At 63.4% G+C, this 114,515-nt stretch carries 100 protein-coding genes and 1 tRNA gene (2 of these 101 only partly in view); 33 read left to right on the top strand and 68 right to left on the bottom strand.

Features of this window, described 5'->3' with window-relative positions; all coding sequences use genetic code 11:
- From lon to loiP, 5 genes are all read right to left on the bottom strand, one after another.
- On the bottom strand, positions 1–2,110 hold the 5' portion of the coding sequence (lon, locus tag AC1DSJ_RS01035) for an endopeptidase La (protein WP_054425133.1). Its footprint begins 341 nt before the window's first position; only the first 2,110 of its 2,451 coding nucleotides appear in the window; it begins with the start codon at positions 2,108–2,110; its stop codon lies off the left edge, out of view.
- A 206-nt stretch (positions 2,111–2,316) separates the two neighbouring features.
- Entirely contained in the window at positions 2,317–3,615 is a 1,299-nt protein-coding gene (gene clpX, locus AC1DSJ_RS01030; RefSeq protein ID WP_054425132.1) for an ATP-dependent Clp protease ATP-binding subunit ClpX, read from the bottom strand.
- A 101-nt stretch (positions 3,616–3,716) separates the two neighbouring features.
- Positions 3,717–4,370 carry an ATP-dependent Clp endopeptidase proteolytic subunit ClpP gene (clpP, locus tag AC1DSJ_RS01025; protein WP_054425130.1) on the bottom strand — a complete coding sequence of 218 codons (654 nt, stop codon included), beginning with the start codon at positions 4,368–4,370 and terminating at the stop codon, positions 3,717–3,719.
- 4 nt (positions 4,371–4,374) lie between these two features.
- Positions 4,375–5,685 (bottom strand): trigger factor, encoded by a 1,311-nt coding sequence (gene tig, locus AC1DSJ_RS01020; RefSeq protein WP_054425128.1) that lies wholly within the window; start codon positions 5,683–5,685, stop codon positions 4,375–4,377.
- Positions 5,686–5,849: 164 nt separating this feature from the next.
- Positions 5,850–6,605 carry a metalloprotease LoiP gene (gene loiP / locus AC1DSJ_RS01015; RefSeq protein WP_054425126.1) on the bottom strand — a complete coding sequence of 252 codons (756 nt, stop codon included), beginning with the start codon at positions 6,603–6,605 and terminating at the stop codon, positions 5,850–5,852.
- A gap of 264 nt (positions 6,606–6,869) precedes the next feature.
- On the opposite strand from loiP, the gene AC1DSJ_RS01010 reads away from it, so the two are divergent.
- Positions 6,870–7,415, top strand: coding sequence for a TIGR00645 family protein (locus tag AC1DSJ_RS01010; RefSeq protein ID WP_054425124.1), 546 nt, complete (start codon positions 6,870–6,872; stop codon positions 7,413–7,415).
- 145 nt (positions 7,416–7,560) lie between these two features.
- Here AC1DSJ_RS01010 and AC1DSJ_RS01005 read toward each other — a convergent pair whose 3' ends face one another.
- From AC1DSJ_RS01005 to AC1DSJ_RS00985, 5 genes are all read right to left on the bottom strand, one after another.
- Positions 7,561–7,767 (bottom strand): cold-shock protein, encoded by a 207-nt coding sequence (locus AC1DSJ_RS01005; protein ID WP_006225311.1) that lies wholly within the window; start codon positions 7,765–7,767, stop codon positions 7,561–7,563.
- 344 nt (positions 7,768–8,111) lie between these two features.
- Entirely contained in the window at positions 8,112–8,675 is a 564-nt protein-coding gene (locus AC1DSJ_RS01000; protein WP_441371068.1) for a DUF924 family protein, read from the bottom strand.
- 208 nt (positions 8,676–8,883) lie between these two features.
- On the bottom strand, positions 8,884–9,087 hold the full coding sequence (locus tag AC1DSJ_RS00995; RefSeq protein ID WP_006220190.1) for a cold-shock protein: 204 nt from the start codon (positions 9,085–9,087) through the stop codon (positions 8,884–8,886).
- 370 nt (positions 9,088–9,457) lie between these two features.
- Entirely contained in the window at positions 9,458–9,778 is a 321-nt protein-coding gene (locus tag AC1DSJ_RS00990) for a hypothetical protein (RefSeq protein ID WP_054425120.1), read from the bottom strand.
- A gap of 96 nt (positions 9,779–9,874) precedes the next feature.
- A complete protein-coding gene (locus AC1DSJ_RS00985) occupies positions 9,875–10,273 on the bottom strand; it encodes a hypothetical protein (RefSeq protein ID WP_054425118.1) in 399 nt (132 codons plus the stop codon).
- 120 nt (positions 10,274–10,393) lie between these two features.
- On the opposite strand from AC1DSJ_RS00985, the gene AC1DSJ_RS00980 reads away from it, so the two are divergent.
- Entirely contained in the window at positions 10,394–10,696 is a 303-nt protein-coding gene (locus tag AC1DSJ_RS00980; RefSeq protein WP_054425587.1) for a DUF2513 domain-containing protein, read from the top strand.
- Positions 10,697–10,711: 15 nt separating this feature from the next.
- Here AC1DSJ_RS00980 and AC1DSJ_RS00975 read toward each other — a convergent pair whose 3' ends face one another.
- From AC1DSJ_RS00975 to AC1DSJ_RS00965, 3 genes are all read right to left on the bottom strand, one after another.
- Positions 10,712–10,984 carry a hypothetical protein gene (locus tag AC1DSJ_RS00975; protein ID WP_054425115.1) on the bottom strand — a complete coding sequence of 91 codons (273 nt, stop codon included), beginning with the start codon at positions 10,982–10,984 and terminating at the stop codon, positions 10,712–10,714.
- A gap of 63 nt (positions 10,985–11,047) precedes the next feature.
- Positions 11,048–11,443: a RidA family protein gene (locus AC1DSJ_RS00970; protein WP_441370795.1), complete on the bottom strand. Its 396-nt coding sequence runs from the start codon at positions 11,441–11,443 to the stop codon at positions 11,048–11,050.
- A gap of 25 nt (positions 11,444–11,468) precedes the next feature.
- Positions 11,469–12,614: a DSD1 family PLP-dependent enzyme gene (locus tag AC1DSJ_RS00965; protein ID WP_175169282.1), complete on the bottom strand. Its 1,146-nt coding sequence runs from the start codon at positions 12,612–12,614 to the stop codon at positions 11,469–11,471.
- 125 nt (positions 12,615–12,739) lie between these two features.
- Between AC1DSJ_RS00965 and AC1DSJ_RS00960 the strand changes: the two genes are divergently transcribed.
- Entirely contained in the window at positions 12,740–13,660 is a 921-nt protein-coding gene (locus tag AC1DSJ_RS00960; RefSeq protein ID WP_054425110.1) for a LysR family transcriptional regulator, read from the top strand.
- Here the strand turns inward: AC1DSJ_RS00960 and AC1DSJ_RS00955 are convergent.
- Together AC1DSJ_RS00955 and AC1DSJ_RS00950 are read right to left on the bottom strand one after the other, a co-directional pair.
- Positions 13,657–14,055, bottom strand: a complete 399-nt coding sequence (locus AC1DSJ_RS00955) for a RidA family protein (protein WP_054425107.1) — start codon at positions 14,053–14,055, stop codon at positions 13,657–13,659. The genes AC1DSJ_RS00960 and AC1DSJ_RS00955 overlap by 4 nt on opposite strands.
- A gap of 66 nt (positions 14,056–14,121) precedes the next feature.
- Positions 14,122–15,312, bottom strand: a complete 1,191-nt coding sequence (locus AC1DSJ_RS00950) for an MFS transporter (RefSeq protein ID WP_054425105.1) — start codon at positions 15,310–15,312, stop codon at positions 14,122–14,124.
- A 95-nt stretch (positions 15,313–15,407) separates the two neighbouring features.
- Here AC1DSJ_RS00950 and AC1DSJ_RS00945 point away from each other — a divergent pair, with 95 nt between their 5' ends.
- The 3 genes from AC1DSJ_RS00945 to AC1DSJ_RS00935 all read left to right on the top strand — a co-directional run bounded on the left by AC1DSJ_RS00945 (position 15,408) and on the right by AC1DSJ_RS00935 (position 17,941).
- Complete coding sequence (locus AC1DSJ_RS00945) at positions 15,408–15,992, top strand: TetR/AcrR family transcriptional regulator (RefSeq protein ID WP_441370794.1); 585 nt, start codon at positions 15,408–15,410, stop codon at positions 15,990–15,992.
- Between the two features lie 93 nt (positions 15,993–16,085).
- The gene (locus AC1DSJ_RS00940; protein WP_441370793.1) at positions 16,086–17,519 is read left to right on the top strand and encodes an MFS transporter; all 1,434 of its coding nucleotides are present in this window, start codon (positions 16,086–16,088) and stop codon (positions 17,517–17,519) included.
- A 113-nt stretch (positions 17,520–17,632) separates the two neighbouring features.
- Positions 17,633–17,941 (top strand): hypothetical protein, encoded by a 309-nt coding sequence (locus AC1DSJ_RS00935; RefSeq protein WP_054425099.1) that lies wholly within the window; start codon positions 17,633–17,635, stop codon positions 17,939–17,941.
- A 52-nt stretch (positions 17,942–17,993) separates the two neighbouring features.
- On the opposite strand, the gene AC1DSJ_RS00930 is transcribed toward AC1DSJ_RS00935, so the two are convergent.
- Positions 17,994–18,251: a hypothetical protein gene (locus AC1DSJ_RS00930; protein ID WP_054425097.1), complete on the bottom strand. Its 258-nt coding sequence runs from the start codon at positions 18,249–18,251 to the stop codon at positions 17,994–17,996.
- Positions 18,252–18,394: 143 nt separating this feature from the next.
- Positions 18,395–20,035: a PqiB family protein gene (locus AC1DSJ_RS00925; protein ID WP_441370792.1), complete on the bottom strand. Its 1,641-nt coding sequence runs from the start codon at positions 20,033–20,035 to the stop codon at positions 18,395–18,397.
- 173 nt (positions 20,036–20,208) lie between these two features.
- Between AC1DSJ_RS00925 and AC1DSJ_RS00920 the strand changes: the two genes are divergently transcribed.
- On the top strand, positions 20,209–20,703 hold the full coding sequence (locus AC1DSJ_RS00920) for a GNAT family N-acetyltransferase (RefSeq protein WP_054425584.1): 495 nt from the start codon (positions 20,209–20,211) through the stop codon (positions 20,701–20,703).
- On the opposite strand, the gene AC1DSJ_RS00915 is transcribed toward AC1DSJ_RS00920, so the two are convergent.
- The 3 genes from AC1DSJ_RS00915 to AC1DSJ_RS00905 all read right to left on the bottom strand — a co-directional run bounded on the left by AC1DSJ_RS00915 (position 20,700) and on the right by AC1DSJ_RS00905 (position 22,799).
- Positions 20,700–21,008, bottom strand: coding sequence for a carbohydrate isomerase (locus AC1DSJ_RS00915; protein WP_054425093.1), 309 nt, complete (start codon positions 21,006–21,008; stop codon positions 20,700–20,702). The genes AC1DSJ_RS00920 and AC1DSJ_RS00915 overlap by 4 nt on opposite strands.
- Positions 21,009–21,074: 66 nt before the next feature.
- The gene (kdsA, locus tag AC1DSJ_RS00910) at positions 21,075–21,932 is read right to left on the bottom strand and encodes a 3-deoxy-8-phosphooctulonate synthase (protein WP_054425092.1); all 858 of its coding nucleotides are present in this window, start codon (positions 21,930–21,932) and stop codon (positions 21,075–21,077) included.
- A gap of 177 nt (positions 21,933–22,109) precedes the next feature.
- Positions 22,110–22,799 (bottom strand): MgtC/SapB family protein, encoded by a 690-nt coding sequence (locus tag AC1DSJ_RS00905; protein ID WP_054425090.1) that lies wholly within the window; start codon positions 22,797–22,799, stop codon positions 22,110–22,112.
- A 251-nt stretch (positions 22,800–23,050) separates the two neighbouring features.
- Here AC1DSJ_RS00905 and AC1DSJ_RS00900 point away from each other — a divergent pair, with 251 nt between their 5' ends.
- A complete protein-coding gene (locus AC1DSJ_RS00900) occupies positions 23,051–24,268 on the top strand; it encodes a DUF1444 domain-containing protein (protein ID WP_054425088.1) in 1,218 nt (405 codons plus the stop codon).
- Between the two features lie 73 nt (positions 24,269–24,341).
- On the opposite strand, the gene aqpZ is transcribed toward AC1DSJ_RS00900, so the two are convergent.
- The 7 genes from aqpZ to AC1DSJ_RS00865 form a co-directional block, all read right to left on the bottom strand.
- A complete protein-coding gene (gene aqpZ / locus AC1DSJ_RS00895) occupies positions 24,342–25,055 on the bottom strand; it encodes an aquaporin Z (protein ID WP_054425086.1) in 714 nt (237 codons plus the stop codon).
- A gap of 258 nt (positions 25,056–25,313) precedes the next feature.
- Positions 25,314–25,706, bottom strand: a complete 393-nt coding sequence (locus AC1DSJ_RS00890; RefSeq protein WP_441370791.1) for a VOC family protein — start codon at positions 25,704–25,706, stop codon at positions 25,314–25,316.
- Between the two features lie 130 nt (positions 25,707–25,836).
- Positions 25,837–26,421, bottom strand: a complete 585-nt coding sequence (locus AC1DSJ_RS00885) for a glycerol-3-phosphate responsive antiterminator (protein ID WP_175169288.1) — start codon at positions 26,419–26,421, stop codon at positions 25,837–25,839.
- Between the two features lie 2 nt (positions 26,422–26,423).
- Complete coding sequence (locus AC1DSJ_RS00880) at positions 26,424–27,980, bottom strand: FAD-binding oxidoreductase (RefSeq protein WP_054425081.1); 1,557 nt, start codon at positions 27,978–27,980, stop codon at positions 26,424–26,426.
- The gene (locus AC1DSJ_RS00875) at positions 27,977–29,656 is read right to left on the bottom strand and encodes a glycerol-3-phosphate dehydrogenase/oxidase (RefSeq protein ID WP_441370790.1); all 1,680 of its coding nucleotides are present in this window, start codon (positions 29,654–29,656) and stop codon (positions 27,977–27,979) included. The genes AC1DSJ_RS00880 and AC1DSJ_RS00875 overlap by 4 nt, the downstream gene beginning before the upstream one ends.
- Positions 29,653–31,194 (bottom strand): FGGY family carbohydrate kinase, encoded by a 1,542-nt coding sequence (locus AC1DSJ_RS00870; protein ID WP_441370789.1) that lies wholly within the window; start codon positions 31,192–31,194, stop codon positions 29,653–29,655. The genes AC1DSJ_RS00875 and AC1DSJ_RS00870 overlap by 4 nt, the downstream gene beginning before the upstream one ends.
- Entirely contained in the window at positions 31,191–32,648 is a 1,458-nt protein-coding gene (locus tag AC1DSJ_RS00865) for an MFS transporter (RefSeq protein WP_441370788.1), read from the bottom strand. Before AC1DSJ_RS00865 ends, AC1DSJ_RS00870 begins: the two co-directional genes overlap by 4 nt.
- Positions 32,649–33,104: 456 nt before the next feature.
- Here AC1DSJ_RS00865 and AC1DSJ_RS00860 point away from each other — a divergent pair, with 456 nt between their 5' ends.
- Complete coding sequence (locus tag AC1DSJ_RS00860; RefSeq protein WP_054425073.1) at positions 33,105–33,341, top strand: hypothetical protein; 237 nt, start codon at positions 33,105–33,107, stop codon at positions 33,339–33,341.
- Positions 33,342–33,454: 113 nt separating this feature from the next.
- On the opposite strand, the gene AC1DSJ_RS00855 is transcribed toward AC1DSJ_RS00860, so the two are convergent.
- From AC1DSJ_RS00855 to AC1DSJ_RS00845, 3 genes are all read right to left on the bottom strand, one after another.
- Positions 33,455–33,700, bottom strand: a complete 246-nt coding sequence (locus tag AC1DSJ_RS00855; protein WP_054425071.1) for a hypothetical protein — start codon at positions 33,698–33,700, stop codon at positions 33,455–33,457.
- A 165-nt stretch (positions 33,701–33,865) separates the two neighbouring features.
- On the bottom strand, positions 33,866–34,069 hold the full coding sequence (locus AC1DSJ_RS00850) for a cold-shock protein (RefSeq protein WP_175169550.1): 204 nt from the start codon (positions 34,067–34,069) through the stop codon (positions 33,866–33,868).
- A 415-nt stretch (positions 34,070–34,484) separates the two neighbouring features.
- A tRNA-Leu gene (locus AC1DSJ_RS00845) sits at positions 34,485–34,571 on the bottom strand.
- Between the two features lie 47 nt (positions 34,572–34,618).
- Here AC1DSJ_RS00845 and dapC point away from each other — a divergent pair.
- The 9 genes from dapC to AC1DSJ_RS00800 all read left to right on the top strand — a co-directional run bounded on the left by dapC (position 34,619) and on the right by AC1DSJ_RS00800 (position 46,307).
- Positions 34,619–35,815: a succinyldiaminopimelate transaminase gene (gene dapC, locus AC1DSJ_RS00840; protein WP_054425069.1), complete on the top strand. Its 1,197-nt coding sequence runs from the start codon at positions 34,619–34,621 to the stop codon at positions 35,813–35,815.
- 24 nt (positions 35,816–35,839) lie between these two features.
- On the top strand, positions 35,840–36,661 hold the full coding sequence (gene dapD / locus AC1DSJ_RS00835) for a 2,3,4,5-tetrahydropyridine-2,6-dicarboxylate N-succinyltransferase (protein WP_054425067.1): 822 nt from the start codon (positions 35,840–35,842) through the stop codon (positions 36,659–36,661).
- Positions 36,662–37,801 (top strand): succinyl-diaminopimelate desuccinylase, encoded by a 1,140-nt coding sequence (dapE, locus tag AC1DSJ_RS00830; RefSeq protein WP_441370787.1) that lies wholly within the window; start codon positions 36,662–36,664, stop codon positions 37,799–37,801. It begins immediately after the preceding gene.
- A gap of 89 nt (positions 37,802–37,890) precedes the next feature.
- Positions 37,891–38,787, top strand: coding sequence for a 50S ribosomal protein L3 N(5)-glutamine methyltransferase (gene prmB / locus AC1DSJ_RS00825; RefSeq protein WP_054425063.1), 897 nt, complete (start codon positions 37,891–37,893; stop codon positions 38,785–38,787).
- Complete coding sequence (locus tag AC1DSJ_RS00820; RefSeq protein WP_441370786.1) at positions 38,784–40,718, top strand: ABC-F family ATP-binding cassette domain-containing protein; 1,935 nt, start codon at positions 38,784–38,786, stop codon at positions 40,716–40,718. The genes prmB and AC1DSJ_RS00820 overlap by 4 nt, the downstream gene beginning before the upstream one ends.
- A gap of 126 nt (positions 40,719–40,844) precedes the next feature.
- Positions 40,845–41,333 (top strand): RNA polymerase sigma factor, encoded by a 489-nt coding sequence (locus AC1DSJ_RS00815; RefSeq protein ID WP_175169347.1) that lies wholly within the window; start codon positions 40,845–40,847, stop codon positions 41,331–41,333.
- Complete coding sequence (locus AC1DSJ_RS00810) at positions 41,333–42,259, top strand: FecR family protein (protein ID WP_441370785.1); 927 nt, start codon at positions 41,333–41,335, stop codon at positions 42,257–42,259. Before AC1DSJ_RS00815 ends, AC1DSJ_RS00810 begins: the two co-directional genes overlap by 1 nt.
- A 122-nt stretch (positions 42,260–42,381) precedes the next feature.
- Positions 42,382–45,015 carry a TonB-dependent receptor plug domain-containing protein gene (locus AC1DSJ_RS00805; protein ID WP_441370784.1) on the top strand — a complete coding sequence of 878 codons (2,634 nt, stop codon included), beginning with the start codon at positions 42,382–42,384 and terminating at the stop codon, positions 45,013–45,015.
- Positions 45,016–45,152: 137 nt separating this feature from the next.
- Positions 45,153–46,307 carry a cytochrome-c peroxidase gene (locus tag AC1DSJ_RS00800; protein ID WP_441370783.1) on the top strand — a complete coding sequence of 385 codons (1,155 nt, stop codon included), beginning with the start codon at positions 45,153–45,155 and terminating at the stop codon, positions 46,305–46,307.
- Positions 46,308–46,372: 65 nt separating this feature from the next.
- On the opposite strand, the gene AC1DSJ_RS00795 is transcribed toward AC1DSJ_RS00800, so the two are convergent.
- The 3 genes from AC1DSJ_RS00795 to AC1DSJ_RS00785 are packed head-to-tail and all read right to left on the bottom strand — an operon-like array spanning position 46,373 to position 50,180.
- Positions 46,373–46,678 (bottom strand): chorismate mutase, encoded by a 306-nt coding sequence (locus AC1DSJ_RS00795; RefSeq protein WP_054425052.1) that lies wholly within the window; start codon positions 46,676–46,678, stop codon positions 46,373–46,375.
- A gap of 2 nt (positions 46,679–46,680) precedes the next feature.
- On the bottom strand, positions 46,681–48,975 hold the full coding sequence (locus AC1DSJ_RS00790; RefSeq protein WP_054425050.1) for a UvrD-helicase domain-containing protein: 2,295 nt from the start codon (positions 48,973–48,975) through the stop codon (positions 46,681–46,683).
- Positions 48,972–50,180, bottom strand: coding sequence for a DesA family fatty acid desaturase (locus tag AC1DSJ_RS00785; RefSeq protein WP_054425049.1), 1,209 nt, complete (start codon positions 50,178–50,180; stop codon positions 48,972–48,974). The genes AC1DSJ_RS00790 and AC1DSJ_RS00785 overlap by 4 nt, the downstream gene beginning before the upstream one ends.
- Positions 50,181–50,627: 447 nt before the next feature.
- On the opposite strand from AC1DSJ_RS00785, the gene AC1DSJ_RS00780 reads away from it, so the two are divergent.
- Positions 50,628–50,936: a hypothetical protein gene (locus AC1DSJ_RS00780; protein ID WP_245636376.1), complete on the top strand. Its 309-nt coding sequence runs from the start codon at positions 50,628–50,630 to the stop codon at positions 50,934–50,936.
- A 24-nt stretch (positions 50,937–50,960) separates the two neighbouring features.
- Here the strand turns inward: AC1DSJ_RS00780 and AC1DSJ_RS00775 are convergent, their stop codons facing one another.
- Both AC1DSJ_RS00775 and purN read right to left on the bottom strand, forming a co-directional pair.
- On the bottom strand, positions 50,961–52,421 hold the full coding sequence (locus AC1DSJ_RS00775; RefSeq protein WP_441371067.1) for an RsmB/NOP family class I SAM-dependent RNA methyltransferase: 1,461 nt from the start codon (positions 52,419–52,421) through the stop codon (positions 50,961–50,963).
- A 1,315-nt stretch (positions 52,422–53,736) separates the two neighbouring features.
- Positions 53,737–54,402, bottom strand: a complete 666-nt coding sequence (gene purN, locus AC1DSJ_RS00770) for a phosphoribosylglycinamide formyltransferase (protein ID WP_054425047.1) — start codon at positions 54,400–54,402, stop codon at positions 53,737–53,739.
- 168 nt (positions 54,403–54,570) lie between these two features.
- On the opposite strand from purN, the gene AC1DSJ_RS00765 reads away from it, so the two are divergent.
- The 4 genes from AC1DSJ_RS00765 (at position 54,571) to coaBC (ending at position 60,332) form a co-directional block, all read left to right on the top strand.
- Complete coding sequence (locus tag AC1DSJ_RS00765; RefSeq protein ID WP_054425045.1) at positions 54,571–55,536, top strand: bifunctional riboflavin kinase/FAD synthetase; 966 nt, start codon at positions 54,571–54,573, stop codon at positions 55,534–55,536.
- Positions 55,526–58,387 (top strand): isoleucine--tRNA ligase, encoded by a 2,862-nt coding sequence (ileS, locus tag AC1DSJ_RS00760; protein ID WP_175169352.1) that lies wholly within the window; start codon positions 55,526–55,528, stop codon positions 58,385–58,387. The genes AC1DSJ_RS00765 and ileS overlap by 11 nt, the downstream gene beginning before the upstream one ends.
- A 2-nt stretch (positions 58,388–58,389) precedes the next feature.
- On the top strand, positions 58,390–58,923 hold the full coding sequence (lspA, locus tag AC1DSJ_RS00755) for a signal peptidase II (RefSeq protein WP_441370782.1): 534 nt from the start codon (positions 58,390–58,392) through the stop codon (positions 58,921–58,923).
- A gap of 212 nt (positions 58,924–59,135) precedes the next feature.
- The gene (gene coaBC / locus AC1DSJ_RS00750; protein ID WP_054425040.1) at positions 59,136–60,332 is read left to right on the top strand and encodes a bifunctional phosphopantothenoylcysteine decarboxylase/phosphopantothenate--cysteine ligase CoaBC; all 1,197 of its coding nucleotides are present in this window, start codon (positions 59,136–59,138) and stop codon (positions 60,330–60,332) included.
- A gap of 177 nt (positions 60,333–60,509) precedes the next feature.
- Here coaBC and AC1DSJ_RS00745 read toward each other — a convergent pair whose 3' ends face one another.
- From AC1DSJ_RS00745 to AC1DSJ_RS00725, 5 genes are all read right to left on the bottom strand, one after another.
- Positions 60,510–61,502, bottom strand: coding sequence for a Bug family tripartite tricarboxylate transporter substrate binding protein (locus tag AC1DSJ_RS00745; RefSeq protein ID WP_441370781.1), 993 nt, complete (start codon positions 61,500–61,502; stop codon positions 60,510–60,512).
- A gap of 115 nt (positions 61,503–61,617) precedes the next feature.
- Positions 61,618–62,307, bottom strand: coding sequence for an AroM family protein (locus tag AC1DSJ_RS00740; RefSeq protein WP_054425036.1), 690 nt, complete (start codon positions 62,305–62,307; stop codon positions 61,618–61,620).
- Positions 62,304–63,233 carry a DUF1177 domain-containing protein gene (locus tag AC1DSJ_RS00735; RefSeq protein WP_054425034.1) on the bottom strand — a complete coding sequence of 310 codons (930 nt, stop codon included), beginning with the start codon at positions 63,231–63,233 and terminating at the stop codon, positions 62,304–62,306. Before AC1DSJ_RS00735 ends, AC1DSJ_RS00740 begins: the two co-directional genes overlap by 4 nt.
- Complete coding sequence (pepE, locus tag AC1DSJ_RS00730) at positions 63,230–63,934, bottom strand: dipeptidase PepE (RefSeq protein ID WP_346550455.1); 705 nt, start codon at positions 63,932–63,934, stop codon at positions 63,230–63,232. The genes AC1DSJ_RS00735 and pepE overlap by 4 nt, the downstream gene beginning before the upstream one ends.
- A 112-nt stretch (positions 63,935–64,046) precedes the next feature.
- Entirely contained in the window at positions 64,047–64,814 is a 768-nt protein-coding gene (locus AC1DSJ_RS00725) for an IclR family transcriptional regulator (protein WP_054425030.1), read from the bottom strand.
- Between the two features lie 230 nt (positions 64,815–65,044).
- Here AC1DSJ_RS00725 and AC1DSJ_RS00720 point away from each other — a divergent pair, with 230 nt between their 5' ends.
- Both AC1DSJ_RS00720 and AC1DSJ_RS00715 read left to right on the top strand, forming a co-directional pair.
- Positions 65,045–66,295, top strand: coding sequence for a M24 family metallopeptidase (locus AC1DSJ_RS00720; protein ID WP_441370780.1), 1,251 nt, complete (start codon positions 65,045–65,047; stop codon positions 66,293–66,295).
- A gap of 31 nt (positions 66,296–66,326) precedes the next feature.
- Complete coding sequence (locus AC1DSJ_RS00715) at positions 66,327–66,962, top strand: CerR family C-terminal domain-containing protein (protein ID WP_441370779.1); 636 nt, start codon at positions 66,327–66,329, stop codon at positions 66,960–66,962.
- Positions 66,963–66,968: 6 nt separating this feature from the next.
- Here AC1DSJ_RS00715 and AC1DSJ_RS00710 read toward each other — a convergent pair whose 3' ends face one another.
- Positions 66,969–68,009, bottom strand: a complete 1,041-nt coding sequence (locus tag AC1DSJ_RS00710) for a metal-dependent hydrolase (protein WP_441370778.1) — start codon at positions 68,007–68,009, stop codon at positions 66,969–66,971.
- A 107-nt stretch (positions 68,010–68,116) separates the two neighbouring features.
- Here AC1DSJ_RS00710 and AC1DSJ_RS00705 point away from each other — a divergent pair, with 107 nt between their 5' ends.
- The 3 genes from AC1DSJ_RS00705 (at position 68,117) to AC1DSJ_RS00695 (ending at position 70,104) form a co-directional block, all read left to right on the top strand.
- Positions 68,117–68,755 carry a DedA family protein gene (locus tag AC1DSJ_RS00705; RefSeq protein WP_054425024.1) on the top strand — a complete coding sequence of 213 codons (639 nt, stop codon included), beginning with the start codon at positions 68,117–68,119 and terminating at the stop codon, positions 68,753–68,755.
- Between the two features lie 15 nt (positions 68,756–68,770).
- Positions 68,771–69,304 carry a hypothetical protein gene (locus AC1DSJ_RS00700; RefSeq protein WP_054425022.1) on the top strand — a complete coding sequence of 178 codons (534 nt, stop codon included), beginning with the start codon at positions 68,771–68,773 and terminating at the stop codon, positions 69,302–69,304.
- Between the two features lie 149 nt (positions 69,305–69,453).
- On the top strand, positions 69,454–70,104 hold the full coding sequence (locus AC1DSJ_RS00695; RefSeq protein WP_175169561.1) for a dUTPase: 651 nt from the start codon (positions 69,454–69,456) through the stop codon (positions 70,102–70,104).
- 72 nt (positions 70,105–70,176) lie between these two features.
- Here AC1DSJ_RS00695 and AC1DSJ_RS00690 read toward each other — a convergent pair whose 3' ends face one another.
- The 6 genes from AC1DSJ_RS00690 to AC1DSJ_RS00665 form a co-directional block, all read right to left on the bottom strand.
- Entirely contained in the window at positions 70,177–71,289 is a 1,113-nt protein-coding gene (locus AC1DSJ_RS00690; RefSeq protein WP_342065912.1) for an NADH:flavin oxidoreductase/NADH oxidase, read from the bottom strand.
- A 132-nt stretch (positions 71,290–71,421) separates the two neighbouring features.
- Positions 71,422–72,192, bottom strand: a complete 771-nt coding sequence (gene ehuA, locus AC1DSJ_RS00685; RefSeq protein WP_441370777.1) for an ectoine/hydroxyectoine ABC transporter ATP-binding protein EhuA — start codon at positions 72,190–72,192, stop codon at positions 71,422–71,424.
- Positions 72,189–72,860 (bottom strand): ectoine/hydroxyectoine ABC transporter permease subunit EhuD, encoded by a 672-nt coding sequence (gene ehuD, locus AC1DSJ_RS00680; RefSeq protein ID WP_342065913.1) that lies wholly within the window; start codon positions 72,858–72,860, stop codon positions 72,189–72,191. The genes ehuA and ehuD overlap by 4 nt, the downstream gene beginning before the upstream one ends.
- Complete coding sequence (ehuC, locus tag AC1DSJ_RS00675; protein WP_054425014.1) at positions 72,857–73,510, bottom strand: ectoine/hydroxyectoine ABC transporter permease subunit EhuC; 654 nt, start codon at positions 73,508–73,510, stop codon at positions 72,857–72,859. The genes ehuD and ehuC overlap by 4 nt, the downstream gene beginning before the upstream one ends.
- 12 nt (positions 73,511–73,522) lie before the next feature.
- A complete protein-coding gene (ehuB, locus tag AC1DSJ_RS00670) occupies positions 73,523–74,437 on the bottom strand; it encodes an ectoine/hydroxyectoine ABC transporter substrate-binding protein EhuB (protein ID WP_441370776.1) in 915 nt (304 codons plus the stop codon).
- A gap of 179 nt (positions 74,438–74,616) precedes the next feature.
- On the bottom strand, positions 74,617–75,771 hold the full coding sequence (locus AC1DSJ_RS00665; RefSeq protein WP_346550461.1) for an ABC transporter substrate-binding protein: 1,155 nt from the start codon (positions 75,769–75,771) through the stop codon (positions 74,617–74,619).
- A 292-nt stretch (positions 75,772–76,063) separates the two neighbouring features.
- Between AC1DSJ_RS00665 and AC1DSJ_RS00660 the strand changes: the two genes are divergently transcribed.
- Positions 76,064–76,489 (top strand): OsmC family protein, encoded by a 426-nt coding sequence (locus tag AC1DSJ_RS00660; RefSeq protein ID WP_054425007.1) that lies wholly within the window; start codon positions 76,064–76,066, stop codon positions 76,487–76,489.
- A gap of 152 nt (positions 76,490–76,641) precedes the next feature.
- Positions 76,642–77,931: an Nramp family divalent metal transporter gene (locus tag AC1DSJ_RS00655; RefSeq protein WP_342065915.1), complete on the top strand. Its 1,290-nt coding sequence runs from the start codon at positions 76,642–76,644 to the stop codon at positions 77,929–77,931.
- 77 nt (positions 77,932–78,008) lie between these two features.
- Here AC1DSJ_RS00655 and AC1DSJ_RS00650 read toward each other — a convergent pair whose 3' ends face one another.
- Positions 78,009–78,230, bottom strand: a complete 222-nt coding sequence (locus tag AC1DSJ_RS00650; protein ID WP_342065916.1) for an XRE family transcriptional regulator — start codon at positions 78,228–78,230, stop codon at positions 78,009–78,011.
- Between the two features lie 180 nt (positions 78,231–78,410).
- Positions 78,411–79,028 carry a TetR/AcrR family transcriptional regulator gene (locus AC1DSJ_RS00645; protein WP_054425001.1) on the bottom strand — a complete coding sequence of 206 codons (618 nt, stop codon included), beginning with the start codon at positions 79,026–79,028 and terminating at the stop codon, positions 78,411–78,413.
- A gap of 126 nt (positions 79,029–79,154) precedes the next feature.
- On the opposite strand from AC1DSJ_RS00645, the gene AC1DSJ_RS00640 reads away from it, so the two are divergent.
- A complete protein-coding gene (locus tag AC1DSJ_RS00640) occupies positions 79,155–80,438 on the top strand; it encodes an MFS transporter (RefSeq protein WP_175169368.1) in 1,284 nt (427 codons plus the stop codon).
- Positions 80,439–80,694: 256 nt separating this feature from the next.
- Here the strand turns inward: AC1DSJ_RS00640 and AC1DSJ_RS00635 are convergent, their stop codons facing one another.
- From AC1DSJ_RS00635 to clpS, 13 genes are all read right to left on the bottom strand, one after another.
- Complete coding sequence (locus AC1DSJ_RS00635; RefSeq protein WP_441370775.1) at positions 80,695–81,435, bottom strand: ABC transporter ATP-binding protein; 741 nt, start codon at positions 81,433–81,435, stop codon at positions 80,695–80,697.
- Positions 81,432–82,235 carry an ABC transporter ATP-binding protein gene (locus tag AC1DSJ_RS00630; RefSeq protein ID WP_054424995.1) on the bottom strand — a complete coding sequence of 268 codons (804 nt, stop codon included), beginning with the start codon at positions 82,233–82,235 and terminating at the stop codon, positions 81,432–81,434. Before AC1DSJ_RS00630 ends, AC1DSJ_RS00635 begins: the two co-directional genes overlap by 4 nt.
- Positions 82,232–83,320 (bottom strand): ABC transporter permease subunit, encoded by a 1,089-nt coding sequence (locus tag AC1DSJ_RS00625; protein WP_054424993.1) that lies wholly within the window; start codon positions 83,318–83,320, stop codon positions 82,232–82,234. The genes AC1DSJ_RS00630 and AC1DSJ_RS00625 overlap by 4 nt, the downstream gene beginning before the upstream one ends.
- Positions 83,317–84,168, bottom strand: coding sequence for a branched-chain amino acid ABC transporter permease (locus AC1DSJ_RS00620; protein WP_391567846.1), 852 nt, complete (start codon positions 84,166–84,168; stop codon positions 83,317–83,319). The genes AC1DSJ_RS00625 and AC1DSJ_RS00620 overlap by 4 nt, the downstream gene beginning before the upstream one ends.
- A gap of 234 nt (positions 84,169–84,402) precedes the next feature.
- Positions 84,403–85,548 carry a branched-chain amino acid ABC transporter substrate-binding protein gene (locus AC1DSJ_RS00615; protein WP_054424990.1) on the bottom strand — a complete coding sequence of 382 codons (1,146 nt, stop codon included), beginning with the start codon at positions 85,546–85,548 and terminating at the stop codon, positions 84,403–84,405.
- A 268-nt stretch (positions 85,549–85,816) separates the two neighbouring features.
- Complete coding sequence (gene putA, locus AC1DSJ_RS00610; RefSeq protein WP_054424988.1) at positions 85,817–89,638, bottom strand: trifunctional transcriptional regulator/proline dehydrogenase/L-glutamate gamma-semialdehyde dehydrogenase; 3,822 nt, start codon at positions 89,636–89,638, stop codon at positions 85,817–85,819.
- Positions 89,639–89,793: 155 nt separating this feature from the next.
- Entirely contained in the window at positions 89,794–90,444 is a 651-nt protein-coding gene (locus AC1DSJ_RS00605) for a PqiC family protein (protein WP_245636373.1), read from the bottom strand.
- 6 nt (positions 90,445–90,450) lie between these two features.
- Positions 90,451–92,115, bottom strand: coding sequence for a PqiB family protein (locus AC1DSJ_RS00600; RefSeq protein ID WP_054424983.1), 1,665 nt, complete (start codon positions 92,113–92,115; stop codon positions 90,451–90,453).
- A gap of 42 nt (positions 92,116–92,157) precedes the next feature.
- Entirely contained in the window at positions 92,158–93,492 is a 1,335-nt protein-coding gene (locus AC1DSJ_RS00595) for a paraquat-inducible protein A (RefSeq protein WP_175169371.1), read from the bottom strand.
- Positions 93,492–95,822 (bottom strand): ATP-dependent Clp protease ATP-binding subunit ClpA, encoded by a 2,331-nt coding sequence (gene clpA, locus AC1DSJ_RS00590; protein ID WP_245636393.1) that lies wholly within the window; start codon positions 95,820–95,822, stop codon positions 93,492–93,494. Before clpA ends, AC1DSJ_RS00595 begins: the two co-directional genes overlap by 1 nt.
- A 37-nt stretch (positions 95,823–95,859) precedes the next feature.
- Positions 95,860–98,079, bottom strand: coding sequence for a penicillin-binding protein 1C (gene pbpC / locus AC1DSJ_RS00585; protein ID WP_427950325.1), 2,220 nt, complete (start codon positions 98,077–98,079; stop codon positions 95,860–95,862).
- The gene (locus AC1DSJ_RS00580) at positions 98,076–103,301 is read right to left on the bottom strand and encodes an alpha-2-macroglobulin family protein (RefSeq protein WP_441370774.1); all 5,226 of its coding nucleotides are present in this window, start codon (positions 103,299–103,301) and stop codon (positions 98,076–98,078) included. Before AC1DSJ_RS00580 ends, pbpC begins: the two co-directional genes overlap by 4 nt.
- 151 nt (positions 103,302–103,452) lie before the next feature.
- Positions 103,453–103,767: an ATP-dependent Clp protease adapter ClpS gene (clpS, locus tag AC1DSJ_RS00575; RefSeq protein ID WP_006220276.1), complete on the bottom strand. Its 315-nt coding sequence runs from the start codon at positions 103,765–103,767 to the stop codon at positions 103,453–103,455.
- Between the two features lie 227 nt (positions 103,768–103,994).
- Between clpS and AC1DSJ_RS00570 the strand changes: the two genes are divergently transcribed.
- Complete coding sequence (locus tag AC1DSJ_RS00570; RefSeq protein ID WP_054424977.1) at positions 103,995–104,240, top strand: cold-shock protein; 246 nt, start codon at positions 103,995–103,997, stop codon at positions 104,238–104,240.
- Between the two features lie 91 nt (positions 104,241–104,331).
- Positions 104,332–104,850 (top strand): DUF192 domain-containing protein, encoded by a 519-nt coding sequence (locus AC1DSJ_RS00565; protein ID WP_156336713.1) that lies wholly within the window; start codon positions 104,332–104,334, stop codon positions 104,848–104,850.
- 113 nt (positions 104,851–104,963) lie between these two features.
- Here the strand turns inward: AC1DSJ_RS00565 and pcaF are convergent, their stop codons facing one another.
- The 6 genes from pcaF to xseA all read right to left on the bottom strand — a co-directional run.
- Positions 104,964–106,169 carry a 3-oxoadipyl-CoA thiolase gene (pcaF, locus tag AC1DSJ_RS00560; protein ID WP_054424976.1) on the bottom strand — a complete coding sequence of 402 codons (1,206 nt, stop codon included), beginning with the start codon at positions 106,167–106,169 and terminating at the stop codon, positions 104,964–104,966.
- A 214-nt stretch (positions 106,170–106,383) separates the two neighbouring features.
- Complete coding sequence (locus AC1DSJ_RS00555) at positions 106,384–107,805, bottom strand: chloride channel protein (RefSeq protein WP_346550465.1); 1,422 nt, start codon at positions 107,803–107,805, stop codon at positions 106,384–106,386.
- 118 nt (positions 107,806–107,923) lie between these two features.
- Entirely contained in the window at positions 107,924–109,630 is a 1,707-nt protein-coding gene (locus AC1DSJ_RS00550) for a methyl-accepting chemotaxis protein (RefSeq protein WP_342065920.1), read from the bottom strand.
- Between the two features lie 283 nt (positions 109,631–109,913).
- Positions 109,914–110,492, bottom strand: coding sequence for a superoxide dismutase [Fe] (gene sodB, locus AC1DSJ_RS00545; protein WP_006227881.1), 579 nt, complete (start codon positions 110,490–110,492; stop codon positions 109,914–109,916).
- Positions 110,493–110,633: 141 nt separating this feature from the next.
- The gene (locus AC1DSJ_RS00540; RefSeq protein ID WP_441370773.1) at positions 110,634–113,675 is read right to left on the bottom strand and encodes an ankyrin repeat domain-containing protein; all 3,042 of its coding nucleotides are present in this window, start codon (positions 113,673–113,675) and stop codon (positions 110,634–110,636) included.
- A 153-nt stretch (positions 113,676–113,828) separates the two neighbouring features.
- A protein-coding gene (gene xseA, locus AC1DSJ_RS00535; protein WP_054424970.1) for an exodeoxyribonuclease VII large subunit crosses the window boundary here: on the bottom strand, positions 113,829–114,515 show its 3' portion. It continues 681 nt past the right edge of the window; the window shows 687 of its 1,368 coding nt (coding positions 682–1,368); its start codon lies off the right edge, out of view — the gene reads right to left on this strand; the stop codon is at positions 113,829–113,831.

Here is a 114,515-nt window from a genome sequence, read left to right as displayed (position 1 = left end):
ACGCCGACACCATGGCCGTCGTGATTGCGATGCCTGCGGACGGGCCGTCCTTGGGCGTCGCGCCTTCCGGCACGTGGACGTGCATGTCGTGCTTCTCGAAGACGCTGTCAGCGAAGCCCAGACGGCGAGCACGCGAGCGCACCACCGTACGAGCCGCTTCAACCGACTCCTTCATCACGTCGCCCAGCGAACCGGTGCGTTGGATGACGCCCTTGCCGGGCATGTCCGCGACTTCGATCGTCAGCAGGTCGCCACCAACTTCCGTCCACGCCAGACCCGTCACCTGACCAATCTGGTTTTCCTTTTCGGCCATACCGAACGTGTAGCGGCGCACGCCCAGATAGTCGCTCAGGTTGTCGCCCGTGACGTTGACCGGCTTGACCTCAAGGGTCTTGCCTTCGGCCTTAGCACGATCCGTCTGGGTCAGCAACTGCTTGATGACCTTGCGGCAGATCTTGCCCACTTCGCGTTCGAGCGCACGCACACCAGCTTCGCGGGTGTAGTAGCGAACGATATCGCGCAGCGCGCTGTCGTCGACCGTCAACTCGCTGTCCTTCACGCCGTTGTTCTTCATCAGCTTCGGCAGCAGATGGTCGCGGGCGATATGGATCTTTTCCTCTTCCGTGTAACCGGACAGGCGGATCACTTCCATACGGTCCAACAGGGCCGGCGGAATATTCAGCGTGTTGCTGGTGGCCACGAACATCACGTCGGACAGGTCGAAGTCGACTTCGATGTAGTGGTCCTGGAACGTGTGGTTCTGTTCCGGGTCCAGCACTTCGAGCAACGCCGACGAGGGGTCGCCGCGGAAATCCATGCCCAGCTTGTCGATTTCATCAAGCAGGAACAACGGATTGCGCACGCCAACCTTCGACATGTTCTGAACGATCTTGCCCGGCATCGAGCCGATGTACGTACGACGGTGGCCGCGAATTTCGGCCTCGTCGCGCACACCGCCCAGCGCCATGCGCACGAACTTGCGGTTCGTCGCCTTGGCGATCGACTGCCCGAGCGAGGTCTTGCCCACACCAGGAGGGCCAACCAGGCACAGAATCGGCGCCTTCACCTTGTCCACGCGCTGTTGCACGGCAAGATATTCGAGAATGCGTTCCTTGACCTTTTCCAGACCATAGTGGTCGTTGTCCAGCACCGTCTCGGCGTTGGCGATCGAGTTGTTGATCTTGCTCTTCTTCCTCCAGGGGAGGTTGATGAGCGTATCGATGTAGTTGCGCACCACCGTGGCTTCGGCCGACATGGGCGACATGAGCTTGAGCTTCTTGAGCTCGGCATCGGCCTTCTTACGCGCCTCTTTCGGCATGTGGGCAGCGATGATCTTCTTTTCAAGCTCTTCGATGTCCGCGCCTTCTTCGCCTTCGCCCAACTCCTTCTGAATGGCCTTGACCTGCTCATTCAGGTAGTAGTCGCGCTGGCTCTTTTCCATCTGCTTCTTCACGCGGCCGCGAATCCGCTTCTCGACCTGGAGAATGTCGATTTCGGTTTCGAGCTGGGTGAGCAGACCTTCAAGGCGCTCGGACGTGCCAACGATTTCGAGCATCTTTTGCTTCTGCTCGAGCTTCAGCGGAAGATGCGCGGCGATCGTGTCGGCCAGGCGTCCGGCATCATCGATGCCAGCCAGCGAGGTCAGGATCTCCGGGGGGATCTTCTTGTTGAGCTTTACGTACTGTTCGAACTGGGCGACGATCGCGCGGCGCAGGGCCTCGGTCTCGGAGCCTTGCATGGCGTCCGGCTCGATCGGCGTCACCTGGCAGGTGAAGTGCGAATCCGCATCTTCAATGCTGTTGATGCGGGCACGCTGGGTGCCTTCGACCAGCACCTTGACGGTGCCGTCGGGCAGCTTGAGCATCTGCAGGATACCGGCCACGCAACCGATCTCGTAGACGTCTTCGGGGGTGGGATCATCCTTGCCGGCGGACTTTTGGGCCACCAGCATGATGCTCTTGCCCGCTTCCATCGCAACCTCGAGCGCGCGGATAGAGCGCGGACGGCCGACGAACAGCGGGATGACCATGTGCGGAAACACCACGACGTCACGAAGTGGGAGCAGAGGGAGGTCGATCGGGTCGGAAGGCAGGGTCTGGCTGGCAGACATAGGAGGTTCCTCTGTATGACTCGGCGTATCGGGGACAGGAGACCCGGGTATACCCCGGGCTATCCACGTCAGTTACGTCTGTTATGGGAACAATAGCCGAAAATTCAAGATCTCGGCTGCCAGATATCCGAAAGGGGAAAAAAAATGCCCGGGAGGGCGGCCGAAAGGCAAAAAAACCCGTTACAGGAACGGGCTTTTTTGAAATATCAGGCTGCCGCGTCGCGGACTTCTCCGCGCTCGGGCTTGTCGGTCTCGCTGGCTTCGTCCGCGTAGATCAGCAAGGGCTTGCCCTCGCCTTCAATCGCGTTCTCGTCAACCACCACGCGCTTGACATTGCCTTGCGACGGCAACTCATACATGGTGTCCAACAAGGTCTGTTCGATAATCGAACGCAGGCCACGAGCCCCGGTCTTGCGCTTGAGCGCCTTGCGGGCGATCGCCTTCAATGCGGCAGGCCGCAAGTCGAGCTCGGCGCCTTCCATGGCAAAGAGCTTCTGGAACTGCTTGAGCAAGGCGTTCTTGGGCTCGGTCAGAATTTGCACCAGCGCCGCTTCGTCAAGTTCGTCCAGCGTCGCAACAACGGGCAGACGGCCGACCAGCTCGGGGATCAGACCAAACTTGATCAGATCTTCCGGTTCGACTTCGGAGAACAGCTCGCCCACACCGCGCTCGGACTTGGCGCGTACCGACGCCGAGAAACCGATGCCCGATTTCTCGGTGCGGTCGCGGATGACCTTTTCCAGTCCGTCGAAGGCGCCGCCTACGATGAACAGGATATTGGTCGTGTCGACCTGAACGAAGTCCTGGTTGGGGTGCTTGCGACCGCCCTGCGGGGGCACCGAGGCAACCGTGCCTTCAATCAGCTTCAGCAAGGCCTGCTGCACGCCCTCGCCCGACACGTCGCGCGTGATAGAGGGGTTGTCGGACTTGCGGGAAATCTTGTCGATTTCGTCGATGTAGATGATGGCGCGCTGCGCCTTCTCGACTTCGTAGTTGCAGTTCTGCAGCAACTTTTGAATGATATTTTCGACGTCTTCGCCCACGTAACCCGCTTCGGTCAGCGTGGTGGCGTCAGCCATGACGAACGGCACGTTCAGCATGCGCGCCAACGTCTGAGCCAAGAGCGTCTTGCCGGACCCGGTGGGGCCGATCAGCATGATGTTGCTCTTGGAGAGCTCGACTTCGTCACCCTTGATCTCGCCGTGACGAATGCGCTTGTAATGGTTGTAGACCGCTACGGCCAGCATGCGCTTGGGCGAATTTTGCCCAATGACGTACTGATCCAGGAAGGTCTTGATTTCAGCCGGAGTGGGCAGTTCGGAACGAATCGCCGCGCGCGCGGTAGCCTGCGCTTCCTCGCGGATGATGTCGTTGCACAAGTCGATGCACTCATCGCAGATGAATACCGACGGACCCGCGATCAGCTTGCGGACTTCATGCTGGCTTTTATTGCAAAACGAGCAATGCAGCACTTTTGCGTCTGCCGATCCCTTTTTTTCAGGCATATTTGTTTCGTATCTCAGGTAAAGATGCGCCAGACCGGTAACGGGCCCGGCGCATGCGCTTACTCAAACTTGATGGCAGCGGGTTCAGATCAACCGGGAAGTCAGCCTTCCGAGCGGGAGCTCATCACCTTGTCCACCAATCCATACGATACCGCATCTTCGGCGGACATGAAGTTGTCACGCTCCGTGTCCAGGCCGATGCGCTCCATCGACTGGCCGGTGTTCTCAGCCAGAATCCGGTTAAGACGTTCGCGCAGATCCAGGATCTCGCGAGCCTGAATCTGGATGTCGGACGCCTGCCCCTGGGCGCCGCCCGACGGCTGGTGGATCATGATCCGCGAGTTGGGCAGCGTGAAACGCTTGCCCTTCTTGCCAGCCGCCAGCAGGAACGCGCCCATGCTGGCCGCGAGACCCGTGCACAGGGTCGATACGTCCGGCTTGATGAACTGCATGGTGTCAAAAATGGCCATTCCCGCATACACCGACCCGCCAGGCGAATTGATGTACAGGGAAATGTCCTTGTCAGGATTCTCCGATTCCAGGAACAGCAACTGCGCCACAACCAGATTGGCCGTTGCGTCATTGACCGGACCCACCAGGAAAATGAGCCGTTCGCGGAGCAGACGCGAATAGATGTCGTAGGCGCGTTCGCCGCGCCCCGACTGCTCGATAACCATGGGAATGTAGCCCAGGCCGGTGGGGGTCACCGAAGACCCGCCATTCATTGCCGCATAGAAATCGGTGAATCTCTGCATAGTGTTACGCCATCCCCATCAACTGATCGAAAGGCACCTTCTCTTCGGTGACCTTGGCTTTTTCCAGCACGTGCGCGACGACGTTGTCTTCCAGCACGATAGCCTCGATTTCAGCACGACGCTGGCGGTCAGCCAGGTAATAGCTGACAACCTGAGCGGGTTGTTCGTAGTTTTCTGCGAACTCTTCAATGCGCGCGCGCACTTGCTCGGGCTTGGCTTGCAGTTGCTCTTGCTTGACCAGTTCCGACACCAACAGGCCCAGACGGACACGGCGTTCGGATTCGGTCGAGAAGGCTTCTGCCGGGATCGGCACGGACTCGGCGTTGGGGATGCCACGCTGCTTCAGCTCTTCGCGGGCAGCGGCGACACGGCCTTGCACGTCGTTGTCGACCAGCGCCTTCGGCACGTCGAACTTGCCGGCTTCGACCAGGGCGTCCATGACGCTGGACTTGGTGCGGCCAGCCGAACGGACCTTGACTTCGCGTTCGATGTTGCTGCGGATGTCGGCCTTCAGCTTTTCGACGTCGCCTTCGGCTTGGCCGAGGGACTTGGCGAATTCGCTGTTCAGCTCGGGCAGAACGCCTTCAGCCACTTCCTTGACGGTGATGGTGAATTCGGCAGTCTTGCCGGCAACTTCAACGCCTTGGTAGTCGTCCGGGAACTTCAGTTCGAAAACCTTGGTTTCGCCAGCCTTCAGGCCGCGAGCGGCTTCTTCGAATTCCGGCAGCATGCGGCCTTGGCCGAGCACGAACGGGAAGTCTTCGGCCTTGCCGCCTTCGAACGGCACGCCGTCGATGGTGCCGGCGAAGTCCAGCGTGACGCGGTCGCCGTCTTGCGACGCACGGCCTTCACGGGCTTCGAACGTGGCGCGCTGCTTGCGCAGGACGTCCAGGGTTTGTTGCACTTCGGCGTCGGTGACAGCCGTGTCGTAGCGGGTGACGGCCAGCGCCGACAGATCCGGTACGGCGACTTCGGGGTAGACCTCGAACGTGGCGGTGAACGCCAGCGTGTCGTCGGTAACGCCTTCAGTCTTGGGTTCGAGGTTCGGGGCGCCAGCAACGCGCAGCTTCGCGCCGTCGATGGCTTGTTCGAAGGCACGGCCAACTTGGCTATTGATCACGTCGTAGCGGATGCTGGGGCCATGGCTGCGCTCGAGCATGGCGAGCGGAGCTTTACCCGGGCGGAAGCCGGGGACCTTGGCGGTGCGAGCCACGCGCTTCAATTGCGCCTGGACTTCCTTTTCGACGTCGGCCACCGAGACGGCCAGATCAACACGGCGCTCCAGGCCGGAGAGGGTTTCAACCACAGGCTGCATTAAAAGACCTATTTTCCGAGAGATGAGATTACGGGCGGATAAACGCGGCATTTTACCGGAAACTTCCGGAACCCTGACGCAAAGGGGCGCGAGCCCCGGATTTGCCCGGATGCTCGCGCCCCGTTTTCCGCCCGAAAAGGGAGGGCTAACGTCGATTTGACGTCTTATTTTGCCTTGGCGATGCGATCTTCGATGTGCTGAGCGCGCTTTGCCGAGGACGGGTGCGAGCTCATCATATCGCTCTTGCCGCCATCCAGCTCGGCAAGCTTCTGAAATGCGGTCACCAGACCACGGGTATTGAGCTTCTTGGCCTGCAGCTGATCGAACGAATAGTCGTCGGCCGCGCTTTCCTGCGATTGCGAGAATTGCGCGTTGATGAACTTCTCGGTCAGGTCGCCCAACTGCGACGAGTTCAGCGCGGCGACCGTTGCACCACCGGCAGCACCGGCGGCGTCACGCGCGGCCGACACCGTGTAGGCGGTCTGCATGGCCTTCTTGCTGTGGCCCAGGGCCACGTGGCCGATTTCGTGGCCAACCACGCCCAGCACTTCGTCGTCGGTCATCATGTCCATCAAACCGCTGTAGACGCGGATGCAGCCGTTGGCCATGGCCCAGGCATTGACGTCCTTGGTGATGTAGACCTTGTAGTTGGCCTTCTGGCCATTGACCGTGCCGCCCAGCGACTTGGCGATCTTCTGCAGGCGCACGTCGTACTTGCTGCCCGGCGCGGCGATCTTTTCCTGCGAATCGCTCTGCGCGCAAGCCTTGTCCGACAGCGTCTTGATTTCTGCATCGCTCAGGGTGGCCGCTTGCACGACCTTGCTGCCGGCGCCCACCAGGCCACCGATATCGAGGGCATGCGACGCGGAGAAAGGGGCAAGCGCAACGGTCAACGCGGCAACGGTGTAGCGGATCTTCATGGGAACAAACTCCTCTTGACTGGCTCTATGCGAGTGAGGCGGCAATTCTATATACGGCCAAAGCTCTCAAAGCGTTTCGCCACAGAGTTTCGCAAATGCCAGTTTCGCTTACATAAAAGCGCTGCAAGCGCTGCGCAAGCGTGCTAATGCCCCCTTTTTCTGCGTCACGCATCCGTCATAAAAAACTGCTGCCTGCCGGGGTCAGGCATTGATAGAATTGCCGCCGCACTTTTATTGCAAACTCAAAACGGCTCGCACCCAACAATGATTGAGAACCCCCCTCCCCGCTTAGGCATCTTGCCCAGCGTGATCTTCAGTTCGCGCTGGCTGCAACTGCCGCTGTACCTGGGCCTGATCGTCGCGCAAGGCGTCTACGTCATGCTGTTCCTGAAAGAGCTGTGGCACTTGCTGACGCACGCCAACAGCTTTGGCGAAATGGAGATCATGCTGCTCGTCCTGGGCCTGATCGACGTGGTCATGATTTCGAACTTGCTGGTGATGGTGATCGTCGGCGGATACGAGACTTTCGTGTCGCGCCTGCGCCTGCAGAATCACCCTGATCAGCCGGAGTGGCTCAGCCACGTCAATGCCAGCGTGCTCAAGGTGAAGCTGGCCATGGCCATCATCGGGATCTCGTCCATCCATCTGCTGCGCACGTTCATCGAAGCCGGCACGATCGGCACGCCGAATGCGCGCTTCACCGAAGCCGGCGTCATGTGGCAAACCATCATCCACGCGCTGTTCATCCTGTCGGCAATCGGCATTGCAGTGGTGGACCGCCTGGCCACGCCGCCCGCACACAAGCACTGAAAAAACGCACCGAGAATACGGACTTAGAAAACGCACCGAGAATACGGACTTAGAAAACGCAGGACAAAAAAAGCCCCCATACGCAGGTATGGGGGCTTTTTTATGGGCCGAACACCGGGCTTGCCGGCGCGCTACCCGAAAGACATCAGGCCGCGACCTTGATGTTCTTCGCGCTTGGACCTTTTGGGCCGGTACCGACCTCGAAGGTGACGCGCTGGTTTTCCTGCAGCGACTTATAGCCTTCGCTGCGGATTTCGGAGTAATGAGCGAAAAGGTCTTTGCTGCCGTCATCGGGCATGATGAAGCCATAACCCTTTTCGGCGTTGAACCACTTAACGATGCCGGTTGCCATGGAGTGTCCTTGAACCTAGAAGAAGCGATTTCTCGCGGGGCGCCAGATCATCAAGGATGGGAGAGGAAGCAACCGCAGCACCACTGACGGCGACAAGTAACGCAGACCGCGTCTCTTGAAAATCTCGCTGAACCCAGTGTATTGGTGAACGCCAAAAAACGTCAAATATGCGAATGATGGAAGGACGCAGGCACGGGTGCATACGGATCGGGCAAGCGCGCGGCAGCAGGCCCAACGGGGGCCGCCGGCACTGGATATTTTTCAGATTGGTATGAACAGATACATGGCGATACCGAGACGCTGTTCAACCCGTCCACACGCCAGGGCTTGCCGCCACCCCGGCCTCAGCCCGAAAACCCGCCCGCATCAAGGAACTGTTGTTCGGCCTGCGTCGTCTGCCGGCCTAGCGCGGCGTTGCGATGGGGGAAACGGCCAAAGCGTTTGATGATGTCGCGATGCAACACGGCCCAGCGCAGCGTATCCGCATCCAAAGATTCCATTAGCGCAACGCCTCGGTTTTGCATCATGAGGCTTTCCGAGTGCTCAAACGGCATGTAGAAAAACTGTCGCATCTGCGGGTCCACAGCCAAATCCAGCCCTGACGCGATCGCACGTTCAGCAAAATTCTGAGCCAGCGGATCGGTAGCGAACATATGCGCCGTGCCGCGGTAGGCATTACGCGGAAACTGGTCCAACAAAATCATCAGCGCCAACGCCCCGTCAGCATCTTCCAGCCACGCATCCAATTCACGCCCGGCGGCAGCCCAGTGAGCCGCTTCGAAGCGCTTGCGGAATTCAGCGTCAAACGCATCGCTTTTGCTGTACCAGTGTTGCGGCCCTGCATCCCGCCAGAACGCAACGACGTCTTGCGGGCGCATAGCAAGGGGCTGGGGCGAGGAAGAGGTCATGGCGAGGGTCCTGATGGCGATGGCGCCGCCAGAGGCGTGGCGGCGCTTGAGAAGCTGCCAGGCGCGGCCAGGATCTGGCCAGGGAGCCTGAACAAGCGGAACGGCGGAACGGCGGAACGGCGGAACGGCGGAACGGCGGAACGCAGAGAGAATACCGCGTCCAAACGCAAAAAAGCCCCCGAAGGGGCTTTTCCGAAAAGTCAGACCTTTACAGGACCTGAATCTTCGTGGCTTGCGGGCCCTTGGGGCCATTGGCCGTCACAAAGCTGACGCGCTGGTTCTCTTCCAGAGACTTGAAGCCAGAACCCTGGATTTCGGAGAAGTGAGCGAACAGATCCTTACCACCCGCTTCCGGGGTGATGAAGCCATAGCCTTTTTCCGAATTGAACCACTTAACGACGCCGGTTTCCATACTGTATTTCCTAGAGATAATGGGCAAATGCCCGGAGGTCACGAATCAATCAAGGAGGGGACAGTAGAACAATAACGCTGAGCCGGAAAAGGCACGGCACTGAACGAAAATCGCAACGCTTGTGATCGTGTGCCGACACTATCGTTATGTTCCCCTCACAAGTCAACATAATCCTAAAAAATACGTGCCAATAATGCAACAAAGAGAAACTGCGTTGAAAATTTACACGTTTTCATAGGCAAAACTTGTCCCTGCATAGGTGTAAACACCCATACAACATAAAAAAACAATCAAGGCTTATATAAATGCCGTCTAAACGCGTACGTCTTTCATACACCGTTCAGATCGGCACTTTGGTTTGCCGTCAGGCTTACTCGTCGATAGGTAAACCCAACAGATCGAGCGCCGCACCAAAAGTATCGGAACCCGAGCAAAGGAAAACCGCCACGTCGCCGGGATTCATATTTTCCAGGACTTGGTCGATTTGTTCTTGCGCATTATCAACATTGTCGACATTTGAAGCGTGTATATCCGCTCCAGCTTCGACTTTTTCGATGGGGACGATGTCCGCGATCGCATTGAGATCGGTTACGCCCACTACGACATAGACGCTGATGGGCTCGCCATCCAGCGTCGTGAGCAGCTCGACGCCGCCCGCCACGTCGGCAAGGTGCCGACTTACTATTTCCATGTTCACTCTTCCTTGATCTGCGGGGTCTAGCCCGCTTGGACGCACGCACCGTGCAGGTGCAATCTCACGCCCAGGCGCGACTATAACAGCCTTAGGCTAATGCTTCCTGACATTCGGACCAAGGGACTGGCGCGCGGCCCCAGACGTTGCTGCCACGGTACGGCAGCGCACCCCGGCGTCGGTGAGGACGCGGATGAGTGGCTTCTGGGCGGCCAGGAAGGCCGCCTTGTCATCGCCGACCAGCTTGCAGATGAACATCTGGGCCTGCAACTGCGTGCGGCGGGCCTTGCGGTTGTCGGCTTCCTGGGCGAGCCAGTCGCGGATCCAGGCCGATGCGGCCTCAGCATCAGCTTGCAGCTTGATGTGGCCTAGCAGGTCATAAACCGTCACGCCAGTGATGCTTTCGTCTTCGCCGCGCGTCAGGAAGAGCTTGGCGGCCTGGCCCGTGTAGCCAGGGATCACCGCGAGGCAATCGCGTTCAGCGGGTTTCTTCATAGAGTTTTACGTATTCTGTTGTCGAGAACCTTGGACTGTAACCCGGCCTTGCGCCCTGTCGCATCGGCGCCACGGAACTCTGCTATTGTCGGCCTACCTATATCCAAAACGGTGAATATCATGCAACGCGATTTCGACCTGGTCGTCACGATTCTGGGCGCCCTGCGCGACGCGCCCGGCCCCAACCTGAGCACGCACGACATCAAGAACGCCGCCTTGGCTCCGCACCCCGAAGAACAGGGCTTGCAGGTCATTGCGCACCACCTGGATCTGCTGGAGGATGCCGGTCTGGTCAAACAGGTGAGCGAAACCGCCGCCAACGCAGGCGCGGCGCGCTGGCGCATCACCTGGAAGGGCTACGACGCCCTGGAACAGGATGAGGACGACGAAGACGACGCCGACGAGTTCGACGCCGAAGAATAAGGCCGACGCCTGGGCTTAGCGGCGCTGCAGGATGCGCCGCGTAAGCAGCGATGCGGCTGTGCCGATCACCAGGCTGAACATGAAGGCGGCGATGGACAGCATCGCCGCCAAGTCGCTAAACCCCCCATGCCGCGCCAGCAGCAGCACCGCGGCGAAAATGGCGGCGGCCAAGGCGGCAACCCCCATCAGCACATGCTTGACCGAGCGCAAGCGGCCACAAAGCGAGCCGCCGATCAGCGCGGCCGCCACCATCGCGGCCATGGACCAGAACAGATATTCGTACTGCATGCGAACGTGGTCCCCCGAAGGCATTGAGGCGCCCGCATTATAGGCGTCGGATCGCGCCTGCCATCACCCTTGAGCGGCAACCGCGACGACGCTGATTTCGACCAGCGCGCCATAGTGCAATTCGCGCGTGGGCACCACGGCCCGTGCGGGGCGATGATCGCCGAACGCGCGTTCGTAGACCCGATTGACCTCGTCCCACAGCTCGATGTCGGGGATGTACACGGTGACGTTGACGACCGAGCCCATGGACGCGCCAGCGGCCTCGAGAATGGCTTTGACGCTACGCAGCGCCGCTTCGGTCTGGGCCGTTGCACCGACGGCAAGACTGGGCCGCGCCCCCGCCTCTGCGCCGGGCAAAAAGCCCAATTGCCCAGAAACAAAGACAAAGCCATTGGCACGCACTGCCTGCGAATAGTGGCCAGCAGGCGGCGTGGCGTTGGGAGTGTGAATGATGTCCATGTCGACGTCCTTTTCAGAGCCAGGCTTACCAGCCGCGGAAACGTTCCCAATGAGCCACCACGCCAGGGTCGTTGCCACGCACGACCTCGTAGGCATCGTGCTGGGCGCAGGTCGCGCAGGCGTGGTTGGGCACGATGCGCAGCTTCGCGCCAATCGGCAGATCAGGCAGGCTTGCATTGCTACCCGCGCGCAGTTTGATGATGCCCTGCTCCTGGTTGGTTTCCGCCAGAAGAAGATCAGGATACGGCTTGCCCTGGGCGTCGCACACCAGACCATACAACTGGTCAACCGGCTGCTTGGCGGTGCCGCGGTCGCGTGACATGGCCATCCATCCGGCGTCCACCAAAATCCATCCTTTATCGGGCTGATGGCCGATGACGGTGGTCAACACGGTGGCCGCGATGTCGTCAACGGCGCATACGCCAAGGCCCGCCATGACCAGGTCGAAGAAAACATACACGCCCGCGCGCACCTCCGTTACGCCGTCAAGGTGGCGTGCGAAGTGGGCGGTGGGTGTGGAACCCACGCTCACGACAGGGCACGGCAAGCCGGCCTGCCGAATCGCGTCAGCGCAACCGACCGCGGCCGCGCGTTCTTGTTCGGCCATATCTGCAATGGCTTCAAGGCTGCGGCATCCGTAGGATTCGCCCGCATGCGTCATCACGCCGCGCAGGCAGCCAGCGTCATTCAGCACATGCGCAATTGCCAGCAGGTGTTCGTGATTGCCCGGCTGCACCCCGGCGCGGTGGCCGTCGCAGTCGATCTCGATCAGGGCGGGAATGCCCTCGCCCGCCACCTTGGCGCGGGCGGCAACGGCGCGCGCGGCGTCGATGCTGTCGACCACCACCGTCAGGTCAACGCCGCGCTGGCGCAGCGCCAGCACGCGCTCCAGCTTGGCAGGCGCGATGCCGACGGCATAGAGCAGATCCGTGACGCCAGCGTCCGCGAATTGCTCGGCCTCTTGCAAGGTGGACACTGCGGCAGGCCCCTGCGGGCGGCTCATGACACGGCGCGCCACCTCGATCGACTTGGGCGTCTTCAGATGCGGACGCAGTTGCACGCCATGGCCGGCCATCAAGGCGTTCAGGCGCTCGATATTGCGGGTCATGCGGGTTTCGTCCAGCAACAGGCAGGGAGTTTCCAGCGTATCCAGGGTGGCGGTGGCAGTCATGGGTATGTCTCGTTCAGGCAAATCAAGAAACGCCGGGTCAGTGCGGCGTGGGATGTTCGCAGTATGGCGCGCCCACGCCTTTGCGTGTTTAATGTGGGCTTAATTTTCCCTTAATACCAATCTGAATGATCACCACGGATGACCTGCGTTTTTTCCTGAGCTTGGCCGCTACGCCGTCGCTTGCGCAGGCCGCGCGCGCGCTGGATGTGACGCCGCCCGCCGTCACGCAACGGCTGCACGCGCTGGAAAAGCGTCTGGGGGTGAGGCTGGTGAACCGCTCCGGACGCGGCACCGCACTGACCGACGAAGGCCGGCTGCTGGCGCTGCGCGCAGGGCAGATCTGTGGGGAGCTGGGCGATCTGGCAGACGAACTCGCGGGACGGCGCGGCGTAGTGGCGGGACATTTACGTGTCATTGCACCGCTTGGATTCGGCCAGCGCTATGTTGCGGGTCTGGTCGCCAGTTTTCGCAAGACCGCGGAAAACGTCACCGCCAGCCTGACGCTGTCCGATGGCCCGCCACGGCTGGCGACCGACAACTGGGACGTCATGGTTCATATCGGCGAGCTGCGGGATTCAACGCTGGTGGCCTATCCGCTGGCGCCGAATCGGCGCATTCTTTGCGCCTCGCCCGCGTATCTGGCGCGCCACGGCGCCCCCGCCAAACCTGAAGACCTGCGCGACCACGATTGCATCGCCTTGCGCGAAAACGACGAGGACGTGACCTTGTGGCGCTTCAAACGCGGCCGCGGGCCGGCGGTGGGCGTGCGCATCGCGCCGGTGCTGTCCAGCAATACCGGCGCAGCGGCGCTTGAATGGGCCTTGGCTGGCCACGGCATCGTCGCACGATCGGAATGGGACGTTGCCGAACATCTGAAGGCACGCTCGCTGGTGCCCTTGCTGGCGGGCTGGAATTTGCCCGACGCCAATGTGGTGGCGCTGGTGAAATCGCGCCAGGATCTGTCTGCGCGCACCGCAGGTTTCCTGGCGCATCTGCGCGAAGCCTTCGCCGCGACGCCCTGGCGCGACAAGGCCCAGCCGGCTTAATCCAGCATGGCTTCTGCTTCGATTTCGATCAGCCATTCCGGTAACGAGAGCCCGCTGACGATGACCCACGACGAAGGCGGCGGGTCGGCCGGAAAGCGGTCACGCAGCGCCTGCGCAATGACTTCCTGCTCTTCACGGACCGTATCGCAAATGTAGATGCGCAGCATGATCACCTGCGCCATCTTGCCGCCTGCCGCCGCCAGCACACGCTCGATGTTGTCGAGCGCCGCTTCGGTTTGCTCTTGCAGGCCGGGTCCGACCGTACGCTCGTGGATGTCGACACCCACTTGGCCAGACAGCAGCATCCTGCGCTGCCCCGTCACGATGACGGCCTGGCTGAAGCCGTACTGGACGGTGTTGAAAACGGTATCGGGATTGATGACGGTTCTGGACATGTTGTGCTCCTGTGAACGGCGCGCCCCGCAGCGCGCCGGAGCCCAAATTCTAACGAGGGGCCGGTGTCACGAAACCTCGCGCCCCGCCGCCGCCCCGCGCGCCCCGGCCACGGCTACCAGCAGCACAATAGCGCCGGCCACAACGGCGGTCCAGAACCCCGCCCCCACGCCGTAATGGTCCACCACCCAACCCGCCAGCGCCGCGCCGGCCGCAACACCCGCGCCCAGGCCCGTTACCAGCCACGTCAAGCCTTCGGTCAGACGCTGACCCGGCACGCTGGTTTCCACCAGCGCCATCCCGATGATCATGGTGGGCGCAAACGACAGGCCGGCCAACAGCACCCCCAGCGACAACGTGATCAGGTCGTTCACCAGCAGCAACGGCAAGGTCGTGAACGCCGTCACAGCGGCGGCAATGGACAGCATGCGGGGAAGCGGCATCTGGAACTTCATCACCCCAAACACCAAGCCCGCCACGCAGGAACCCAGGGCATAGGCCGACAGGATCAGGCTTGCCCCGGCAGGCACCCCCTGCGCCCGGGCAAACGCCACGCTCAACACGTCGATCGTGCCCACGATGACGCCCATTGCCGACATCATGGCCACCAGCGAACGCATCGGCGGCATGCGCAGCACGGACTCGACACGCCCGGCTTCGCGATGCTGCACGGCGGGCGCAGTGGCGCGTTGCAGGACGAATGCGGTCACGCCCACCGCCAGCAGCAACGCGGCGGCCAGCGGGCCAGCCTGCGGAAACAACGCAACGCTCAAGCCCACCGCAAAGGGCGGGCCCACGATAAAACTGAGCTCATCCGCCACCGATTCCAAGGCATAGGCCGTGCGCAACTGAGGCTGATCCCGAAAAATCTCCGTCCAGCGCGCGCGGATCATGGCGGGCATGCTGGGCAAGGCGCCTGCCAAGGCGGCAAAGACAAACAGAGTCCAATCCGGCGCATTCCAATGCACGCAGGCGCTCAGGCCAATCAGCGCCAGCACGCAAACCATGGCCGCCACCGGCAGCACCCGCCCCTGGCCGTGGCGGTCCACCAGACGAGAAATCCGCGGCGCCAGCAACGCCGTCGCCAGCGCGAACGTTGCGGCAACCGCGCCCGCGAGCGTGTACGCGCCGCGCACCTCGGACAACATCGTAATGATGCCGATGCCGATCATCGGCAACGGCAGGCGGGCGATGGCGCCAGCCAACACAAAACCTAAAGCGCCAGGCGCCTGGAACAACTCGCGATACGGATTGGGCACCGATAACCTTTGAAACGGGGGTAGACGGCCGAATCGTATTCACATACATTGCGTATGTCAATTAACCTACGCGCCGTATGTCATAGGAGACCTGGATGTCGCGTTCCCGCGCCGAGATGATCGCAGCCACCCGGGCCAAACTGCTGGCCGCCGCCCGCCTTGCCTTTCAGCAAGCCGGCTATGCCGCGACGTCCATGGACGATTTCACCGCGTCGGCAGGATTGACGCGAGGGGCTTTGTATCACCATTTCGGTGACAAGAAAGGCTTGCTGGCCGCAGTCGCCGCGCAAATCGATGACGAAATCGATCAACGGCTGAACGCGATTTCGGCTCAGGCGCCCGACGTCTGGACGGCGCTGCGCGAACGTTGCCGCGCCTATTTGCGCATGGCGCTTGAACCCGAGATCCGCCGCATCGTCTTGCAGGATGCGCGTGCGGTGCTCGGACCCGCCTCGCCCTCGACGCAGCAACAGTGCATTGCCTCGCTGGGCGGCTTGTTGCAACGCTTGATGGATGACCACGTGATCGACGCGGCCGATCCGCAGGCGCTTGCGCATCTGATCAATGGCAGCCTGACCGAGAGCGCGTTCTGGATTGCGGACGCTCCGGATGGTGAGGCGCGTCTTGAACACGCGCTGCATGCCGTGGAGCTGCTGTTGCGCGGGCTGCTGCGGCGGTAAATCCCTACCGCGATCCGCGCGTTGGTGATCAACTGGCCAGAATCCGCGTATTATCCAAGCCTTAACTTGTATAAATAAAACCCGGAGATTGTTTTGGCTGCCATCCCCCATCCTGAGCCCAGCGCGTCATGGGCTGACCTGCTGCACGGAGCAAATGCCCTGCGCTCCATTGCGCTCGCGGGCGGCGTGGCGCTGCACGCCATCAACGTCTATATCGTCACCACCATTCTGCCCAGCGTTATCCAGGACATCGGCGGGCTGGAATACTACGCCTGGAACACCACACTGTTCGTCGTGACGTCCATCATTGGGTCCGCGTTATCAGCCAAGCTGATCGAAACCGTGGGGCCGCGCGCGGCTTATCTGCTGGCCGTGGCGGTCTTCACCCTGGGCGCGGTCATCTGTGCCTTGGCGCCCAGCATGCCCGCGTTGCTGGCCGGGCGCAGCGTGCAGGGCCTGGGTGGCGGCATTCTGTTTGCGCTGAGCTACGCGCTGATACGGCTGGTGTTTGACGCGCCATTGTGGTCGCGCGCCATGGCGCTGGTGTCAGGCATGTGGGGCGTGGCGACGTTGTGCGGGCCGGCAATCGGCGGCATCTTCGCGCAGACGGGGCATTGGCGGCTGGCGTTCTGGGCGCTGCTGCCCGTGGCGGCCGCGCTGGCGCTCATCGTGACGTTCAAGGTCGGCGGGCGTGCGTCCGTTCCCCCTGCCCCGCCGTCCTCATTGCCGTTGAGCACACTGGGCCTGTTGGTGGCGTCGGTGCTGGCCGTCACCTTGGCCAGCCTGTCGACGGAGTTGGGCTGGAACTTAGCGGGGATCGCGGGCGGGTTGGGAATTGCCGCGCTGATCGCCTACGTGGACACGCGGGCGCGCAAGCGCCTGCTGCCTACCGGCGCCTATTCGATCCGGGCGCCGCTAGGCGCGCTGTATGCGGTGATGTGCCTGGTGGTGGCCGCCATTACCACCGAAATCTTCGTGCCGTATTTCCTGCAAGTCATCCATGGCATGACGCCGCTGACGGCCGGCTACATGACGGCGGCCATGGCGGCGGGCTGGACGCTTGCCGCCATGCCCAGCGCCACGCGCAGCGGCGCGGCCGCCAACCGATTGGTGTGGCTGAGCCCGGTCGTGATCCTGGCATCGCTGGTGGGGCTTGCCATCATGACGCCGCAGGCATCCATCCTGACTTCGCTGGCAGGATTCGCGGCGTTTGTCCTGGCATTGGCGGGCGTGGGATTCGGCATCGGCCTGGCTTGGCCCCATCTGCTGACGAAGGTGTTCAACGCCGCGCCGCAGGGCGAAGAGACGTTGACGTCGTCATCGATCACCACCGTTCAGCTCTATTCGGCGGCGGTAACGGCCGCGCTGGCGGGCGTCATCACCAACAGCGCCGGCTTGGCCGACCCGGGCGGCATCGCTGGCGCGCAGCAGGCGGCGCGCTGGCTGTTCGCCGCATTCGCCGTGGCGCCGGCGCTGGCATTACTGCTGCTGCCGCGCGTCACGCGGGCGCCAGCCGCGGTACCTTGAGCCCGGGAAGTAGCGATAAATCTGCGAAGGTACGCACCGAAATCCACCAAACGCGGTATGGAACGTCACACGCGTCTTTGCTACGCTGACGGCACCTGAAGAAGGTGACGTTCATGAGCAATAAGATCCGAGTGCTTTGCGTTCAACCATCATCGATATCGGCGCGCTTCGCCTTCATGGCGATTGCGCTGCGATGGACGATGGGCGCCACCCCCCGCCCTTCGCGGCTCATGATCGGGCCGCACGATCTGGAACCCATGGGGTCGGAATCCGCGTTCTGGCAGTTTGCGCTGCGGCATGCGCTGACGGGTCAATCGTTTCTTGTGACCCGCGGAAATCACTGGGACGTTGCGGCCTCGGTGGACGGAGACGAAGTCCACGCGTTTGGCCGCAAGTTCGCGCTTAGTCAGTGTCTGTACTGAAGCTGGCGCGGGGCGTCAGCCCACGCGGCCGCCAGCGGCGGCCGCTACCGATCTAGACACCGAACTGCCGCTTGCGGTGAAAGGAGGCCAATTCCTCGGCCGTCCAGCGTTGCCGGGCCTCTTCCTGACAGCAGCTGCGAAACACCAGGGCGCCAACCGCCAGAAAGCGTGTCACATCGGCATCCGAGAGTTTGGCTTGGACTTGCAACAAGCAATCCGCATAGGCAGACAGAATGCCATCCCAGCCGTCGACTTTGCCCGGCGCAACGGGCTGCGAGATCATGCGCGCCATCATTTCACTATGGTCCATTCGATCGTCCCCCCTCGAATACCGCTCCGTCGCCCCGTTGTCCGGCAGCCGGTCGCACCCGCTGTTCAGCAAGTGCCGTACCCGCCTCGCTGCCCGGTTATCAGGCCAAATCTGCGGTCAAACGTCCCGATCGAATGCAGAAACTACCGGCGTAGTGCCGGATCAGGCGCCCGCCCGCGCAGCAGCGAATCGGGATTCGTCTGCAAGTAATCGGATAGTTCGCGCAAGGACCGCGCCGCTCGTCCAAGCTCGCGCAACGCCGTATCGGCATTTGCTGGCAAGTCCGCGTCGGGCGCGAGCAGACCGCCCACCACGCCCAACGAACGGTTGGCCTGGCGCAACAGGGCTTGCAGCTCGGGCGCCAGTTGCGAGTCCATCCTCTTGACGAGCCGCGACGCCCCCTTCAGCGCGCCGCTCAGTTCCATCCCGATCTCATCGAACGGCACCTTCTCCAGCTTGACCAGAATGTTGTTCAACTGCTGCTGCAGTTGATCCAGGTTGTTCGGCGCCGTCGGGAGGAAGGGACGATCTTCCATCTTGAACGTAACGGGTTTGGCGTTCGGAATTTCCACCATCGCCACATACAGCTGGCCCGTGAGCAGGTTGCCGATGCGCAGTTGCGCCCGCGTGCCGCGCTCAATCATCGCCGCGAGTATCCGGCCACTAGGGTGTTTCATATCCGTCCCGGCAAATTGCTTGATCTCCTGGTATGTCTCGCCCCCCAGGCGTTCGGGATACAACGTCGCAGACACCACCGCGTAGAACTGCTTGGTCTCGGAATCGAAATCCAGGCTGATCGCATCCACCTTGCCGATCGTCACGCCATAAGCATCGATGGGTGCGCCGACCACCAGGCCGCGCACCGACTGGTCGAATCGCATGCGGATCGGCACCGGTACGCCATCAGGCTGCGCGCGGGCCGCCTCTTCGTTGGGAAAGAGATCGAACGACGCATTGGCGGCCGCCGCAGTGTGGCTGCGCTGGGCTGATGTTTCGAACGCCACGCCCCCGACAATCACCGACACCAGCGACTGCGACCGCATTTGCAGGCCACGCGCATCCACGCTGAAATCCACGCCGCTGGCGTTCCAGAACCGCGTGCCATCGTTCACATAAGCATCGTTGGGGGCATCAATGAACACTTGCACCTCAACGCCCTGTCCATCCTTCGCCAGCTGGTATCCAACCACCTGGCCCACGGCGATGCGACGGTAATAGATGGGGGAGCCCACATCCAGGGAACCAAGGTCGCTCGCGCGCAACGTAAAGCGCTTGCCGGCCCGGTCTTGTGCCACTTCGGGCGGGAGTTCAAGGCCGACGAATTCGGTCTTCCGGCCGGGGCTGACGCCTGCCTTGCCCTTGCTGCCGATCGGGTCCAGCCCGATGTACGACCCCGACAATAGCGTTCCCAAGCCAGACACACCGCTTACCGTCAGGCGCGGCTTCACCACCCAGAACACGGTGCCGTCGCGCAGCAGGTGGCTAGCGTCCTTGGCGACGCGAATGGTCACCACCACGCCAGAGCGCTCGGTATTCAGCGCAACGCGCTCGACCTGTCCGATGGTGACTTCCTTGTAGCGGACCTGAGTCTTGCCCGCTTCCAGCCCTTCGGCCGTCTGAAAGTAAATCGTTGCGGTGGGGCCGGCGTTCAACCAGACCTGCAGCACCAGGAACAATCCCGCCAGAGCAGCAATGACCGGCACGAGCCAGATCCAGGACACTCGGCGCGCTTTGCGCCCAGTGGACGGTGGTGTTTGACCTGCGGCAGCACCAGACTCAGCCATAGAGGACAACCCCTTTGTGTACGCGTCCGGACTCGAGGGCGGATTCCCTTGTCAGGGTCGCGCCGAGGCCTGCCCCGCGCAAGTGCGGGAATTCCCGGAAACGGGCCGGGACACCGTCCTGCAAACACCGAAATTAGCGGGTAGCATGGCCTTCCCTTTTGGAGGAAGTCAACGTGAATATCGCCATCCGCCCCGCCACTGTCTCGGACGCGGCCCAGATCTACGCATTCATCACTGAACTGGCCGTCTACGAACGCGCCGCCCATGAGGTGATTGCCAGTGCCGACGACGTCGCCCGCACCTTGTTTGCGCCAGAAGCGCCGGCCAAGGCGTTGATGTGCGAGGTAGACGGCAAGGCCATTGGCTACGCCGTCTATTTCTACAGCTATTCCACCTGGTTGGGCAAGAACGGCATCTATCTGGAAGACCTGTACATCACGCCCGAGCAACGCGGCATCGGCGCCGGACGCGACCTGCTGCGCCACCTGGCCCGGGAAGCGGTGGCCAACGACTGCGGACGGTTGGAATGGAGCGTGCTGGACTGGAACCAGCCCGCTATCGATTTTTACCAATCTATCGGCGCACGGCCGCTGGATGAATGGGTGCGCTACCGCCTGACGGACGGCGCACTGCGCGATTTCGCCGAAGGGCGCCGCGCCGCCGCTTAAAACTCGGGCAGGTCGAAGAGCGTGTGCAGCGTGGAGCTGGGCACGGGCACGGAGGCGAGATGCTCGCGTCCGTCGCCATCGACCAGCACCCGCACCGGACGCAGTGCCACGCGCATGCCATCGACGCTGATGGCCGTTTCCACGTCCACCCCGTCTTTGATGACATCGATCACTTCGGAAGCCGCCGCCGTGACGGGTTCGGTAACCCAGCCCGGCACACCTGGCTCGGCCTGGCCCCACCGCACATAGGCGATTTGCCCGCTGACGGGTTCTTTTCGAACGGCGACGATCACGTACAAAGACATCCAGGCCTCCCTAATGTTTGGCCCGGATCGTATAACAAGTTGACGAAGGCGGCATGACAGCCAGCGTCACGGTTCGATATCAATCGCGGCAAAGGATTTCACCAGATCATCCAGCTGTTTGAGCTGCGTCAGGAAGGGTTCAAGCTTGTCCAGCGGCAAGGCGCTGGGGCCATCGCACTTGGCGTTTTTCGGATCAGGGTGGGCTTCCAGGAACAGGCCAGCCAAGCCCACCGCCATGCCCGCTCGGGCCAGTTCCGCCACTTGCTCGCGGCGGCCGCCGGATGCGGCGTCCAGCGCCGAACGCTGTTGAAGCGCATGCGTCACGTCAAAAATCAGCGGGCGGTTGCCCGTGACTTTCTTCATTACGCCAAAGCCCAGCATGTCGACCACCAGGTTGTCGTAACCGAAGCTGGTGCCACGGTCGCACAGAATCAGCTTGTCGTTACCGGCCTCGGTGAACTTCTCGACGATGTTCAGCATTTGCGTCGGGCTTAGAAACTGGGGCTTTTTGATGTTGACGATGCGCTGCGTCTTGGCCAGCGCAACGACCAGATCCGTCTGCCTTGCCAGGAAGGCCGGCAACTGAACGATGTCGGCCACTTCGGCCACGGGCGCGGCCTGCCAGGGTTCGTGCACGTCGGTAATCACCGGCACGCCGAATTCCTTTTTCACGGCTTCGAAAATCTTCATCCCGGCTTCCAGGCCCGGGCCGCGGTAGGAATGAATCGACGAGCGGTTGGCTTTATCGAACGACGCCTTGAACACGTAGGGGATGCCCAGCTTCGTCGTCACGCGCTGGTATTCCTCGCATGCGCGCAAAGCCAGATCCAGGGATTCCAGCACATTGATGCCGCCGAAAAGCACAAAGGGGCGATCGTTTGCGCATTGGATCGACGAGGAAATAACGACTTCGGGGGCGGTCATGATGGGGTGCATCCTAGAAATAAGGCGGGGACAGTGCGTAATGTACAACCTGCCCGGTCCCGATTTCATCCCCTGCACCCGTTCCCCTCAGGATTCACCGGCTGGACAGCATGCGCCCGAGCACCCCGTGGCGCAGGTAGTAATGGTGACAGCCGGGTACGCCTGTACTAACCGCGCCTAGGCGTCACCGGTGTCGGACGTCCATCTTGCCGAATACGTCTGAGGCAGCAGGCTGAGGCTGCCGACCAGCTTTTCAACCCGCTCGTCTTCCTGATGCGTCGTATACACGACGGCATGCACTTCCGAGCGGCCGCCGTCGCGCTGCTGGCTTTCAACTCCCCGCAGGCGCAGATTGTGCTTGCCCAAGGCGTTCAGCAATTCAGCGCGCACCATGGCCTCGTCCGACGAGGCGCAGGTCAGCGCGATGTTGTAGTAGCGTTCTTCCGTTTCCGCTTCGGGGACATGCCGGTCGACCAGTTTTGCGCCTCGGCGCAGCAGCACATTGGTAACCAAAATCAGGCCAGTCACCGCGCTGGCCTCGGCCACGAAGCCGTAGCCCGCCAGCACACCCACGGCGCCCGTGGCCCAAATGGTGGCTGCGGCGCTCAAGCCGCGGATGGTCAGGCCATCGCGCATGATCAGGCCGGCCCCGAGAAAGCCGATGCCTGTTACGACCTGACTGCCCAGGCGCATGTCGGCGCCGGCGTCCAACAAAGCGGGCAATGAGGTGTACGCCGCCGCGCCCAGCGAGACCAACGCGTGCGTCACGATCCCGGCGTAGTTCTGCCGCCACTGGCGTTCGACACCAACCGCGCCGCCCAACAGCATGGCCAGGACGAGATTGATTGCAATGGAGAATTCACTCATGGATCACTACCGGTACTTCTTATTCTTCTTGGATACATCAACGGCCGCAAGGAACAAGGGCTGGCGGCCGCGACGTATTATCGCCCGGCCAGGTCAGGCCCGGCCAGGTTAGGCCCGGCCCGGCCCGGCCATGCCCCGGCGCGGGCCGCCTCGCGCGGCGTTATCGCTGGACGCCAGGGACATCCCTGTCCACAATGACCCGTCGCGGACTGGCGCTTGCGCCGTCCCGCATTTGAATCAAAGGCAGGCAAATGGGTTTCTTCGATACGCTGTTCCGGCGCAAGCCCTCGCCGGATCAGTTCGCCACGCTGTTTGTGGCGGCGGCGCGGCGGCAAGGCTTTGACGGGGACGTCACCTACAAGGCCGATGAATTCCGCTTGTTGCTGGGCGAAGGCTCGTTCTTCAATCTGCACAACGCCTACCACGCGTACTGCAACACGCGCGGCTCGGAACAAAAGCGCGCGCTGCAAGGCTTCGTCTCGGCGTTGGCCAGCAGCACGCAAACCACGCCGCAGCAGGCAGCGGAGGCCCGGCCGATGCTTCGCCCCGTGATCCGCAGCCGCAGCGCACTGGAAGACATCCGCCTGCATCATGTGCGCACCGAAGGCAACGACACGGCCTTCCACCCTGCCTTTCTTTCCTTTGGCGATGACTGCGTAGTGCTGTTGGCGCTTGACCACCCCGACGCCATCTCCACCCTGACCAATGGCCCCGAAGCCGCCTGGCAGTTAACGTTCGACCAAGCGTTGGCCATTGCCGTCGACAACCTGCGCGACGCCCCTGACGATTTTTCAGAACTGACGCCGGGGGTGTTTCGCGGCGCCTGGGCAGACGGCTACGACATCAGCCGCGCGCTGTTGCCCGACATGATTGAACGCGTGCCGGTACGCGGCCGCCCCGTGTTCATGATGCCCACGCGCGATGTGCTGCTGGTCACCGGCGACAACGATGATGCCGGCCTGATCACCATGGTTGAACTCTGCCACCAGGCAGTGCAACACGGCCGCGTGGTCAGCGCGCACATGTACCACTACGAAGAGCGGCAGGCGCAGCGTTATGTGCCTGATGACGCGGGGCTCGCTCAGCGCCTGGCCCATCTGGCCCGCTTGCTGGAAAAGGCCGAGTACGACGCGCAGAAAGCGGCGCTGGACCACATCCACGAAGAGCAAGGCGCAGACATCTACGTCGCGAACTACAACCTGTTCACGGCGGACGACGATCCGGCGATGTCGTTCTCGCTGGCGTCATGGACACGCGGTGTCGACACCTCATTGCCAAAGGTGGACCGGCTGGCGTTGGTCCGCCCCGACGCCGAAGACGATATCGGCGAAGTGCGGGTTGTATCTTGGGAACAGGCCGCGCATCTGCTGGAGCCGTTGCTGGCCGAAGAAAAGGGCTACCCCGTCCGATACCGCACGCAAGGCTTTCCGGAAGACGCACAGCTCGCGCAATTGGACGAAGTGCCCTGAAGCTCCTTGAAGCGCCGTGAGCGCTTTGAAGTTCCTTGAAGTTCCTTGAGCACTTCGCCACTGGTGTGCGTCGTCAGCCGCGTTCCGCAGCCGGTTCGCTGACTAGACGATAGGCTATGGCGCCGATGATGGCCCCGGCAATCGGGGCCAACCAGAACAGCCACAACTGTTCGAGCGCCCATCCGCCGACGAACAACGCAGGCCCGGTCGAACGCGCCGGATTCACCGATGTATTCGTCACTGGAATGCTGATCAGGTGGATCAAGGTCAAGGCCAGCCCGATCGGAATCGCCGCAAAACCTGCGGGCGCCCGCTTGGACGTGGCGCCCAGGATCACGAACAAAAAGCCCGCGGTCAGCACCACTTCGGTCACCAGCGCCGACACCATCGAATACTTGCCCGGCGAATACGCGCCATAGCCGTTGGCCGCGAAGTGACTGCCTTTCAAATCGAAACCCAGCTTGCCGCTGGCAATGCACGCCAACACCGCCGCCGCCACAATGGCGCCAAGCACCTGCGCAATCACATAGGGCAGGATTTCCTTCGCCGGGAAGCGGCCGCCCGCCACCAGGCCGACCGTCACCGCCGGGTTGAAGTGGCCGCCAGAGATATGGCCGACGGCAAACGCCATCGTCAGCACCGTCAAGCCGAAGGCCAACGCGACGCCTGCAAAGCCAATGCCCAACTCCGGAAAGCCGGCGGCCAGCACGGCTGCGCCACACCCACCCAGCACCAGCCAAAACGTGCCGAAGAACTCTGCGCCACAACGCTTCGAAAGCGAAACCATGACCTTCTCCAGAAGTGAAATGTTCAAGGTAGCGCGCAGGAAACGGCCTAGCTTCAAAGGCTTGATAAGTTTGACAATATTTAAGATAAGTCCGATGCCTGGTCTGTATCGACCATAGGGCAACTCTACAGATTGCGGCATCGAGCAAACGAACGATGCGGGATTAACCCCGCTTCGCGTGCTGTCCCGAGGCTTGCTTCACGGCACGCGACACCGTTCGTTCAGCCGGCCGCAGCGGCTTGCATTGATGCCGAGGAATCAGCCGTGCACCGGCGTGCACAATTCCACCAACGTGCCATCCGGGCAACGCAGGTAAGACACCACTTGCCCCCAGGGCTTGGCCGTCGGGGCGCTGAGTTCAGTCGCACCCAAGGACACGGCCTTTGCGTGGGCCGCCGCCACGTCGTCGGTGACGAATCCCACTTCCATACCCAGCGGCTTGGGCGACGACGACGCTTCGACGTGGCCCGTTTGAAAGTTCATGCTGGCCAATTCATGCGCGGCGAACGACAAGGTGGTTTCGCCCGTTTCGAGTTCGCCGTACGTCTTGGACTCGTGCAGAAACCGAGTCGAAAACCCGAACGCCTGTTCGAAGAACGACAGCGACGCCGCCACATCGGGCACATAAACGATGGTGTATCCGAATTTCATGGTGATCCCCTGAAAGTTGAAGTTGGCGCGGCGCGGGGTAGCCGCCGCCGCAAGCCACGATTGAATCAGAATGCTGGTTATATATCCAGCATCTTGATTCAACCGATGGCCCCCGCCAACCCCGCCCCCTTCAGCCCTTGAGCTGCCGGGGGTCCAGGCTCCACAACTCCGGATCGCTGGTCGACACCCCCACCGCACCGTGCTTCATGGCGATGCCGATATCCGTCTGATTGCACACGAAGCCCGACGCGATGATCGGCGGCAAGGCTTTCAGGTCTTGGGCAGCCATGTGCGTGAGCATGGGCGCGGGCATCAGCTGCACCAGGTTGGGGTCGCTCTGCTCCAGCGCCTTGACGCTGCGCGGCCAGGTCGAACGGTCGGTCACGAACACTTTCTGCATCGTGACCATGCCCGCCCGGTTGGCGCGCTGGATCGTGGCCACGCGGGTGGATACCAGGCTCGCCACGCCAATGTCGGCCAGATACTCCACGCCGCCCTTGTCTTGCGACAAGCCTTCGCAACTGTCGATGTTGACGATGGCGAACTTGCCCGCCCGGTTCAGCGTTGCAATGACGGGCGCGAGCTTGCGCAATTCCACGTTGGCGACGATGCCGATTTCGGCCACGCTGCCCACAAAGGTATTGATCTGCTCAAGCCCGAACATCGTTGCAATGACCGGATGGCGCGCCAGGCATGCCCCGAATGACCTATCCATGGTTATCGATCTTCCTGATCGTAAAAGCGCTGATCGCTCAAGCCCAGCTTGCCAGGGTTGAGTATGTTCTGCGGGTCCAGCGCGCGCTTGACCGTGCGCAGCACGTCGAACGCGCCGCCCAGCGATTCCTGCATGTAAGGCGCGCGCAGCAGACCCACGCCATGGTGATGGCTGAGCGCGGCATTATATTTAATCAGCACCGCGTTGGCCGCATCCCAAGCGGCCCGATACCACTGGCCGCGCCGCTCGACCTCGACATCGCCGCGCAAAGAAAAATACAGGCAGGCGCCGTCGACATAGGCGTGCGACTGATGCGCCGATCCGGCCAGCGTGCCGGGCACGGCATTCACCGCGTCCACCACCTCGGTATAGATGGCCGCCAGGTCGCTCCAACGGCCCGACATTTCCAGCGTGTCGGCAACGAACCCCGGGCTGCGCTTGAAGCCTTCTGCGCTTTTCCCCGTGAGATAGCGCGTTTCCAGCCAGCGCTCAAAGATGGCGTCGCCATCCAGCTTTTCGCCCAGTTCTTCGCACACGCCTTCGCTGATTTCCATGACGGCGTCCACCATCTGGCGCGCGCCCTCGTCAGCCACCAGCAGCACGTTCAGATCGGGGCGATTGAACTGCACGCCGCTTTCCAATTCGTCATACAAACGCAGCGCGGCCGGGTTGGCGCCGCGCTGCATGATTTCGCGGCATGCATCCAGGCCGATGGCGAAGGTCTTGAAACCGTAGGCGATGGCGCGGCCGTAGTCAGGCAAGCGGTGCAGCTTCAGACGCAGGCGCACGATCACGCCCAGCGTGCCTTCCGACCCGATGAACATCTGCTGCACGTCACCGCCCACCGCCGCACGCGAGTACCCGCCCACGGTGATGAGGCTGCCGTCCGCCAGCACCACGTCCATGCCAAACACCATGTCTTCGATCTTGCCGTAGCGCGTGGACAACTGCCCTGCCCCGCGGCACGCCGCCCAGCCGCCCACCGTGCTGATGCCAAACGACGACGGCCAGTGGCCCATCGTCAAGCCGTATTCATTCTGGATGGTCTCTTCGAACACGTCACCGAACATGCCGGCCTCGACGTCAACGATCTGGCTTTCGCGGTCTACGCCGATCAGTTTGTTCAGCTGGCACACATCCAGCACGATGCCCCCGCGCACGGGCAAGGCCGCGCCCGTGACGTTGCTTCGGCCCGCTGACACCGTGACGGGAATGGCGTCCGCGTGCGCAATGCGCATCACGGCTTGCACCTGCTCAACCGTCGATACCGTCACGATCACCGCTTGCGGCGTGGCGGGCTTGCCGCCCGTTTCCGTCACCATCGAACCGGCCCACCAGTCACGCGTCCACGTCACGACGTCGGCGGTTGCCGTCAACACATCGTCGGCCACATGGCGCAGCGCATCGATCTGTGCATCGGTGACGCGCACGGGCTTGCGTTGCAGCCCGGGTTCCGTGCCGGTGGCCGTGAGCGTGGCGGCATAGGCCGGCGGCGTATGCGCCCCCACCACGTAGTTGCCACGGTTGTAGCCGCGCTTGATGGCTTCTTTGCTGATCATTCTTTGTCTCCCATGAGTACGGATTTTTCGTGCTGGATGGCAGCCAGGTAGTCGCTCACCTGCTGCGCGATGGTGGCAGGCGGCAAACCGAGTTCCGCCTGCAAGAGTTGTCCGACGCGTTCGGCGGCGCGCGCGGAAGCGTCACGCGCCATCAGGCGCGCCCGCATGCGCCGCGAAAGCACGTCTTCGACGGTGCCGGCCAGTTCATGGCGCACCGCATAAAGCACCTCGGCTTCGGTGTAGGGCAAGCCTTCGACAATGGGCGCAAGCAGCGCGGGCTGCGCCTGCATCAAGTCGCTGACGAAGCGCGCCTCGGTGCCGTAGCGTTCACCCAGATGCGCCGACATGCCACCCGAGGCCACAATGGCCTGCGGGTCGTAGCCCGCCGCGCCCAGCAGATACGCCTTCTTGGTGACGCAGGCGTTGCGCTGGCCCAGCACCTGCTGCGCCGCGTCGATCGTCTGTTCAGCCATGTGCCGGGATGTGGTCAGCTTGCCGCCCACTATCGTGACCAAGCCGTCGGCGGCCACGCGGATTTCGTGATTGCGCTTGATCTCCAGAGTCTTGCCGCCAGGTGGCGCAACCAATGGCCGGCACCCGGCAATGCTGCCCACGACGTCCTCGGCTTGCAGGTCCGTCTTCAACGCGGAGCGCGCGCCTTCCAGCAGGAAGTCCAGCTCGCGGCGCGTGCAGTACACGTCGTCAAGATCGCCTTCGTAGTCTTCGTCCGTCGTGCCCAGGTACGACACGTCGCCCCAGCGCGTGATGGTGGCGCGGCGGCTGCGGCCCGGCACCGGGATGGTCACGGTGCAATCGTTGCGGATCTTCATCCACGGCACCGCCACGTGCACCCCTTTGGCCGGGCGCACATGCAAGGCAGGCTGCTCGCCAGTCTTGGCGCCCGTCCAATCGCGCAGCCAGACGCCCGTGGCCATGATGACCACGCGTGCGCGAGCGCGAATTTCGCGTTCGCCAGCCTGGATGACGGCGCCATCCACCTTGCCGTGCGTATCGCGCGTGACGGCTGTCGCCTTGGCATGGTTGATGACAGTCGCGCCGTGAAAGGCCGCCGTGCGCGCGACCGCCAGCGTGAGCCGGGCGTCGTCCACGCGGGCGTCGTAATACAGAAAGCCGCCCAACAAGCCTTCTTCCTTGAACGTCGGGCAATGCGAAAGCACTTCTGCCGCCGTCAGCTTCTGATGCAGGATGCCTTCACGCCAGCCGCCCGCCACGTCATACGTCCATAGCAGGCTTTCAAAGGCCTTGGACAAACGCTTGTCGAACACGCCATCGCGTTCCAGGATGGGAAACAGAAACGGCAGGCGCTGCACCAGGTGCCGCGCATTGCGCCGCAGCCGCTGGCGTTCATGCAGCGAATGGCGCACCAGACCCAGGTTTCCCTGTTCGATATAGCGCAGTCCGCCATGCACCATCTTGGAGGATTTCGATGATGTGCCGGATGCGAAATCGTCTTTTTCCACCACGGCCACGCGATAGCCGCGCAGGCTGGCGTCCAGTGCGGCATACACGCCGGTGATGCCGCCACCGATGATAAGGATGTCGAATTGCTCACTGCCCAACCGGTCCAATTGCTCCTGGCGTATCAGGCGTAACGGTTCGGTGCTGGTCATGTCGGCCCGGTCCTTGCTGGGCCTTCTGGATAGCCAACCGATCATTTCTGCAATGCCTCCTCGTTGTCCTGCTTGAATTGCTTCACGTGGCCCAGCTCCGACCCCACGCGGGCGTGCCACAAGGCGCGGCGGTGCGCGCGTTCCGATGCATTGGCCAGCGGGTGGAATACGGCGTCGGCCACGATGGTTTTGCGGGCATCTTGCAGCGACGGCCAAAGCAAACCCGATGCCCCTGCCAGGTAGGCGATACCGCGCAGGCTGGCGCGGTCCGCCTCCTGCATGCGGCGAATGGGAATGCCGATCAGGTCCGCCTGAATCTGCAGCAGCGGGTCGCTGCGCGACAGGCCGCCGCCCACCACCAATTCCGACACCCGCACGCCCGACGCTTCTTCATCCGCTTCGATGCAGCTGGCGACCGAATGCGCAATGCCTTCCAGAATGGCGTAGGCCACTTCGGCCTGCGTGGTGGCCATTGACACGCCGGTAAGCGACGCGCGCGCACCGGTTTCCATGCGCGGGACGCGCAAGCCCGTCAACGCCGGCACGAAGGTGACGCCTTGCGACGACGTCACCGTTTGCGCCAACGCGCTGATCTCGTGCGCGTCCTTGAACCACTTCAGCTTTTCGCAGACCCAGTCCAACGCGGAACCCGTGGTTGCCACAAAGGTCTCGACGGCAAAGTGCGACGCGCCATTCTGGCGGCGCGCCGTCATCGTCAGCGAACCATCCGCCATGCCGGGATGGGCAGGCGGTTCGGTGCCGACGATCAGGTCCACGAAGCTGCCGGTGCCATGCACGCACATCGCCTGCCCGCGGTCCAGGCAACCCAGCCCAATCGCGCCCGCGTGTTGATCCCCCGCCGAGGCCAGGATCGGAACATCGATGCCCAGGACGTCCGAGCGGGTACGCCCGAAGTCGTCGGCATCCTGGCGCAAGACGGGCAAGAGTTCATGCGGAAAGCCCAGCTCCTGCACCCATTCCAGGTAGTAGCGATGGTCGGCCAGCACATAGGCGCCGGCTGACGTGGCGTTAGTGGGCGTGGTCACGCATTCCCGGCGTTGCGAAAAATGCCAGAGCAGCCAGGTGTCGACGGTACCGAACGCCAGGCGTTTCTCCGCCCAGGCGCGGGCGACGTCCGGCGTGTCGCGCAGGTGACGCGCAGCCCACAGGTACAGCGAACGCACACCGACAGGACGGCCCACGCGATCACGCAGGCGCGCATCCCACTCAGGCGCCATCTGCGACAGCTCGTCCACAAAACGCGTGTCCTGCCAGACCATGGCCGGCACCAGCGCCCGGCCCGTCTGCGTGTCCCACAACACGGCCGTGGCGCGTTGCGTGGCGAGCGCCAGCGCAACGATCTCCTGGCCATCGGCCTGGGCCTGCGCGATAGCGCTGCGGCAAACGTCAATGGTTCGATCCAGGATCTCGTTGGCGTCCTGCTCCACAACACCCGGCCGCGGCGACTCCACATGCAGCGTCTGGTATTGCAGGCAAGACACATGGCCATCGGCCGCGACGGTGGCCGCCCGCGTGCCGGACGTGCCTTCGTCAATGGCCAGAATTACTTTTTTATTCATCATCGCGAGGCTTTCCCAATGACGGGGTTCAAGGCGGGCAGCACGGCGTCGTCTTTGAACTGCGGCGCGCCGGCTTCGTTATCCGGGTTGATGGGGGTGCGGGTGGGGTCCCACTTGATCACGAAGCAAATAATGCTGGCGACTAGCGGCACGACAGACAGGATGAGGAAGGTCTTTTCCAGCCCGTAGTTTTCGCGGAACAGCGGAAAAATCAGCAGCCCGATCGCGGCGCCCGTGGAACCCAGCGCGCCGATGATGCCGTTGGCGCCCGCGCGCAGCTCGCTGCGGAACGACAGCGACGACAGGCTCTTGCCATTGGCGCCCGGCCCGCCCGAGTGGAACAAAATGAACTGCGACGGCACCACAACGGCCAGCCACAGCGGCATCTTGCCGTGGAAGGTACCCAGAATCAGCAGCATCAGGAACACAGCCGCAAAGCCGAACGCCGACGCGCGCCGCAGGCCCAGCTTGCGGCCGATGTACGGCGACAGAAAGCCGCCGAAGATGCCGAACACGTTGAACACCAGCGCGCCAATGGTCGCGAAGACAAAGTCCTTGCCGAACAGTGCGGCGCTAATCAGCGGCAGATACCAGCCCACCGCGAAATACTGGATCGACTGGCCGATCTGGACCGTGGCGGCAAGAATGGTGCGCGGCAGGTAGACGCCGCGAAAGATCAGCAGCACGTTAGCGATACCGCGCTTGGCCTGGTTCGTGACAGGAATGCGCTCATGCAGGGGCGCGGCGGCGAATGGCTGCTCGTAGATCTTGGTCATGGCCAGCGCCGCTTGCTCCACGCGCTCTTTGCGCGCCAGCCAGATCGGGCTTTCAACCATGTAGCTCAGTTGCAGCACCAGAATCACGACGGCAAAAATGGCCGTGGCCGCAACCGAATACCGCCAGATCGAATCACCCACGTCCCACGAGAAAAACAGCAAGGCCAGCAGCAGGTTCGTGCAGACCGCCGTGTACCACATGCCCTGCCAGGTGTTCAGCCGGCTCTTGAACTTCACTGGCGTGAACTCGGCCAGCACGGCCATGGCAATCGCGAAGTCAATGCCATACGCCGCGCCGACAAAGAAGCGGCCCACCAGGATGACTTCGAAACTGGGCGCAAACATCACCAGCAGGGCGCCGATGACGGCCAGGAACTTCGCGATGATCAACGGCCGGATGCGGCCCCACCGATCCGCCATCCAGCCCCCGATGGGGTTGAACGCAATGGCAACCCAGGCAGCGAACGACGTCATCAACGCGACTTGACCGGCTTTCAAGCCCAGGTCGCGCGTCATGGGCCCCAAGCCCGCGCTCAGTGCAGAGTTTGCGAAGGCGTCCAGGAACAGGCCGCCCAACGCCAGCCACCATATCAGGCCGGCTCGGCCAGTAATACCCGGGCGTGAATCAATAAAAGCGATGACATCGTCGATGCCACGTATTTTTACGGTCGATGATTGCACAGTCGTCTCCTCTTGGAATTATTTCTGTAAGAGGTCGACGCAAACTGCACGCAATAAAAGACCACCCTACAGATGGTCTTTTATCTAAATCTGTGCGGTGACTTTATGGGTTGCGCTTGGGGGTGTCAAGGCATCCAGGCATCAGGACAAACCCTATTTCCCGCGGATTTTTTCGGCACTGGAAAAGTATCCAAAGTCGCTTAAAAGTATATGGAACGGCGAATTTTTATATCTTTTTCTCTTTATTTTTCAATGACTTGCAATAACTATTTAAGCTGTCAAACTACGCCCGCTCTTTGATCTTGCCTTCCCTGCGCAGGCCTCGATATTCGAAGCCAGCCCAATCACTGAATAACAAAAAAAACACATCGTGGCCCGACGTGATACTCACGCGCGCCATGCGGGCGCTCGCCCGTTTCAGTCTCGCAACCCTCGCGTTTCACCAAGGAGAAACCCATGCGTTTAATCACCGATCAAGAACTCAGCAATATGTCGACGGAAAATAAGCGTCGCCGCCATCACGAGCTGGATAAGAAGTTGTCGGTGGCCGCCGACCGGGGCTGGGCATGCGCGCATCGCATCGAAGCCAGCCGCGCAAAAGTCCATGCGGCAATTTTGATGGACGTGGAACTGGGCCGTGACGTCGAGCCCAAAACCGAGAAGCGCCGCGACCGCATCAAGGTCAAGAACTGAGTGAAGGCTTCCAGAGGCCTATACGGCGTGTGTGATTGGGGCGTTGTGCACACCCCGAAAGCCGAAGGCCTCTGGACCACGTTCGAATCAATCTGAAGCGCATACGCCCAGCGTCAGATGCTCAACCAGGTCACAAGCGGCGATAGCGATAGCAACAGGCCGAGCCAGGCAATTTTGCTATTCGATTGGTGGATGGCATAAAAGCCGAAGGCCAGCCCGGGCAACCCGGGAATCAATTCAAAGATGATGTACGGCCAAAGGCCCAGGTGCATCACCACCCACCAGTGCAGGAAGGCGGTCGCAGCGCCGCAGATCAGCGCGCAGACACTAGAGAACGACCAGCCCAGATCGCGCAGCATCCTGACACCCCACAAACGGTTGATCGAGCCCGGATGTTACCGGACGGGGATGCTGCGAGGTAGCGATACTGCCGCCCAAAACGAAAGGGCCGAATCCAATGTTTCAAAGGATTCGGCCCCACACGAGCTACCAAGCTGCCTGCTTTACAGCAAGCAGCTCAGTGCTTAAATCGATTTGATCATTGTCGCCTGAGGACCTTTTTGTCCTTGGCCGGCAACGAATGAAACGCGCTGATTCTCTTCTAGAGATTTGTGCCCGTCACCCTGAATTTCCGAGTAATGCGCAAAGAGGTCTTTACCACCAAGTTCCGGCGAGATGAAGCCGTAGCCCTTGTCATTGTTAAACCACTTCACGATACCTGTTTCAATCTTCAATGTAAGTCCTAGATGTTCAGGGAAAAAATATTCCCGGGCAGACTATGGGCGCTTGGGGGCAGTAAAGATATAACCGTTTCCAAATGATACATGTGCCCTCGCCTCTCGGGCGGCCGCGAGATGGATGCCGCCGAGTATCTTTACGCAAAGGCGTCAGCATGCCCGCATCCTTCGGATGCGCAACAAATGGGCCCAAAGAACGGGGCCATGATCATCGGCGACTACGGGAAATGGATGCCGACCGCTGATCCCGGTGCCTAAGGCAAGGCCGTGGGCCTGTGGCGGGAAAAGCGGGCATCAAGGACAAGTGCTACGGTGACATGCTGGAGCCAGAACGGCCCCAAAACACTTCCCAGATTCCAGATCAACGGAGCTAAAAACCTAAGCCGTTGATCTCATTGGGAAAAAGTGGTGCGAAGGAGGGGACTCGAACCCCTACACCTGTTACGGCGTCAGGACCTAAACCTGGTGCGTCTACCAATTTCGCCACCTTCGCTAAAGGTCAAGCCCGCTATTGTAGCTTGCTTGTTAAAATCTTGCGTCATGAATCCGCGCCTCGATGCTTTACACCCCTATCCGTTCGAAAAATTGCGTGCGTTGCTGGCTTCCGCCGCCGCGCAACAGAACGGTCTGACGCCCATCAACTTGTCGATTGGCGAGCCTAAACACGCCGCGCCGGAGCGTATTGCGCAAGCGATACGCGACCATATGGGCGGGCTGTCGGTGTACCCGTCGACCAAGGGCGACCCCGCGTTGCGGCAGGCGATTGCCGGCTGGCTGGCGCGCCGCTACAGCATCCCCGCCCCCGACGCCGACACGCAGGTGCTGCCCGCGCTGGGCTCGCGTGAAGCCCTGTTCGCTTTTACGCAGACGGTGATTGACCCGTCGGCCGGGTCGGTGGTGATCTGCCCCAACCCGTTCTATCAAATCTACGAAGGCGCCACGCTGTTGGCGGGCGCCACGCCCTACTTCGTCAACGCCGACCCGCTGCGCAATTTTTCCAGCGACTGGAATCAGGTGCCGGACGACGTTTGGAAGAAGACGCGCCTGGTGTTCGTGTGCTCGCCGGGCAACCCGGCGGGCAACGTGATGTCGCTGGACGAATGGGAAACGCTCTTCAAGCTGTCTGACCGCTACGGCTTCGTGATTGCGTCAGACGAGTGCTATTCCGAAATCTACCTGGACGAAGGCGATGCGCCGCTGGGCAGCCTGCAAGCCGCGCGCCGCTTGGGCCGGGACGACTACCGCAATCTGGTGGCGTTCTCCAGCCTGTCCAAGCGGTCCAACGTGCCGGGCCTGCGCTCGGGTTTCGTGGCGGGCGACGCTGCGCTGATTGGGCGCTTCCTGCTGTACCGCACGTATCATGGCAGTGCGATGAGCCCGCTGGTGTCCGCGGCCAGCATCGCCGCCTGGACGGACGAGGCGCACGTAAAAGACAACCGCCGCCTGTACCGTGAAAAGTTCGACGCGGTCGTGCCCATCCTGGAAAAAGTGCTGGATGTGTCACGCCCGAAAGCGTCTTTTTACCTATGGGCGGCCACGCCGGGCTCGGATACGGCGTTTGTGCGCGACCTTTATGGCCGCACCGGTGTTACCGTTCTGCCGGGCAGCTTCCTGGCGCGGGAAGCGCATGGCGTGAACCCCGGCCACGGCCGCATCCGCATTGCGTTGGTGGCGCCTTTGGCTGACTGCGTACAGGCAGCCGAACGCATCGCCCATTTTGTACATACTTCTGTTTGATCAACCTTTAAAAGCTGAGCCGATATGACTCTCGACCTGCAGACCACCATCGAAAAAGCCTGGGACGACCGGGCCAACCTGTCGCCCGTCGACGTCAGCGCCGAAGTGCGCGAAGCGGTGGAACACACCATCGACGGCCTGGATCTGGGCCGCTTGCGCGTGGCCGAGAAAATCAACGACGACTGGGTTGTGCACCAGTGGATCAAGAAGGCCGTGCTGCTGTCGTTCCGCCTGAACGACAACGCCATCATGGGCCAGGCCCCGCTGCAGTTCTACGACAAGGTGCCGCTCAAGTTCTCGGAATACGGCGACAACGCCTTCAAGCAAGGCGGCTACCGCGTGGTTCCGCCGGCCGTCGCCCGCCGCGGCGCCTTCATCGGCCGCAACGTCATCCTGATGCCCTCCTACGTGAACATCGGCGCCTACGTCGATGAAGGCACGATGGTCGACACCTGGGCCACCGTCGGTTCGTGCGCCCAGATCGGCAAGAACGTCCACCTGTCGGGCGGCGTGGGCATCGGCGGCGTGCTGGAACCCCTGCAAGCCAACCCCACCATCATCGAAGACAACTGCTTCATCGGCGCCCGTTCGGAAGTCGTGGAAGGCGTGGTCGTGGAAGAAAACTCGGTGCTGGCCATGGGCGTGTTCCTGTCGCAAAGCACCAAGATTTTTGATCGCGCCACCGGCAAGATCACCTATGGCCGCGTGCCCTCGGGTTCGGTCGTTGTTCCGGGTTCGCTGCCGTCGGCCGATGGCTCGCACAGCCTGGCTTGCGCCGTCATCGTCAAGCGTGTTGACGCGCAAACGCGCGCCAAGACCAGCATCAATGATTTGCTGAGGGCGTAAATGAGCACGTCAGCCGTACTGGATCTGGTCAAGGACCTGATCGCCCGCCCGTCGGTCACGCCGGCGGATGAAGACTGCCAGGCGGCGCTTGCCGCCCGGCTCGAGCGCATCGGCTTCACGTGCGAGACCATCGCACAGGGCGGCGTCACCAATCTGTGGGCCCGGCGCGGAAGCGCCGCGCCGCTGACCGTGTTCGCCGGTCACACCGACGTGGTGCCTCCGGGTCCGCGCGAAAAGTGGGATAGCGATCCGTTCGTGCCCACTGAACGCGACGGCTGGCTGTACGGCCGCGGGGCGGCCGACATGAAAAGCTCGATCGCCGCCTTCGTGGTGGCGGCCGAGGAGTTCGTGGCGGCCCACCCGCAACATGACGGTTCGATCGCGCTGCTGATCACGTCCGACGAAGAAGGCCCGTCCATCGACGGCACCGCCATCGTCTGCGACGCGCTGAAAGCACGCGGCGAACAGCTGGACTACTGCATCGTCGGCGAGCCGACCTCGGGCGACGTGCTGGGTGACACCTGCAAGAATGGCCGCCGCGGCTCGTTGTCGGGCAAGTTGACGGTCAAGGGCATCCAGGGCCACGTGGCCTACCCGCATCTGGCGCGCAACCCGGTGCACCAGTTGTCGCCGGCGCTGGCCGAGATCGTCAGCATTGAATGGGACCAGGGCAACGAGTACTTCCCGCCCACGACGTTCCAGGTGTCGAACCTGAACTCGGGCACCGGCGCCACGAACGTGGTGCCTGGCGAAGCGGTTGCGCTGTTCAACTTCCGTTTCTCGACGGCCAGCACGCCTGAAAGCCTGAAGGCCCGCGTGCATGCGGTGCTGGACAAGCACGGCCTGGAATACGACCTGGACTGGGACTTGGGCGGCGAGCCGTTCCTGACCCCGCGCGGTTCGTTGACGGACGCGCTGGTGCAGGCGATTCACGCCGAAACGGGCGTGACCGCCGAACTGTCCACCACCGGTGGCACGTCTGATGGCCGCTTCATCGCCAAGATCTGTCCGCAAGTGATTGAGTTCGGTCCGGGCAACGCCACGATCCACAAGGTCAACGAACGCGTTGAAGTGGCCTCGTTGGAACCCCTGAAGAACATCTATCGGCGCACGCTGGAAAACCTGCTGCTGCCCAAGTAAAACGCCGCTACGCGGACGCTCTGCCCCCCTTTCAGAGGGGGGTGTTTTTTCCCGGCCCGGCATGCTGAACCGGGAACAAAAGGCCTGTTATGTATCAATCCGCCCGCCAAGAACTGCACACCCTGCGCGACCTCATCCGCTACGGGGTGTCGCGCCTGAATGGCGCCCAGGTGGCGCTGGGACACGGCAGCGACAACGCCTGGGACGAGGCGGTCTACCTGACGCTGCACGCCCTGCACCTGCCGCTGGACACGCTGGAACCGTTCCTGGACGCCCGCGTCGTCCGTGAAGAGCGCGACCGCGTGCTGGATCTGCTGGAACGCCGCGTCACCGAACGCGTGCCGGCCGCCTACCTCACCAACGAGGCCTGGCTGCGCGGTCACCGCTTTTACGTGGACAAGCGCGTCATCGTGCCGCGCTCGCCCATCGCCGAACTGCTGGACCAAGGGCTGTCGCCCTGGGTGCAGGACGCAACGGCCGTGGAAAACGTGCTGGACATGTGTACCGGTTCGGGCTGCCTGGCCATCCTGTCGGCCATGGCCTTCCCCTACGCGCATGTTGACGCGGTGGACGTGTCGGCTGACGCGCTGGAAGTCGCCCGCCGCAACGTGGACGACTACGGCCTGCAAGACCGTCTGGACCTGCACGAAAGCAATCTGTTCGACAGCCTGCCCGCGTGCCAGTACGACGTCATCATCTGCAATCCGCCCTATGTGAACAGTGGTTCCATGGACGTGCTGCCGCAGGAATACCGCCACGAACCGCATCTGGCGCTGGCCGGCGGCGAAGACGGCATGGACCTCGTGCGGCGCATTCTGGCGGCGGCTCCTCAGTACCTGACGCCCGACGGCGTGATCGTGCTGGAGATCGGCCACGAGCGCGACTTCTTCGAAGCCGCCTTCCCGCAGCTGTCGCCCGTCTGGCTGGATACGGAAGAAGCGTCCGACCAGCTTCTGCTGCTGACCCGAGAGCAACTCACCCTGTGATACGCGCTACTGGATTGACCCTGCGCCGCGGCACGAAAGTGTTGTTGGACGGCGCTGAATTCGTCGTGCACCCGGGCGAGCGCGTAGGCATCGTCGGCAAGAACGGCGCGGGCAAGTCATCGCTGTTCGCGCTGTTGACGGGCGCGCTGGACCTGGACGCCGGCAATGTGAACCTGCCGGCTGGCTGGCGCATTGCCAGCGTCAAACAAGAGCTCGACGCCGACAACCGCCCTGCCCGCGAATTCGTCATCGACGGCGACACGCACCTGCGCGAATTGCAGGCGCGCCGCGCCGAATTGACGGACGACCAAGGCACGCAGATTGCCGAAGTGGAAGCCGCGCTGATCGAAGCCGGCGCCTGGAGCGCGGCCTCGCGCGCCGAGCAACTGCTGGCCGGCCTGGGCTTCAAGCCCAGCGAATGGATGCTGCCCGTTGAGAGCTTCTCGGGCGGCTGGCGCATGCGTCTGGCGTTGGCCAGCGCGCTGATGGCGCCGTCGGAATTGCTGCTGCTGGACGAACCCACCAACCACTTGGATCTGGACGCAATGCTGTGGCTGGAGAAATGGCTGGGCGCCTATCCAGGCACCGTCATGCTGATCTCCCACGACACCGAGTTTCTGGACGCGGTGGCCAAGTCCATCCTGCATTTCGACCACGCCAAGCTGGTGCGCTATCGCGGCGGCTATGGCGACTTCCTGACGCAACGCGCCGAGCGCCTGCGCCAGACCAATATCGCCTACGAACGCCAGACCCGCGAATCCGCGCGCCTGCAAGGGTTCATCGACCGCTTCAAGGCCAAGGCCTCGAAAGCCAAGCAGGCGCAAAGCCGCGTGAAGGCGCTGGCGCGCATGCAGGTGCTGGCGCCACTGCACGCCGAAGCCGGCATTGATATCCGCATCCCCTCGCCCGATCAGGTGCCTGACCCGCTGCTCACGCTTGAGCATCTGTCGGCCGGTTATACGGATGCGGCGGGCAATGCGATTCCCATCCTGCGCGACGTGACCTTGATGGTCCGCGCGGGCAGCCGCGTGGGTGTGCTGGGCGCGAACGGCGCTGGCAAGAGCACGCTGATCAAGACGCTGGCGGAAGAAATTCCTGTGCAGGCGGGCGAACGCCGCGCCTCGCGCGGACTGGCCATCGGCTACTTCCATCAGCACCAGCTGGACATGCTGGACGTGGACAGCACGCCGATTGCCCACCTGGCGCGGCTGGCGCCCGAAACGCGCGAGCAAGAGCTGCGCAATTACCTGGGCGGTTTCGGCTTTTCAGGCGACACCGTCACCAGCAAAGTCGGCCCGATGTCGGGCGGCGAAAAGGCACGTCTGGCGCTGTCGCTGATCGTCTGGCAAAAGCCCAACCTGCTGCTGCTGGACGAACCCAGCAACCACTTGGACGTCGAAACCCGCGAGGCCCTGGCCGCCGCGTTGGCCGACTTTGGCGGCAGCATGCTGCTGGTCTCGCACGACCGGCACCTGCTACGCACAACCGTGGACAGTTTCTGGATTGTCGCGGATGGCGCCGTGCGCGAATTCGACGGCGACCTCGAAGACTATCGAGACTGGCTGGCCGCCCGCAACGCCGGCGAACGCGCAGAAGCCGCTCGCGAAAGCGCAGAAAGCGGCGAACCGGTCGTGGACCGCAAGGCCCAACGCCGGGCCGAAGCCGAACAGCGCCAACGCCTGTCCGCCCTGCGCAAGCCGCTGGAATCGAAGCTGGCCAAGGTCGAGACCGAGATGGAAAAACTGCGCGCCAAACTGCACGCGCTGGACGCCATCATTGCCGACGCGGACTTGTATTCCGATGCACGCCGCGCGGAACGCCAAAAGGTCATGGCCGAGCATGGCGAACACGGCAAACGCATGGACGAGCTCGAAGAGCAATGGCTTGAAATCCAGGGTTCTCTGGAAGAGATCGACCAGAGCGAAGCCTGAAGCACGGCGATGGACGGGCGGGTTTGCCCGCCATCCATCGCTGATGTTTTCTATCTATTAATAATAACCATTATCATTTATACTTCGTCGCGAATTTGACTCCATCTGGCGCCGGACGCCAGCGACATGTCGACGCTTACGGACGTATTTCTCCGCCATTACCGCGAACTGCTGGGCTTTCTCTCGATGCGCACGGGTTCGCGCGATGTGGCCCAAGACTGCGCGCAAGACACCTGGATCAAACTGGCGGAATTCAACGACCGCACCCGCCCGGACAATGACCGCGCGTACGTATTTCGGGTGGCCGCGAACATTGCCACTGACTGGCACCGCCGCCGCACACGAGAAATGTCGGCCACCGCTGACTACGCCGCCGCCCAGCCCGTGGCCTTTGCGGCCGACACCTTCGACATCGCCTCGGCCAATCAGATCTTGCGCCGCCTGGAAACGGCCCTGCTCGCCCAGCCCCGGCGCAGCCTGGACGTCTTCGTGCTGCATCGCCATGAAGGGCTGACGTATCGCGCGATTGCCGAACGTTTTGGCATATCAATCAGCGCCGTCGAAAAGCACATGATGCGCATCCTGCTGGCCTGCGATGTGGCGTTGGCCCACTGATGGCCACGTCCCGCACGCGCCCCGCCAACCCGGTTGAAGAAGCGTCACGCTGGGTTATCCGGCATAGCGGCCAGCGCCTGGACGATGCGGAGCATGCGGCGTTTGAAGCCTGGTATCGAGCGGATGCCCAACACGCAGCGGCGTATGACCGCTTGTCTCGGCTGTGGCGGCGCATGGGTGAAATTGACCGCGGCAAGCTCGCCAAGCGCCCCGCCCGCAAGCTGCGCGCAACTGCCATGCTGGCGTTGCTGACGGCTGCGTTTGCGGGCTGGTTCGGGTCAACCAACCCGGCGCAGCAAGCTGATTATCTGGCCGGCTACAGCGTCTTGCCGGTCACCCTGCCCGACGGTTCAACCGTGGTGCTGGACGCGCACAGCGCGCTGGCGGTGGACTACGCCCATGGCCGGCGGCAAGTCCGGTTGCTGGCGGGCCGCGCGCATTTCGAACCGACGCCCCGCCAAGACGGCATGGCGCCGTTCTCCGTCCTTACCCGCGACGCTTCCGCCACGGCGCTTGGCACGCGGTTCACCGTTGCCGTGCAAGACGATGAAACCCGGGTCGCCGTGCAATCGCATCAGGTCGCGGTGCGCTGCCTGCCTTGCGCCGACGATCAGGGCGTGACGTTGTCAGCGGGCGAAGCCGTCGAGGTGTCCAAGGCGGGCGTGAAGCACCGCGCTGAAGCCGGCACCGCAGCGCCCGGCTGGACGCGTGGCCTGTTGAGCTTTGACGATGTGCCCTTGCCGGCCGCCGTACAGGCGCTGGCGCGTTACAGCGGCAAGCACATCGTGGTGATGGGCGATGCAGCCCGGGCGCAACGCGTATCAGGCACGGCCAATGTGGCGGACACCCGCCGCGCGCTTGAGCTGTTGTTGGCCCAGACGCCGGTGCAGGTGACGGATCTGCCTGGTTTGCTGATCTTGCGTTAGCGCGCGCCGTGCGGTTCTCAATTGGTAAATGAGAATCGATATAAATTATTCATCACGAATTTGATGAGGGGTTTGGGCAGTGCCGACGTCCTACGGCTGACATTACTGCTTAGGACTTACGCATGTCTTCCCGCCCTTCCCTCCGCCGCCTGCCCGCTGGCGCAGCCGCCCTGGCCACCTTGAGCCTGGTGCTGACACTGGCGAACCCGGCGCTGGCCCAAACGCGCGCCACGCCTGTCACGTTCGACATTCCCGCTCAGGCGCTGGGTTCCGCCCTGCTTGCGCTGGGGCAGCAGGCCAACCTGGAAGTGTCGTTCGTGCCGGCGGCCGTTGCAGGCAAATCGGCGCCCGCATTGCATGGCACCTTGTCGCCACTGGACGCGCTGGACCAGTTGCTGCGCGGCTCGGGTCTCGCCCTGCGCAGTGATGGCCCGGGCCGCTACATCATCTACGTCGACAAGACCAACCAGTTTTCGGCGCTGCGGCTGGACGCGGTGAAGGTCTATGGCGAGCACAGCGACGAACGCGTCTACACGCAGGAAGAGATCGCCACCACGCCGACCGCCAACCAGGACCTGACATCGCTGGTGGCCACCCACCCCGCCGTGCGAACGAACGCAACGGCCAATGGTTCAACGAACCGTGGCTCGATGAATGTGGAAGATATCTCCTTCCACGGCTCCAGCCCGTATCAGAACCTGTTCCAGATCGACGGCATGGATGCGACCAACCGCGTTGATCCCGCCAGCAAAAACCTGAACTTGCAGATCGGCAACATCCCTAGCAATTCGCAGTCGTACTTCGTGGACACGAACCTGCTGGGCGAAGTGCGCGTGATGGACAGCTTTGTGCCCGTGGAATATGGCCGCTTCACCGGCGGCGTGGTGGATGCCCGCCTGCGCCGGCCAACGGGTGAAAACCATCTGCAACTGGACTATCGCTGGAACACGTCGAAAATGACCCAGCAGAAGATTGCCGAAGGCGATGAGAATGGATGGGGCCAGGGCAAGCCGGGCTTTTCGCCGGAATGGAAGAAGCGCTTCTATACCGCCATTGGCGACATCGCCATCAATGACAAAACCGGCGCGGTGCTGAGCATGTCGCGGCGCGAATCCAGCATCAGGCGGTGGAACATGGGGGTAGATGCCGACCAGCCCACGCAAGGCGAAGATAACTACACCGACCGCATCGACAACTTCCTGGGCAAGTTCACGGTGCGCGCCACGGCCAATACCATTTCCGACCTGACCCTGAAGTACAGCGACCGCCGCGAAACGCTGGCGAGCGACACGTTCCGGAACACGCAATGGGATAACACGCACGCAGCGCGCGGCATCGGCTGGAACCTGGACCACGCCTTCCAGGGCGGCCGCGCATCCGTGCAGGCGGGTTGGGACAATGCACTTAGCAACCGGTCATCCGACGCCACCGAGCTTGTCACGCACAAATTCCCGTCCATTCCCCTATTCACCACGGGGGGCTACGGCAAAGAACAGAAGGAACAGGACACCTGGACATTGAAAGGCCGGATTGACCTGGACCCGATGCGCACCGGCCCCTTCACCCATACGCCCTATGCGGGCATAGACGTGCAGCGCGTTGCGGTGAATTTCGAGCGCTTCAGCGATTCGTATTCGTACATTGCCACGCACCTGCCCAACGGCACCGAACGTCAGGCAAGCAAGGTGCACAACATTCAGGGCACGGTTGCGACGAAGTACAACACGGCGTCCGTCTACCTGTCAGACCGCGTGGAGTTGGGCCGCGTAGCCCTCACCGGCGCCCTGCGCGCCGACCGAGAAACCTTCCTGAACAACACCAATGTGTCGCCACGCACACGGTTGGACTGGGACGCGTTCGGCGACGGCAATACGGTGGTCAGCGGCGGCTGGGCCCGCTACTACGGGTCCGACGTGCTGAACATTGCGCTGGAAGAACGCATCAACACGCTGCGGCGCCAAGTGTTGGATCGCTATGGCAACCCGGTGGCCGACGGCTCCAAGCCGTACTACGTGTCGTACGAGGGTTTGCGCACGCCGTATGACGACGAGTGGGCGCTGTCGGTCAGGCAGCGCATGGGCAGCATGGAAGGCGTTGCCGCCTACGTGCACCGCAACGGCCGCGACCAGGTGAGCAAGTCGGGCGACAGCGTACAGGGCTATCGCTATCTGAATGATGGCAAGTCCACCACCGACACCATCAGCCTCACGCTGCGCACGCTGGAACCGTGGCGGCTGATGGACACGCGCTGGACGGCGCGCGCCGACTGGAGCTATCAGAAGCGCAAGGTCAACGCAGATCTGGTCGAAGGCTATGAGGGCGGCGCGCGTGACCCGGACGAGTACATTCTTTATGACGGCGAACGCATGCGCGCCATCAACCGCCCGCCGACGTCGTTCTACCAACCCCAGAAAGCGTCCGTAAGCCTGACAGGCATCTGGCCCAAGGCCGGCCTGACCTGGGATAACAGCATCCAGTGGCGCAGCTCGCGCATGTCGTCGGTATATGTGGGCTATGGCCCGCGCCCGGAATCGCTGCAAAGCTACCGCAGCGCCCGTCTGGCGTCGTACTGGACGTGGGACACGCGGCTGATTTGGGAACCCACGTTTGCGCGCAACGTTGCCTTCACGGTGGATGTTCTGAACGTCTTGAACAAGACGCCTGCAATTACCGCCACGAACCCGAATCTGTCGACCAACCGAAGCACTTATCAGGTCGGCCGCGAGATCTGGGTCCAAGCGAGTTACCGCTTCTGATGCGCCGCACTCCTATTCGACGTGGTCTCTTGGGCGCGGCGTTTGTTGTCGCCATGGGTGGGGGGCTGGCTGTGCGGGCGGAGCCAGCGGACTCGTCCGGCGCTGGCTTCGATGGCGGGCCATGGAACATTGCCTGCTTGCGCACGCAATATGCCGGCCCGGCCAGCCACTGGCCTGCGCCGAACATTGATGCCGGCATCGCGTGGACCGAATGGACCACCGTGCCGCCGCCCAGCGCGCCGCCATCGACATGGCTGGCGGCCAATGCCGGCCGAACGCAGCTGGCAGAAGACATTCAGAAGCCCGACGTCGTGGCCTTGGGGCAAATGTTGTTCTTCGACGCGCACCTGTCTCGCAAGGGTCAGGTGTCATGCGCGTCCTGTCATCAACCGCAACGCGCCTTCACGGACGGGCGTCCGCTTGCCGTTGGTGAAGACCGCCTGATGGGGCGGCGGCGTTCAACACCCCTAATAGCTGCCCCCTTTGCACCGCGCCTGTTCTGGGATGGCCGCGCAGAATCGCTGAAAGCACAGGTGCTGGGACCCGTGCAGGACAGCCGAGAGATGAACCACGATCTGACGGACGCGATCGCCCGTCTTCGGAATTTGCCGCCGTATCCCGCACAGTTTCTCAAGGCATTCGGGCCGGGTGATGTGAGGAAGGACGAGGCGGTTGATGGTGTGGCGGTTGATGGTGTGGCGGTTGATGGTGCGGCGGTCGATGGGGTGGCGGTTGATGGCGTGACGGTTGATGGCGTGGCGGTCGATACGGCTGCGGTCGACACTGATCGGCTCGCCCGTGCGCTGGCGGCGTTCGTCGCGACGATCCGCCCACAAGCCACGCGCTTCGATGCGTTTCTGAATGGCCATCACAACGTCCTGAACGACCGCGAACTGCTGGGCCTGCATCTGTTCCGTACCCAAGCCCGATGCATGAACTGCCACAACGGCCCGCTGCTGACGGACCATCAATTCCATAACCTCGGGCTGTCGTTCTACGGCCGGCGCAATCAGGACCTGGGACGGTTTGAGGTGACGCGCGATCTTGCCGATCTTGGCACATTCCGCACCCCCAGCCTTCGCAATGTCTCGCAAGCCGGGCCGTGGATGCACAACGGCCTGTTCACAGATTTGAAGGGTCTGCTGCGCATGTACAACGCCGGCATGGGACGGGACCCGGCGCAAGCCGCGCCGCCTGACGCTTACGCGCCGCGCAAGTCCGAGCACATCCGGCCGCTGGCGCTCAGCGCGGATGACATCGACGCCTTGTTGGCGTTCTTGAACGTCTTGTAGAGAAAGGGGAAAGCGGCGTCCCGGAGTTGGCGCGAAGCCAGTCCGAAAACGCCGCTGGCCTGCCGTTACGAGTACGGGCGCTCGCGCAGGCGGGTGTGATGATCGACCACGGTGTCGATCACTTCACGCAGGATGGTTTCGGCCAAGGCAGGCGGCACGCCCGCCTCTTCGGCCAAGCGGCGGATGCGCTCGACCTGCTGGGATTCCCTGACGGGGTCCACCAGATCCATGCCGTGGTTGGTCTTCAATTCGCCGATCATGTCCGTGCAGCGGAACCGCACGCCCAGCAGCAGCATGATCTGCTGGTCGATTTCGTCGACCTCAGCGCGCAGTGACGCCAGCTCGGCTTTCGGGGACTCATTGTTAGCCATGTTTAACCCTGAACAATATCAAGCTTCGCGATACCCAGCGCCAAGGTCTTGGCGCCCACATCGCGGAACTGGATTTCTGCCTGGGCGTCCTGACCGGCGCCGCTCAAGCCAATAATCGTGCCATCGCCAAACCGCGCGTGATGCACGCCCTGACCCACACGATACTGCTTGTCGCCCACCGTGACACCGCTGGCAATGCCGCGAGGTTGACGCGGCGCAATGGTGTTGGTGGCCTTGCGGCCAAAGGCATCGCCACGGTTGCCGCCGCCCCACCCTGCGCCCGTGCTGCTGACCGGCGCCAGGCCGGCCTTGGGCGACAGCCACTTCAGATGCTCTTCGGGAATCTCATCCAAGAAGCGCGAGCGCATGGCGTAGCGCGTCTGGCCATGCAGCATCCGGCTTTGGGCCAGGCTGATGTACAGGCGTTGACGTGCGCGCGTAATCGCCACATACATCAGGCGGCGTTCTTCTTCCAGGCCGGACTGCTCAAGAATGCTGTTCTCGTGCGGGAACAGCCCCTCTTCCAGGCCGGTAATGAATACGGCGTCGAACTCCAGCCCCTTGGCGGCGTGTACCGTCATGAGCTGGACGGCGTCCTGGCCTTGCTGGGCCTGGTTGTCGCCCGCTTCCAGCGCCGCGTGGGACAGGAACCCTGCCAGCGGCGTCAGGCCGTCAGACGCCACGATGGGCGCATCGACCACGCCCGGCATCAAGGTCGACGAGGTAGCTTGTTCAGGCACCACACCGGCCGGCATACCGTCGTAATTCTCTTCGGACGCAAACACGGCGGCGGCCGTGATCAGTTCGTTCAAGTTTTCCAGCCGCTCGGCGCCTTCGCGTTCAGCCTTGTAATGGGCATTCAGACCGCTGGCTTCGAGCATGTGCTCGACCATTTCCGGCAGCGGCAAGTCGCGCGTTTCGTCGATCAGGCGATGGATCAGTTGCGCGAACTGGGCCAGGTTGGACCCGCCCTTGCCGCCCACCAACGCCACCGCTGCGTACAGGCTGGTGTCATGCGCACGGGCCGCGTCGGCCAGTTGCTCCAGCGTACGCGCGCCAATGCCGCGCGTCGGGAAATTGACGACCCGCATCCACGACGTATCGTCGTTGGGGTTGGCCATCAGACGCAGATACGCCAGCGCGTGCTTGATTTCCTGGCGTTCAAAAAAGCGTAGGCCGCCATAAACCTTGTACGGAATGCCGGCCGAGAAAATGGCGTGTTCGAGCACGCGGGACTGCGCGTTGCTGCGGTAAAGCACGGCGATCTCACGGCGCAAGCTGCCTTCGTGAATCAGCGAACGGATTTCGTCCACGATCCACTGGGCTTCCATGCCATCGGACGGCTGTTCGATGACGCGCACCGGTTCGCCTTCGCCCTGGTCCGTCCACAAGTTCTTGCCTAGGCGGCCGCTGTTGTGGCCGATGAGCGCGTTGGCGGAATCCAGGATGTGGCCAAAGGAACGGTAGTTCTGTTCCAGACGGATCACGGTGCCGTGCGCGTAGTCGCGCTCGAAGTCGGACATGTTGCCGACGTTCGCGCCACGGAAGGCGTAGATGGACTGGTCATCGTCGCCCACGGCGAAGATGGCCGCGCCGCCACCGGCCAACAGACGCAGCCACTTGTATTGCAGCGTGTTGGTGTCCTGGAACTCGTCTACCAGGATGTGGCGGAAACGGCGCTGGTAATGTTCGCGCACGGGCGCATTGCGCGACAGCAGTTCGTAGGCGCGCAACAACAGCTCGGCGAAATCCACCACGCCTTCGCGTTGGCATTGGGCTTCGTAGAGCTGATAGATCTCGATCAGGCGGCGGCGATGGGCGTCATAGGCCTCGACGTCTTGCGGACGAAGGCCCTCTTCCTTGGCGCCGTTGATGAAACGCTGTACATCGCGGGGCGGGTACTTTTCGTCGTCGACGCCATTGGCCTTCATCAGGCGTTTGATGGCGGCAAGCTGATCGGTAACGTCCAGGATCTGGAAGCTTTGCGGCAGACCGGCATCGCGATGGTGCGCACGCAGCATGCGATTGCACAGGCCGTGGAACGTGCCGATCCACAGGCCGCGCGTATCGATCGGAAGAATCGCCGACATGCGCGCCAGCATTTCGCGGGCGGCCTTGTTGGTGAACGTGACCGCGAGAAGCCCAAAAGGCGAAGCCTGGCCGGTTTGAATCAGCCAGGCCATGCGGGTGGTAAGTACCCGGGTCTTCCCGCTGCCCGCCCCGGCCAAGACCAGGGCGTGCTGCGGTTCTAACGTTACTGCGGCGCGTTGTTCAGGGTTGAGCTTCTCTAGCATCATGCCGCGTAGCGGCGCAGATGTTGAGCAAATTGCTCGAGCCCGGCGATGCCGCTTTGCTGGGCGCGCTGGCACCAGGCCTGCAGGTCATGAAGAAGCTGTTCGCTGCTGGCGCTGGAGCTTTCCCAGATGCGGCCGAGTTCGCGGCGCATCTGCACCAGGGTCGACAGCGACTTGTTCTGGGCAATGGCGCTATCCACGGCAGCCAACTGTTCCGGCTGGAGGATGTCCTCGTTGCGGTGGATGGCGCGGCGCACTTGATGCAGCTTGGTGTAGTCGCAATCCGCGTTGCCTTCCTGGCGCGAGGCCTTCAGCTTGCTCAATTCTTCACGAGCCGCGCTCTTGATCACGTCCGCATAGCGGGCCATGACTTCGTAGCGGTGGGTGATCACGCCTTGCAGCGTGCGCAGGTCGATGCCGGTGCGGGTGTCGTCCAGCTTCAGCTTCGGAGCAACCTTCTTGATCTTGGCCAGGCCAAAGAACTTCAGGATGTTGATGTAGCACCAGCCGATGTCGAACTCATACCACTTGGCCGAGAACTTGGCCGACGTGCCGTGGGCGTGGTGGTTGTTGTGCAGCTCTTCGCCGCCAATCACGATGCCCCACGGGAACACGTTGGTGCTGGTGTCCGGGCTGTTGTAGTTGCGGTAGCCCCAATAGTGGCCGATACCGTTCACGACGCCAGCCGCCCAGAAGGGAATCCAGGCCATCTGAACCGCCCACACCGTGACACCGACCGCGCCGAACAGGGCAACGTCGATGGCGAGCATGGACAGCACGCCCCACAAGCTGTGCTTGCTGTAGACGTTGCGTTCGAGCCAGTCGTCAGGCGTACCGTGGCCGAACTTGGCCATGGTTTCCTTGTTGTTTGATTCTTCGCGATACAGTTCCGCGCCGCGGAACAGCACCTTCCAGATACCGAACAGCATGGGCGAGTGAGGATCGCCTTCCTTTTCGCACTTGGCGTGGTGCTTGCGGTGAATGGCGACCCATTCCTTGGTGACCATGCCGGTCGTCATCCAGAGCCAGAAACGGAAGAAGTGCATGACAGCCGGATGCAAATCCAGACCGCGGTGCGCTTGGCTGCGATGGAGGAAGACGGTGACCGCAACAATCGTGATGTGCGTCACGACCAAGGTGAATACGACGACCTGCCACCAAGTGGCTTGGGTCAGACCGCCGGCAATGAAGGAGAGGATGTAATCCATAAAGCTGTTATGAGCCTCGCTAGATGAAGTGCCTGAAGTTTAGCTTACCTTTGTCTGCTTATGACAAGGGAGTTTCAAAATAGTTTTTGAGCGAAATCAAGGACTAAGCCCCAGTTTGAGCGCACAAAAAGCCACTCTCGCGATCCGTTCAGGCAAATCGCGAGGCCGGGCCTTGCGGACATCCGGCACTTGGGCCGGCTACCCCATGAAAGTGGGGGGTATTCGCAATGGCACCAGGTTTTGGCTACATTTCGCTACTAAAGTTCCTGTCAGCAAAGGGATTTCGTCTTGAGAACGCCACACGCGTGGCGCACACTTTCCGCCCTTACCGCAGACCAAACTGTCTCTTTTGTCCCACTGATGTCACCCAAAATGTTCCGACCCCGTTTGTTTTCCGCCATAGCCTTGCTTGGAATAGGGCTATCCGCGCCCACTGTGGCCCAGACGATGAAGTCGGGCGATGTGGTCGTGCTGGCCTCTTACTACGAGATCCGGGGGTCGGATTGCCTGGCGCTGCGAGCGCCGCGGGTGCTGATCACTCAGCAACCCCAGCTTGGCAAGGCCAGCATCGTGCAAACGCGCGGTCAATCCGCCGCGTCTGGACGCTGCGCCTATAAGGCAGTGGCGGTGTCGCAAGTGGTGTACCAGGCGGATCAGCCGGGCACCGACACCTTGGGCTGGGAAGTGAAATACCAGACCAAGGCGTTGGGCACCCGCCGCTACAGCACCACGGTCGGCGTCAAGCCGGCTCCCTGAGCCAGCGCGGCGCCGCACGGGCACTTAGGCTGGCTTCACTTCCTCGGCCGGCTTCGATTCCTCGGCCGATTCGCCCACCGAAGCGGCCTCAGCTTCGGCTTGAGCCACCGGCTCTGCCACGGGTTTGGCTTCTGCCTCGTCAGCGATGACTTCTGCCGGCATTTCTGCCTCGGCATCCGCTTTGACGTCAACGTCAACATCAGCATCGACACCCGCATCGGCATCAGCCGCCACTGCCGCTTCAGCCGTCTCGGCCGCAGCGCCCTTCTTTTTGCGCTCGAACACGGCGGCAAAGAAGCCGTCGGTGCCATGCACGTCGGGACGCAGTTGGACGTAAGGGCCTTCCAGCTTCAGTGTTTCGCAACGCGCAGCCAGGATTTCAGCCGCGTCGACGCGTTCAAAATCCGGATGACTGGCCAGGAAACGCTCTGCTTGCACTTCGTTTTCTTCGGCCAGCAGGCTGCACGTGGCATACACCAGGCGGCCGCCCGGGGCTACGCAACGCGCGGCGCTGTTCAGGATGCGCTCCTGCAGCTGGCCCAATTCGGCCAGCGCCTCGGGGTGCTGACGCCACTTCAGGTCGGGGTTGCGACGCAGGGTACCGATACCGCTGCACGGCGCGTCGACCAGCACGCGCTGGGCCTTGCCGGCCAGGCGCTTCACGCGGGCATCGTTTTCGCTATCGATCACCACCGGCACGACGTTCGACAAGCCGCTGCGGGCAAAGCGCGGCTTGGCGCGCGCCAGGCGGGCGGCCGACACGTCAAACGCGTACAGGCGGCCGGTTGAGCGCATCAGCGCGCCCAACAGCAGCGTCTTGCCGCCCGCGCCAGCGCAGAAATCAATGATCATTTCGCCACGGCGCGGGGCGACCAGCAGGGCCAGCAATTGGCTGCCTTCGTCCTGCACTTCGATGCTGCCGTTTTCGAATTGCGGCCAGCGGTTGATCGCCGGACGGCCTTCCATGCGGATGCCCCAGGGCGAAAACGGCATGGCGACGGGTTCATAACGGCCCGCGCTTTGCTGCAATTCGGTCAACATGGCATCGCGCTCGGCCTTCAGCGGGTTGACGCGCAAGTCCAGGCTGGCCTGGCGGTTCAAGGCTTCGACCAGGGTTTCCGGGCTGTCCATCAGCGCCAGGCGCTCGTCCAGCCAATCCGGGATGCTGCCGCGCACGGCGCGGGGCAAGGTGGCCAGATCGATCTGCGACACGCGCTTGAGCCATTCGGCTTCCGCGGCATCCATGCCCTCTTCCAGCGCCTCGGCGCCCAGCGTCGCGTTCAGGCCCAGGATGGCCAGGCGGCGGGATGCGGGACCCACGCCGCTTTCGCCGAATTGGCGGTAACGGCGAAGATGGCGCAATACGTCGTAAACGGCTTCGGCGACTTCGGAGCGATCACGCGCGCCCAGGTTCGGATGGTGGCGCAGCCAATGCGACAACGCGGAGTCAGCCGGGTACGTCCATTGAAGGATTTCGCCCAGCACGCGCTGCACCTGATCGATGCGGATAGCGGCGTAAGACTGGCGCGGACGATTGAACTGGGGTTTTTGCGGCGCCTGATCGCGATGGCCGTGCGACGAATCGCCGCCACGCGAGCCGGCGTACTGGCCGCGCTCACCACGATCTTCACCGCGCGGGCCGGCGTACTGGCCGCGTTCGCCACGATCGTCACCACGCGGGCCGGCGTATTGGCCGCGTTCACCACGTTCTTCACCGCGGGGGCCGTCAAAGGACGGACGGCCTTGGCCTTCGCGGCGCTCGGAACCGTACGAACCACGCTCACCGCCACGGCTGTCACCGCGCGGGCCATTGCCATACGACGGACGCGAATCCGGACGGCCGCCCTGGCCTTCGCGGCGCTCGGAACCGTAGGAAGCCCGTTCACCGCCACGGCTGTCGCCGCGCGGGCCGGTGCCGTACGACGGACGCGAATCCGGACGGCCGCCTTGGCCTTCGCGGCGCTCGGAACCGTACGAACCACGCTCACCGCCACGGCTGTCACCACGCGGGCCATTGCCATACGACGGACGCGAATCCGGACGGCCGCCTTGGCCTTCGCGGCGCTCGGAACCGTAGGAAGCACGTTCACCACCACGGCTGTCGCCGCGCGGGCCGTTGCCGTACGACGGACGCGAATCCGGACGGCCGCCTTGGCCTTCACGGCGCTCGGAACCGTAAGAAGCACGTTCACCGCCACGGCTGTCGCCGCGCGGGCCATTGCCATACGACGGACGCGAATCCGGACGGCCTTGGCCTTCGCGGCGCTCGGAGCCATAGGAACCACGCTCACCGCCACGGCTGTCACCGCGCGGGCCATTGCCATACGACGGACGTGAATCCGGACGGCCGCCTTGGCCTTCACGGCGCTCGGAACCGCGTTCCGAACCATAAGAACCGCGTTCACCGCCACGGCTGTCGCCACGCGGGCCGCCGCGGTTATCGCCTCGCGGCGCATCGTAGGACGGGCGGGGAGCCGGACGGCCCTGGCCTTCACGGCGGTCGCCGCCGAAGGAGCCGCGTTCGCTGCGGCCTTCACCACGCGGGGCGTCAAACGAGGGACGCGGGGCCGGACGGCCGCTGTCGCGGCTGGGGCGCTCTTCGCGCACACGCTCGTTGCGCTCGCGCGGCGGGGCTTCGCGGGCCTCGCCCTTGGGACGCGAGAAAAAGGACCGACCGTCGCGCCCTTCGGAGGCTGCCCTCGGGGAGCCTGCCGGACGAGAACGCGGAGATTGGGGTTTATTCATGGTGTGTTCCAGTGGGGCGGAAGGGTTCCGCCCGGTAAAAGCGATTCAGGGCCGCTCAAGCGGCCGGCGACCAGGTGAACAGGCGTGCGGGGTCACCCTGCACGTCCACCCGGTGGTCGTTTGTGAGGGTAACCCGGCCTTCGGCCAGCCAGCGCACTGCGGCCGGAAAAGCCTGATGTTCCACTGCCAGGACGCGATTGGCCAGCAGTTCCGGCGTGTCGCCCGCCAGAACCGGCACGCAGCCCTGCGCAATGATGGGGCCGTGGTCCAACACCGGCGTCACGAAATGCACGGTACAGCCATGCACGCGCACGCCAGTCGCCAGCGCCTGGGCATGCGTATGCAGCCCCGGAAATGCCGGCAGCAGCGACGGATGGATATTGACCAGCCGGCCCGCGTAGTGGTTGACGAAGCCCGGTGTCAGCACGCGCATGAAGCCCGCCAGGATGACGTAATCCGGCGCGTAGCGGTCAATTTCGGCAGCCAGCGCGGCGTCAAAGGCTTCGCGGCTGGCGTAGTCCTTGTGATACAGGGCGGCCGTGGGAATGCCCTGGGCGGCGGCCCATTCCAGGCCGCCCGCATCCGGGCGGCTTGCGATGACGGCGGCCACGTCGGCGGGCCAGCCCTCATCGCGGCAGGCCTCGACCAACGCCTGCATGTTGCTGCCCCGCCCCGAAATCAGGATGACGAGTCGGCGCTTAGAAAGTTGTGTTTCCGGCAAGATAGAAGAATCCAAATATTTAGCCCCCGAGGCGCCCCGCCAGGGACGCGCTTTGCTTGGCGCAAAGGGCTTGTCCGCCACCATTGCGCACCCCGGAAAACCCGTCGGCGCACAAATGGTTGGGGGGATTAGAACAAACCCGGAATCCAAAATTGTAAACTCTCGCTCGTGAAACCATCGCTGCGTATCTACCGATCCCTGCCCCCGCCCGACCGGCGCGCTCCTTGCGCGCTGACGATCGGCAATTTCGACGGCGTCCATCGCGGACATCAGGCCATGCTGGCGCGCGTCTGCCAAGTCGCCCGCGAACGTGGCCTGGTGCCGTCCGTCATGACGTTCGAACCCCATCCGCGTGAGTATTTCGCCACGCTGAACCAGCGCCCTGAGCTGGCGCCCACCCGGGTTTCCGGGCTGCGCGACAAGCTCGCGGCGCTGGCGCGTTATGGCGTATCCCAAGTCGTCGTCGAACGCTTTAACGCCCGGCTAGCGGAAATGTCGGCCAACGCCTTCATCGAAAACCTGCTGGTGCAAGGCTTGCAGACCAAATGGCTGCTGGTGGGCGAAGACTTCCGTTTTGGCCACAAACGCAGCGGCGACATTGATCTGCTGCGCGAAGCCGGCATGCGGCATGGGTTCGAAGTGCAAACGCTTGCCGACGTCACCGACCAGCAAGGCCACCGCATTTCCAGTTCTGAAGTGCGCACGGCCCTTGCGGTTGGCGACCTGGACCGCGCCCGCCATCTGCTGGGCCACCCCTTTCATATCAGCGGCCATGTGATCCATGGCCAGAAGCTGGGCCGCACGCTGGGATATCCCACCATGAACCTGCGCGTGGCCGAACGCTGCGCCGCGCGCTCGGGCATTTACGTGGTGCAGGTGTATGGGCTGGCTGACCAGCCCCTGCCCGCCGTGGCCAGCCTGGGCGTGCGCCCGACGGTCGAAGACCGTGGCCGCGTGCTGTTAGAGTCACACCTGCTCAACGACACCCTCAACGCTTACGGTAAACTCGTACGCGTCGAATTCCTGCACAAGCTGCGGGACGAAGAAAAATTTCCTGACCTCCCTTCCCTGACTGCCGCCATCGCCGAAGACGCGCGAAACGCGCGCGCCTATTTTGCCGTTCATGGACTATAAAAAGACCCTCAACCTGCCCGATACCCCCTTCCCCATGCGGGGCGACCTTGCCAAGCGCGAGCCCGCCTGGATTTCGCAGTGGGAGGAAAACCACGTCTACCAAGCGATCCGTGCGGCCAGCCGCGGCCGGCCGCGTTTCGTCTTGCACGACGGCCCGCCCTATGCGAACGGCGACATTCACATCGGCCACGCGGTCAACAAGATCCTGAAGGACATCATCGTCAAGAGCCGCAACATGGCCGGCTATGACGCGCATTACGTGCCGGGCTGGGACTGTCACGGCATGCCGATCGAAATCCAGATCGAAAAGAAATACGGCAAGCACCTGCCCGTGGCGGAAGTGCAGTCGAAGGCTCGCGCCTACGCGCTTGAGCAGATCGACCGCCAGCGCAAGGATTTCAAGCGTCTGGGCGTGCTGGGCGAGTGGGATCGCCCGTACATGACCATGAACTTCAGCAATGAAGCCGACGAGATCCGCGCGCTGGGCCGCATCCTGGACAAGGGCTATGTGTTCCGCGGCTTGAAGCCCGTGAACTGGTGTTTTGACTGCGGTTCGGCGTTGGCCGAAGCCGAAGTCGAATACGCCGACCGCGTTGACCCGGCCGTTGACGTCGCCTTCCCGTTTGCCGAACCCGCCAAGCTGGCGGCCGCCTTCGGGCTGGATTCGGTAGACGATGGCGCCATCGTCATCTGGACGACCACGCCCTGGACCATCCCGTCCAACCAGGCGCTGAACGTGCATCCGGAAATCGAATACGCGCTGGTGCGTGTGTCGCCGGCGCCCAAGTTCGGCCCCTTGCTGCTGGTTGCGAAAGACCGCGTCGAAGCGTGCCTGAAGTCGTGGAACCTGGAAGGCGAAGTCATCGCCACGGCGCCTGGCGCCGCCCTGTCGGAAATTGAATTCCGCCACCCGCTGGCGCAGTTCAACCCCGCCTATGACCGCCGCGCGCCCATCTACCTGGGCGACTACGTCACGGCCGACTCGGGCACGGGCGTTGTGCATTCGGCTCCGGCCTACGGTATTGAAGACTTTGTGTCGTGCAAGGCGCACGGCATGAAAGACACCGACTTCATCAGCCCCGTCATGGGCGATGGCAAGTACGTGGACAGCCTGGCGCTGTTTGGCGGCCTGTCCATCTGGGACGCCAACCCCAAGATCGTCGAAGCGCTGACCGAAGCCGGCGCCCTGATGCACGTTGAAAAGCACAAGCACAGCTACATGCACTGCTGGCGCCACAAGACGCCGATCATCTACCGCGCCACCAGCCAATGGTTCGCCGGCATGGACGTAGCCCCCAAGGATGGCGGCCCGACCCTGCGCGAATCGGCACTGGCCGGCATCGACGCCACGGCCTTCTACCCGGCCTGGGGCCGCGCCCGCCTGCACGCCATGATCGCCAACCGTCCGGACTGGACCCTGTCGCGCCAGCGTCAGTGGGGCGTGCCGATGGCGTTCTTCGTGCACAAGGAAACCGGCGAGCTGCATCCGCGTACGGCTGAACTGCTGGAACAAGTGGCGCAGCGCGTGGAGAAAGACGGCATCGAAGCCTGGCAAGCCATTGAACCGCGCGACCTGCTTGGCGATGAGGCCGACCAGTACGAAAAGAACCGCGACACGCTCGACGTGTGGTTCGATTCCGGCAGCACGCACGCCACGGTGTTGGGCGGCAAGGACGGCGAGTTCGCCGGTTCCCACGGCGCTGAACTCGGCTGGCCTGCCGATCTGTACCTGGAAGGGTCGGACCAGCATCGCGGCTGGTTCCATTCGTCGTTGCTGACCGGCTGCATGCTGTACGGCCAGCCGCCCTACAAGGCGCTGCTGACGCACGGCTTCGTCGTTGACGGCCAAGGCCGCAAGATGAGCAAGTCGGTGGGCAACGTGATCGCCCCGCAAAAGGTGTCGGACTCGCTGGGCGCGGAAATCCTGCGCCTGTGGGTCGCCTCCACCGATTACTCGGGCGAGCTGTCGATTTCGGACGAAATCTTGAAGCGCGTGGTCGAAGGCTACCGCCGCATCCGCAACACGCTGCGCTTCCTGCTGGCCAACGTGGCTGACTTCGACGCCGTGTCGCAAGCCGTGCCGTACGGCGAGCTCTTCGAAATCGACCGCTACGCGCTCGCCATGACGGCGCAGATGCAGTCCGAAGTGCAGGCCAACTACGAACGCTATGACTTCCACCCGGCCGTCTCGCGTTTGCAGACGTTCTGCTCGGAAGACCTGGGCGCGTTCTACCTGGACATCCTGAAAGACCGCCTGTACACGTCGGCCCCCGGCAGCGTGGCGCGCCGTTCGGCGCAGACGGCGCTGCTGGACATCACGCAGACGCTGCTTAAGCTGATGGCCCCGATCCTGTCCTTCACGGCCGAAGAAGCCTGGAAGGAACTGGTCGGCTCCGCGCTTAAAGCTCAGGCCGACGCCGCCCGCACGACGATCTTCACCGAGGTCTATCACACGCTGCCGCCGTTTGCCGACGCCGATGCGCTGTCGGCCAAGTGGACGCGCCTGCGCGCCATTCGCGCCGACGTCCAGCGCAAGCTGGAAGAAGTGCGCACGGCAGGCGACATCGGTTCGTCGCTGCAAGCCGAGGTTGATCTCTACGCCAATGGTGACGACCAGCAACTGCTGGCCAGCCTGGGCGACGACCTGCGCTTCGTGCTGATCGTGTCGCGCGCCACCGTGCATGCCGGCGAAGGCGAGACCCGCATTGAGGTCACGCCGTCGGCGCACAAGAAGTGCGAACGCTGCTGGCACTGGCGCCTGGACGTTGGCCAAGACGCGGATCACCCCGAGATCTGCGGCCGTTGCGTGTCCAACCTGTTCGGCACGGGCGAAGCCCGCGACAAGGCTTGAACATGGCCCGCCCCTCCGATTCGGGAGTGACGGGCACGGCGCCCGCCCGCGCAACCCCTGCGCGCGTGGGCGGCTGGCTGGCGCTGGCCTTGCTGATCATCGTGCTGGACCAGGTGACAAAGGTGTATTTCAACACCTCGTTCCAGTACGGCGAACGGGTCAACGTGCTGCCGGTGTTTGACTTCACGCTGATGTACAACCGGGGGGCTGCGTTCAGCTTCCTGGCGTCCGAAGAAGGCTGGCAGCGCTGGCTCTTCACCGGGCTGGGCATCGCGGCCGCCATCGTCATCACGATCATCTTGCGCCGCACGCACGGCCAGCCGCGCTTCAGCCTGGCGCTGACGCTGATCCTGGGCGGCGCCATCGGCAACGTCATCGACCGTGTGGTGTATGGCCACGTGGTGGACTTTCTGCTGTTCTACTGGCACGACTCCTACTTCCCCGCCTTCAACCTGGCGGACGTGGGCATCAGCTGCGGCGCCGTGCTGTTGGTGCTGGACGAACTGCTGCGCGCTCGCAAGAAGCCGCAGGCCTGACCGACGCCAGCCAGGATTCAAAACCTGGATCGAGTCCAACGGCGAGCCGGACGGCGAACCGGGGCGCAATGCCCCGGCCGCCCTGCTTCACACAGGGTTTTGTCCTATTTGATACCCCCTGAATGCATGGCGAACGGCGCAATGCCGCAATGCAGAATAAAATCACCCTCCATTCCTCGTTTTCACGGCGCTGAACCCGCCGCCACGCCCTCATGCTCGATCTCGCCCGCAAACGCATCGTCCTCGGTCTGACCGGGGGCATCGCCTGCTACAAAATCGCCGAGCTGGTGCGGCGCATGACCGAACAAGGCGCCACCGTCGACGTGGTGATGACCGAGGCGGCCACGCACTTCATTACGCCGGTGACCATGCAGGCGCTGTCCGGCCGGCCCGTGTTCGTGGATGCCTGGGACGCACGCGTGCCCAACAATATGGCGCACATCGACCTGACGCGTGGCGCGGACGCCGTGCTGATCGCACCCGCCAGCGCCGACTTCATGGCCAAGCTGGCGCATGGCATGGCCGACGACTTGCTGTCCACGCTGTGCCTGGCGCGCGCCTGTCCGCTTCTGGTGGCGCCTGCCATGAACCGCGAAATGTGGGCCAACCCGGCCACGCAGCGCAATGTTGAACAACTGCGCGCGGACGGCATCAGCGTGTTGGGCCCTTCGGCTGGCGAACAGGCTTGCGGCGAAACGGGCGACGGCCGCATGCTGGAAGCGCATGAACTGCTGACCGACCTGATCGCCTTCTTCCAGCCCAAGCTGCTGGCCGGCCGCCATGTGCTGCTGACCGCCGGCCCCACGTCCGAACCCGTGGACCCGGTGCGCGTGCTCAGCAACCGCTCGTCGGGCAAGACGGGCTATGCCCTGGCCCGCGCCGCGCGCGAAGCCGGCGCCCGCGTCACCTTGATTACCGGCGCCACGTTCCTGCCCGTGCCGCGCGGCGTGACCTCCCTATCCGTCACCACAGCGCGCCAGATGCATGACGCCGTGATGGCCAGCGCCACCGACGCCGACATCTTCATCGCCGTAGCCGCCGTGGCGGATTGGCGCGTGAAGAACGTCAGCACGCAAAAGCTGAAGAAAACCAGCGAAGGCGGCGGCGCGCCGCTGATGGAATTCGAACCGAATCCGGACATCCTGGCCGAAGTGGCCAAGTTGGAAAACGGCCCGTGGTGCGTGGGCTTTGCTGCGGAAACCGAGAAGCTGGCCGAACACGCCGAAGCCAAGCGCCAGCGCAAGGGCATTCCGCTGCTGGTGGGCAATTTGGCGCACAAGGTCATGGATGCCGACACCACCGAACTGGTGCTGTTCGACGAGCAAGGCGCGCACCCGCTGCCGGCGGGCGACAAGCTCGATGCCGCACGCCGTCTGATCGCGGAAATCGCAGCGCGGTATCCCGCTTGATAGCATTTCCCGCTTGATAGCATTTCCCGCTTGATAGCACTTCCAGCCTGATAGCACTTCCAGCCCGATAGCACTTCCCGACTGATGCCACTTCCCGCCTGACGCAGCATCCAGGCCGATACCGCCAGCCGATTACCACTGGCAAAAAAAGGGCCCCTTGTCGGGGCCCTTTTGCTTTTACTGCTCCAGGCTGATGTTCGCAGCCTTCACGATGTCCGCCCATTGCTTGCGGTCATTTTCCAGGAACGCGGCGGTCTTCTCCGGCGTCATGTCCGTGACCGGTTCCGAGCCCAGTCCTGCCATTTTCTCAATGACTGACGGCTCCTTCAGCACGTCTTGCAGCGCCGCGTAGTAAGCCGCCTGCACATCCGCCGGCAAGCCCGCGGGCGCGAACACGCCCTGCCACGTCGGCATGTCAAAACCCTTCAGGCCCTGCTCATCCAGCGTCGGCACGTTGGGCAATTGAGGCGCGCGCTTGATCGACGCCACGGCGATGGCCTTGACCTTGCCTTGCGAGGCCAGCGGCGCGGCGGTAGAGATGTTGTCCATCGTCATCGCAATATGGCCGCCCAACAGGTCGGTGATGACCGGGGCCGCGCCACGGTAGGCCGCGTGCGGCACCTTCACGCCCATCTTGTACAGCATGGTCTCGGCGATCAGGTGATTGGAAATGCCCACGCCTGCGGTGCCATACGTGGCGGTTGGCGTGTTCTGGAAATACGTTTTGAGTTCGGCCAAGTTATTGGCCGGCACGTCCTTGTTCACGATGACCACATTGGGCTGCACGGCCGCCAGCGTGATCGGCGTGAAGTCCGCGGGCTTGTAGTTCGTGCCCTTCGGGTTCAGGACATGCGTAATGGCCATGGAACCGGCGGCGGCGATGCCGATGGTGTAGCCGTCAGCGGGCGACTGCGACAGGCGGAAGGCCATGATGTTGCCCCCCGCGCCCGCCAGGTTTTCAACGACGACCGATTGGCCCAGACGCTTGGACAGCGGCTCGGCCAACAGGCGCGCCAGCGTATCGGCCGAACCGCCCGGCGCGAAGCCGACCAGCAGACGAACCGGCTTGGTGGGTTTCCACGCGTCGGCAGCGAGCGCCGAAGAGGCGGCCGTCAGGGCCGTGACGGCAAACAGAGCGCCCACGGCGCGATGCAGGGTAAGGCTGAACATGAAGAACACTCCAAACAATAAATTGACGAAGACGGCTTCGTCTCCCCTTGCCGCTCTACCGGCGTCGTCGCGGCATGTCACCGCTGCAACGACGCATCGGTTTGCCTAGGCGGCTTTATTCCAGAATTTGCGATAACGCCTGCGCCACCAGGCGGTTGGACAGCAGCACCGGGCGGCCCGAGGCCTGGGCAACGGCGTCGCGCATGCGCTCGGCGTAACCCATGCAATGCATGACGATCACATCGCAGGACGCCAGCGCCTGCCCCGCTTGCGCGAAGTTGCGCGCCGCTTGGTCGGCGTCGGCCTCGTAGGGCGATGCGTGCACAACTTCGGTCGCGCAAGCCAGCGGCACGGCCATGTGAAAGAAATCGACCTGTTCGGCCAGCGGCACCACCAGCCCCACCTTGCGGCAGTGCGCGGACAACCCGGCCACCAGATGGTCAACCACCTGCTGCGGCTCGATAACCAGCGTGCGCATCGGCGCGATGGCCGTACCGGTGCACAGCGGCACCAGCACGTCGTAGCCCGCGTCATCCGCTTGGCGCATCACGTCGGCCAGCCGCGCTTCCGCGCGGGCGGCGTCCAGTTCGATCTGCGCGCCGTCACGCATGCGGGTGGCGAAGCGGTACTCGCCATCGCGCGGCGCCATTGCGGCAAGTGCCGCGGCGTCCAGGCCGTCCAGCGCGCCGAACTCATCAATGCGCACCGAGTCGCCCAACAGCCGCGCCATTTCCGGCACGACATCACTGCGCGGAGATTGGCCAATGGTGAAGAAGGCCACGCGGCGCGATTGCAGCGCGTTCATGCCGCACCGCCATCTTCGCGGCCCACGGTTTGCAGATGCGCCATCGAGCCATAACGGCCTTGCAGCGCACGCCATTCCGCGTCATCGAAAAACGCCATCGTGCGCTGGCCAAACATCTTGGCGATCTCGATGCAGAAGCGCATGGCGACGTCCGCATCCACGGCGTTGGTCACACCCGTGGCGCAACCCGGCACGGCGGTCTGCGCGGTCAGCGCCACGCCCACCACGGGCGCATCGGTCACGATGGCCGGCTGCATCAGCGAGTTCACGTGCCACAGCCCGTTTTCATATGGCGTGATGTCTTGCGTCGTCAGCGGCAAGGTCACCGGCAGTTCGCCGCTGACCCAGCCCATCACATCCAGCATCGTTTCGGGAATGCGCAGCAGATAGCCCTGCTTGGCCACCGGCGTCAGCGCCACGCCGCGCTTGTTCACCAGACGGTTGCCGCGCGTGGTGTCCACCGACAGAATCGCGTCCATGCGCGGGTCGACTTCGTGCGACATCATTTCGCGCATGGGAAACGGCGAACGCATCATCGGCACGGGGTGGTGCGGACGCGTGCCGGCGCGCGGGCAGATGTGCGTGCGGATACGCACGGTGCCAGGCAACACGTCGCCCTGACGCGCCATGGCCATCAGCTTGAGCGCCGCGGCAATCGCCACCACCGCCCCGTCGCTATCGGACACCAGGCCCGTCACGGCGGGACGCGCGCCGATGCCGCCCAGGCGGCCAACAATGCCCAGCTGCGGCGCCGATGCGTCCAGGCCGGGAATGACGATGGATAGAAAATCCGTGGCTGCGCCATCGCGTTCCAGGCGGGTCACTTCCACCTCGCACTCGCCGGCCTCGCGCAGCACCTGCGCAACCGCGTCACCCGTGATGTGGGCGGACGACAAGAGCTCGATGGTGTCGATCACATGCTTCATGCCGGGATCTCCAGCGGGCCGGGTCGGAACACGCGCGGTTCGGTGTGGCCCAGGAACAGCGGCGCATCATGCGGGCCGACCAGCGCAACCTTGCCGCCGCGCACGCGCAGCGCCGAGCCTTCCGGCAGGCCCAGAACCGGCATCGCGGGATTCAGCGTGCAGAACTCAGCCAGACGCTGGGCGCGCGTTTCGCCGCGATGGCCGGGCGGGTGCGCGTTGGTGTAGTGCGGGTTGATCTGGAACGGGATCAGGCCCAGACCGTCGAAGCCGCCCGGGTCGGTAATGGGCATGTCGTTGGTGGTGCAGATGGTGGGGCACGTCAGGTTGGAGCCAGCGCTCCAGCCCAGATAAGCGGCGCCCGCGCGCACGCGGCGCGTCACCACGTCCAGCAAGCCTTGACGGCGCAACTGGCCCAACAGATTGAACGTGTTGCCGCCGCCCACGATGATGACAGCGGCGTTTTCCAGCGCGGCCACCGGGTCTTCGGCACGGTGCAGGCCCTGAATGGCAAGCCCTGTGTCCGCCAAGGCCGATACCACCAGCGCGGTGTAGTCGTCCCAATCCCGCGTGACGCCGGCGAACGGCACGAACACGGCCGGCGCGCCTTGCGGCAAGGATTCGATCAGTTCGCGGATGTCCGGCATGGCGTGGACCAGATAACCGGCGTCGCTGCTGGAATTGCTAAGTAGCAAGAGGTTCATGGGAGAGGTTCCGTCAGGGGATGTTCGGGGGAGCGCCCGCGTGGGCGCGTCAACAAGAGAAAGGATTCAAGCCACCCAGAGGGTTTAGGCCAATGGGTTCAAGCCAAAGGGTTCACGCCAGCCAATAAGGGTCGTGCAGTTCGCGGCCCAACGCCGCCACCTGTTGCAGCACCGAATCGCGCAAGCGCGCCACGCGCGCCGCATCGGCCTGGAACGACACAAACGACAGACACAGGCCGCGCAATTCGCCGGTCGCCGGGTCACGCACCGCGGCCGCCACGGCGCCAATGCCGGGCATGGCCTGGTCAATCGCCACGCCGCAATGGTCTGCGCGCGTCTGCTCGACCAGGCGGGCCAGGTCGCCGACGGTGGCCGGGCAATCACGGCCTTCCATCGGCAGGGGCTGGGCCGGGTCGGCACCGTACAGCGCTTGAAATTCAGCATCGCTCAGGCGCGACAACAGCGCCCGGCCCATCGCCGTGCCGGACGCATTGCGGCGCGAGCCAGGCGGTGACAACACCTGCACCGGATGCGAGCCATTCAGGCGTTGCAGCACCACGGTTTCACGTTGGTTCAAGGTGGACAAATACGCGGTCAGGCCGCTGTCGTCGGATAGGCGAGTCAACACCGCGCGGCAGGCTTCGTCCAGCGGCGTTGCGGCCATGCCGGCACGCACGGCCTGCGCCAGCAAGGCCCCTGCGCGGTAGCGGCGCGTGGCGGCGTCCTGGTCCAGCATGCCGTAATGCTGCATCTGGTTCAGCAAGCGAGAGGCCGTGCTCTTGGGCATGGCCAGCCGCGCGGCGACGTCGGTAAAGCTCAGCTCCGTCGCGCCTTCCGCGTACAGCGACAGCACGCGTTGGACTCCATCTAGAATGCTCATGAATGTTCCATAAAACGGAACTTAAGTTCCTTAATATCGAACAAGAATAAAACATGCGGCAGGAAGTGGTCAATATGAGGACTGTTGGGACATGGAAATGGATGTGTGCCCAAGGGCTGTGTCGCTCTCATCCCCTTTATTTATTCATTAATTAATTCATTTGATTGATTCATTCATATGAATGATTTATAGTCGCCGCTCACTGACACCCCCTATGGAGCAACATACCCATGTCCCCCGCCCCCCTTTCCCTGACCGAGCGCGACAGGCGCTGGCAACTGGCCCGCGACCTGATGGCGGCCGAACACCTGGACGCCCTGATCGTGTACGGCGATCGCGAAGCCGCCGCGCCGGCAGGTTTTGCCCATGACTGTTACTTCACCAACGACCGCCCGGGATCGATCGTGGTGTTCATCGGCAACGACGCGCCGCGTGTCTATACCTTTGCCTCGCTGATGGTGGCCGACCACCTGCAAGCTGCACTGCGAGGAGACCTGCAATGGATCGCTCCGGAACAGCTGTTTGTCGGCAAGACGGGCCGCGACGTCGGCGCCTGGCTCGCCAGCCGGCAATTGAACGGCGCCCGCATCGGCGTGATCGGCCTGGAGCCTTACCCTCCCTTCTATTTCGACGGCGCCATGCCCGCGCGCACGCTGCAAGGGCTGGAAGCGGCGTTGCCGGATGCGGTATTCGTGCCCGTGTTCCGCCCGTTCTTTCAGCGCGCAGCGGTGAAGAGCCAAGAAGAACAGGCCCTGATCCGGCACGCCGCCAGCATTGGCGAAGCCATGAGCGAAACCCTGCGCGCTACGGCCAAGCCGGGCGTATCCGAGGCGGACCTGGTCGCGGCCGTTACCGCCACGTGCTTTTCCATGGGCGGCTATACCGCTGAGATCCTGCTGGGTTCCGGGCCGGAATACGTGGGATGGGGGCCGGCCGCCTGGCAGTACCGCGCGCAAGCTCCCCGGATCTTGCAACAGGGAGACGTGGTGTTGTCAGAGATCTTTGCGCTGTACGGCATGATGGAAACTCAGCATCAGGCGGCGGTGGCGATCGGCACGATGCATCCCGACATCCTGCGCGCGGCCTTTGTTGCCCGCGCCAGCTACGAGGCCGGGGTCACGGCGTTAAAGGCGGGCAATACATTTGGCGATGTGGTCGACGCCATGGAAGCGCCGCTGCTTGAGGCCGGCGGCTGGCATGTGCATCCGTTGATTCACAGCATCAATCCCTATGGTCCGGTAGGCTTTGGCACCGCCCCTGGCATAGAATCGCTGCCCGAAGCCGCTCGCTATGCAGACCTGCGGCGCCTGCCCACCGTGGGGCGCGACGTGCCGCTGCAAGAAGGCATGTGCTTTGCCTTCGAACCGAATTGCGCCTTTGGTCGCCACCTGGCTAATATCGGCGGCACCGTTCTCGTCGGCCGCACGGCCGGGGTGGAACTGAACCAGAACTCAACGTGGCTGATGCACGCAGACGACTAGTCCCACGCGGGCAGCCAAATCCAAGACATCGATGCACGATCAAGACACTCTCAACGCACGCTCCCGCGAAACGCGCGACCGGCTGATCCGGGCGGGCCTGGCGCTGTTCAGCCGCCATGGGCTGGACGGCGTGCGGACCCGGCAACTGGTCGACGAGGCAGGCGTGAACCAGTCCGCGATTCCCTATCATTTCGGGGGCAAGGACGGGGTGTATGCGGCAGTGCTTGAGCAGGTGGCCGCCCACATCGCCGAGCGCCTGGGCCTGCCGCGCCCGGCAGCGACGTCGCCTGATTCCGCCCGTGCGGCGCTTCAGTTGCTGATGCAGGATTTTGTATCGGCACTGTTGGATTCAGAAGCGTCGGCCGCCAGCAGTCTGCTGCTGGCGCGCGAACAGCTGCAACCCACTGAGCAATTCGACGCGTTGTATGGGCAGCTGTTCCAGCCGCTGCACGAGACCATTGCAAACCTGGTAGCGGACATCCGTGGGCAAACGCATGGGGATCGCGACGCCATTCTGCGCGCCCACGCCATCCTGGGCCAGGCGCTTGCCTTCGCGGTAGCGCGCGAGGCGCTGCTGCGCCGGCTGGGTGTCCAAAGCTTGTCACCCAAGGACATCCAGAACATCGTGCAGATGGTCGGGAACATGGCGATTAGCGCCTGTTCCTGACCGCCCCTACTTCGTCGACAATTCCGACCACTCCGCCAGCGGCAGCGGCGGCTGCGCGTGCAGAATGCGCGCCAGCACCAGCTTCAGTTCGTTCCAGCCGCCGCGTTCGCTAGGCCAGCTCGATGGCGTAACGGGCGTCCAGCTGCCATCCGGCGCGCGCTCGGCCATCTTGAAGCGGAACGAGTAATGCCCCGCCATGCCCATGCGCAGATCCGTCACAACGAGCGCATCGCCGATGGCGTCATACCGCAGCCAGTTGTCCGTGAACCAGCGCAGGCGCGCGTGCAGCGGCACGTTCTCCAGTGCCTGGCCCAGATCCAGATTCAGCGGCTGGCGCAGCCATTCCGGCTGCCCGCGGTCGAACAGGCTGCTGACGGATTCGTAGTAATTGCCATCCGCGGTCTTGGCGATGACGCGCCACACCAGCGTGTTGAACGGCATCGACACCGCGCGCAGCTCGGTCACGGCGATGCCCTGCTGCTGCATGGCGTCGCGCACGCGGTCTTCGGTGACGATACGGCTGGCCAGCCCGAAGCCCAGATAGGCCGTGCTGAAGATCAACGCCCCCGCCAGGAACCGGCGCGCGCGGCTCGTCATGCCCACGGCTATGGCATAGACCACGCCCAGCAATAAGGGCACGGTATAGATTGGATCGATGATGAAGATGGCCGACCAGCTTTCGGGAATGGCCGCCAGCGGCCAGAACAGCTGCGTGCCATAGACGGTGAACGCGTCCAGCACCGGGTGGGTCACCAGCACCAGCCATAAGGTCAAGAACAACCTTCGCCCGCCGTAGGGCGCTTGCGGCCAATATTTGCGTATCAGCCAGGTCAGCAGCAAGGCCAGCCCGGTCAGCACGAAGATGGAATGCGAAAAGCCCCGGTGATAGGTCATCAGCGACACGGGGTCGGGATAGCGCATCAGCACGTCCAGGTCGGGCACCGTCGCCAGGGCCGCCCCGTAGATCAGCGCCCGGCGCCCCTGAAAGCGCCCCAGCATTGCCCCTTGTATCCCCGCACCCAGCACCGCTTGTGTTACCGAATCCATAGTTCCCCAGTCGTACGCATCAATCAGAAAGCCTAGATAACACTTGGCCATTAAAGCAGGCGTTAAGATACCCGATTGCATTCAGCTAATTTTCAGACTCCGCCTTCATGGACCAATATATCGACAAGATCGGCCTCTTCATCGAGGCCAACCAGATCTGGGCCGGCCCGATCACCTTCCTGCTGACCCTGGGCGAATCCATGGTGCTGCTGGGCCTGTTCATTCCCGCCACCGCCTTGATGCTGCTAACGGGCGGCCTGATTGGCGCCGGTACGCTCGACCCCTGGGGCGTCATCATATGGGGCATAGCAGGCGCCATCGTCGGCGACGCGCTGTCTTACTGGCTGGGCCGTTGGGCCGGCCCCGGCGTCTTGCGCCGCTGGCCGCTCAAGCAACAGCGCACCGGCGTGGCGCGCGCCCGGCTGTTCTTCTACCGCTATGGGTTCGCCTCGGTACTGATCGGCCGCTTTCTGGGGCCGATCCGGTCCACCATTCCCACGGTTGCGGGCGTCATGGGCATGGCGCAAAGCCGCTTCCAGCTGGCCAACGTGCTGTCGGCCTTGCTGTGGATGCCGCTGATGCTGGCCCCGGGCTATATCACCGCGCGCAGTCTGGGCACCGCCGAAAACGCGCAGCAGATCGCCATGATGATCGGCGCAGGCCTCTCAGTGCTGCTAGGATGCGGACTTCTGCTCGCCATGATGCGCAAGCGCCGTCAGCCGGCGCGCGTCCGGCGCGGCAATTGAACCAGAGAGAGAGTCATGGCGATTGATTTGGAGCCGAAGAACGGCGATTTCGCACGCTACATCGAGAACCTGACGCGCGCGGGCGGCGTCACGCCCGGCCGGGTTCCCGACAAGCGCGAGGCGTCGCGGCAGGCTTCGTCCAAGGTGGCCGTACCCGTCCCGCCCCCCGTCACGTCTGATTCCCTGTCCACCGCGCCCTGGGGCAATACGGCGTCGCGCACGCCGTCCCCCCCGCCCCACGCCCAGGGGCCCGGTTCGACCACCCAGTCCGACACCGGCGAGGCGTCGATGGCGCAGCGCGCACGCCTGCGCAAGATCGGCATTGTGCTGACGGTGGGCGGCATTCTGGCTGGGTGGTCAGCGGTGAACATCGCGATTCGCGCCTTTCGCAGCCCCCAGTTTGAGCTCGGCGAACTGATGCCGGCCGTGTTCCTGGGCTTCTTCGCGTTCATGCTGCTCAAGGCGGCGGGCAATGCGCGCAAACCGCGCAATGGGATGGGCAAACTGCCGCCGCTGAAGACCTCGTCGTATCGCAAGGACGGCAAGTAAGCGGCCCAGGCAGGCGGACATTCATGCTCACCCATGGTGGGCTACCCAATGGTGCTGACCATTGGTGCTGACCATTGGTGCTAACATTTCCGCCGCAATTGAGCAGACCCCTAAAGACCCCCGGAGTGAAAGTGAATAACGTTGTCGGATTGAACCAGGCCCAGGCGGCCACGATGCTGAAGTTGCAGGACCACTTGAACAGCATGATCAATCCTGACTGGGTCAATGGCGGTTCCCGTTTCCTGCGCGCCGCCTTCGTCGAGTCCGCCGAGGCGCTTGAGCACTACGGCTGGAAGTGGTGGAAGAAGCAGACCATTGACCTGCCCCAAGTGCAGATGGAACTGGTCGACATCCTGCACTTCTACCTGTCGCACACGATTGTCCAGGCCCAAGGCCAGCAAGACGGCGCCGCGAACGCGCTGATGGCCGATCTGGCCACGGAAGCAACGGTCACGCTGGACGGCAAGGCCTATGCGCTTGGCGCCCTGACCGTGCCTGAACTGCTGGAGCTGATTGGCGGCCTGGCCGTTTGCGGCCGCGCCAGCTACAAGGTGCTGGAGCAGACCATGACGGCGTGCGAGATGACCTGGAACGACGCCTACACGCAGTACGTGTCGAAGAACGTGCTGAACATCTTCCGCCAGCAGCATGGCTACAAGGAAGGCACGTATATCAAGATCTGGAACGGCGAAGAAGACAACGTGGTGTTGGCCCGCCTGCTGTCGCAGCTGGACCCCGCCAGCGCCGACTTTGCCGACGCGATGCAACGCGAGCTGGAACTGGCGTATTCGCGCCTGTAATCGCTGCGCGTTCCCGCAAGACAAAAACGCCGCTATCGAAGCGGCGTTTTTGTTTGACGTGAACGTCTGCGATCAGCGCTGCCCGAAGCGCGTTTCGCCAAACAGGTCTTTTTGATCGCGCGGTTGTGAACGCCAGTACTGGTGTGGCGCGGTGACCTGGCCGCCCAACTGCGCCGCGGCATGCCACGGCCAGCGCGGGTCATACAACATGCCGCGCGCCAGCGCGACCATGTCCGCTTTGCCTTGCGCCACGATGTCTTCGGCCTGCTGCGCTTCGGTGATCAGACCCACGGTGATGGTGGGCATGCCGACTTGGCGCTTGATCTCGTCGGCGAACGGCACCTGGTAGTTCGGCCCTACCGGAATCTTCTGCTGCGAAGACACGCCGCCGCTGGATACGTCGATGAACTCACAGCCGCGCGCTTTCAGCTCCTGCGCAAACGCGATGGTCTGTTCAAGGTCCCAGCCGCCGTCGACCCAATCAGAGGCCGACACACGCACGCCCAGCGCCACGTGGTCCGGCGTGATCTCGCGCACGGCCTGGAACACTTCCAGCGGAAAGCGCATACGGTTTTCAAGCGAGCCGCCATAGGCGTCCTGACGCTGGTTCGACAAGGGCGACAGGAATTGATGCAGCAGATAGCCGTGCGCCGCATGCAGTTCAATCGCGTCAAAGCCCAAACGAATCGCACGCCGGGCGCTATCGACGAAGGCGTCGCGCACGCGCACCAGGCCGGCGTCGTCCAACGCATGGGGCGGCGGTTCCGATGCATTGTGCGCAATGGCCGAAGGCGCCCAGCCTTGCCAGCCGCCCGCGCTGGGGGGCACCAGCTGGCCGCCATTCCACGGCGCATCGCTTGAGGCTTTGCGGCCGGCGTGGCCCAATTGGATGCCCAGCTTGATCGGCGAATAACGGCGTATGGCGGCCACCACGCGGCCCAGCGCAGCCTCGGTTTCGTCAGACCACAGGCCCAGATCCCCGGGAGAAATACGGCCATCGGCTTCCACCGCCGTGGCTTCTGTGAACAGCAGCGCGGCGCCCGACAGGGCAAGATGGCCCAGATGGATCATGTGCCAATCGGTAGCGCGGCCGTCTTCCGCCGAGTATTCGCACATGGGCGCGATGACGATGCGGTTGGCCAGTGGGACGTTACCGACTGACGTGGGACTGAACAGGTGACTCATGGGCGGCTCCAGCAGATTGAACGCGACAGCATAGCAACCGCCCATGACCGGAAAGCCAATCCCAACGCCCCCGGCAGGGTTAAACCGCAGCCCTTCTGCCCTTGCCTGCCGGGCACGCCACGCATCGCCCGCCTACTGCCCTTCGATCACCGAATCCAGAAACTGGCGCGTGCGCGCCTCCTTGGGCTGGCTGAACAGCACGGACGATTCTGCGTCTTCAACGATATTGCCCTGGTCAAAGAACAGCGTGCGGTCCGAGCTGCGTTCGGCGAACTTCATCTGGTGCGTCACGATGATCATCGTCATGCTGCGCCGGGAGGATAAGTCGCGCAGAATTTGCAGAATGCCGCCGACAAGCTCGGGGTCCAGCGCCGACGTCACTTCATCGAACAGCATGATCTCCGGGCACATCGCCAGCGCGCGCGCAATGCCCACGCGCTGCTTCTGCCCGCCCGACAGCTGTGCCGGAAAGACGTCCAGCTTGTCGCCCAGCCCCACCATGTCCAGGTACTCCACGGCGCGCTCGCGCGCCTGGTCTTTGGTCATGCCCAGCACATGCACCGGCGCTTCCATGGTGTTGCCCAGCGCCGTCATGTGCGGGAACAGATTGAAGTGCTGAAACACCATGCCGATCTTGCCCCGCACGCGGCGCAGGTGTTCGGAATTGACGCCAACCGGCCGGCCCTGCTCGTCCGTCCACATCGACTGCCCGTCAATTTCGATATCGCCGCTGGTGGGCTGGTCCAGCGTCATCAGCACGCGCAGCAAGGTGGATTTTCCGGAGCCCGACGGCCCGATCACGGCCACCGTCTGGCCCGCCGGAATCTCCAGATTGATGCCGCGCAGCACCTCCAGCTCTCCGTAACGCTTGTGCAGATTCTTGATGTTCAAGCTGGCGCTCATCGCTTTCCTCCATATCGTTGCAGTCGGGCCTCCAGGCCGCGCACACCCCATGCCGCCACCAGGCTCAGCGCCAGGAACAGCACGCCCACGAGCGTCAGGGGCTCGGTGTACCGGAACGTTGCCGACCCGATCATCTTGCTTTGCTGCAGCAGTTCAACCACGGTGATGGCCGACAGCAGCGGCGTGTCCTTGAACATGGCGACCAGGTAATTGCCCAGCGCCGGCACAACGGGCGGAATCGCCTGCGGCAGCACCACGCCGACGGCGGTGCGCCAGCGCGACATGTTCAATGCGGTGGCTGCTTCCCATTGCCCGCGCGGCACCGCTTCAATGCCCGCGCGATAGACCTCGGCGCAATACGTGGCGTAGTGCAGGCCCAGCGCGATGACCCCGGTCACCAGCGGCGACATCTGCGCGCCAGTCAGCGGCAGCACATAAAACAGGAAATACATCTGCACCAGCAGCGGCGTGCTGCGGATGAACTCGATCACGAACGCCGTGGGCAACGAGACAATGCGCAGCCGCGACCGGCGCAGCATCGCCAGGACCAAGCCCAAGGTCACCGCGACCAGCATGCCCAGCACGGTCGCTTCAATGGTGATGACCAGCGCCGAGCCCAGGGTGGGCAGAATTTCCAGTGCGAAAGACCAATCGAATATCGGTGTCATCGGACGCGAACCCTCCGCTCAAGCATGCGCACGCCCGCCGTGATCAGCAGCGCCACCGCGAAGTACAGCAGCAGCATCAGCGTAAAGATCTCGGTAGTGCGCAGGGTTTCGCTGCGCAGCAGCTGGCCGCGGAACGTCAGGTCGGTGATGGTGATCAGCGACACCAGCGCGGTGTTCTTCATCAGTTCAATCAGCAGGTTGCCGGCAGGCGGCAGCATGGCGGGTATGGCCTGCGGCACCACGATGCGGCGCATGATTTGCGCGCGGGTCAGGTTCAACGCCACACCCGCTTCGCGCTGGCCGGGCGGCACGGCGCGAATGGCGCCGCGCACCACCTCTGCGCCATAAGCGCCGGCGTTCAGCGCCAGCACCACAATGCCCACCAGCATGGCAGGCAGTTGCACGCCAAACAGCGGCAGCACGAAATAGAACCAGAACAGCTGCACCAGCGCTGACGTGCCGCGAAAGACCTCGACGTAAATCGATGCCAGCCAGCGCACCGGCCGCACCGGCGACAGCCGCCCGATGCCCGAGAGCAGCGCCAGCGGCACCGCCAGCACAACGGCTCCCGCCATGATTTCAAGCGTGACGACCAGCCCCTCTAGCAAGGGCGGCACCAGCTCCGCGATATGTTCGGATACGAGCTGCATCGGCGCCCCCCTTTACTGTCCGGCGCAGAGCTTGGCGGCGGTGACACCGTTAGGCAGCTCCTGATCGGTGAAGCCAAACGGCGCCACCAGCTTCTTGTGCTCGTCGGTGCCGATGAACTTGGCCAGTTCCGCGTTAAACGCATCCGCAAACGCTTTGTCGTCGGTGCGGAACGCATAGGCGCCATAGCCACGCACGCCCTTGCCGTCGATCACCGGGTCGGTGAAGGGGTCGGCCTTTTCCAAGCCGCTGCCGTCGTGCGTCTTGCCCATCAAGTCATTGATGGTGAGGGCGGTAGCGGCATAGGCGTCGGCGCGGCCGGCCTGCACGCCGGACAAAGCGCTGACCGCATCGGGAAACACCACCACCTGGCCTGAGGGAATCTTCACTTTCTGGGCGTAATCGCCTTCGATGGCGCCCACCACCACGCCGAGTTTGGCGTCGGGGTTCTTCACCACGTCTTCATAGCTGTGCAGGTTTTTCGGGTTGCCCTGCTTCACCAGGAAGGCTTCACCCACGCCGTAGGTCGGGTCCGAGAACGCCACCTGCTGGCAGCGCTCGGGCGTGACGTACATGCCGGCTGCGATGATGTCGAAGCGCTTGGCGGCCAAGCCCGGAATCAGCGAGCCGAACTCGGTCAGCACGCCTTCCACTTCGTTGATGCCCATGCGCTTGAGCACGATGCGGGCGATCTCGACGGATTCCCCCGTGACCTTGGCTTCCTTGCTGTCCATGTAGGCAAACGGCGCCTCGTTGGCATAACCGATGCGGATCTTGCCAGCCGCCTTGGCGGCTTCCAGGGTATTGGCGGTGCCTGCCGCTGCACCGCCAGCCGCGGCCCCGCCCTTGTCGGCGCCCGAGTCGGAGCATGCGGCCAATACGCCCAGGCTCAGGGCCAACAGCAAGCGTCTGGATCGTAGCAAGGTCATGAATCATTTCTCCCGTATTTATTTCTAGGTACATGGCTTCGCTAAAAATAATACGCTAAGAAATGATTTCTATACGAATCATTAAGGCGTGAAAAAGCAGGCCTAAGCCTGCTTTTAGGGACTGATCCCCTATGGGGCGTCAGCAAATGTTACGAACCGTAGAAATCCATGCAAGCGCCCTATTGCGCGTACGAGAACCGGCCATTCTTGACGATGCCCATCACGCGGGCGCGCTCGTCGAACCCCTGATGGTTGTCCTTCGAGATATTCAGCACGCCGTTGGGCACGACCAGATCGCGGGTGTTTTCCAGGGCGTCGCGCAGGGCGCTGCGGAACTCCGGCGTGCCGGGCTTGGCGCCCGTTTTCAGCGCGCGCGCCACGGCGGAATCCAGCAGCATCCAGGCCCCGTACGCGTCGCCCGCAAACTGCGTCAGCGTGTTGGCGCCGTACTGGCCTTCATACTTGTCGGCAAACGCCACGGCCACCTTCTTGACCGGGTTGCTGTCGGGCAGCTCGCGCGCCACCACGCCCGGGCCAGTCGGGAACAAGGTGCCTTCCACGTCCTTGCCGCCCACTTGCAGGAATTCCAGCGTGCCGATGCCATGCGTCTGATAGATGGCGCCGGTGTAGCCGCGTTCCAGCAGCGTCTTCTGCGGCAAGGCCGACGGCGTGCCCGCCCCCGCAATCAGCACGGCGTCCGGCTTGGCGGCGATGACTTTCAGCGCCTGGCCCACCACCGATGCGTCCGTGCGCTGGAAGCGTTCCTGCGCCACGATCTTCAAGTCGTTGCCGGCGGCGGCGGTGAACTCCTTCCACCAGCTGTCGCCGTAGGAATCCGCGAATCCGATGAAGGCCACGTTCTTCAGGCCCTTCTTCTTCATGTCCTCGACCAGCACCGTCGCCATCAGCGAATCGTTCTGGGGCATCTTGAACGCCCAGGCGCGCTTGGGGTCGGACAAGGGTTCAACGATGACGCTGGAGGCGGCCAGCGCAATCATCGGCGTCTTGGTCTCGGCCAGCACGTCCAGCGCGGCCAGGGCAGCCGCCGTGGTGTTAGGGCCGACGATGGCGTCCACCTTGTCTTCGGACGTGAGCTTGCGCATGTTCTTCACCGCGCGGCTGACGTCGGTGCCGTCGTCCAGCACCACGTAGCGCGCCGGTTCGCCGCCCAGGGTGTTGGGCCACAGGCGAATCGCGTTATTGGTCTGGATGCCGATGGCGGCGGCGGGGCCCGTCGTCGACACATCCACGCCGATCACGATTTCGGCATGGGCGGACAAGGCGGGGATGACCAGCGCGGCGGCGCAGGCGATGCGAAGAAAATTGCGAGACATGACAGCAGCTCTTGGGAAGGAGTGTAGAGATGCCGTTATTTTGCCTGATGCGGATGGCGCCAAGGCCGGGCATCCGGCTCTGAGCCTGGCAGTTTTATGTCTGCCCGCCGGCCTGCCGCCCGCCGTTACATCGGCTTGCCGTTGCGCACCGCTGGATTCCGCGCCCGCCCCTCGGGCTCGCCGTATCATCGACGATGCCGCTCAGGCAACGCGCACCGCCCTTTGCGGGGGCGCGCATTCCTGCACCGGACGCGCCCGCCACGGGACGCGTCCCCTCTCACAAGGAGTCACTATGAAGAAAACCGCATCCGCCGCCTGGTCGGGCGATCTGAAGACTGGCAAGGGCACGATCTCTACGCAAAGCGGCGCACTGAAGGCTCAGCCTTACGGGTTCAACACCCGCTTTGGCGACACGCCGGGCACCAACCCCGAAGAACTGCTGGGCGCGGCCCACGCGGGCTGCTTCACCATGGCGCTGTCCAATATCCTGTCCGAAGCCGGCATGGTTGCGACCAGCCTGGACACCAAAGCCGAAGTCACGCTGGACAAGGTGGACGATGGCTTTTCCATCACCGCCGTCCACCTGACCGTGGAAGCCGTCATTCCCGGCGCCACCGCCCAAGCCTTCGAGGAAGCCGCGCGCAAGGCCGAAACGGGTTGCCCGGTATCCAAGGTGCTGAAGGCCAAGATCACCATGGACGCCAAGCTCAAGTCTTGATCCCGAACGGTTGAAGATGGGTGCGTCCACCAGGGGCGCGCCAGAAGCCGGGGCAGGCCCCCATTGGGCGGACCTATCCCCGGCTTGTTGAAAATCAATTTGACGGTCGGCGATCGCTTCTGGAAAATGAGAACCATTCTCAGGAGTGTCGTATGACCGGTTTCATCTACGCGATATCAGGCGGCAAAGCCGCCCTTGCGCAAGACGCCCAGCTGTCGGCGAACCTGCGCCGCATGGTCGGTTCCGGCATTCTGGTGGCTGTGGGCTACATCGATCCGGGCAACTGGGCCACTGACATCGCAGGCGGCAGCGGCTTCGGCTATGGCCTGCTGATGGTCGTCATCACCTCCGCCTTTCTGGCGCTGGGCTTTCAGATTCTGGTGTCGCGCCTGGCGCTGGCCACGGGCCAGGACCTGGCCTCGCTGACCGCACAGCATTTGTCTCCCGGCTGGTCCAAGACCGCATGGCTCGCGGGCGAAGCGGCCATTCTGGCGACCGCCTTGGCGGAACTGATCGGCGGCGCCATTGCGCTGCGCTTGCTGTTCAACCTGCCGCTGATTGCGGGCGTGGCCGTCACCGGCGTCGGCACGTTCGCCGTGCTGGCGCTCACCCGTGGCAACGCCGACCGCCATGAGCGTGTGATCGCCCTGCTGCTGGCGGTGGTGGCCGCGTCGTTCGTCTTCCTGCTGTTCAAGGCGAATCCTGCCTGGACAGCCGTGGCGCACGGCGTCACGGAAACCGGCCGCGCGCTGCGCGACCCGCAAGGTTTCCTGATCGCGCTTGGCATCCTGGGCGCGACGCTGATGCCGCACAACCTGTACCTGCATTCCGGCTCGCTGGCTGAACGCGCGAAAGCGTTGCCCGACTCCGCCCGCGACATGGCCATGCGCGTCGCCCGCAACGACACCATCGTGTCGCTGGGCATCGCCATGCTGATCAACTCGGCCATCATGATTGTGGCGGCGGCGTCGTTATCGGGTTCGGGCCTGATCGTGTCCAGCCTGGACGATGCCCACGCCGTCATTGGGCAAACGCTGGGCGTCGGCGCCGCCATCGTGTTCGCCGTGGCGCTCTACGCCGCGGGCCAAAGCTCCACCATCACAGGCGTGTTGGCCGGCCGCATCCTGTCCAAAGGTTTTCAGATCCGCAGCAACTGGTCAGATCGCCGCCGCGCGCTCATGACGCGCTTGATTGCAGGCGCCGCCGCCGTGGGCCTGCTAATCTTCACGGGCGGCAAAGACCCGGACGAACTGCTGGTGCTCAGTCAGGTCATCCTGAGCCTGGCCCTGCCCTTCGCGCTGGGTCCGCTGGTGCTGTTGGCCTGCCGCAGAAAGCTGATGGGCCAGTACGCGCTGCGTGGCGCCTGGGCATTGGCCGCCATCAGCGCCACCGTTGGCATCGTGATTCTGGATGGCTACTTGCTGGTGGACATGGTGGTCTAAGCGCCAGGAAAAACGCAAAAAACGCAAAAAAAACGCCAGCAATATCGCTGGCGTTTTTTCTGGCTGACCGCTTGCGCTTAGTGGCGGGCGGAGACAACCGGGTGTTGCTGTCGGCCGGCGTCCATGTCGTGCAGGACTTCGCCGACGGCGCCGCCAAACGAGGCCAGGCGCACTTTCAAACGCAGCCACATGCCACGGTTGAACGGGCCGGACAGGGTTTCCGCTTTGACGGCCTCGCGGATCAAGGACCGCTCCAGCGCATCCGACATACGGGCATTTTTCAACGCGGTATCGCTCATGATTCTCTCCTTGAGAAAGGCGATGTGGAACAACACGAATTCATGTTAGATCCGCGTTTGTTGCGTTGCAATAAAAACTTCAACCATTATTTTGTTCGTTGCGCAATGGGTACAAACACCACCATAACGGTGCATGCGGCACCACATTAAGCACTAGTCTTGTGCAGCGCCATACGGCTTTCAGCGGGGTAGATGCGCCTGGATCAGCTTGTCGGCCATGTCCGCCACCCGTCCGGCCGGGCCGCCCTCTCCGAATAACTGGCTCGACACGAAAGCGCCTTCGATCAACAGCAGCAGGCCATCGGCCAGCGCCTCGGGGTCAGCCGCCCCCATGCCCGCCGCCATCTCGTTCAAGCGGCGGCGCAACTCCAGCTTGTGCTCCACCGCCACGGCGCGCGCCGGGTGCCCCGCTTCCGGGTACTCGACGGCCGCATTCGTCAGGCCGCAGCCCCGGTAGCCGTTCTGCACGGCGCGCTGGCTCAAGCCCGACAGGTACTCCAGCAATTGCGCGCGCGGGTCACCCGGGTGGGCCGCGCACGCGCCATCAAAGCGCGCCCAGAATTCGGCGTCGTAATCGCGCAAATAGGTGGCCGCCAGCTCGTCCTTGGACGAAAAGCTGCGGTACAGACTGGGCTTGGTCACGCCGGCCTGGTTGACGATGGCGTCGACGCCCACGGCGCGGATGCCATCGCGGTAGAACATTTCACGCGCGGTCTTGCGGATGCGGTCGGCGGCCAGCAGCGGCTTGGCTGCGGGCTGCGGCGCGGCGCCGGACGAGGTGGAAGGTTTACTGGCCATGGACGTTTCCTTCAAAGGTGATGCATCAAACGGACAACTTCAATCGGGGCGGAATCAAATACCGCTTGACGATGTTACTGACCGGTACGTACTATTCGCAAATCCCAATACGTACCGGTCAGTAACATGAGTATATCCCACCTCCCCATCCCGTTTCGGCGTGCCGGCCAAAAGTACGCTTTTGTCGTCGTCGCCGTGATTTTCCTGGCGCTGCTGGTCTCGGCGGGGCTGCGTTCCACGCCCAGCGTATTGCTGGTGCCGCTCGAAGAAAGCTTCGGCTGGAGCCGCAGCTCGATCTCGTTTGCCGCTGCCGCCGGCATTTTCCTGTACGGCCTGGTTGGCCCGTTTGCCGCTGCGGCGATGGAACGCTTTGGCTTGCGCCGGGTGCTGATCAGCGCGCTGATCATGATGTCGGCGTCCAGCGCTGTCAGCGCCTACATGACCGAACCCTGGCATTTGCTCATGAGCTGGGGCGTGTTTTCGGGCATCAGCTCGGGCGCCGTCGCCTCGGTGTTGGGCGCGACGATTGTGAACCGCTGGTTCACCAAGCATCGCGGCCTGGTGATGGGGCTACTGACCGCCAGCACCGCCAGCGGCACGCTGGTGTTCCTGCCCATCCTGGCCACGCTGGCCTCATCCGGCGACTGGACGCGCGTCGTTTGGACGGTGGCAGCCGCCGCCGCCGCGCTGGTGCCGCTGGCCTGGTGGCTGGTGCCAGACCGCCCGTCCAGCGTGGGCCTGGTGCCTTACGGCAGCGACCCGCACGCCCCGCCCGCCCCCGCTGCACCGCGCACCGGCATGGTGGCCGCAACGTTCGGCGCGCTGGCCCGCGCGTCGAAGACGACGACCTTCTGGTTCCTGTTCGCCACGTTTTTCATCTGTGGCTTCACCACCAACGGCCTCGTCGGCACGCACCTGATCGCGCTCTGCGGCGACCACGGCATGCTGGAGGTGCAAGCAGCCGGATTGCTGGCGCTGATGGGCGTATTCGATCTGGTCGGCACCACGGCATCCGGCTGGCTGACTGACCGCTACGACCCGCGCAAGCTGCTCTTCGTCTATTACGCGCTGCGCGGCCTGTCGCTGATCTACCTGCCCTATTCCGACTTCTCGTTCTACAGCCTGTCGATCTTCGCCATCTTCTTCGGCCTGGACTGGATTGCCACCGTGCCGCCCACGCTGCGCCTGACGACCGAAGCCTTCGGCGAACGCGATGCGGCCATCGTGTTTGGCTGGATCGTTGCGGGCCACCAGTTGGGCGCGGCCAGCGCCGCGTGGATGGCGGGCGCCATTCGCGAAGCGCAAGGCAGCTACCTGATGGCGTTTGTGATCTCGGGCGCGACCGGTCTGATCGCTGCGGTGATCGCGCTGCGGATCGGCAAGAAGCAAGTCACGCCACAACCTGCCTGAATCCGGCCCGCGGATTACGAAAACCTCCGGCGACGTAAAGCTCCTACAACCACAAGATCCGGCAACGACAAGCTCCGAGAACGACGAGCTCCTACAACGACAAGCTCTGACAACGACGAGCTCCGACAACGACAAGCTCTGACAACGACAAGCTCTGACAACGACAAGCTCTGACAACGACAAGCTCTGACAACTAAAAAGCCCGGCATTGAAAAAATGCCGGGCTTTTTATTGCTGACGAACCGCGATACCTAAGCTATGCCGACGCTTCCTCGACTTCGCCCAGATACGCGGCGCGCACCTTCGGGTCATGCAGCATGTCGCGCGCCGGACCCGACAGAATGATCTCGCCCGACTCCATCACATAACCGTGATGGCTGTTTTCCAGCGCCAGGCGCGCGTTCTGTTCGATCAGCAAGATCGTGACGCCTTCGCTGGCGATGGTGCGCACCACGTCGAAGACCTTCTCCACCATCAGCGGCGCCAGGCCCATGGACGGTTCGTCCAGCAACAGCAGTTTGGGGCGCGCAATCATCGCGCGGCCCATCGCCACCATCTGCTGTTCGCCGCCCGACAAGGTGCCTGCCGCCTGCTTGCGGCGTTCGGCCAAGCGGGGGAACAACGTGAACACGCGGTCAGTGTCCTGGCGCACTTGCGCGGCATCGCGCCGGATGTACGCGCCCATCGCCAGGTTTTCTTCGATGGTCAGCTGGCCGAAGATGCCCCGGCCTTCCGGCACCATGACCAGCCCGCGGCGCACAAGCTCGTGCGACTTCTGGCCGCCGATCGACTGGCCGGCATAGACCACTTCGCCGCCCGCCATCGGGACCAGCCCGCAGATGGCGCGCAACGTCGTGCTCTTGCCCGCGCCATTGGCGCCGATCAGGCAAACGAGTTCGCCTTCGTCCACACGCAGATCAATGCCGCGCACGGCGCGAATTCCGCCATACGCCACTTGCAGACCGCGCAATTCCAACAGGGGTGTGGATGCCGTCATGATGCGGGGCTCTCCTTGTGAATCAGCGGGTCTTGGGCCGCGCCCGCGCCCAGATACGCTTCAATGACCTTGGGGTCGCGCTGCACTTGCGCGGGCTTGCCCATGGCCAGCACCTTGCCGTATTCCAGCACCAGCACGCGGTCGCACAAGCCCATGACAAGCTTCATGTCGTGTTCGATCAGCAGCACGGTAACGCCGTCATCGCGGATCTTCTCGACCAGCTTGCGCAGCACCACTGTTTCCGACGCGTTCATGCCGGCAGCCGGTTCGTCCAACGCCAGCAGCTTCGGGTCGGTGGCCAAGGCGCGCGCAATCTCCAGGCGGCGCTGATCGCCATACGGCAAGGACCGCGCCACGTCATTGGCGCGATGGCCAATGCCGACGTAGTCCAGCAGTTCTTGCGCCCGTGCTTCGATGGCCGCTTCTTCTGCCCGCGTGCCGCGCGTGCGCAGCACGGCGCCGAACACCCCCGCCTTCGTGCGCATGTGACGGCCGATCATCACGTTTTCAATCGCCGACAAATTGGCGAACAAGCGGATGTTCTGAAACGTGCGCGCCAGCCCCGCAAAAGCGACTTCATGCGGCTTCTTGCCCGACATGGATTCGCCGTTGAAGGTGCAGCTGCCATCTTCCGGGATGTACAGCCCCGTCAGCACGTTGAACAGCGTGGTCTTGCCCGCGCCGTTGGGGCCGATCAGTCCGTAGATTTCGCCCTGCTCGATATCGAAGCTGACGTCCGACAAGGCTTGCAGGCCGCCAAAGCGTTTGCCCAACCCTTGCGCTTGCAGCAGTTTGCTCATGCCGCACCCCCTTGGGTCTTGGTCGCCAGCTCACGCTTGCGCACGGCCGATGGCCACAAGCCCGCCGGGCGGAACAACATCACGCACACCATCGCCAAGCCGAACAGCAGCATGCGTATGCCTTCAGGGTCCAGCACGACGGCGCCAAACAGCATGTGCTGAACGGGTTCCACCACCGCGCGCAGAAACTCCGGCAAGGCGGCCAGTATCAACGCGCCCAAAATCACGCCAGGGATATGGCCCATGCCGCCCAGCACCACCATGCACAGAATCGAAATCGACTCCATCAACGAGAAGCTCTCGGGGCTGACAAAGCCTTGCATCGACGCAAACAACGCGCCCGCCACACCGCCGAACGACGCGCCCATCGCAAACGCCAGCAGCTTGATGTTGCGCGTGTTGATGCCCATGGCCTTGGCCGCGATTTCGTCTTCACGAATCGCTTCCCATGCGCGCCCGATGCGCGAATTCTGCAAGCGCACGCACACGACGATGATGATCAACGTCAGCGCCAGCAGCAGGTAGTAGTACTTCTCTGGCCCCGTGAACCGGATGCCCATCAGGGTTTCCGTTCGCCCGAAGGTGAATTCGCCCACCTTGAACGTGTCGATACGGTTGATGCCCTGCGGCCCGTTGGTGATGTTGATGGGCGCGTTCAGGTTGTTCAGGAAAATACGGATGATTTCCCCAAAGCCTAAAGTCACGATGGCCAAATAGTCGCCCCGCAACTTCAACGTGGGTGCGCCCAGCAAGACGCCGAACAGGCACGCCACCGCTAGCGCAATCGGCAGAATCGCCCAGAACGGCAGATGCAGCCCAAAATGCGGCGAGGCCAATAGCGCCCAGGTATACGCGCCCACCGCGTAGAACGCGATGTAGCCCAAGTCCAGCAGGCCGGCGAACCCCACCACGATGTTCAGGCCCAGCGACAGCATCACATACAGCAGCGCAAAGTTCAGAATCCGCACCCAGCTTTGCCCGGCCATGCCGATCACAAAGGGCAGCACCGCCAGCACAATGCCGATCAGCGCAATGCCGATCAGGTTGCGGGTCGACAGCCCGCTGTTTTTCAAGGAGGTGCTCATGCGCGGTCTCCCACGCGTTCGCCCAGCAGGCCCGACGGACGGAAGATCAGCACCAGTACCAGCACGAAGAACGCAAACACGTCCTGGTAATGGCTGCCCAAGAAGCCGCCGGTGATGTCGCCGATGTAGCCTGCGCCCAGCGATTCAATAATGCCCAGCAGCAAGCCGCCCGCCATTGCGCCCACCATGTTGCCGATGCCGCCCAGCACGGCGGCCGTGAACGCCTTCAGGCCCAGCATGAAGCCCATCGTGTATTGCGACACGCCGTAGTAGGTGGCGACCATCATGCCCGCCACGGCGGCCAGCGCCGACCCGATCAGGAACGCCGCCGAAATCACGGTGTTGATGTTCACGCCCATCAGGCCCGCTACCTCGCGGTTCTGCGCGGTGGCGCGCATGGCCGTGCCAAGACGGGTCTTGTGCACAATCGCCAGCAAGCCGCCCATGATCAGCGATGCAATCACCACAATGGCGATCTGCAAGGTGCTCATGCGGGCGCCAGCAAACTCGAACACGCGCGGCGACAGCACCTGCGGAAAGTTCAGATAGTTGCGGCCCCAGGCCATCATCGCCACGTTCTGCAAAATGATGGACACGCCAATTGCCGTGATCAGCGCAGCCAGGCGCGGCGCGCGGCGCAGTGGCCGGTACGCCACGCGCTCGGCCGTCCAGCCCACCGCCATGCACAGCGGCACGGACACCAGCAGGCCTACGCCCAGCACCACGAAGGCGGACACGCCAGGGTCGCCGCCCACCAGCGAAATGGCGATCGTCGTGGCCGCCATTGCGCCAATCATGACGACATCGCCATGCGCGAAGTTGATCAGCCCGATGATGCCGTACACCATGGTGTAGCCAAGGGCGACCAGGGCGTACACGCTGCCTAGCGTGACGCCGTTAATCAGTTGTTGAATGAAGATATCCATAGGGGCCGCGGAAATAAGCCTGGAAAAATCGCGCCGGACACGCGGCCCGAGCCATCATGGGCCGGGTGCGGTGCGCGCGCCGCCACGCCGGTCGGCGTGGGCGGACGGAGCGGGTGGCCCCCGGCAACGCCGGGCCCACCCTGCGTTCAACCGGCCTTAGTTGGCCTGGCTGACCATCGTTTCAACCATCTCCCACTTGCCGTTTTTGACTTCGTAGATGGTGACCGAGATTTCCTTCAGATCGCCCTTGGCGTCGTAGGAAATGTGCTCGCTGGTGGCGCCCTTGCGGTCAAGCTTGGCCAGCACGGGCAGGTACTTCTCGGGCTTGGCGGAACCGGCCTGTTCGATGGCCGTGATCATGTTCCATGCGCCGTCATACGCGTAAGGTGCATAGACGCCGGGGGCCTTCTTGAAGCGCGCCTGATAGCGCTGCTCGAAGTCCTTGCCTGCGGTCATCTTGTCCAGCGGCACGCCGGCCAGCGAGGCAAAGGTGCCGTCGGCAGCGTCGCCCGCCAGCTTGATGAAGGTGTCGCTGCGGGTCATTTCACCGGAGACCAGCGGCGCCTTCAGGCCCAGCGTGGCCAGTTGGCGCTTCATGGGACCAGACTGCGCATCCAGGCCGCCGTAAAAAATCGCGTCGGGCGCCGCGCCCTTGATGTTGGTCAGGATGGCGGTGAAGTCGTTCGCCTTGTCGGTGGTGTATTCGCGGCGGACCACTTCGCCACCGGCGGCCTTCACGGCCTTTTCGACTTCATCGGCCAGGCCTTGGCCGTAAGCGGTGCGGTCATCGATGATCGCAACCTTCTTGGCCTTCAGGTTCTGCACCATGAACTTGCCCACCGCGGCGCCCTGCTGGGTGTCGCTGGTCATCATGCGGAACGTGGTTTCGTAGCCTTGCTTGGTGTATTCCGGCGACGTGGCCATGGCGATCTGCGGAAGACCGGCTTCATGGTAAACACGCGATGCGGGGATGGTCGTGCCGGAATTGAAGTGGCCCAGAATGCCGACGACGTCCTGGTCGACCAGTTGCTGCGCCACCTGCACGCCAACGCGCGGGTCGGCTTGATCATCACGCGACACCAGCACGAACTTGGCGGGCTGGCCGTCAACCTTGATGCCCTTCTTGTTGGCCTCTTCCAGCGCCAGATTCAGGCCGTTCTGCATGTCTTCGCCGTAGTGCGATTGCGGACCGGTCAGGGGCGCGGCGAAACCGAGTTTGATATCGGCAGCCTGTGCGGCGGCCGTCATGCCAACAGCAGCAACGCTGGCGGCGAGAAGCTTCAAAGTGGTGCGGAACTTCATGGGGAATCCTCCGGGATGTCGGACTACTGGCCGTGTACTTGTTCTAGCACTTAAGGCCTTGTTATACCTGAGCTTTTAGCCAGGCTTTTGGTTTTTTCTACTACCGCGGGCCCAGCGGTGGCCGGGTCCCGCGTATGCATTTTCTGCAAAGTCTGGATGCCGGGTTGCGACATCCAGACTTAAGGTGCGACCGGATTTTCGTTCCAGTGCAACCTTGCCCGATATTGGAGATAACCCTCAGTCCCCAGAGGGTTCCCAGACGGTCACGTCAGCCGATGGTCATGAGGCTGGCGTTGCCCCCTGCGGCGGCCGTGTTGACGCTGATGGAGCGCTCAGTCAGCAGGCGTTCCGGCACATAACCGGCACCCGCCGCCAGGGCGTCAGACGTCAAGCCATGCACCGACAGGATGGCGCCGGGACGCTGCGCGATGCGCTGGTTCAGCGCTTGCAGCGCGTCGCCATCGCCTTCGAACAGCACAGCCTGGTAATCGGCCTGATCGACTTCGTCATCAGCCAGAATGCCCGCCTGCCCTTGCTGCTCGGCGTCCAGCTTGGCCAGCAGCGCTTGCGCCGCAGGCGTGTCCGCGAACCAGGCGTGGTTGCCCGTCAGACGCGCCACAGACCACTGCGCACGCGCACCGGCCTCGGTGGCGGCCACGCAGTACACCGCGCCACGCGGCTCAACCATGTACGTGTTGGTTTCACCCGTGGGGCCCGGCAACGCAATGCGTTGCGGCAGCGGCGCAGCAGCGTCCAGCGCCGGCGGCAAGCCGGCCGGGCGCGTACCCAGCAATCGGTACATGTACAGCGGGCCACCGGCCTTGGGGCCGGTGCCGGACAGGCACTCGCCGCCAAACGGCTGCACGCCCACCACGGCGCCCACGATATTGCGGTTGACGTAGACGTTGCCGGCATGGACCTGCCCCGTCACGTGCGCAATGGTTTCGTCGATGCGGGTGTGCACGCCGAAGGTCAGGCCGTAGCCCGTGCCGTTGATGGCGTCCAGCAAGGCGTCGAGCTCGTCGCGCTTGTAGCGCACCACGTGCAGCACCGGGCCGAACACTTCACGCGTCAGTTCGCTGATGTGGTCGATTTCAATGATGGTCGGCGGCACGAAAGTACCGTGGCGGCATTCGCCATTGAGTTCCACTTGATCCACGCGATGGCCCGCCGTGCGCATCGTTTCGATGTGCCGTTGGATGCCATTGCGGGCGTCGGTGTCGATTACGGGGCCAACGTCGACCGACAGGCGGTCGGGGTTGCCCACGCTGAGTTCGCGCATTGCGCCGCGCAGCATGGTCAGCACGTGGTCGGCGTTGTCTTCCTGCACGCACAACACGCGCAGCGCCGAGCAGCGTTGGCCGGCCGAATCAAAGGCCGAGCTCAGCACGTCGAACACAACCTGTTCAGACAAGGCGGACGAGTCCACCACCATCGCGTTCTGACCGCCGGTTTCAGCGATCAGCGGAATGGTGTGGCCGTCGTCATCCAGGCGGTCGGCCAGCGTGCGCGCGATGATGCGGGCTACGTCGGTCGAACCGGTGAACATCACGCCGCGCACGGCGGGGCTGGCCACCAGTTGCGCGCCCACGGTCTCGCCACGGCCCGGCAGCAGTTGCACCGCGCCGTCCGGCACACCGGCCGCGCGCAGGATGGCCACAGCTTGCGCGGCGATCAGCGGGGTTTGTTCAGCGGGCTTGGCCACGACGGTATTGCCGGCGGCCAGCGCAGCCGCGACCTGGCCGGTAAAGATGGCCAGCGGGAAGTTCCACGGGCTGATGCACAGCACGGTGCCCAGCGGGCGGTGCGTGTCGTTGCTGAATTCCTGCTCGGCCTGATCGGCGTAATAGCGCAGGAAGTCCACGGCTTCGCGCACTTCGGCGATGGCGTTGGGCAGCGATTTGCCGGCTTCGCGCACGATCAGGCCCAACAGGGTCTGCATCTGCTCTTCCAGCAATTGCGCGGCGCGGCGCAGGCATTGCGCGCGCTCGGCCACCGGGGTCGATTGCCAGATGGGCGCCGTGTTGGCGGCAGCACGCAACGCAGCGTCCGCTTCTTCAGATTGCGCTTCCACCACGTGGCCCACCACGTCGCGCAGATTGGCGGGGTTGCGCACTTCAACCGCACGCGCCGGGTCCCAGGCCTGTTCGCCTTCGCCCAGCATGGGGCCGGCGCGCCACGGCGTGCCGGCACTGGCCAGCAGCGCAGCGGACAACGAGCCCAAGCGGTGTTCGTTGGTCAGGTCCAGCCCGGCCGAGTTGGCCCGAGCGCCCTGCTGCACGTTGCCGTAAAGCTCACGCGGCAGTGCAATCTTTTCGTGCGGTGCACCCAGCGGCACGATGCGCGAGGCCGCTTCCACCGGATCGGCCACCAGCGTTTCGACAGGAATGCTGTCGTCGCCGATCAGGTTCACGAACGAGGTGTTGGCGCCGTTTTCCAGCAGGCGGCGCACCAGGTACGCCAGCAGCGTTTCATGCGTGCCGACCGGTGCGTAGATGCGGCACGGGCGGTTCAGCTTGCCTTGGGCCAGCGGGCCGACCACTTCGTCGTACAGCGGTTCGCCCATGCCGTGCAGACACTGGAATTCGTATTGGCCCGGGTAGTAGTTCTGCCCCGCCAATTGATAGATGGCCGCCAGCGTGTACGCATTGTGCGTGGCGAACTGCGGGTACACGGCTTCGGGCGCACCCAGCAGCTTGCGGGCGCACGCCAGGTAGGCCACATCGGTGTACAGCTTGCGGGTATAGACGGGGTAGCCTTCCAGGCCGTCCACTTGGGCGCGCTTGATCTCGCTGTCCCAATAGGCGCCCTTCACCAGTCGCACCATCACGCGGTGGCGGCTGCGGCGAGCCAGGTCGATCACGTAATCGATCACGAACGGCGCACGCTTCTGATACGCCTGGATGACAAAACCAATACCGTTCCAGCCGTCGAGCTCGGGCGCGAAGCACAGCGCTTCCAGCAGGTCGAGCGAGATTTCAAGACGGTCGGCTTCTTCGGCATCGATGTTCAGGCCGATGTCGTAGCTGCGCGCCAATGCCGTCAGCGCCTTCACGCGCGGCAGCAGTTCGGCGATGACGCGTTCGCGCTGGCTGCGCGAATAGCGCGGGTGCAGCGCCGACAGCTTGATCGAAATGCCCGGGCCTTCGTAGATGCCACGGCCGGCCGCGGCCTTGCCGATGGCGTGAATGGCCTGCTCGTACGACGCGTAATAGCGGTCGGCGTCTTCGGCCGTGGTGGCGGCTTCGCCCAGCATGTCGTACGAATAGCGGAAACCGCGCGCTTCCATCTTGCGGTTGTTCGCCAGCGCTTCAGAGATGGTCTGGCCCGAGACGAACTGTTCGCCCATCATGCGCATGGCCATGTTCACGCCCTTGCGCACGAGCGGCTCACCGCCCTTGCCGATCAAGCGCGTCAGCGCCTTGGACAGCGACTGTTCGCTGCTCACGGCCACGAGCTTGCCGGTGATCATCAGGCCCCAGGTGGCGGCGTTGACGAACAGCGATTGCGAACCGCCCATGTGCGACTTCCAGTCGCCACGGGCGACCTTGTCGCGGATCAGCGCATCGCGCGTGGCGCGGTCAGGAATACGCAGCAGCGCTTCGGCCAGGCACATCAGCGCCACGCCTTCCTGGCTCGACAAGGAAAATTCCTGGATCAGCCCTTCCACCCCGCCGCCGCTGCGCTTGCCGCGCAGCTTCTTGACGAGGTCCGTCGCCATCGCATGGACCTTTTCCAGGTTGGGCATGCGGGCCTGGCCCAGCAAGAGCGGAACACATTCAGGTTCGGGGCGGCGGTAGGCGGCGGTGATCGCCGCGCGCAGCACCGACTGCGGCTGCACGTCCTGGCCAAACTCGTAGAACGGCGGCGTCGGGGCGGCATGGGCGTCGCCGCCCTCTTCGTCCGCCCCGGTATCCATGCCCAGATGCGACATTTCGGCGGGCAGATGGCCACGCTCGATCTTGTCCAGATAAGACAAGATGGCCTGCTTGTGCAGCCAATGCGGCGTGCAGTTGAGTTTGTTCGCGGCGGCTTTCAGGCGGTCGCGTAGTGCGTCATCGACTTTGACGCCGAGGGTCGTGCTGGCCATAAGAGATTGCTTCCTGTCGCATGGCAAAGGTAATACTGGATTCGAATGAATCCCAGTATGGGTAGGACCGTATGCTAGACAGGTTGCAACCGCGTTTGTATTAAGGTTAACCCTAGGTTAGACCCTGGTTAACCAATTGAGATCGTGCAGGTTTCTTAATCCTTGAGCGCGGAGCAGCCCAACATCTGCACCGAAGCCGATCCCGCCGGGGTTTGACCCCGGATCGCAGATGCCATCACCCCCGCCAAGCTGACGACCGCCCGCTGCTGCGCGGCGATCAACGCTGGCACGCCGGCTTCCGTCACGTTTTCCGTGACGACGCTGCGGCACAACAGACCCGTGCCTTTGGCATTGACGGGCCGCACGCGCCAGGTGGCGTCCAGCTGCGCCATTTTCCCGGACACGAGATCAAAGCGTTGCACGTCCGTCTGCACCCGCCACACAGGCGCCCCCGGGCCAGGTTTGACCGCCTGCACATCCAGCGCCCCCAATTCGCGCTTGAGCGCATCGGACAAGGCGCCGCGCAGCTCATCGCCCAGCGGCGAGCTCCAGCGCTCGGAATACAGCGCCGACACGCTGCCATCACCCGTGCGCACCATCAACTGCGGCTGGTCGGCCTGGGTAGAGAGGGTGACGCCCTGAACCTCGATCAGATAGCTGGCGGGCGCAGTGGCGGACGACGCCGGCGTTTGGGCCGCCGGCCCCTGCAAGGTGTAGTAATTCACGGGTGGCGATGACCCGCAGCCCGCCAACGCGGCGGACAAGGCAAGCAAAGACAGGACGGGACGCATGTGGGTAAGAGTCATGGTTCTTTAGTTCCTGACAGGGCCTGAACCGGGAATCGGGTCGTTGCCACGGCCGCGCAACAAGGCTTCGGGGTTGGATTGCAGGAAATCAGCCAAGGCGCGCAACGAACGAGCCGCGCGGCCGAGTTCCTGCATCGCTTTTTCGGTGTTGACCGGCAGGGATGCGTCGGACGCCAGCATTGCGTTGATGTTCGCCATCGATTCCTTGGCCTGCTTCAGCATGCTTTGCGCTTCCGGCGCCACCTGCTTGTCCAGGCGGTTCATCAGCTTGGACGTGCTGGCCAGCGTGGTGCGCAAGTCTTCGCCAATCTTGTCGAACGGAATCTTCTCGATCTTGGCGACGATGTTGCTGACCTGCTGCTGCAACTGATCCAGGTTGCCCGGGATGGTCGGGATCACGGCGGGGTCAGACGGCTGGAAATCCACCGGCTTGGCGTTCGGGAAGTTGTCCAGCACCACATACAACTGGCCGGTCAGCAGGTTGGACGTGCGCAACTGCGCGCGCAGGCCATGCTTGATCATCACACCCAGCAAACGGGTGCCCGCCACATCGCCATCCTTGGTCGCCCGTTCGCGCACTTCGTCATAGACGCGGCCCAGGCGCTCCGGATACAAGGTCGCGTCCACGATCGAGTAGAAGCGCTTGGTGGCCGGATCAAAGTCCAGGGTGATCTGCGTGACGTTGCCCAACGTAATGCCGCTGAAGTCAATTGACGCCCCCACCGTCAGGCCACGGATCGACTGGTCAAAGCGCATGCGGATCGGGAAGGCTTCGCCGTCGGGGTTGGCCTTGGCGGCCGCTTCGGTCGAATACAAGTCGAAGTTGGCGTCCGCAGGCGCGGGCGCACTGCCGTCGCGCGCGCTCTGCACGGATTCAAAGGCCACGCCGCCAATCGCCATTGACACGAGGGATTGCGTACGCACCTTCAACCCGTCTGCATTGACGCTGAAGTCCACGCCGCTGGCGTTCCAGAAACGCGTGCCGTTGGTCACGAACTTGTCGTTGGGCGCATCCACGAATACTTCAACGTTCACGGCGGTGCCGGTCTTGTCGAGCTCATAGCCGATGACGCGGCCCACATTGATGCGGCGGAAATAGACAGGCGAGCCGATGTCCAGCGACCCCAGGTCGGATGCCTTCAGCTTGAAGCGCTTGCCTGCGCGGTCATGCGTGACCGCAGGCGGAATCTCCAGGCCTTCAAAACTGAATTTGGTGGCTTTGGCGGAACCATTCTTGCCTTCGCTGGCGTCCACGCCGATGTAGGCGCCCGACAACAAGGTGCCCAGGCCCGACACGCCACTGACGTCCAGACGCGGCCGCACGACCCAGAAATTCGTGCCTTCGCGCGCCAGGTCCGACACGTCCTTGGCCAGCTCGGCCTGCACGACGACCTTGCTGCGGTCGCCATTGAAGCCAATGGACTTCACCGTACCGATGTTCACGTCTTTGTAGCGCAGCTGGGTCTTGCCGACTTCCAGCCCTTCAGCCGTATTGAACGAGATCGAGATATCCGGGCCGGCCTGCATCCAGGTCCGCACCACCAGCGACAAGCCCATCAGCGCGGCCACGATGGGCACCAGCCAGATCCACGAGATCCGGCTCTTCTGCTTGCGCGAGATCGCTGGCGACTTGAACTTCTCTTCACCGGCTTCGGGCTTTTGATCGGACATCTACTTTCCTTTTTATTCTTGAGCGGGAAACCATCGTTGTTGCTAACCCACTTCCTTGCCTGCAAGGGGCGCCGCGCGATCCGCTGGGCGCGAGAGGCTGGCGCCCTCGACCTCGGGCGCATCGATTTCACTTTCGCCTTCCAGGTCCCAACTACGGCGCAAGTCGAAGCTCATGGCCGCCAACATCGTCAAAATCACTACCACGCCAAACGCCGCCGCACCTGCGCCGGCGCTGATCTCCATCAGTCCCTGAAAATCTGCCAGGGCCGCCAGCAATATAACGACAAAAACATCCAGCATCGACCACTGGCCAATGAACTCCACCATTTGATACAAGCGGGTACGCGGACGCAAGTTGGTCGTGCTACGCCACTGTTCGGTCAACAACAGCAGGATCAGCGCCAGAAGTTTGGTCAGCGGCACGGCCACGCTGGCAATGAAGACAATCAGCGCGATGTCCCACGACCCCATCTGCCAGAGCTCAACCACGCCGCCCAGAATGGTGTGGGCGCTGTCGCCCAACACGGAACTGACCTTCATCACAGGCAGGACGTTAGCCGGAATGTAGAAAACCACCGCCGCCAGCAGCAACGCCCACGTGCGTGCCAGATGATCCGGCTTGCGGTAGTGGACGACGGCTTCGCAGCGCACGCAGTGGTGTTCTTCTTCGGGGTCGGCCTCACGCGGCAGCGCCTGCACCTGACCACAGACGTGGCAGCCGGCCAGCACCGTATCCGGCCCGGTCTCGGGGATGTGCACGGGGGCCACGCCGGCAGTTTCGGCATAGCGCCACAACACATGCGGCGACAGGCGCCCCAGCATCGTCAGGAAAATGGTCAGTGCGCCGAACGCGCCCAGGCCAATGCCGGGCGACACCGCCGCCATGCCGGCCAGCTTCACCACCGCCACCAGCACGCCCAGCAAAAACACCGGAATCATGCACCACGGACGCAGAATGCCCAGCAGGCGCATGGCGCCCCGGAACCCGACCGGCTCGCGGCCTTGGGACAAGGGGCCCAGCACCCACAACAACACGGTCAGCTGCAGCAGCGGCAACGCAAAGCCAGCCAGGCCCGTCATCACGGCGACGACCCAATGGCCTTGGCGCCACGTAATGGAAATGGCGTCCAGCAAGGACGCCTGTTGCACCATGCCCTGTACAGACATGGAAGCGACCGGGTAGGCGTTAGCCACCCCGAACACGATCAGGGCAGTGAGGGCGAGGGCCAGCCAATTGGACAAAGTAAGCCCGCTGTAGCGCCAGAGTATGGCTCCGCAGCGGGCGCAATTGGCGGTCTCTCCAGGTTCAAGCTGATGTCGGCGATAAACGCTTGCGCAATGTTCGCACTCGATCAGCGGCTGGTGGTCCGCGGTCATTAATCGATCAGTTCGACTTCCTGCTTATCCGGCGCATCCGATGACGGCGGTTTCCCGTTGTCGTCGAAGTCCAACGTCACCTTGCCCGAATCGTCCAGGTCCACCGTGACCGAACCGCCGTCAACCAGCTTGCCAAACAGCAGCTCGTCGGCCAGGGCGCGGCGGATGGTGTCTTGGATAAGACGTTGCATGGGACGCGCGCCCATGAGCGGGTCGAACCCCTCCTTGGCAAGGTGTTCGCGCAGTTTCGTGGTGAACACGGCTTCCACGCGGCGCTCGTGCAACTGGTCTTCGAGTTGCATGAGGAACTTGTCCACCACGCGCAGAATGACCTCGCGGTCCAACGCGGCAAACGGAATGATTGCATCAAGGCGGTTGCGGAACTCAGGCGTGAACATGCGGCGGATTTCCGCCATTTCGTCGCCCAGCATCCGCGAATTGGCAAACCCGATCGACGGACGGTTCAAGGTTTCGGCGCCCGCGTTCGTCGTCATGATGAGGATGACGTTGCGGAAGTCTGCCTTGCGGCCGTTGTTGTCGGTGAGCGTGCCGTGGTCCATGACCTGCAGCAGGATGTTGAACACATCCGGGTGCGCTTTTTCGATTTCGTCCAGCAGCAGCACGCAGTGCGGCTGCTTGGTGATGGCTTCGGTCAGCAAACCGCCCTGGTCGAAACCGACGTATCCCGGCGGCGCGCCGATCAAGCGCGACACGGCATGACGCTCCATGTATTCCGACATGTCGAAGCGCAGCAGCTCGACGCCCAGCGTGAACGCCAGTTGGCGAGCCACTTCGGTCTTGCCCACGCCCGTGGGGCCCGACAGCAGGAACGCGCCAATCGGCTTTTCCGGCTTGCCCAGCCCCGAGCGCGCCATTTTGATGGCGGCAGACAAGGCATCGATGGCGCCGTCCTGGCCGAAGACCACGGTTTTCAGGTCGCGGTCGAGCGTGGCCAGTTTGCTGCGGTCATCGTTGGACACCGACTGCGGCGGAATGCGCGCAATCTTGGACACGATGTTTTCGATGTCGACCTTGCCGATCACCTTCTTCTGGCGCGAACGCGGCAGCAGACGCTGTGCGGCGCCGGCTTCGTCGATCACGTCAATCGCCTTGTCCGGCAGATGACGGTCATTGATGAAGCGGGCCGACAATTCGGCGGCAGCCGACAACGCAGCGGCCGAGTAGCGCACGCTGTGATGCTCTTCGAAACGGCTCTTCAAGCCGCGCAGGATCTGCACGGTTTGCTCGACGCTGGGTTCCGGCACATCAATCTTCTGGAACCGGCGCGACAGCGCGTGGTCTTTTTCGAAGACGCCGCGATATTCCGTATAGGTGGTGGCGCCAATGCACTTGAGCTGGCCGGAAGACAGCGCCGGCTTCAGCAGATTGGACGCATCCAGCGTGCCGCCCGAGGCCGAACCGGCGCCGATCAGCGTATGGATTTCGTCGATGAACAGGATCGCGTCGGGATTACCGCGGATCTGCTTGAGCACGCCCTTCAGGCGCTGTTCGAAATCACCGCGGTACTTGGTGCCGGCCAGCAGCGCGCCCATGTCCAACGAAAAGACTTGAGCCGCTTGCAGAATTTCAGGCACTTCGCCGCGCGTGATGCGCCACGCCAGGCCTTCGGCGATGGCGGTCTTGCCCACGCCCGCTTCACCCACCAGCAGCGGGTTGTTCTTGCGGCGGCGGCACAACACTTGAATGACGCGCTCGACTTCGTGCTCGCGTCCGATCAGGGGATCGATGCGGCCCGCCAGTGCGGCGGCATTCAGGTCGGTGGCATATTGATCCAGCGGCGACTGACGCGATTCGCCCTGTTCTTCACCATTGGTCTGCTGCTCTTTCTGCACGGCGGCGGACTCCACCTGGGGCTGTTTGGTAATGCCATGCGACAGGAAATTGACGACGTCCAAGCGCGTGACGCCCTGCTGTTGCAGGTAGTACACGGCATGCGAGTCCTTTTCACCGAAAATGGCCACCAGCACGTTTGCGCCGGTCACTGGCTTCTTGCCAGTACCCCCTGCGGAAACGTGCATGATTGCGCGTTGAATCACGCGCTGGAAGCCCAACGTCGGCTGCGTGTCGACCTCGGCGCCGCTTGGAATCACCGGGGTGTTTTCCGAAACGAACTGGCGGAGGTTGCGGCGCAAGTCGTCCAGGTTCGCCGCGCATGCGCGCAGAACCTCGACTGCCGAAGCGTTGTCAAGCAATGCCAGCAGCAGATGCTCAACCGTAATAAATTCGTGCCGGGCCGAACGGGCCTCGACGAAAGCCATATGCAGGCTGACTTCAAGCTCTTGAGAAATCACGCTTCCTCCGTATTGCATCGAAGCGGTCAAATACACGATTCATATTCTATGCCGATCATGGCGTAACGCCAGAGATTTCAAAAACCACTCTGTCGTGGCGGCCTTGCGTGTCCATGACGGTAAGCGTATACCGGCCGTCTTGCGCCAGCACTAAATTAAACGGATGACTCGACGCGCCGTGTTTCACCACACGCCCATCAAGCATCCACCATACTTCGCCTTCGGCGCCTTGCACATCGACATCCAGCGCCACTTGCTTGCTGCCTGGCACGGGCCGCAGCACCGATCCATTTGCAACACCACCCAAGCGCAAAGGCCCTTGCGTGGCGTCGGCATAACCGGCAAACGACGGCGGCGCCGTGTCATTCAGCAGCCAGGCCGCGCGCTGTTCGGGACATTCCCCCGAGGGCACGCTGCCCAATCTGTAACCCAAGGGCCAGCACGTGACCGCTGCCTGCACCGTTTCGGGCCGGCTGCGCACCTGCTGCGCGCCTTCTGGCAATGCCGCCACAATATCCTGCAGTAGCGGCGCCGCCACATTCGCCCCAAAAAATCCGGGGTTCGGCGTTCCATCGGGCCTGCCGACCCAAACGCCAATCGTCCATCTGTCGGTCACCCCAATGGCCCAGGCGTCGCGGAATCCGAAGCTGGTTCCGGTCTTCCAGGCCAGCCGCCGGGCCGGACTACCCGACTGATAAAACGGCCGGTCAGGGTGCCCGCCGCCTTCGAGAATATCGCGAACGATCCAGGCGGCTCCAGGGCTCATCATACGGGACTCAATCCGAGGCTGCTCCGCCCGCAGACGGGGCCTCCCAGAGATGCCGCCCCGGGCCAAGGCCCGATAAGCACCCACCAATTCTTCCAATGTGGTGCCACCCCCGCCCAAAATCAAGCTCAAATTTGGATCTGCACCCGCGGGCAAACGTAACCGTACCCCGCCCGACAGCATCATCGACGCAAAACTGACGGGACCAACACGGTCCAGCAAGTCCACGGCGGGCACGTTCAGCGACCGCTGCAGCGCCTGCGCCACACTGATCGGCCCCGAAAATGCCGCCTGGAAATTACCGGGCGCGTAACCGCCGAACGACATGGGCGCATCGATCAGCAGGCTTTCAGAGTGAATCAGCCCCTCGTCCAGCGCCTGCGCGTACAGAAACGGCTTCAGAGTAGAACCCGGCGAGCGCACGCCACGCACCATATCCACATGCGCATAACGGGTATCGTCGGAAAAATCAGCCGATCCGGCGTAGGCCTTGACCTCAAGCGTATCGTTATCCATGACCAGCACGGCCATGGACACCTTGGGCGGCAGGCCGTCAACGCGGTCCAGCAACATTTGTTCCACCGACGCCTGCATGTCGGCATCCAGCGTGGACGACACCAACGGCGGGCGTTCGCCCGGACGGCGCGACGCAGCCTTGCCGCCCGCCTCTTGCAACAGCCGTTGCGCGGCCAGCGGCGCGAGCCAACGCGCACGCAGCGGCGGCGCAATCACGTTTTCGATCTTGGCGTCGGCCACTTCCGCCGGCGTCCAGCGGCCCAGCTCGGCCATGCGGTCCAGCACCTTGTCGCGCGCGGCTTGAGCGGCGTCGGGATGACGGTCGGGCCGTAGTCTGGATGGGGCCTGCGGCAAGGCGGTCAGCATCGCGGCTTCGGCCGGGCTCAAGTTGCGGGCCGACTTGCCCAGCCACAGCCGCGAGCCCATTTCCACGCCTTCCACAATGCCGCCCATCGGCGCATGCGTCAGGTACAGCGACAGGATTTCGTCCTTGCTGTAGTGCATTTCCAGCTGCACCGCGCGCCACGCTTGCCGCAATTTGGCGGACATCGAGCGCGACGGCTTGCCGGCTAGTTGAGGGTCAATCAGGCGCGCCACCTGCATGGTGAGCGTTGACCCGCCCGACACGATGCGGCGGTTCGTGGCCCATTGCCAGCCAGCGCGCGCAAGGGCCACCGGGTTCACGCCGGGATGCCAGTAGAACCAGCGGTCTTCGTACGTCAGCAGGGTTTCCAGATAGCGGTCGGAAACCTGGTCCGGTTTGACGGGATAACGCCAGATGCCGTCGCGGCTGGGATAGTTGCGCAGCGGCGTGCCGTCGGCAGCGACGACCACGGCCGCGCCGCCCGAGTCGATACGGGGAAGCGGATACAAGCGGTCGAGCACGAATAACAACGCGGCCAGCGCAAACAACACGCTGGCCGCGATGATGCCGCGCCGCCGCCAACGCCGGACGCGCTGGGCGCCTGGCGTTGAGGTAGCGGCGGCGTTCAAGGACGCTTGGCGCCGCGATCGCGGATGTCGACCGTGCTCCACTGCTCACCCACGCCGCGGATTTCGGGGCGGTACATATCCTCGGCCACCGTCGACGGCACCGCATAGCGGCCCGGCGTCACGACGCGCACCAGATAGAACACATCCACCTTGCCACGGCCCAACGACACGGCGGCCACGTAGCGGTCGTCGCGGAACTCGCGATGCTTGATGTTGGAATCCGACATTGCTTCCGCCACGCGGCGGCCGCCAATCGTCCATTCCTGCATCTCGGGGCTTTGCGACAGGTTCAGGTTTTCAACTTCGAAACCTGCCGGCACGCGGTCCTCGATCAAGGCATCAGGAATGATCTGGTTGGCGCTGGCCTGCACCCACACCACCAGCATGTCGCCGGTTTGCAGGCTGCCGCCATCCCACGGACGGCCGTCCGGGCGATACCAGCCACGCTTCAACTGAATCACGTCGTTGCGCGGCTTGGGCGCCACCGTCGGGCTGCCCTGGATGTCGTATTCAACAAACAGCGATTGCGCACCCGTGTTGATGATCTGCGTATTGGCCAGATCAGCAGCCGGCACAGACACCATCTGATCGCTCTTGCCGCCATCGAGCTCCTTGCGATTGCCATTGACCAGCAGCGCCGCCGACCACGGCGTGCTCTTGTCGCCGCCCATGACGCGTGCGGCCAACAACAGCGACATGCGTTCTTGGGTCGACAGGTACGAGCGGTTGCCCAGTCGCGCCGTCAGTTGCGTCAGCAGGTTTTCCAGGCGGTCATGCTTCAGGCCGTACTGGTTCGCCAGCGCGTAGGCCAACGAATAGTCACGGACGCTGCTGCCGTAGTCGCCCAGCCATTCGTCGTAATAGGCGTTGTAGTCGCGGCGCGGGAAACCATATTCGCGCGTCATGGCGGCATCCAGCGCAGACTTCATGCGCCCTTCATCGCCCATCAGCTTGAATGCGGCGGCCAGCTGGATCAGCGGCAGCGGCGAACGCGCCCGTTCCTGGTAGTTGTCGAACAGTTGACGCACCGTAGCAAGCGGCGCTTTCTTGTCGCGAGCCAATGCCAGCACCGCGGTCGCAAGACCGGCGAAACGGCGATGGTCTTCGCGCAGGATGTTGGCGTCGCTGCCGTCGATACGGCCGGCTTCAACGTTGCGGCGCAGGTTCACCGACCACGTGCCAAAGCCATTGGACGTCTGCTGCACTTGCTCCAGCAGCCATTGACGCGAACGGTCCAGCGTGGCTTCGGGCACTTCAAAGCCCTTGTCGCGCGCGTCTTGCAGGAAGCCCACGGCATAGGCCGTCAGCCAGACATCGCGGGACGTCGAGCCGCTCCAGAGGTTGTACGAACCCACGGCGTTGCGCATGCCCGACAAGCGCGCGATAGCGGTCGAGACCTGCGCCGCGCGTTCAGCTTGCGAATGCGGCTTCAGGCCGTATTGCTTGGCGACGTCTGCATCGATCAGCACCCACGGCAAGGCACGGCTGATGGTCTGTTCCGTGCATCCGTACGGATACGCGAGCAGCCCTTCAACCAGGCGGTTGACGTTGAACGGCGGGCGGTTCGACACCGTCACGCTGACCAGCGCCGAATCCGGATAGTACGAAGACACCCACGACGCTTGCGCCGCGTTCGTCTCGCCCGGATTCAGGCGCAGACGGCGCACCTGACGTTCACCCGCGTAAGCCGGCTGCACTTGCAGCACCGATTCGCGCACCAGGTGCACAGGCTTGCCCGCGCCCTGGCCATCAACGGTCAGGCGGATCAGGCCCAGGCCGTACGAACCCGTCGTGGTGGCGTTAAAGCGCAAGGTGGTGCGTTGCTTGTCCTTCAGCGTCAACGTGCGCACGCCATCGGGAATGGCCAGCGGGTCCAGCGCTTCCAGCTTGATCGTGATCTTCTGATCGGAGCCGCTCAGGTTGGATACGTCCAGCGCAATCGCGGCCTGGTCGCCCGGGGTGATGAAGCGCGGCGTGTTCAGTTCGGCCACGATCGGCGCCGCCACCACCATTTCGGTGTCGGTGCTGCCGTAGTTGTCAGCGGTGAAGGCCACTGCCATCAGGCGCAGCGTGCCGTTGAAATCAGGCAGGTCCAGCGGGATTTCCGCTTCGCCTTGCGCGTTCAGCGTCACCGGGCCCGAGAACAGGTCGACGAGCTTGACCTTCTTGGGCAGGCTCTTGCTGTCGCCGCGCATGGCGGCGTCACCGCCCCACTTCAGCTTGCCCTTGGTGCCGTCCATTTTTTCGATCAGCTTGCCGTACATGTCCAGCAACTCGGGCGCGTAACGGTGCTTGCCGAAGAAATAATCCAACGGATTGGGCGTGGCGTACTGGTTGATGTTCAGGATGCCCACGTCCACGGCAGACAGCGTCACCGTGGCCTGCTTGCCCTGGGCGCCATCCACCTTGACGCGCACAGTCGTCTTGGTTTCGGGCACCGCCTTGGGCGACGCAGTCAACTTGACGTCCAGCTTGCGGTCGGCGCTGGCGATCGGCAGGAAAGCCAAGCCCAACGCGCGGGCCGGCGTGACGCGGTCGCCTTCGCTACCCGGGCGGAACACGGCGGCGGCCACGTACAGGTCGTGACGCTTCCAGTCCTTGTCGATGGGAATTTCAACTTCCGTGCCCGTCGCTTTCACGGACACCCACTTGGACCACAGCATGCGGTCGCCTTCCACGGTGACCAGCGCCTGGCCGTCGTGCGGCGGCGTCAGCGTGACCTTGACGGTATCGCCCGGCTTGGCCGGCACGCCTTCAAGCTTCATCTGCACGCGGTCGGGGCGGTTGCCCATCGAATCGGCGTCCTGCGCATTCCAGCCCGCATAGAAGCGGTAACGCATCGTCTCGCCCGTTTCCGGGTCGGCAATTTCCAGACGGTAGCGGCCCCACTTGACCGGCACGGTCAGCTGGCTGCGATCTTTCAGCGCGATCTCGCGCGAATCGAGCAGTTCTTCGGTTTCGGTATAGCCGCTGTTCCAGCCGCGCTGGTCGTCGAAACGCCAGTAGTACTGGCGTTCTTCGCGGAACAGACGCATCTGGGCCTGGGCCAGCGGTTCGACCTTGCCTTGCGCGTTGACGCGGATCACTTCGAATCCGGCGGGCGCGCCTTCACGGGCCACGTCGCTGTCGAATTGCGGACGCACCGCAATCAGCTTGTCGGCGGGCCAGACGCTGCGTTCAATCGAACGCACGACCGGGCGGCCGCCCGATTCCAGCAGGCTGGCGGACACGCGCACCTTCATGGGCGAATGCGTGCCGGCCGTGTTCGGATTCACTTCCAGTTGCGCGTAACCCTTGTCGTCCAGCGCCGCTTCGGGCAGTTCGCCAAAGGTGCGGCGGGAATCATCGGCCACGTCGCCAAAGATGAAGCCCGGCCATTGCTGCGCCAGCGCGAAACGGTCGCGCTTGACCTGGAAGGTCGACAGCAGGCGGTTGCCGGCAGCCGGTGCGCCGTACAGGTAGTCGCCCTGCACATCCACCGTCAATTCTTCGTCGGGCGACAGCACTTCCTGTTCGGACGTCAGCGCCATCTTCATGCGTTCGGGCAGGAATTCCTCGACCTGGAATTTCCACGACGCATCCGGCGCGCGCGACGCGGGGTCGACACGCAGCTCAAGCAGCCAGGTACCGGTTTGCGCATCCAGCGGCAGATCAATGGCGCGCTCAACATAGCCCACCAGATCTTTGTTCGGCTGCCACAACGTGGTCTGCACCACACGGCCATCGGGGCGCTTGATGGTGGCGGTGAGCGGTGCGGGGGTCAGCATGCGGCCGTCGAGATCGCGCGGCAGCACCGACACGTTGAACGTTTCGCCCGGGCGGTACAGATTACGGCCGGCGTAGACAAACAGGTTGTTCGGGCGCGAGGAATGGCCGCCCGTGTCGAATTCCGACAGGTCCAACGCCGGCTCGGCCAGCGCCAGCACCGTCATTTCCTTGTCGCGCGAGGCGCGGATGACGCGCGCATTGGTGAAGCTGCCTTCAAAGCGGACATGGCCCTGCCCGTCGGCAGCGGCCTTGGCCAGCGACTTGCCACTGCCGTCCACCAGTTCGAACACGGCGCCAGAGATCGCCTGGCCGGACTTCAGCGACACGGAATAGGCTTCGATGCGGTCGCTGTAGCGGCGCGCATGCAGACCGATGTCGCTGACGTAGAAATACGTCACCTGGTATTCGTAGCGGAAACGGCCGGGCTGGCTCATCACCGCGATGTAGATGCCGGGCTCTTGCAGTTCCTTCACGCCTTCAACAGGCAGGAACGTCACATGGCGGCGGTTGGGCTTGTCGTCCGTCAGGAAGCGGCCTTGGTAGACGCTGGTCGTCAACGAATTCAGGCGGTCCAGATCCCAGTTGCTGACCGAACCCTTCAGGCTGCGGTTGTCGGAATAGCGCCAGCCATCATCTTCGTTGTAGCCGCCCTCGTCGTCCTCGGACTCGGTGGCCGTGTTGCGGCCAATGCCCAACACGGTTTCGAACAGTTCGGGCACGCGGTCAGGCGCCACGCGCAGGAACTGCACGTCGACTTCCGACACGTTGACGGTCGCCACGGGCAAACCGCCGTTCTGACCGGCCGGCAGCACCACGCCGCGGCTGGCGAAGTAGAACGAAGGCGGCATGGCCTGCGTGTTCACTTCGCAGTTGGTCGTTTCCGCCAGCACGACCTTGTCGCCCACGCCGGCCAGACCGGAGCGGACCGTGATCGCGTACTTGCGTTGCGGCTGGATGAACGGGAAATACACCATGCGCGGGTTTTCGCCCACGATCCAGTTGCCCTTCAGGATCTTGCCTTTAGGCGCGGAGTCGCCTGCCTTTACCGAGGCGGGCTGGTCGGACGTTGCAGACTCGCTGCTTTCGCCGTCCTTGCCCGAAGACGCACCCAGGTCGGTGACCTGCAGGAAATTGTCCAGGTTGCCTTTGGCGTCAACCGGCTGCGTGAAGGTGACGGATAGCGCCAACGCATCGTTGTATTGGCGCGGCTGGCACGTCAATGCCGCAAAAGGATCTGCTGCGCCCACTGTCGCGCTGGCAGGCAGCACCGGCTTGGCTTCGCCTGCAGCCGGCGTCGCCGGAGTCGCCGTACTGGCCGCAGGGGCCGACACAGGCGCCGGCGCCGGGCTCGCCGCCTGGCGATCCTTGCCCATCCACCAACCCGCGCCAATCGCGCCCGCTAATACCGCAACGCCGGCAACCGCCAGCCAGGTCTTACTGATCTTTCCACTCACGGCAAACCCCTCCGCCTACTCAACCACAACGCTCCTTAGCGGCGGAGCTGCCGACCAACGCGATCCGCGCGCTTCCCGGTGCGCGGATACTGCTGTTCAACTCATGGACAGCACAACGCCGCCATCGCTGGCGGCGTCTTCATTCTTAGTATTAAACGGGTTCCATCACGCATTGAAGCGGGTGCTGACGCGCCCGCGCATACTGGCCCACTTGCGCAATACGGGTCGCCGCGAGGTCGCGGGGATACACCCCGCATACTCCACGCCCTTCGTGATGCACTTGCAGCATGATCCGCGTGGCCTCTTCGTGGTTCTTATTGAAAAATTTCTGCAAGACTTTCACGACGAATTCCATCGGCGTGTAGTCGTCGTTCAACAACAGCACTTGATACATCGGAGGCGGCGCGGCGCGTGCCGGTGCCTTCTCGACGGCCAAATCATGCTGGGTATCCAAGGTAGAACTCATAGGGCGGCTATTCTATTTAAACTGGGGACGCCTAACGCGCAACTTACGCAAAATTACACGCAGAAATACGTAGTTTCCATACTTGACGACACGAAGAAAAGCGGCGCATTATCAGCGCATTCTGGGGTTTTCAATTCATCGAAAATCTGCCAGGAAGCCGGAGGGGGGGACAGAGGTCTAGACCGCGATGCCCTTCTGTCAACATACGATTCAATGAGGCAGTCCGCATGTCTGATCCGACCGCAACCGCCGTCCAAGGGGACAATCCCAAATCGACGGGCACCGTCAAATGGTTCAACGATGCAAAGGGGTTTGGCTTCATTACGCCCGACGACGGCGGTGAAGATTTGTTCGCCCACTTTTCGTCCATCCAGATGAATGGTTTTAAAACCCTGAAAGAAGGCCAGAAAGTGGCCTTCGAAATTATCCAGGGGCCCAAAGGTAAACAGGCACTTAATATCACGGCTGCCTGAGTTACCCTTAAAGTGCAACGGTAAGGTTGCACCATTATCAGGCGGGGCTTTCGAGCCCCGCCTTGTTATTTTCTAATTACTGCGCCAGGCCATGCTGAAGAATGCCGAGTTGTTCCCTGTCAGTCGCACGTTGTTTAAGACAGCGTCCTCAATCGTTAAACCCGCATGGTTGAAAGCGTTATCAGCGGCGTTGGCCGCCGCCGCATTCGCACTGTCTGCCAGCGCCCACGCACAAACCGGACCGCAACCGCAATTGCCCACCACGCAACTGTCGGCGGGCATCCATATTATCCGCGCAGAAGTCGCCAATACTGACGCCACCCGCCAAAGCGGACTGATGTTCCGTAAAGAGCTGCCCGGTAACGACGGCATGCTGTTCGTGTTCGAGCAGCCCGACGTGCAGTGCTTCTGGATGCGCAACACCCTGCTGCCGCTCTCGATTGCCTTTATCGCCGACGACGGCACGATCGTCAACATCGATGACATGGCGCCCCAGACCGAAGACCCGCATTGCGCGAAGAAGCCCGTGCGCTACGCCCTGGAAATGGCCCAAGGCTGGTTCGACCAGCATGGCATCAAGGCCGGCCGGAAAATCGACGGCCTGCCCTGAACGGCCCGCTCAGAGGCGGCCACACCCTCGCCAGATACAGCAAGGGAGCCCCGCGGGGCTCCCTTTTCATTTCCGCCCCGGACGAAGCGGCGGAAAAAACAACACTTCAGGGATCAGACGCGCTCGATGATCAGCGCAATGCCTTGACCCACGCCGATGCACATCGTGCACAGTGCGTAGCGGCCGCCCGTGCGGTGCAGTTGGTTGATCGCGGTGGTGGCCAGACGCGCGCCGGAGGCGCCCAGCGGGTGACCCAGGGCGATCGCGCCGCCGTTGGGGTTCACACGCGGATCGTTGTCGGCCAGGCCCAGTTGGCGCATCACGGCCAGGCCTTGTGCGGCAAACGCTTCGTTCAGTTCGATGACGTCCATCTGGTCCAGCGTGAGGCCGGTTTGCGCCAGCACCTTCAGCGTGGCGGGCGCCGGGCCGATGCCCATGATGCGCGGCGCAACGCCAGCGGTTGCCATGCCAACCACGCGAGCGCGCGGGGTCAGGCCGTGGCGGGCGGCAGCCTTTTCGTCAGCCAGCAGCAGCGCAGCGGCGCCGTCGTTCACGCCCGACGCGTTGCCGGCCGTGACGGAACCGCCTTCACGAACCACGCCCTTCAGCTTGGCCAGCGATTCCAGGCTGGTTTCGCGCGGGTGCTCGTCCTTCGACACGACGATGGCGTCGCCCTTCTTTTGTGCGATCGAGACCGGCACGATCTCGGCATCGAACACGCCTTCTTTCTGCGCGCGAGCCGTCTTCTGCTGGCTGGCCAGCGCGAACAAGTCCTGGTCTTCGCGGCTGATCTTGAAATCGTCGGCGACGTTTTCGGCCGTTTCCGGCATGGAATCCACGCCGTACTGCGCCTTCATCAGCTTGTTGATGAAGCGCCAGCCGATCGTCGTGTCATAGATGGCGGCGTTGCGCGAAAACGCGCTGTCGGCCTTGCCCATGACGAACGGCGCACGGCTCATGCTTTCGACGCCGCCAGCCAGCATCAGGCCGGCTTCGCCGGCGCGAATGGCGCGGGCGGCGGTGCCGATGGCGTCCAGGCCCGAACCGCACAGGCGGTTGACGGTGGCGCCGGGCACTTCGATCGGCAGACCGGCCAGCAGCGTGGCCATGCGGGCGACGTTGCGGTTGTCTTCGCCAGCCTGGTTCGCGCAACCCATGATCGCGTCATCCAGTTCTTCCCATCGCACGCCGGGGTTGCGCGCTACCAGCGCCTTGATGGCGACAGCGGCCAGATCGTCGGGGCGCACCGAAGCCAGCGCGCCGCCGTAGCGGCCGAAGGGAGTGCGGATCGCATCACAAATAAAGGCATTCACGGTCATGAGAAGCTCGGAGTGAAGTGAGAAAAACGGGATCGGACGATCTTAACGCAGCGCATTTCGCGCCATATTGGTGCACGACCAGGATGTCCGCCACACGGACAGTGTCCAGTAGGTGTTCACCCTGATTGTGCACCGCGCACGCACGGCTTCGGTGCGTAATGAAGGTGCGTGGCTGTCGTTGCGCGGCTGGAGCAGCGGGCTTAGCCACGCCCCATCAGCCCGCTGACGCCTTCGCTTGCGATGCGCCCGCATCGCCCTTCGCGGCCCGGCCGGCCTCGACAATGGCTTGCCGGCGGAAGCGCCCTGCCGCCAGATGGTAGAACGGTTGCGGGCAGAACTGGCGTGACACGCCCGAGGCCAGCAGCGAGCACACCAGCAGCCAGAACAGCATCGGCTGGCTGCCCGTCATTTCCATCACCACCACGCTGGCGGTCAGCGGCGCTTGCGTGGCTGCGGCCAGAAACGCCGCCATCGACACCAGCACCAGCACGCGCTGGTCCACGCCCTCGCCCGCCAATTCCCAGATATGCTGGCCGATGCCCGCGCCCGTGGTCAGCGCGGGCGTGAAGATGCCGCCCGGAATGCCTGCCCAATAAGACGCGACGGTCGCCGCCAGTTTGGCCAGGCCGAAACCCGCCGGCGCGGTGTCTTGGCCCGACAGCAGATTGGCCGCCACGCCGTAGCCCGTGCCGTACACGGTGCCAGCGGTACACAGGCCGATCACGGCCAGAATCAGCCCCATGATGAACGCCGTCCAGATGGGATGCGTGCGTATCCAGGCGCGCCACGCGGCGGGCGCTGCCCCGGCTGCGCCCTTGCCCAGCAAGCGCGCGAAAATGCCGCCCAGCGCGCCATTGATCGCACCGCACACGACAATCCACATGACCATGCCGTGCGCCAACGGCGCGCCGCCGAACACGCCGAAGTACGGGTTGTTGCCTTGCACGGCCACCACCAGAAAGCCGGCCGCCAGCACGCCAATCAGCACCAGCCGCTGCCAGCGCAGCACCGTGCCACGGCCCAGTTCTTCAATCGCGAAAATGACGCCGGCAAGCGGCGCGTTGAAGGCAGCGGCCAGGCCGCCTGCGGCCCCTGCGGCGATCAGTTCGTTGGCGTGAAAGCCGCGCAGTTGCACGCCGCGCCGCTTCCAGAAGTCGCCCCAGGCCAGCATCAGCGCCGCGCCCACCTGCACCGATGGGCCTTCGCGGCCGATTGATGCGCCGGCCAGCATGCCGAAGAACGCCAGGGGAATTTTCCAAAGGGTTTGCAGAAGGGACACCAGACTGCTTTGGCTGGGGCCGGGCGGCAGTGACAGCGCGCCAATGACTTGAGGAATGCCGCTGCCCGCGGCATTGGGCGCGAAGCGCAGCGTCAGCCAGCGCAAAGCGGCCAGACTGAACGGCAACACAATCAAGGCCAGCCAACCGTTGTGGCCCACCCATTCGCGGTTCCAGTCCAAGGCCTTGTCGGCCAGATACGCAAAGCCCAGCGACATCAACGCCACCAAACCGGCGCCGCCCAGCAACAGCGCCATTTGCAGGCTCTTGCGTGACAGACGATTGATTTGGCGCACCTTTCGGCGCATCAGGCGGCGGACGCCGGCAGAGGTCCGGCGGAAAGAATCAGTCAGGCTCATGGGCTGCTGGCAGACGGCGGAAAGTGGCTAACCTTACCATTCCAACCTGACCCGCAGCTCAAAAACCGAGACAAAACGAGCACGGCGAATCCGCCGCCGCGCTCGTTCTGCCACCGGCTTAGAAGGTCGACCAGTCGTCGTCCGACGCGTTGGCCAGCGCGGGGCGCGCTTGCGACGGGCGTGCCGTCGATGCCGCCGGTTTCCTCGTCACGACCGGCACGGCCTGCACCAGGCGGGCTTGTGCATGGCCTGCCGAACCGCTGCTGGCGTCGACCTTGAAGCGGCGCACTTCCTGCGCCAGTCGGCCGGCCTGCTCTTGCATGCTGGCCGCAGCCGCCGCCGCTTCTTCCACCAGCGCCGCGTTCTGCTGCGTCACGGTGTCCATCTGCGCCACGGCCTGGTTCACCTGGCCGATGCCGGACGATTGCTCTTCCGACGCGCTGGCAATTTCGCGCACCAGAATTGCCACCTGACGCACGCTGTCGACCACTTCCCGCATGGTGCGTCCGGCTTCATCGACCTGACGCGTGCCGCCTTCAACGCGCGTGGCCGATTCATCGATCAAGGCCTTGATTTCCTTGGCGGCCACGGCCGAGCGTTGCGCCAAGGTGCGCACTTCGCCTGCCACCACAGCAAAGCCACGGCCCTGCTCGCCCGCACGCGCGGCTTCTACGGCAGCGTTAAGCGCCAGGATGTTGGTCTGGAACGCAATACCGTCGATCACACCGGTGATATCGGCGATGCGGCGCGAGCTGTCGGAAATGGCGCTCATGGTCTGCACGACGCCTTCAACCACCTCACCGCCACGCACGGCAACACTGGACGCCTGCGTGACCAGACGGTCGGCTTCGCTGGCGTTGTTGGCGTTCTGCTGCACGGTGCTCGTCAGCTCTTCCATCGACGCGGCGGTTTCTTCCAACGACGACGCCTGCTCTTCCGTGCGTTGCGACAAGTCGGAGTTGCCTTGCGCGATCTGCGACGAGGCCGAGGCGATGCTCTCACAGCCGTCACGCACATCAGCAACGATGCGGGCCAGGCTTTCGTTCATGGCCTTGAGCGCGCTCATCAGCTCGCCCGTTTCGTCGCGCGTGGCGACCTGGATATCTGTCGTGAGGTCGCCTGCGGCAACCTGGCGCGCGGCCGATACCGCTTGCTGCAACGGACGCACGATGCCGCGCGTCACCAGCCAGCCCAGCAGCATGCCAATTGCCACGCCCATCACGGCCAGCACGATCATGATCAAGCGCACGGTGTCGTACAGATTCGTGGCTTGGTCGACGGACTGCGCCGTGGACTTTTCCTTGCCCACGGCCAGGTCGGTCATCAAGTCATCAAGCTTTTGCGACGACGCAATGACGCGCTTTTCGATCTCGAGCACCTTCGGGTCCGTTTGCGTCATCGACTGCGATTTCGCTGCCGCGAAGAACGCTTCAGACTCACGCTTCCAGACCTGCTCGGTCTCCACGAACTGGGCCAGCAGGCGCTTGCCGTCTTCTTCATGGAAGTTCTTTGCGGCCTTCTCACGCAGCACGACCATGTTCTTTACCGCATCGTCAAACTGCTTCTTCAACGCCTGACGATCCTGCTCGGTGGTGGCGGCCAGATAGCCGCTGCGGGCGCGGCCCGCGTAGATCAGGTTGATATTGGCTTCTTTCAGATCCGATATGCCACGCAGCTCGGTGTCATACAGCCGATCATTCAATTCATTGATCCGAGACAGCCCCCAAACGCCGAACGCCCCGATCGCGCCGCCGATCAGCGCCACAAGCAAAAACGCGCCCGACAGGCGCGCCCCAATGCGCAAGCCCGAAAATAACCGCAACATGCTTCCCTTCCCTGTAGATACCCCGGTTTATGGCGGGCAAGCCGCAGTCCTGGGCCCCGTGGTTCAGTCTCAGACCGATGGCAACAATAGCGGGACGAAATCCTAGGGAGAACCCTAAAGAAAAGGGTGTTTCTTCGTCATTTCTTCGCAATGAATTCGACAATCGACAGGTTTTTGTCAGCTGAATTTTTCCTGAACGAAAAAAAGAAAACCCCTTGCGGTTCGCAAGGGGTTTGGTCGGGGGCCGCGACGCAAGGGCCGCGGCGTCGCCCCGCTTTACCGATCAGGCAAAGTTCTTGGCGGCGAACTCCCAGTTCACCAAGGCCCAGAAGTTTTCCAGATACTTGGGACGCGCGTTGCGGTAGTCGATGTAGTACGCGTGTTCCCAGACATCACAGGTGAGCAGCGGCTTGTCGGCCGTGGTCAGCGGGGTAGCAGCGTTGCTGGTGTTGACGATGTCAACCGAACCATCCGCCTTCTTGACCAGCCAGGTCCAGCCCGAACCGAAGTTGCCGGCTGCCGACTTGTTGAACGCTTCCTTGAAAGCGTCGAAGCTGCCCCACTTGGCGTTGATGGCGTCAGCCAGCTTGCCCGAGGGTGCGCCGCCGGCCTTGGGGGCCAGGCTGTTCCAGTAGAACGTGTGGTTCCAGATTTGAGCGGCGTTGTTGAAAATGCCACCCGAGGACTTCTTCACGATGTCTTCCAGCGACAGCGTTTCGAATTCCGTACCCGGGATCAGGTTGTTCAGGTTCGTGACGTACGTCTGGTGATGCTTACCGTAGTGGAACTCCAGCGTTTCCTTGGAGATGTGCGGAGCCAGCGCGTCCAGTTCGTAAGGCAGGGGGGGAAGAGTATGTGCCATGTGTTGGTTCCTTCTGTTGAGTGCACGATCAAGCCGTTCAATTGTATCGGCAACTAATGAGGATACCTTGTTAAACCCGCGCCCGTGCGGGGTTAACGGATGCATGTGCTTATGCGATGGCGCGCATTGATTTTGTAAACGCTACTCTTTCTCGTATCGCAGTTCCCTGCCCGCGCTGGACTCCACCAGCGCGCCGTCTTTGTGCCGCGTGAACGTCTTGTGCATCGGCGTGCCGGCGGCCGATTCAGGCACCTCGACATCGATGCGGATGGCGCGTGCGCCGGCATCAATCTTGCTGATATCGACCGGATGCCAGCGCGCCCCCGATGGCAGCGGCAGGAACACGGACAAGGCCTTCAACGTACCCGGCGCGATCGGCGCCGTGACTCCATCCGCGCCTTCCGAGGAGCGCGGCCCGCCGCCATAGTCGGCATCCGTTGACGACATCGCCACATCGATTTTGACGGGACGGTCGCGGTAGTACACGCGCACAGTCAGGGGATCGGCGCTTGCCGCCCCCGACTCGGCATGCACCGCCGCGATGGGGGAATCCGGTTGTATCGGCGGCGTGTCCAGGAACACCTTCTTGCCGTCGCTGCGCCACGTGCCGCGCGCCGAGATATCGACCGCGCCGTAGCTCATGATGTAGTCGAAGCTGCCATCATGCGACAACAACAATTCGCTGCCCACTTCCCGCACGCCACGCAGTGAGTAGTGGCCAGGCAAACCGGAAGCATCGGTGGATTTGCTGGCGGCTTTGGCGCTGCCACGCGGCGCTGGCGCGGGCGGTGCGCACGTGGCAGTCAATGACACGCCAGCGTCTTGCAAGACCTTTGCGAACGCGGGCGCAGACTGGCACGCCAGCGTGTACGAAAACGTTTGCCCCGGCGGCGCAGACGCATTGTCGAAACGGGCATGGTGACGCGCCAGCAAGGCCAGCATGCGGGGCTGCCCCGTTTCCAGCGCCACCCAAGCCGGGCTGCGGCCCGCCGCGTCAGCCAAATCCGGCTGCGCGCCCGCGCTCAACATCGCGTGGGCCAGGTCTTCGCGGCCCAGCTCGATGGCGGCGATCAAGGGCGTTTGGCCATTGTCGAGCACCGCGTCCAATGCCCCGTGCGACGCCTGCACCCATTGCAGCATGGGCACGACTTCACCCTGCCGCGCCACGATCAACTGCCGGCTGTGCAGCAACTGCGACACGATGCGTTGCGGCAACGGCGCGGCGTCGCGCGCGCACGCGCCCTGCTCGCCCGTAAAGCCCGCCGCCCGCAATTGCGCAAAGACCCCCGGCTTGTCCAACAGATTGAGCTCGCCGCGTTCCGGCACGCACGCGTCCGCGATGCGTTGCCCCGTGGCCTGACTGACCCGCTGCACCAGCGCCATGTCGCCCGAGGCCACTGCCGCGTTCAACAAGGCATACCGCGCGGGCGCGCGCGGCAGGCGCGGGTCGTCCAGCTTGGCGCCTGCGCGCAGCAGACGATCCAGCATCGCGGTGTCCTGCCGGCCAATCAACCAATACAAGGCGCTTTCGCCATTGGGCGCCAGGCCAGCCGGGTCAACACGCTTGGCCAGCAAGGCGTCGACGACCGGCGCCTGGCCGGAGGTGGCGGCCAATATCAACAGGGGCGTGGGGTCGCCGGCGCTGTCGCGCGGCAGTTCGATGGACGCGCCTGCGTCGATCAGCATCAAGGCCAGCGCCGTGTCGCGGTTCTCGAGCGCACGACGAATGGCGTTCGCCCCCAACGACTTCAAATCGAATCCGGCATCGGCGAACTGCCGCAGCGTGGCCGCGTCCCCGGTCTCAAGGGCGACATCCACTGCCGACTTCACGTCGTAGCCGTCACGCTTGACGCGCGGGTCCGCCCCCGCCGCCAGCAGCAGCTTGACGGCATCAGGCTTGCGGGCCTGGACGGCTTCGGCCAGCGGCGTGTTGCCATACTCATCGAGCGGATCGCCGTCCACGGCTGCACCCAATTCCAGCAGGCGTTGCAGCGTCTTCACGTCACCCTGCCGCGCGGCAAGATTCATGATCGGCCGCGCCTGCATTTCCAACTTCGTGAACACCATGGCGCTGCCTCGCGTCTGCGGGCCATGCTGCGTAAACGGCATGCCTTTACGCAGCAATTGCGCGGCAATGTCGGGGTGGCCACCTGCCACCGCGGCTTGTGCGGCGTCCAGCCAGACGTCGCGCCCGCCGGTTTCGCCGTAGCTCGTTGCGGAAATATGGCGCGGGCCCAACTCCATCAGCACGGGTACCGCGCCGGCGTTACCCAGGTAGGCCGCCAACGCCAATGCGGTCAGGCCGTCTTCATAGGCGGGCTTGCTGCCGGTTGCGGCCAAGGCTTTCAAGGGCGCGGCGCCTTCGGTCAATTCCACCATCGGCCCCCACGCCAGGTAGTTCGCCACGTCAGGTTCGAAATCCGCAAAGGGCTTGGCCGCGCCGGCCTTGAACAAGGCCAGCACCATCTGCGTCATCGACGCGCGATCCACCATGCGCGGCAGATACGTCATGCGCACGGCAAATTCAAAATCGCGGTTCAGCAGGAAATCCAAAGGCGTGCGGTTTTCATCGCCGCGCTGGTTTGGCTTTGCGCCAGCGGCAAGCAGGCTGTCCATGATCTCGGGCGTGCCATACAGCAAGGCCAGATGAAGAGGCGGCCGACGCGATTCGTAGGTGACGTCATCCAGCGCGGGCTTCGTGGCCAGCAGCGCGGCCAGCATGCGGGTGCGGGCCGGCAAGATCGCCTGATACGCCTTGCGGATATTGGCGGCGTCTTCCGGCGTGATGCTCCAGTACACGTCTTTGGCGCGCAAGGCGCGCGGCGGCATCAGCAAGGCATGCAGCAGCGGAATGCCATCCAGGGCGTAGTTGCCGGGATGATCCACCGCAGGCAGCGCGGCAAGGAACGCGTCGGCGTCGCTTGCACGGACGGCGGCAAACAGCGCCTGCGTTTGCGGCGTATCGGCGGTTTTGTATTCGCGGTAAAGCGATTCGCAGTCGCAGGGTTTGCTTGGAGGCTGGTCCGCCACTTGTTGGGCTTTACTGGATTCCACGGCGCTCGGGTCGACCTTTACGCTTTCAGAGGCAGCCGCTTCGGCCTGTGCGAATACCGGGGGCCCCATCGCGATTGCCGCGCCGGCCAGAACGCCGGTTATCCAAGCCTTGCTTGCCTTGTGCTGCATCGCGTCGCCTTAGAGTGCGTCGTAAAGTCAGTGCGTTGAAAAGACAGTGCGTTGAAAAGACAGTGCGTTGAAAAGTCAGTGCATTGAAAAGTCAGTGGGTCGAACAGCCCGTGGGTCGCGGATTACTGGGCCGGGTTCAACCCGACGACAGTGTCAGCCGGGGTCGCGCGTCTTGCGGGTTTGCTGAACTTCAACCTGGGCGCCGCCTTGCGCAAAGCTCAGGTCCAGCGCTTGGCCCGCCGCCAAGGCAGACGCGTCGCGCACGATACGGCCATCGGCGTCGCGCGCAATGGCGTAACCGCGCGACAAGGTGTTGCCGGGGTCCAGCGCACGCAGTTGAGCGGAGGCTGCCGCCAGCCGGTTACGGCCTTGGACAAGCAGACGCGCATGCGCCTGACCGAGCTGGCGCGTGGCGCTGGCCAGGCGATCGGCCGCGCGGCCGGTATCAGGCACGCGATGCGTCAAACGTTGCGCCAGCAGATTGACGCGCGCCGTGCGCCGGCCTTGCGGACCCGACCACGCAGACGCCAACCGGAAGCGCAGGCCATTCAACCGTTCGCGCTGATGCTCAAGCCGTTGCGCGGGCGACACCAGCTGGCCCGACGCGCGGTCCAGCCGCTGCGCGGCACGCTCCAGCCGGCGTTGCTGGCCTCGCACCATGGTCTGAGCCGATTGCATGACCCGGCCCATCAATTCTGATCGGGGCACGCAAGCCAGTTCGGCGGCGGCAGTGGGCGTGGGTGCACGCACGTCCGCCACGAAATCCACAATGGTGAAGTCGGTTTCGTGGCCGACGCCACTGATCACGGGAATGTCGCTGGCCGCGACCTGACGCGCCAG

Source organism: Achromobacter sp. 01N37, assembly GCF_056399725.1.
Note: the sequence above shows the minus strand (reverse complement) of the source record. Positions and strands in the feature narration are given on the sequence as shown.

What these genes read in the sequence shown, in the direction of transcription:
- AC1DSJ_RS00625 (WP_054424993.1), bottom strand. Translation starts at nt 83,320, where the DNA reads ATGAGCACCTCCTTGAAAAACAGCGGGCTGTCGACCCGCAACCTGATC.
- AC1DSJ_RS00885 (WP_175169288.1), bottom strand. Translation starts at nt 26,421, where the DNA reads ATGGATAGGTCATTCGGGGCATGCCTGGCGCGCCATCCGGTCATTGCA.
- AC1DSJ_RS00745 (WP_441370781.1), bottom strand. Translation starts at nt 61,502, where the DNA reads ATGTTCAGCCTTACCCTGCATCGCGCCGTGGGCGCTCTGTTTGCCGTC.
- AC1DSJ_RS00570 (WP_054424977.1), top strand. Translation starts at nt 103,995, where the DNA reads ATGTCTGATCCGACCGCAACCGCCGTCCAAGGGGACAATCCCAAATCG.
- AC1DSJ_RS00715 (WP_441370779.1), top strand. Translation starts at nt 66,327, where the DNA reads ATGCACGATCAAGACACTCTCAACGCACGCTCCCGCGAAACGCGCGAC.
- AC1DSJ_RS00980 (WP_054425587.1), top strand. Translation starts at nt 10,394, where the DNA reads ATGCAACGCGATTTCGACCTGGTCGTCACGATTCTGGGCGCCCTGCGC.
- AC1DSJ_RS00595 (WP_175169371.1), bottom strand. Translation starts at nt 93,492, where the DNA reads ATGACCGCGGACCACCAGCCGCTGATCGAGTGCGAACATTGCGCAAGC.
- AC1DSJ_RS00805 (WP_441370784.1), top strand. Translation starts at nt 42,382, where the DNA reads ATGTCTTCCCGCCCTTCCCTCCGCCGCCTGCCCGCTGGCGCAGCCGCC.
- AC1DSJ_RS00640 (WP_175169368.1), top strand. Translation starts at nt 79,155, where the DNA reads ATGAGTATATCCCACCTCCCCATCCCGTTTCGGCGTGCCGGCCAAAAG.
- AC1DSJ_RS00855 (WP_054425071.1), bottom strand. Translation starts at nt 33,700, where the DNA reads ATGCTGCGCGATCTGGGCTGGTCGTTCTCTAGTGTCTGCGCGCTGATC.
- AC1DSJ_RS00565 (WP_156336713.1), top strand. Translation starts at nt 104,332, where the DNA reads ATGCTGAAGAATGCCGAGTTGTTCCCTGTCAGTCGCACGTTGTTTAAG.
- pepE (WP_346550455.1), bottom strand. Translation starts at nt 63,934, where the DNA reads ATGAACCTCTTGCTACTTAGCAATTCCAGCAGCGACGCCGGTTATCTG.
- AC1DSJ_RS00720 (WP_441370780.1), top strand. Translation starts at nt 65,045, where the DNA reads ATGTCCCCCGCCCCCCTTTCCCTGACCGAGCGCGACAGGCGCTGGCAA.
- ileS (WP_175169352.1), top strand. Translation starts at nt 55,526, where the DNA reads ATGGACTATAAAAAGACCCTCAACCTGCCCGATACCCCCTTCCCCATG.
- AC1DSJ_RS00875 (WP_441370790.1), bottom strand. Translation starts at nt 29,656, where the DNA reads ATGATCGGTTGGCTATCCAGAAGGCCCAGCAAGGACCGGGCCGACATG.
- AC1DSJ_RS00790 (WP_054425050.1), bottom strand. Translation starts at nt 48,975, where the DNA reads ATGATGCTAGAGAAGCTCAACCCTGAACAACGCGCCGCAGTAACGTTA.
- AC1DSJ_RS00725 (WP_054425030.1), bottom strand. Translation starts at nt 64,814, where the DNA reads ATGAGCATTCTAGATGGAGTCCAACGCGTGCTGTCGCTGTACGCGGAA.
- AC1DSJ_RS00615 (WP_054424990.1), bottom strand. Translation starts at nt 85,548, where the DNA reads ATGAAGTTCCGCACCACTTTGAAGCTTCTCGCCGCCAGCGTTGCTGCT.
- AC1DSJ_RS00795 (WP_054425052.1), bottom strand. Translation starts at nt 46,678, where the DNA reads ATGGCTAACAATGAGTCCCCGAAAGCCGAGCTGGCGTCACTGCGCGCT.
- AC1DSJ_RS00810 (WP_441370785.1), top strand. Translation starts at nt 41,333, where the DNA reads ATGGCCACGTCCCGCACGCGCCCCGCCAACCCGGTTGAAGAAGCGTCA.
- AC1DSJ_RS00605 (WP_245636373.1), bottom strand. Translation starts at nt 90,444, where the DNA reads ATGACTCTTACCCACATGCGTCCCGTCCTGTCTTTGCTTGCCTTGTCC.
- AC1DSJ_RS00945 (WP_441370794.1), top strand. Translation starts at nt 15,408, where the DNA reads ATGTCGCGTTCCCGCGCCGAGATGATCGCAGCCACCCGGGCCAAACTG.
- putA (WP_054424988.1), bottom strand. Translation starts at nt 89,638, where the DNA reads ATGGCCAGCACGACCCTCGGCGTCAAAGTCGATGACGCACTACGCGAC.
- tig (WP_054425128.1), bottom strand. Translation starts at nt 5,685, where the DNA reads ATGCAGCCTGTGGTTGAAACCCTCTCCGGCCTGGAGCGCCGTGTTGAT.
- AC1DSJ_RS00650 (WP_342065916.1), bottom strand. Translation starts at nt 78,230, where the DNA reads ATGAGCGATACCGCGTTGAAAAATGCCCGTATGTCGGATGCGCTGGAG.
- AC1DSJ_RS00955 (WP_054425107.1), bottom strand. Translation starts at nt 14,055, where the DNA reads ATGTCCAGAACCGTCATCAATCCCGATACCGTTTTCAACACCGTCCAG.
- AC1DSJ_RS00550 (WP_342065920.1), bottom strand. Translation starts at nt 109,630, where the DNA reads ATGTTGCGGTTATTTTCGGGCTTGCGCATTGGGGCGCGCCTGTCGGGC.
- AC1DSJ_RS00600 (WP_054424983.1), bottom strand. Translation starts at nt 92,115, where the DNA reads ATGTCCGATCAAAAGCCCGAAGCCGGTGAAGAGAAGTTCAAGTCGCCA.
- dapE (WP_441370787.1), top strand. Translation starts at nt 36,662, where the DNA reads ATGAGCACGTCAGCCGTACTGGATCTGGTCAAGGACCTGATCGCCCGC.
- AC1DSJ_RS00660 (WP_054425007.1), top strand. Translation starts at nt 76,064, where the DNA reads ATGAAGAAAACCGCATCCGCCGCCTGGTCGGGCGATCTGAAGACTGGC.
- lspA (WP_441370782.1), top strand. Translation starts at nt 58,390, where the DNA reads ATGGCCCGCCCCTCCGATTCGGGAGTGACGGGCACGGCGCCCGCCCGC.
- dapD (WP_054425067.1), top strand. Translation starts at nt 35,840, where the DNA reads ATGACTCTCGACCTGCAGACCACCATCGAAAAAGCCTGGGACGACCGG.
- AC1DSJ_RS00870 (WP_441370789.1), bottom strand. Translation starts at nt 31,194, where the DNA reads ATGATGAATAAAAAAGTAATTCTGGCCATTGACGAAGGCACGTCCGGC.
- AC1DSJ_RS00645 (WP_054425001.1), bottom strand. Translation starts at nt 79,028, where the DNA reads ATGGCCAGTAAACCTTCCACCTCGTCCGGCGCCGCGCCGCAGCCCGCA.
- AC1DSJ_RS00990 (WP_054425120.1), bottom strand. Translation starts at nt 9,778, where the DNA reads ATGGAAATAGTAAGTCGGCACCTTGCCGACGTGGCGGGCGGCGTCGAG.
- pcaF (WP_054424976.1), bottom strand. Translation starts at nt 106,169, where the DNA reads ATGACCGTGAATGCCTTTATTTGTGATGCGATCCGCACTCCCTTCGGC.
- AC1DSJ_RS00555 (WP_346550465.1), bottom strand. Translation starts at nt 107,805, where the DNA reads ATGAGCCTGACTGATTCTTTCCGCCGGACCTCTGCCGGCGTCCGCCGC.
- AC1DSJ_RS00705 (WP_054425024.1), top strand. Translation starts at nt 68,117, where the DNA reads ATGGACCAATATATCGACAAGATCGGCCTCTTCATCGAGGCCAACCAG.
- AC1DSJ_RS00540 (WP_441370773.1), bottom strand. Translation starts at nt 113,675, where the DNA reads ATGCAGCACAAGGCAAGCAAGGCTTGGATAACCGGCGTTCTGGCCGGC.
- AC1DSJ_RS00970 (WP_441370795.1), bottom strand. Translation starts at nt 11,443, where the DNA reads ATGGACATCATTCACACTCCCAACGCCACGCCGCCTGCTGGCCACTAT.
- ehuD (WP_342065913.1), bottom strand. Translation starts at nt 72,860, where the DNA reads ATGACACCGATATTCGATTGGTCTTTCGCACTGGAAATTCTGCCCACC.
- AC1DSJ_RS00860 (WP_054425073.1), top strand. Translation starts at nt 33,105, where the DNA reads ATGCGTTTAATCACCGATCAAGAACTCAGCAATATGTCGACGGAAAAT.
- ehuB (WP_441370776.1), bottom strand. Translation starts at nt 74,437, where the DNA reads ATGACCTTGCTACGATCCAGACGCTTGCTGTTGGCCCTGAGCCTGGGC.
- AC1DSJ_RS00710 (WP_441370778.1), bottom strand. Translation starts at nt 68,009, where the DNA reads ATGGATTCGGTAACACAAGCGGTGCTGGGTGCGGGGATACAAGGGGCA.
- AC1DSJ_RS00890 (WP_441370791.1), bottom strand. Translation starts at nt 25,706, where the DNA reads ATGAAATTCGGATACACCATCGTTTATGTGCCCGATGTGGCGGCGTCG.
- prmB (WP_054425063.1), top strand. Translation starts at nt 37,891, where the DNA reads ATGTATCAATCCGCCCGCCAAGAACTGCACACCCTGCGCGACCTCATC.
- AC1DSJ_RS00735 (WP_054425034.1), bottom strand. Translation starts at nt 63,233, where the DNA reads ATGAAGCATGTGATCGACACCATCGAGCTCTTGTCGTCCGCCCACATC.
- AC1DSJ_RS00960 (WP_054425110.1), top strand. Translation starts at nt 12,740, where the DNA reads ATGATCACCACGGATGACCTGCGTTTTTTCCTGAGCTTGGCCGCTACG.
- AC1DSJ_RS00655 (WP_342065915.1), top strand. Translation starts at nt 76,642, where the DNA reads ATGACCGGTTTCATCTACGCGATATCAGGCGGCAAAGCCGCCCTTGCG.
- AC1DSJ_RS00780 (WP_245636376.1), top strand. Translation starts at nt 50,628, where the DNA reads ATGAAGTCGGGCGATGTGGTCGTGCTGGCCTCTTACTACGAGATCCGG.
- AC1DSJ_RS00915 (WP_054425093.1), bottom strand. Translation starts at nt 21,008, where the DNA reads ATGTCTTTGTACGTGATCGTCGCCGTTCGAAAAGAACCCGTCAGCGGG.
- AC1DSJ_RS00815 (WP_175169347.1), top strand. Translation starts at nt 40,845, where the DNA reads ATGTCGACGCTTACGGACGTATTTCTCCGCCATTACCGCGAACTGCTG.
- AC1DSJ_RS00985 (WP_054425118.1), bottom strand. Translation starts at nt 10,273, where the DNA reads ATGAAGAAACCCGCTGAACGCGATTGCCTCGCGGTGATCCCTGGCTAC.
- AC1DSJ_RS00965 (WP_175169282.1), bottom strand. Translation starts at nt 12,614, where the DNA reads ATGACTGCCACCGCCACCCTGGATACGCTGGAAACTCCCTGCCTGTTG.
- AC1DSJ_RS00700 (WP_054425022.1), top strand. Translation starts at nt 68,771, where the DNA reads ATGGCGATTGATTTGGAGCCGAAGAACGGCGATTTCGCACGCTACATC.
- AC1DSJ_RS00620 (WP_391567846.1), bottom strand. Translation starts at nt 84,168, where the DNA reads ATGGTGTACGGCATCATCGGGCTGATCAACTTCGCGCATGGCGATGTC.
- AC1DSJ_RS01005 (WP_006225311.1), bottom strand. Translation starts at nt 7,767, where the DNA reads ATGGCAACCGGCATCGTTAAGTGGTTCAACGCCGAAAAGGGTTATGGC.
- AC1DSJ_RS00900 (WP_054425088.1), top strand. Translation starts at nt 23,051, where the DNA reads ATGGGTTTCTTCGATACGCTGTTCCGGCGCAAGCCCTCGCCGGATCAG.
- clpX (WP_054425132.1), bottom strand. Translation starts at nt 3,615, where the DNA reads ATGCCTGAAAAAAAGGGATCGGCAGACGCAAAAGTGCTGCATTGCTCG.
- clpP (WP_054425130.1), bottom strand. Translation starts at nt 4,370, where the DNA reads ATGCAGAGATTCACCGATTTCTATGCGGCAATGAATGGCGGGTCTTCG.
- kdsA (WP_054425092.1), bottom strand. Translation starts at nt 21,932, where the DNA reads ATGACCGCCCCCGAAGTCGTTATTTCCTCGTCGATCCAATGCGCAAAC.
- AC1DSJ_RS00690 (WP_342065912.1), bottom strand. Translation starts at nt 71,289, where the DNA reads ATGAGTCACCTGTTCAGTCCCACGTCAGTCGGTAACGTCCCACTGGCC.
- sodB (WP_006227881.1), bottom strand. Translation starts at nt 110,492, where the DNA reads ATGGCACATACTCTTCCCCCCCTGCCTTACGAACTGGACGCGCTGGCT.
- AC1DSJ_RS00975 (WP_054425115.1), bottom strand. Translation starts at nt 10,984, where the DNA reads ATGCAGTACGAATATCTGTTCTGGTCCATGGCCGCGATGGTGGCGGCC.
- AC1DSJ_RS00905 (WP_054425090.1), bottom strand. Translation starts at nt 22,799, where the DNA reads ATGAGTGAATTCTCCATTGCAATCAATCTCGTCCTGGCCATGCTGTTG.
- loiP (WP_054425126.1), bottom strand. Translation starts at nt 6,605, where the DNA reads ATGAAGATCCGCTACACCGTTGCCGCGTTGACCGTTGCGCTTGCCCCT.
- ehuC (WP_054425014.1), bottom strand. Translation starts at nt 73,510, where the DNA reads ATGCAGCTCGTATCCGAACATATCGCGGAGCTGGTGCCGCCCTTGCTA.
- clpA (WP_245636393.1), bottom strand. Translation starts at nt 95,822, where the DNA reads ATGCAATACGGAGGAAGCGTGATTTCTCAAGAGCTTGAAGTCAGCCTG.
- AC1DSJ_RS00740 (WP_054425036.1), bottom strand. Translation starts at nt 62,307, where the DNA reads ATGAACGCGCTGCAATCGCGCCGCGTGGCCTTCTTCACCATTGGCCAA.
- coaBC (WP_054425040.1), top strand. Translation starts at nt 59,136, where the DNA reads ATGCTCGATCTCGCCCGCAAACGCATCGTCCTCGGTCTGACCGGGGGC.
- AC1DSJ_RS00635 (WP_441370775.1), bottom strand. Translation starts at nt 81,435, where the DNA reads ATGACGGCATCCACACCCCTGTTGGAATTGCGCGGTCTGCAAGTGGCG.
- dapC (WP_054425069.1), top strand. Translation starts at nt 34,619, where the DNA reads ATGAATCCGCGCCTCGATGCTTTACACCCCTATCCGTTCGAAAAATTG.
- AC1DSJ_RS01000 (WP_441371068.1), bottom strand. Translation starts at nt 8,675, where the DNA reads ATGACCTCTTCCTCGCCCCAGCCCCTTGCTATGCGCCCGCAAGACGTC.
- AC1DSJ_RS00930 (WP_054425097.1), bottom strand. Translation starts at nt 18,251, where the DNA reads ATGGACCATAGTGAAATGATGGCGCGCATGATCTCGCAGCCCGTTGCG.
- ehuA (WP_441370777.1), bottom strand. Translation starts at nt 72,192, where the DNA reads ATGAGCGCCAGCTTGAACATCAAGAATCTGCACAAGCGTTACGGAGAG.
- aqpZ (WP_054425086.1), bottom strand. Translation starts at nt 25,055, where the DNA reads ATGGTTTCGCTTTCGAAGCGTTGTGGCGCAGAGTTCTTCGGCACGTTT.
- AC1DSJ_RS00935 (WP_054425099.1), top strand. Translation starts at nt 17,633, where the DNA reads ATGAGCAATAAGATCCGAGTGCTTTGCGTTCAACCATCATCGATATCG.
- clpS (WP_006220276.1), bottom strand. Translation starts at nt 103,767, where the DNA reads ATGAGTTCTACCTTGGATACCCAGCATGATTTGGCCGTCGAGAAGGCA.
- AC1DSJ_RS00880 (WP_054425081.1), bottom strand. Translation starts at nt 27,980, where the DNA reads ATGATCAGCAAAGAAGCCATCAAGCGCGGCTACAACCGTGGCAACTAC.
- AC1DSJ_RS00665 (WP_346550461.1), bottom strand. Translation starts at nt 75,771, where the DNA reads ATGTCTCGCAATTTTCTTCGCATCGCCTGCGCCGCCGCGCTGGTCATC.
- AC1DSJ_RS00995 (WP_006220190.1), bottom strand. Translation starts at nt 9,087, where the DNA reads ATGGAAACCGGCGTCGTTAAGTGGTTCAATTCGGAAAAAGGCTATGGC.
- AC1DSJ_RS00630 (WP_054424995.1), bottom strand. Translation starts at nt 82,235, where the DNA reads ATGAGCAAACTGCTGCAAGCGCAAGGGTTGGGCAAACGCTTTGGCGGC.
- AC1DSJ_RS00785 (WP_054425049.1), bottom strand. Translation starts at nt 50,180, where the DNA reads ATGGATTACATCCTCTCCTTCATTGCCGGCGGTCTGACCCAAGCCACT.
- AC1DSJ_RS00925 (WP_441370792.1), bottom strand. Translation starts at nt 20,035, where the DNA reads ATGGCTGAGTCTGGTGCTGCCGCAGGTCAAACACCACCGTCCACTGGG.
- AC1DSJ_RS01010 (WP_054425124.1), top strand. Translation starts at nt 6,870, where the DNA reads ATGATTGAGAACCCCCCTCCCCGCTTAGGCATCTTGCCCAGCGTGATC.